This window comes from Robertmurraya korlensis (genome assembly GCF_023715225.1).
In the GTDB taxonomy this organism is placed as follows: Bacteria; Bacillota; Bacilli; order Bacillales; family Cytobacillaceae; genus Robertmurraya_A.
In genome coordinates, this window is the sequence record NZ_JAMBNS010000009.1 from 57263 (window position 1) to 172605 (window position 115343).

Sequence of the window (115343 nt, forward strand, 5' to 3'; positions counted from 1 at the left end):
AAAAATGAATCAAATTTCAATCGACCAAGGTGAAAACAATAAGATCTGGGCAGTACCCGGGGATGTTGTTTATAAACATATCAAAGACGCAGACGTGATCCTATTAGGTCCACAAGTTCGCCATTTACTTCCTGAACTAAAAAAGCTTGGAGAAGAAAAAGGTATTCCAGTAGATGTAATTAACACGGTTCATTATGGAACTTGTAATGGTGTTGAAGTTTTAGAATATGCAAAACTATTAAAAAATAAGTAAAGCAAAAAACAGGTAGATATACTCCCTGTTTTTTTTCTGTCAAAAAAGAATTCATATCCATTTCCTTTGAGAAACGGAAAAATGATAGATGTAAGTGAAAACGTTTTACATTTACAATAAAGACATCAAGAAGAGACAACAAAGCAAAACAATAAAGTAAGATTTCTTGTTATCTGTTAATCTTTCACTTAAAGCTCTGAACTGTTAAGAGAGTCAATTGAAAATATTAGGAGGAAATATGATGAACATTCTATTATGCTGTGCGGCAGGTATGTCAACAAGTTTACTAGTAACAAAAATGGAAGCGGCTGCAAAGGAACAAGGCCTTGAGTCAAAAATTTGGGCAGTAAGTGCAGACCAAGTAAAGGCAAATATCGATCAAGCAGATGTGTTGCTTCTTGGACCACAAGTGCGTTACTTATTACCTCAAATGCAACAACTAGGAAACGAAAAGAATGTCCCAGTTGATTCTATTAACCCTATCCACTATGGAATGTGTAATGGTGCCGAAGTGTTAAAAACAGCAGTATCACTGAAAAAATAATTATCTCTGTTTAGAGAAGGGAATGAAACGTGATGAATAAGTTTTTAGGTTTCCTTGAATCAAAGTTTATGCCTTTTGCTGGTAAATTAGCGGCACAAAGACATTTAGGTGCTTTAAAAGATGGAATTATTCTAGCGATGCCAATGATTATTATCGGTTCTGTATTCCTAATCTTAGGGTTCCTACCAATTCCGGGTTATGCCGATTTCATGGCAAGCGTGTTCGGAGATCAATGGTTAGCAAAACTAATGTACCCAACTGATGCAACGTTTAACATGATGGGTCTTATCGCTGCATTCGGTATTGCGTATCGTCTAGCAGAGAGGTATGGCATTGACGCCATTACAGCAGGGGTTATCTCACTGTGTGCGTTCTTACTAGCTACACCATTCAATGTACCATTTACTCCAGACGGAGCAACAGAAGCAATTGCAGTTGGAGGAGCTATTCCAGTCGCATTAATGGGAAGTAAAGGACTTTTCGTAGCCATCTTAATCGCTTTATTCTCAACAGAAGTGTATAACCTTATTCTTAAGAAAAATATCGTTATTAAAATGCCAGATAGCGTACCACCGGCAGTAAGTAAATCGTTTGTAGCACTTGTTCCTGGTTTTATCGTTATTACTACGATCTTCCTTATTCGCTTAGTGATTGAATACTTTGGAATTAACAGTATTCATGACGTGGTTCAATTAGTACTTGGTAAACCACTTGGATTATTAGGTGGAAGCTTAATCGGATCTATTTTTGCCTATATGCTTATTATGATGCTTTGGTCAGCAGGTCTTCACGGAACAAATATCGTTGGTGGTGTTCTAAACCCAGTTTGGTTAATGGCTACAGAAGAAAACCAAATTGCATTCCGTGCAGGTGAGGAATTACCTAATATTTTCACAGCACAATTCTTTGAAATATTCATCAATATCGGTGGTACAGGTGCCACATTTGGTCTAGCGTTACTCATGCTTTTCTGGGCACGAAGCCAACAAATGAAGGCGCTTGGTAAATTAGCGGCTGGTCCTGGAACATTCATGATCAATGAACCAATCATTTTCGGTACGCCAATTGTAATGAACCCATTACTAATCGTACCATTCTTCTTAACACCAATCGTACTTATCATTGTAACGTATTACTCAATGAAATTAGGTTTAGTTGCTAAGCCAGCAGGTATCGCGATTCCATGGACAACGCCGCCAATTATTGGTGGATACCTAGCAACTGGAGGGAAAATTTCAGGAGCAATCATGCAGGCTGTGAACATCGTCATCGCATTTACGATCTACTTCCCGTTCTTCAGAATGTGGGATAAGATGAAGCAACAAGAAGAAGGCGGAGTAAATACATCAAAAGTAAGCTAATTAACGTTTTAAAAAATAGCAAAAGTATTCTCACATGAGATTATGTGAGAATGCTTTTTATACGGGGGGACTTACAATGGCAACAATGGAAGAAACAGTATTTCAGATTATTTTACATGGTGGAAATGGAAAAAGCTCTTCGATGGAAGCGATCGCAGCAGCGAAGCGTGGAGATTTTACGGAAGCAAGAGCTAAGCTTCAAGAGGCAGCAGATGCATTAAACGAAGCACACCATGTTCAAACATCATTGATTCAGGGCGAAATTAGAGGAGAAAAGGTAGAAATTTCTCTATTAATGGTGCATGCGCAAGATCACTTAATGAATGCAATTACACTAAAGGATTTAGCAACTGAATTTGTCGATTTGTACGAAACAATTAAGTTAGAGAAAGTTTCCAGCTAATAATTTGTTTCAGTAATTTCTTGGGGAAGAAGCATAATAACAAAGAATTGGTTCTGGTGTGATAGCATCAGAACCATATTCATTACTTTGCAATTAAGGGAAAAAGTGAAGGAGAGATAATAATGATACATAAGCAATTAAAGCCGTTTCCAGAAAAATTCCTTTGGGGGGCAGCTTCTGCAGCTTATCAAGTAGAAGGTGCATGGAATGAGGATGGAAAAGGACCTTCTAACTGGGATTTATTCGTTCGCATACCAGGAAAAACATTTAAAGGGACAACTGGTGATGTAGCAGTCGATCATTACCATCGATATAAAGAAGATGTGCAGTTAATGGCAGAGATGGGAATGAAGGCATATCGCTTTTCTGTAGCCTGGACAAGAATTCTTCCACAAGGAAAAGGGGAAGTTAATGAGAAAGGTCTACAGTTTTACGATAATCTGATTAATGAGCTCGTAAAGCATAATATTGAACCTGTTCTTACACTATATCATTGGGATCTTCCACAAGCGTTACAAGATGAATATGGTGGTTGGGAATCGAGAAAGATTATAGAGGACTTCACTAATTACAGTACCATTTTATTCAAGCGGTTTGGAGACCGAGTTAAGTATTGGGTCAGTTTAAATGAGCAAAATATTTTTACGATGCTTGGATATCAGTGGGCAGCTCATCCACCAGGAGTAAAGGATGATAAGCTCTTTTATCAAGTAAATCACCATGCAAATTTAGCGAATGCAAGTGTCATTAAAGAATTCCGTAAATTTGTTCCGGATGGAAAAATCGGTCCTAGCTTTGCTTACTCACCTGCCTATGCTGCCACATCCAAGCCAACAGATATAATAGCCGCCGAAAATGCAGAGGAATTTACGAGCCATTGGTGGATGGACGTATACGCGTGGGGGAAATATCCGGAGGCAACTTGGAGCTATCTAGAAAAGAACGGATTGGCTCCACAGGTAGAAGAAGGCGATTTTGAATTATTAAAAGCTGGAAAACCTGATTTCATGGGTGTAAACTATTACCAAACAACCACATACGAAGAAAACCCGCTTGATGGAGTAACTGAAGGTCATTTTAATACATCAGGGAAAAAAGGAACAACGAAGGACAGAGGAATTCCTGGTGTATTTAAAACGGTCAAGAATGACAATTTAGAAAGAACAAACTGGGACTGGAATATAGATCCTGTTGGGCTTCGAATTGGACTTCGCCGCATACAAAGCAGATACGGCCTGCCAATCTTAATCAGTGAAAACGGGTTAGGCGAGTATGATAAGCTTGAAGAAAATGATGTGGTAAACGATGATTATCGTATTGATTATATTCGAACACATCTTGTAGCCATTCAGGAAGCGATTTCGGACGGTGTTGAGATGCTTGGATATTGCGTGTGGTCATTTACCGATCTTTTAAGCTGGTTGAATGGATTCCAAAAACGTTACGGATTCGTTTATGTGAATCAACATGAAGAAGGTGAAAATGACCTTCGTCGGATCAAGAAGAAAAGCTTTGAATGGTACAAATCCGTAATCGAGTCAAACGGTGAGAAACTATAAGCATATTTGGAGGTTTTAATTATGGCAAAGAAAACTTTTACAGTTATTGATGAAACAGGGATTCATGCAAGACCAGCGACACTTCTTGTAAGTACGGCAAGTAAATTCAACTCAGATGTGAAACTAGCTTACAAGGAAAAGGAAGTTAACCTCAAGTCTATTATGGGTGTAATGTCTTTAGGAATTCCTAAAGGTGCATCAATTACAATTACAACTGAGGGTGCAGATGAAGAGGAAGCGTTAAAAGGTCTTACTGATGTATTAGCTAAAGAAGGACTTGCTGAATAAAATCGAGAAACCCCATTCAACTTTTGGATGGGGTTTCTAATTGGGAGAGAAGATACATGTCCAAAAAAATGGTCTTTTTTGATATTGATGGAACATTATATAATGAAGAAAAAAAATTACCACAATCAGCAAAGGAAGCTATTCAGCAGTTAAAGAATCAAGGTCATGAAGTAGCTATTGCGACAGGGAGATCTCCATTTAATATCACTGAGATTCTTAAAGAGTTAGAAATAGATAATTATGTAAGCTTTAATGGTCAGTATGTTGTATTAAATGGAGAAGTGATATACAAAAATCCAATCAACCTCTCCGTTTTAGAAGAGCTTACAAATTATTCATCTAACAATCAACACCCAATCGTGTATCTAGATCACGAGGATATGAAAGGAAATGTAGAATCACATACCAAGTTAGAAGAAGCTGTGGGTTCTTTAAATGTGAGTGGGAAGGTTGGATATGATCCTCTTTACCATCGAGATCGTGAAATATTTCAATCCTTTTTAATCTATACAGATGAAGATCAAGTGGATTATAAATCAGCCTTTCCTCAATTAGATTTTATCCGCTGGCATGAATATGCGGTTGATGTATTACCTGCTGGAGGATCAAAAGCGGTAGGAATTCAAGCAGCTATGAATCATTTTGGCATTTCACCTGAGCATGTGTATGCTTTTGGAGATGGATTAAATGATATTGAGATGCTTACCTTTGTTAAGAATAGCGTAGCAATGGGAAATGCACACGAAAAGGCGAAAAGCGCTGCTAAATTCGTAACTAAGCATGTGGATGAAGATGGAATTGCCTACGGATTAGAATTGGTCGGGCTGTTGAAGTAAAAAAACATCGTCAGAAAGAATCTGACGATGTTTTTTCTATATTAAAAAGATGGCTACAATCGTGGTAACAACAAGGCCAATACAAACAGGAAGTAAGTTTCGTCGGGCTAATTCAAACGGATCGACATTACAAATGGCTGCAGCTGGAATCAGAGCCCAAGGAACTAATGTTCCACCCCCAACCCATATGGCTGAAATTTGGCCGAGGGCCGTTAATGTAGCAGCACCTGTACCAATTCCCTCTGCAAACAGGTTGGCAACAGAACCAGCTAGTGAAATGCCTGAAAAACCTGACCCATCTAGTCCAGTAATAGCTCCGACTGTTGTAAGAGTTACCGCAGCAATCTCATTGCTTAACGGAACAATCCCAGCTAAGGAGACACTAAGGTCATTGACAATTCCTTGTGATGTTTGTGGTAAATATTCACCAATGATGACCGAAAAGCCAGCATCGCCAAGATAGAAGAAGGCGGCAATCGGTATAACAGGTCCAAAAACCTTAAACCCAAATTGAAATCCTTCTATTAAATAGCTCGTTGTTTTTTCCAATCCTTTGTTTTTATGTCCAACGATTGTGATTAGTATGAGGATAACAATCGATGTTCCACCAACTAATGCCGTTGCGTCCCCACCCTGTAAATCGAGTAAAAACATAGCGACAACATCTAGTAAAAACAAAACGGGGATTAGCAGCGAGAAAAATCTCTTCTGTCTAAGAGATAATAAGTTTTTCTCTGTATGATCATCCGAAGATTTCGATTGAATATATGAAGTTGTGGTTAGCTTCCCAAGTTTCATATCTCTCTTTAAAAAGAAGAAAGCTGTTATGGTGGTAACAACACCCATGACGATGACAAGAGGTACACTAGCACTAATGACCTCACTAACTGGTAATCCTGCCGCATCGGCAGTTAATTTGGGTGCAGCCTGAATAATAAAATCACCTGATAGCGCAATTCCGTGACCAAATAAGTTCATAGCCATGGCCACCCCTAAGGCAGGAAGACCAACTCGGATTGCGACAGGAAGTAATACGGCACCTAAGAGTGCAACGGCAGGAGATGGCCAAAAAAACCAAGAAATAACCATCATCAAAATACCGATGGTCCAGTATGCGAGTGCTGGTGTACGTATAATTTTTGCAAAAGGAGAAATCATCACATCATTAATACCGGTTGTAGTTAAACTTCTACTCATAGCTACGATAATGGAAATGACTAGAATAGTTGGAAGGAGCTCAGTAATAGCATATATAAAACTAGAAAATATATCACTAATAGAAGCGCTAAGTGAACCGGTAGCGGTAATCGCTATTAAAAAAATTCCCGTTATACATACCAGTGAGGTATCTCTTCTCATGACCATAAAACCTATAATTAAAATGATAAAGGAAAGGTAAATCCAATGTAATGCTGTTAACTCAATACCCATCGAACAAACTCCTTTCTCCTATATTAGGGAACCTGCCTATTTAGGCTTTTGCCCTAATATGGTTGGTTGCTACAGAATATGTTAAATGGGCAAAGATGTGAGAGTGAAAAAGAAAATCTTTCCGTCTCTAGACGGAGAGAAAGAGCACCTAGAGTTTGGTTCAGGTTATCAAAAGAAGAGATAAAATGAAGGAGAATATAGAAAATTATCGAATTATTAAGCTATTGATTGAAAGTAGGCGAATGAGTTGAGATATCAAACGATAAACCAAGTACTGTTTGCGTTCGTGCTCTTACTTGTAGGGGGGGGACTCCTCCTTGTTAATATAGGTGTCATTTCCTTGGAAATAACAGAGTTATTTGTCGTTTCTTATCCATTTCTGCTATTTATCATTGCGACGATTCTCTGTGTGAAAGCCTTAGTTGAAAAGAGAAATTTGTTCCTTTCTTTATTTTTATTTCTTTTTTCTTCTATATTAATATTTGATCGATTTGGAAAATTAGAATTTGGATTTTGGGAATTTTGGAAGCTTTGGCCATATATGATTATTTATATTGCGATTAGCTTGCTGACTAGAAGAAATAAAATTAAGTTTCATTTTCATGAGGATATGCCTAAAGATGCGTTTAAAACGAATGATGAAAAAGGGAAGGAAAAGAGAAAAAGAGCTAGAGGTTTTTCGATTGGTGATGTTAGTTTTAAACAAGCCAATTGGTCAGTAGAACCAATGGAGCTCTATAACACAATTGGAGACTATTTCATTGATTTTAGCCAAGCATATATACCAGAAAAAGAAACGCCGATTATCGTTCAAGGATGGATTGGTGATGTCAAGATGATCATCCCAGAAGATGTCCCTGTTTTTGTCCAATCTTATATAAAGGTAGGAGATATTCGTATATTTGATAAGGAAACCGATGCAATCAATCGTGGGTTAACCTATCAAACTCCTGGTTACGAGGAAGCTGTTCGAAAGTTAAAGATATCGATTGAGTTGAAAATTGGATCCGTACGTATTGATAAGGTATAGGTGAAGCTTATGAAGAAGAGAGTCGGTATTCGTTTCTGGTTTTTACAAAGTTTTATTATGATGGCATTTATTAGTTCTCTTTGTTTCTTTCTAGGTTTACAAATCTATTTATTTAATGTGCAATCATCTAGCTTATCGATCGTGACAACCTTTTGGCTAACCCTCTATATTTTCGTAATTCTTTTGCTTATTGGGGGATATTTTGGCATTAAAGGTAGTTATTTAATAAAGGGGAGATTATCAGATATCTACTTATTTATTTCTACGCTAAGAAGTGGGAAGTTTTCTGAGAGAATACCAGAATTTGAGAAGGATGAAATTGGTCTTATTACAGAGGAATTAAATCATTTGGCTGAATACATACAGGAACAAGTCTATTCCACGAGAAGATTGGCTGATGAAAAGACTGCACTGGCACAGACCGCACATGCAGCTGCGGTCATGGAAGAGCGACAACGATTGGCAAGAGATCTTCATGATGTGGTTAGTCAGCAGCTGTTTGCGCTCAGTATGATTAGCTCAGCTACGATCCGGACTTTTGACAATAACCCGTTAAAAGCGAAGGAACAATTAGAACAGATATCGGAAATTGCGGTTAAAGCACAAGGGGAAATGAGGGCATTATTACTTCATCTTCGACCCGTTCAGTTAAAAGATAATAGTCTATGTGATGGCGTAATCAAGTTAATTCAAGAACTGAAAGGGAAAACTGGCATTGAATTTCAAGCAAGCATTGATGAGCTTGATTGTGTTTCAAAAGCAACGGAACAGCATTTGTTTCGAATTATTCAAGAAGCACTGTCCAATATTTTAAAACATGCAGAAGCTACAAAAATAACCATTACATTAACAGAAAAGGAATCGTATATTTATTTGTTTATAGGGGATAACGGAAAAGGCTTCGACCCAGAGGTGGTTCGAATGACATCCTATGGAATGAAAACAATGAGAGAACGATGTGAAGAGATCGGTGGTATTTTTACGATTCGCTCCAAAAAGAAGGAAGGCACATATATTGATATTAGAATACCTGTGACGGGGAGGGGTCTGTATGATTAGACTAGCTGTCGTAGATGACCATGAAGTTGTAAGAAAAGGAATTATCTCATATTTACAGACAGAACCAGATATCGAGATTGTAGGAGAAGCCAGCTGTGGAAAAGATGCAGTGAGACTAGTTGCAGACAAAAAACCGGATGTTGTTCTAATGGACTTACTTATGGAAGATGGCACAGGAATTGATGCAACCAAGGAAATTTTATCCTTTAATCCGAATTGTAAAATTATTATCATTACTAGCTTTTATGATGATGAACAAGTGTTTCCCGCAATTGAGGCTGGGGTATTTAGCTATATGCTAAAAACAGCAAGTGCTGATGAAATCGTTCAAGCGATTAGGAAAGCTGCCCGAGGCGAATCAGTGATCGAACCGAAAGTAGCCAATCGCATGATGAATCGTTTGAGAGTAAAAGAAAAGAAACTCCATGATGAGCTAACAGATAGAGAAATGGAAGTATTAATATGTATCGGTGATGGAAAAACGAATCAGGAAATTAGCAATGAGCTATACATCGGTGTGAAGACGGTGAAAACTCATGTGAGCAATATTTTGAGTAAATTACAAGTGTCTGATCGAACTCAGGCGGCAGTCTATGCCAATCGAAATGGATTAATAAAGTTAAAAGAGGGCCGGGATGGATAGGATTCCCGGCTTTTTTCTTATTCCTTTTCTAGGACAAGATGGTATTTCGTCACAAAGGAAGGTCTTGCGAAGATTGAAGGTTGTTGCTGATCAATTCCCTTCTCGGTTTTTCTTTTCTCATGAGCCTTTTCGTAAGCCTTAGACTCCTGCCAGTTTAAATAGTCTTTTTCTTCTTTCCATGCAGTCAAAATGATGTATGTATCGTTAGAAAGGGGACGTAGCACTCGGATGGCTGCAAATCCAGGCTCCTGTTCAATGAGCCTGGCCCGATTTTTAAAGCGATACTCGAACACCGGCCGACCTTCTTCGCTTACAGGAATATTGTTAAAAACAAAATAAGCTCCATTTGCCAATTCCCCTGATTGATCAATCGCTTCATACTTCCTTGGGGAGGCAAAGACGGTACTACCATCTGTTTCATGTATGAGAAGGGTTGTTTCATTATCTTGCATAAGCAGCATCTTTTCTTGAACATGCTTTTCCTTTAGTGAGTGCATATACTCGTACGTCCCATTCGTCATAAAGATCTTCATACTCTTTCACCCCTTACAATGTATAAACTAATTATAACGAGAAGAGCTAGCCAATCCTAATTTCAACTTGCTATAAAAGAAAAAACCATTAGATAAAAAAAGAAGATTTTTTGACAGATGAGGCGGTTATCTATACATCTATAGTAGAAAAAGCTATATTAGAAGATGTGTATGTAAGCGCAGTATTTTTAAAATATGAGTAAAGTATATTAAAATGGGAGATAGCTTGTTTTTTTGAAAGGGGTCAACATAATGGTAAGACAAATTAATGAAACATTTTTAAAGGCAGCAAGAGGAGAACAAACGGATTATACCCCTGTTTGGTATATGAGACAGGCAGGAAGATCTCAACCTGAATATCGTGAAATAAAAGAAAAATATTCTTTATTTGAAATCACTCATCAGCCTGAACTTTGTGCGTATGTAACAAGACTTCCAGTGGAGCAATACGATGTCGATGCCGCTATTCTTTATAAAGATATTATGTCACCGCTACCTGCAATCGGAGTCGATGTAGAAATAAAATCAGGAATTGGGCCAGTCATTTCAAATCCTATTCGTTCTTTTGCTGATGTAGAGAAATTAGGAGAGATTCATCCTGAAGAGGATGTTCCATATGTGCTCGATACGATAAAGCTTCTAACGGAGGAACAGCTTAATGTACCCCTTATCGGGTTTGCGGGAGCACCTTTTACACTAGCTAGCTATATGATTGAAGGTGGACCATCGAAAAACTATAACAAAACCAAATCATTTATGTACTCAGAACCAAAGGCATGGTTTGCGTTAATGGATAAATTGGCAGAGATGACTATTACATATGTGAAATCACAAATAAAAGCCGGAGCACGAGCCATCCAGATCTTTGATTCTTGGGTTGGTGCCTTGAATGTTCAGGACTATCGCTATTTTATTAAGCCGGTGATGAATCGAATTTTTAGTGCACTTAGAGAAGAAAACGTTCCATTAATTATGTTTGGTGTAGGTGCAAGCCATTTGGCTTTAGAATGGAATGATCTCCCTCTAGATGTGGTTGGATTAGATTGGCGTCTACAAATTGAAGAAGCTCGACAAATGGGAGTGCATAAAACGGTTCAAGGAAACTTAGATCCGGCTATTTTATTGGCTCCATGGGAAGTAATAGAGGAGCGTGCTAAAGCGATTCTTGATCAAGGACTAGCACATCCAGGGCATATTTTTAACTTAGGACATGGTGTGTTTCCTTCCGTTAATCCTGAAACATTAAAGCGACTAACAACTTTTGTTCATGAATATACTGCAGTAAACAAACGTTAATGATTCTTAAGTAATAATAATTATTATATTTTAAGTATTATTACTAGCACTTTCACGTATTTTTTGGCAAAATAAATGGATGAATGAAAAAATTGCTGGAAAATCGTGAATAAACAGGATGTGAGGGATATTATGACAAAGAAAGTAATGGGGCTTTTAGTAATGGCCTATGGAACTCCTTACAAGGAGGAAGATATTGAGCGTTATTATACGCATATTCGTCATGGACGTAAGCCGTCTCCTGAAATGCTAGAGGATTTAAAAAATCGCTATGAAGCAATTGGTGGCATTTCTCCACTTGCAAAAATAACGCAAGAACAAGGTGAGAAATTACAGGAGCATTTAAATAAAGTTCAGGATCAAGTGGAATTTAAGCTTTACTTAGGGTTAAAGCATATCGAACCGTTTATTGAAGATGCGGTGAAACAAATGTACGAGGATGGCATTCAAGAAGCAGTGAGCATCGTACTAGCTCCGCATTTTTCTACCTTTAGCGTAAAGTCATACAACGGACGAGCTCATGAGGAAGCAGCGAAGCTTGGGAATCTAAAAATTACTTCAGTTGAAAGCTGGTTTGATGAGCCGAAGTTTATTCAATATTGGGCTGAGAAAGTAAAGGCAACTTTTGATTCTATGACAGCAGAAGAACAGAATTCTTCGGTATTAATTGTTTCTGCACACAGTTTACCTGAGAAAATCCTTCAATTAGGTGATCCATATCCGGATCAGCTTCAAAAAACAGCTGATTACATTGCTGAGAGTGCCGGTGTAAAAAACTATGCGGTTGGCTGGCAAAGTGCAGGAAATACACCAGAGCCATGGCTTGGACCTGATGTTCAGGATTTAACGAGAGAATTACACGAAAAGAATGGTTATAAAGCATTCGTATACACACCAGTTGGCTTTGTTGCTGACCATTTAGAGGTTCTCTACGATAATGATTATGAGTGTAAGATTATAACGGAAGAATTAGGTGTGTCGTATTACCGACCTGAAATGCCAAATTCACAACCATTATTTATCGATGCGATGGCAACAGTTGTACTGAACAAGTTAAACATGAGATAAAGTAAACAACTTTTAGAAAAGAAGGCGATTAACCGTGTTGGAAGGAAAAAAGAAGGTTGTCATAATTGGGGGAGGCATAACAGGTCTTACAGCTGCTTACTACTTACAAAAGGAAGCTCGTGAAAAGGGCTTACCCATTGACGTATGTCTTATAGAAGCAACGCATCGTCTAGGTGGAAAAATACAGACGGTTGTTCGTGACGGATTTGTCATTGAAAGAGGGCCCGACTCCTACCTAGAGAGAAAGCAAAGTGCGACACGTCTTGTAAAGGAAGCAGGAATGGAGTCAAAGCTTGTGAACAATACAGCTGGAAAATCGTATGTATTGGTTCAAGAGAGGCTGCATCCGATGCCAGGTGGTTCTGTTATGGGTATCCCTACACAACTGGCCCCATTTGTTACGACTGGACTATTTTCTATTCAAGGAAAGTTAAGAGCCGCTGCTGATTTTGTTTTACCAAAGTCAAATCCAGCTGAGGATCAATCATTGGGTAGCTTCTTTAGAAGAAGACTAGGAGATGAAGTGGTTGAAAACTTAATTGAGCCACTTCTTTCGGGTATCTATGCAGGCGATATTGATCAAATGAGTCTGATGGCAACCTTTCCACAATTTTATCAGGTAGAACAAAAATATGGCAGTTTAGTTCTTGGGATGAAAAAAGCAACACCCCAAGCTCCGAAAAAATCGCCTGAAACAAAGAGTAAAGGTATTTTCCTAACACTGACATCCGGGTTACAGTCTTTAGTGGACGGAATTGAAGCAAAGCTAGAGACTGGATCCGTGTTGAAGGGAATCCGTGTTGATAGATTAAAAAAGGTGGACAAAGGATACAAACTTGAGTTAAACAATGGAGACCAACTTGCCGCTGATGCAATTATCTCAGCTGTACCACATCATGTGACACATGCGATGTTTCAGCAGTATGATTTCTTCGATCCTTTTGAACATATGCCATCTACTTCAGTGGCAACCGTTGCATTAGCTTTTCCAAAAGAAGCGGTAGAAAAGGATATCAATGGGACTGGATTTGTCGTGTCTCGAAATAGCGATTATTCGATAACCGCCTGTACGTGGACACATAAAAAATGGCCACATGCATGTCCTGAAGGTAGTGTTCTGCTTCGTTGTTATGTGGGGCGTCCTGGTGATGAGGCGATTGTAGATTTATCTGATGATGAGTTAACTAGAATTGTCCTTGAAGACTTGAATAAGACCATGAATATCACGATGGATCCTGATTTTGTTGTTGTTTCAAGGTGGAAGGACTCCATGCCTCAATACACAGTTGGACATAAACAAAGAATTCAAACGGTCAATGAGCAAGTTGCTCAAGAACTACCGGGTGTATTTTTAGCTGGAGCTTCTTTTGAAGGCTTAGGAATCCCTGATTGCATTGATCAAGGTGAGGCAGCAGTAGAAAAGGTATTGCAATTTCTTCAATAAATTTTTTAAGGGACTCTTTACTAGGAGTCTCTTTTTCACTATTGACACAAACACTATAAGGTGATAAATTATGATTTATACAAAATGACCATTTTGTTCATTTGGTCAGTTATTGAGGTGAAGATATGGGGATTGACCGAAAAAAGCTAATTGTTGAGGCTGCAACAAAGTCTTTTTCGCAGTTTGGCTATAAAGCTACGACCATAGACCAAGTTGCCAAAATTGCAAATGTTGGTAAAGGAACCATTTATACCTTTTTTAAAAACAAAGAAGAGCTGTTTGATGAAATTATCTCTAGCTTGATCAAAGAGCTAAAAGTAACAGCAGATGAAGCATTTTTAGGCGATTTGCCTTTCCATGAAAAGTTGCATCAGGCATTGTACCAAATTCTTGAATTTCGAATGAGCCATCAGCTTTCTATTAAGCTTTTTCAGGAAGCTAGAGAAATTGGTACCCCTGCTGTAGTAGATGTGATTAATCGGATGGAAAATAATATATTGAGAAATATTGAAGAACGAGTCTCCAAAGCCATTGAAACAGGAAGTATACAATCCTGTGACCCGAAGGTAACGGCGGTTGTGATGCTGAAACTGTATATTGCTTTAATATTCGATTGGGAAAAAAATAATCCACCACTTGAAAAAGACGAGATAGCCAAGCTATTTGAACAATATATATTTAAGGGTTTAGCCAAGTGAGCCCTTCTTTTTTTCTATAAAATGACCAAATGAACATTTCAGTCAATTTGAATAAAAAGGGGAGAATAACAATTGAAAAATAATCTTCTAAAAGAAGAGATCACAGCGGTGTTTCGAAACCGGAAATTATTAATCCCACTTATCGCCGTCCTTTTTATACCTATTTTATATAGTGGGATGTTTTTATGGGCATTTTGGGATCCATATGATCACTTAAAGGATCTTCCAGTAGCGATTGTAAATGAAGATGATGGTGCAACTTATGAAGGAAAAGAGCTCCATTTAGGTGATGACTTAGTCGATAAGTTAAAGGAAAGTAAAGATTTTCATTTTGAGTTTGTTGATCGTACAGTGGCAAACGATGACTTAGAAAACCAAAAATATTATATGATCGTCGAGATACCAGAAGATTTTTCTAAAAATGCGACAACACTTTTAGATGAAAACCCAGAGAAGCTTACACTTACGTATATACCTAATGAAGGCTATAACTTCTTAGCTGCACAAATTGGGGGTACAGCTATTGAAAAGATTAAAGCCTCCCTGTCAGCAAAGGTAACAGAAACATATGCGGAAAGTATGTTTGACAAAGTAGGAGAACTAGCGGATGGAATGACAAAAGCAAGTGAAGGTGCCAATGATTTGAGCACTGGAACAGCTAATCTTTTGGCTGGAACTTCAAACTTTCAAGAAAAGCTGACTCAATTTTCAAATGGAACAGAAAGGTTTTCGGAAGGAATGACAAGTGCCACAAACGGGACAATTGCCCTCAATAAAGGTGCTTCTGATTTATCATCAGGTTTAGGACAATTAACCGACGGCCAAACCGAGCTTCTTACGGCCTCAAAGAGAATTCAATCAGGACTAGGTAGCTTACATCAAGGAATTACGGATGTGAACACAGGGTTAGAAACGGTGAATGAAAAAGTTCCGACATTAATTGGTGGCACAAGTGAGTTAATGAAAGGGGCTGCAACACTTGAAACCTCACTTGCTGAATGGCAAAAGGGTGCCGAGGCCGTTAATGGTGGCGTAAAGGCGCTCACTCAATCCTTACAAGCGGTGATTTCACAAATGCCTGAAGGACAGGAAAGAGCGGTTCTTGAACAAACACTAGCCTCTTTAGATTCAAACACCAAAATGCTAGCAGAAAAATCGGCTCTTTTGTCCGCGGGTGCAAGCAATCTTGAAAATGGCATGGGTTCCTTACTAGCAGGACAAAAAGAACTTCAAGGTGGATTAAATCAATTAGAAGAAGGTACGGATGCTTTAGTAGCAGGATCTTCAGAACTTTCTGCGGGCCAAACAACGTTTGAGTCTGGCATGGAATACTTTCAACAAAAGCTTACTCTAGCATCAAATGGTGCCCAAAAAATTAGCGAGGGTACAAATGGGTTAGTGTCCGGGGTAACAGAGCTATCGGACGCATCTAAAACCATTGCGTCAAGTGCCAGTCAGTTACAAGAAGGTAGCGATAAAATTGTTGATGGAAACAATAAGTTATTAGACGGTAGCAATGAACTGTCAACGAAGCTAGCTGAAGGAGCAGACAAAGCGTCAAGCGTTGAGGCGACAGAGAAAACATTTAATATGATGGCACAGCCAGTCGAAGTGAAAGAAAAGAAAGTAAATGAAGTATCAAACTACGGTACAGGGTTCGCTCCTTACTTCCTGTCGCTAGGATTGTTCGTAGGTGCTTTACTTTTATCAATTGTGTTTCCTTTAAAGGAGCCAGCTTCTATTCCTAAGAGTGGTATGAACTGGTTCATAAGCAAATTTTCTATTATTGGTGTAATTGGTGTATTACAGGGGATTGTAGCAGCCACCGTGTTATTGCTAGGTCTTGGTCTACAGGTTGAAAGTACTGTTTACTTCTATCTCTTCACGATCATCACTAGTATCACGTTTGTGGCATTAATTCAATTATTGGTAACAACGCTTGGAGATCCAGGTCGTTTTGTCGCCATTATCGTTCTCATTTTGCAATTAACAACAAGTGCGGGAACATTTCCATTAGAGCTTATTCCAAGTGCATTACAGCCGTTTAATTCATTATTGCCAATGACCTATTCGGTTCAAGGATTTAAAGCGGTTATTTCAAGTGGTGATTACTCATTCATGTGGCATAACGCATATATCCTTTTATCGTTTGCTATTGTATGTGCAATTGGGACCATCCTATATTTTTCGAAGATGCATAAGCGCCAGTTTCATATAATGGCAGAATAAAAAATAGCCCCAGTCAGCTGACTGGGGCCTTTATTATAAACTACGAATCTATATGTTTGTTACATTCATGCAATGCTCGCACTTATTGCCATAGCATTCATGTTGTTCTTCAATTTTATTCCCACATTGTACACATTCCTTTGGTGGTAAGTTCCTGAAAAATTCAACGATGCTCTCAAACATATAAGTTCCCCCTATTTTGGTGTTTGAAACAGATTAGTTATTAACTATATTGTATTATAACAGACTAGGTGTGTCAATCGTTGTTTTACCTATTTTTCATAAATAAATAAAAAAGCTATAATAAACGATAGATATAATAATAAGCGGAGGGAATCGTTCGATGAAGCTCACAACAATAGGTTTTTGGGGTGGTTATCCCAAAGCAGATGAAGCTAGCACAGGCTATGTATTAGAACATAATGGTTTTAAATTATTGATTGATTGTGGAAGCGGGGTTTTGTCTAAATTACAAAATTATTACCAGCCTGAAGAACTAGATGCGGTTGTGTTATCTCATTATCATGCCGATCATATTGCAGACATTGGCGCTTTGCAGCATGCTCGATTGATTCAAGGGTTTTTAGGTGGTCAGATGAGTACATTACCGATTTATGCCCATGATGGGGATACCTATGAATTTTCAAAGTTAACGTACAAAACGATAACAAAAGGGATTGCTTATGACGCCAATGAAGAATTGAAAGTAGGTCCATTCACTATTCGATTTTTATTAACAAAGCATCCGGTTCCTTGCTATGCGATGAGATTTGAGGCTGATGGCAAAGCACTTGTATACACAGCAGATACTTCGTTTATTGAGGGATTTGTTTCATTTAGTGAGGGAGCCGACGTTCTTTTATGTGAATGTAATTTTTATGCAAATCAGGACGGTAGTGGAGCTGGGCATATGAACAGCATTGATGCCGGCAAGCTTGCAACAAGAGCAAATGTTAAGCAGCTTGTGTTAACGCATCTTCCACACTATGGAGAACTACAGCAGTTAGTTGACGAAGCAAAGCAACATTATAATGGCCCAACAGGCTTGGCCCACACCGGACAAGTGATTGAAATATAAGGAGAGAGAAGTATGTTATTTATTGATAATAAAGGAATCACAGATCCCAGAGTAAACTTAGCGATTGAAGAATATTGCCTGAAAAAATTAAACATAGACGAAACGTATCTACTGTTCTACATAAATGAACCATCCATTATCATTGGCAAAAATCAAAATACGATTGAAGAAATAAATACGGATTACGTAGAGGAAAACGGGATTCATGTCGTCCGAAGGCTTTCAGGTGGTGGAGCTGTTTACCATGATTTAGGGAATTTGAATTTCAGCTTTATTACCAAGGATGATGGAGAAAGCTTTCATAATTTTAAAAAGTTTACGGATCCGGTCGTTGAAGCTTTACGTGAGCTAGGAGTACAGGCAGAATTAAGTGGGAGAAACGACATTGTAGTGGGAGGTAGAAAAATTTCTGGGAATGCACAGTTTTCCACAAAGGGACGAATGTTTAGTCATGGAACGCTTATGCTTGATTCAGAGATTGACCATGTTGTATCAGCATTAAAGGTGCGAAAGGATAAAATTGAATCGAAAGGGATCAAGTCGATTCGAAGCCGTGTCGCCAATATTTCAGAATTTTTAACAGAAAAGGTTCAATGGAAGAGTTTCGTTCCTTGCTTCTTGAGAAGATCTTTGGTGGTACAGAGAATGTAAATGAGTATGTGTTAACAGAAGAAGACTGGAAGAATATTCATGAACTTTCTAAAGAACGCTACCAAAATTGGGATTGGAACTATGGAAAGTCTCCGAAGTTTAATCTTCAGCATTCACACCGTTTCCCTGTGGGACATATTGATGTTCGACTTGAAGTGAATAAAGGAGTTATTGAAAGCTGTAAAATTTATGGTGATTTCTTTGGTGTTGGAGATGTCACTGAAATAGAAGAAAAGTTAACGGGAATTCGTTACGATAAAGCTGTGATACAATTAGCGTTGGACGATGTAAATATTAAACATTATTTCGGTAACGTGACAAAAGAAGATTTTTTAGAATTAATTTATTAACTTGTTGGGGGATTAAAGGATGGCAATTTTAGTAACAGGTGGAGCCGGCTATATTGGTAGCCACACAGTGGTAGAGCTTTTGAATCAAGGAGAAGAAGTCGTGGTTGTAGACAATTTACAAACCGGCCATCTCCCAGCGGTAAAGGGTGCAACTTTCTATCAAGTGGATTTACGCGATTCGAAAGCATTAAGTGAAGTGTTTTCAAAGCACTCGATTGAAGCGGTGATTCATTTTGCTGCAAGTTCTCTTGTCGGAGAAAGTGTAGAGAAGCCGCTTATGTATTATGAAAATAATCTTATTGCATCACATTCATTGGTCTCTGTAATGGTGGAGCATCATGTGAAGAAAATAGTGTTTTCATCAACAGCAGCAACCTATGGGGAGCCGAAAGAAGTTCCGATTTCAGAGGAGTCAGAAACGTCTCCAACAAATCCATATGGAGAAACAAAGCTTGCAATGGAGAAAATGTTCCGTTGGTGTGATGGGGCTTATGGCTTAAAGTCGATTTCGCTACGTTATTTTAATGCCGCTGGTGCTCATCCGGACGGAATAATTGGTGAGGACCACACACCTGAAACTCATTTGATCCCAATTATTTTGCAGGTAGCCTTAGGACAGAGAGAGCATATTGGAATCTATGGTGATGATTATCCGACTGAGGACGGAACATGTATCCGCGATTATATTCATGTCATGGACCTTGCTAACGCTCACTGGTTAGCTTTAGAATATTTGCGTAAAAATGAAGTTAGTGACGTGTTCAACTTAGGAAATGGCCGAGGCTTTTCGGTAAAAGAGGTAATCGAAACAGCAAGAACAGTTACAAAGCATGAAATTCCAGCTGTTGTTAGTCCTCGTCGAGCGGGTGATCCGGCTGTATTAATTGCCTCATCTGAAAAAGCTCAGGAAACTCTGGGCTGGAAGCCAAAGTATAACCAGTTAGAAACCATTATTGAAACCGCATGGAATTGGCATCAGAACAATCCTGGTGGTTATAAGAAATAGTATGTAGGTGGGGCTCCTTGGATGGAGCCCCTTTTGGTGTTATTGAAGAATGCGGTTTTGCTGATTACTCTGCATATTTGGTATGCCTTGCATTCCTTGGATATTTTGCATTCCCTGTGTACCTTGGGAACCACCTGTAGCGAACGAATTCAGCAGCTGTTGCGTGTCTTCTTCTTTTAACTGTGGAACTTGATAATATTCCTTTTTGTTTTGATATAAGAAGATTTCGTACGCCATTTCCAAATAGTTAGGGATACTATCCTGAAGCACGCGTCGCACAATCGGATTCGTTGCTTCACCAGCAGCCATCGTCATCGTTTGTGCAGATGACTTCATACAGCCAAGCATGAGAGAAGATAAACATTTATCATCAATTTCAGCTGCAGATTGCTTCGGTTTAGTTGGTTGGGAGGATTTCATACCATAAACAACATCATTGGATTGCTTCATCATATAGCTAGAAGTTGGATGACTTGGATCTTGTCCAGTTTTAAAACATTCGACTAACACATTATATTGATCCGTAATAAATTGACGTTGTCGAACGACAATATCTTTTAACTCTGGATCCTTAATCTGTTGCTCGAACATTAAATATTGGTCAATGGTACCAAGAGTACCCGAAATCACTTCATGCACATCAAGAATCTCATGCGCCCCGTGATTCACAGTTCTTGCCATATTCGGTGAAGCCATCATATTATTTGTAGATGCCGTTTGCATAGTGTTTTGCTGTTGTTGTGTTATCATCCGTCTCAACCCCCACTTTCGGATTTGTACAGCTAAATACCGTACGTGTCTATTATGGTGAAAGATGAGGAGGAGCATACGGGGTGAAAATTTGGGAAAAATGGTAGTTAGGTTCCCCTAGAAGCTAAAAAAGCGCGTGGTGGTAACCAAAGTGTGGGTTAGGTTCCCGTGAGTAATGAAAAAAGCGCGTGGTGGTAACCAAAGTGTGAGTTAGGTTCCCGTGAGTAATGAAAAAAGCGCGTGGTGGTAACCAAAGTGTGGGCTAGGTTCCCGTGAGTAATGAAAAAAGCGCGTGGTGGTAACCAAAGTGTGAGTTAGGTTCCCGTGAGCAAAGAAAAAAGCACGCGGTGGTAACCAAAGTGTGAGTTAGGTTCCCGTGAGCAAAGGAAAAAGCACGCGGTGGTAACCAAAGTATGAGTTAGGTTCCCGTGAGCAAAGAAAAAAGCGCGTGGTGGTAACCAAAGTGTGAGTTAGGTTCCCATGAGCAAAGAAAAAAGCACGCGGTGGTAACCAAAGTATGGGTTAGGTTTCCGTGAGCACTATAAAAAGTTCTTAGCAGTAACCAAAGTTTCAGAAACAACACTCAATTACAAAATAACCACTATATATGCAACATCTTTCCTACAATTTAACTTTTTAAAACAAAATGTGCTTTCCTACTATGGCCCCTTAATGCAAAGTGTGATGACAACACCCGCCTCACAGTCTTCTTCGACCTCACCACACCCCCGCACCACTCATAAACAGCATTCGTTGTCACTAACCGATCCGGAAACAGCAGCATAAACTCATGAACGCCTCTAATGATGGCATCGTCAATACTTTCAATTGTTCCGCATGAACAGACCAATCTCGTTTCTGTAGCTTCTTTGAAAAATGTATAGCAGTGGGAACAATACATTCCCTTTTGCAGCTTCTCAAAAGAATAATCAGGTTTCCTTTTTATGGGAGATGTTGTCAAATGATGAGTGAGAAGTTTATTTGCAATTTTCTCATGTAGGTGAGTGGTTTTGGTTGGTTTGTTGGCAAGTGTTCGTAAACGATGGATTTGGGTAGGGTGGATAATGGGTGTTTTCATGGGAGCTTGATAGAGGGTGAACTCAGGATTAACAAACACTAAAAATGGTTCAATTGGAAGCATACAGCCATGTTCTTGTAAAAAGCGTCGCAGCAAGGATTCGCTTCTTTGCAACTGTTCAAGGGGGTTTTTAATTTCCTTTTCTGATAAAGTGTACCAACGATCTCCTCTAACAAAGAAATCCCCTTCAAAATTTTTTATCTCAAACAACAAAACCGATTCTTGAAAAATGGCTAGGGAATCCATTTGAAAAAGGTTATTACCAAAATCAAGCAGTACATCATTTAACAGCAGAAACTCATTCGTCAATGTACTGACATATTGATCAAACAATAATTCGCCAGCATAGCCCTTTTCAAGATGCTGGTAATGAGAAACATCCTTTTCACACAGGCTCGTTCTTAAAAATAAACTGCGATATAACAATAGGTTTTCTGACTCTTTTCTCGATTTAAGTAACATCTTCCACATCCTTTCCTTTTCAGTGTATAACTTCTCAAACGATTTGTCTAAAAATTCATAAATGTATGCGTTTACACTTGTAAGCCTAATTGCCAACCAATATAATGGAAGTAAGGGTTTATCACTCTTTATGAATGAATACTCATTCATAATAAATGTTTGAACAATTTATTCACGAACAAATCAGACAACACAACACAACACAACACAACACAACACAACACAACACAACACAACACAACACAACAAACACAACACCTAAGACCACCATACAAACAAACCAAAACAACCAAATAAAGGGGATGGAGCGATGAATTTATCTGCTCAGTTACACGAGACGGCCAAAGCAATGCCTCAGAAAACAGCGTATTATTTTAATGACGAGGCTACTACGTATGCTGAATTGGATGGGGCAATTACGAAGTTTGCGTCAGGGCTGGAGTCACTTGGGGTCAAAAAAGGGGATCATATTGCGTTACTTTTGGGGAATTCACCATATTTTGTTGTTAGTTTGTACGGAGCACTGCGATTAGGGGCAACAGTGATTCCGGTTAATCCGATTTATACTCCGGATGAAATTGGCTATATTATAAAAAATGGGGATGTAAAAACAGTCGTTGCACTGGATTTATTACTTCCACTTGCAGAAAAAATGCATCACTTACTTCCTGAGGTTGAAAATTATATCGTTTGTGAAACTCCTCAAGGTAAGGAACGGGGACTTAATATTAGCAACTTATCGGTGGGAGATAAGCTACATACATTTACAAGCATCCTTGCATCCGGGGACTTAAGCTATCAGGGACCTGAGCTTAATGAAGATGATGTTGCAGTGATTTTGTATACATCAGGTACAACTGGAAAGCCAAAGGGTGCCATGCTCACTCACAAAAACTTATACAGCAATGCAAGAGATACGGGCGATTATTTGAAAATGAATGAGGATGACTGTGTGATAACCACTCTTCCCATGTTTCATGTGTTTTGCTTAACGGTTGCGCTTAATGCACCTTTATTGAGTGGGGCAACCATATTAATCGATCCAAAATTTAGTCCGGCAGAAATTTTCCGTTTATCAAAAAAATATCAGCCAACCATTTTTGCGGGTGTACCTACTATGTATAACTTCCTTTACCAACACGAAGCAGGAGATCCAAAGGACTTACAATCCTTACGATTATGTATTTCCGGTGGTGCCTCGATGCCGGTCTCCTTACTCGAAAACTTTGAGAAGAAGTTCAACGTACTTATTTCTGAGGGATACGGACTTTCGGAAGCTTCACCCGTTACTTGCTTTAATCCGCTCGATCGTCCGCGAAAGGCCGGTTCGATTGGTCAGTCGATACTTCATGTCGAAAACAAGGTTGTGAATGAGTTAGGAGAAGAGGTTCCTGTTGGGCAGGTTGGAGAGCTGATCGTTTCCGGTCCGAATGTAATGAAGGGTTATTATAAAATGCCTGAGGAAACACAGGCGGCCATTCGGAATGGCTGGTTATACACCGGTGATCTAGCTAGAAAGGATGAGGAAGGTTATTTTTATATCGTTGACCGGAAAAAGGACCTTATTCTAGTTGGTGGCTACAATGTGTATCCGAGAGAAGTAGAGGAAGTGCTTTATAGTCATCCAGACATTATTGAGGTGGCGGTGCTTGGCGTTCCTGATCCCGAACAAGGCGAAGCAGTGAAAAGCTATGTAGTAACAAAGAATACTGAGCTAACTGAAGAGGATGTTCTTGCTTATTGTCGTGAGCGGTTAGCAAAATACAAGATTCCTATTTCTGTAGATTTTCTTGAAGAGCTTCCGAAAAATACAACAGGGAAAATTTTACGAAGAGCGTTAAAACAACAAATCATTCAAGCATAGGATTAAAAAAAGCAGGCTGAAATATGTCTGCTTTTTGATTGAAGGAGGAATGAGCTGTGAGCCTTATACTTTTTGAAAAAAAAGACTTCATTGGTTTTGTTACTTTAAATCGTCCGGATGTTATGAATGCTTTCAATTATGATTCCTTGCTGCAGCTTCAGGAAATTGTACAAAAAATTCGTCATGACCGTGAAGTGCGTGCTGTTATTATCACCAGTACAGGTGATAAAGCCTTTAGTGTAGGTGCTGATTTAAAGGAGCGGAAACACCTCTCACCAGATGATGTGATGAGAAATGTACACAAAATCGGAGAAGTATTTTCAGAAATAAGCGAGCTTCCTCAACCAACGATTGCAGCAATTAATGGATACGCCTTTGGTGGTGGAATGGAGCTGGCTCTAGCCTGCGATTTCCGTCTTGCGGTCAAAGGCACCAAGATGGGTTTGACTGAAACAAGTCTTGGAATCATACCAGGTGCAGGTGGTACACAGCGTTTGCCACGTTTGATTGGTGAAACAAAAGCATTGGAACTTATTTTAACTGCTAGAAAAATAACAGCTGAACAGGCAGAACAATTAGGGCTTGTGAACAAAGTGACTGAATCGCATGCCCTTATGAATGAATCCATAGAGCTAGCTAAGGAAATGCTCGCTAATGCACCAATTGCCCTTCAGCAAGCGAAATTTGCTGTTCGTCAAGGGATGAATGTAGATTTGAATACGGCATTAAGGATTGAAAGGAAAGCTTATGAGGTAACGATACCAACTGAGGATCGGAAGGAAGCGTTACAAGCTTTTAGTGATAAGAGAAAACCGAATTTTCAAGGAAAGTAGATCAAAGGACCAGTCGAAATCGATTGGTTCTTTTTTGTAGTATAATAAATATTTAGAAAATTTATAAAAAAGACTTGTAGAAAAGAACGGCTCCTTATATAATAATAGGTAGATAATTTAGTGCATAAAAGCATAAAAGTAAAAAAGTGATAGAGAGAGAGTAAGAGGGGGAAATATTATGCTAAGAAAAATGAAATCACTCGCAGCCATTTCGGTTGCAGGAGCATTATTCTTAAGTGGCTGTGGCAGCTCAGAAACGGATAATGCAAATGGAGATTCGGAAGAAGTAAAGACACTTAAAGTCGGTGTGACTCAGATTGTAGAGCATCCATCGTTAGATGCGGCTCTTGAAGGCTTCCAAAAAGCGCTTGAAGAACAAGGACTTGACGTGGAATATGATGTGCAAATTGCGCAAGGAGACCAAAATAATAACCAATCGATTGCTAACAACTTTGTTGGTGATAAAGTGGACTTGATTTTTGCTAACTCTACACCAAGTGCATTGAGCGCGTTAAATGCAACAAAGGAAATTCCAATTGTGTTTACGTCTGTTACTGATCCTGTAGGTGCTGGTCTAGTTACGGCTATGGATCAGCCAGGAGATAATATTACAGGTACAACAGATACACATCCAGACGCGATTCCGAATATGGTTAATTTTATGAACGAGAACTTTAGTGGTAGTACGGTTGGAGTTATTTACAATTCAGGTGAACAAAATTCAGTTGCCCAAATCGATCTTGTCAAGGAAGCGCTAAAAGGGACAGACTTAAAGCTTGCTGAAGCTACGGTTTCTACTTCTTCTGAAGTAAAGCAAGCAGCTGAATCATTAATCGGTAAGGCGGATATGTTCTATATCATTACTGATAACACAGTAGTTTCTGCTTTAGAGTCTGTTATTCAAGTAGCTAATGATGAAGATTTACCATTGTTTGTAGGCGAGCTAGATTCAGTAAAACGCGGTGGTTTTGCAGCATTCGGCTTTGACTATGGTGATATCGGCTATGAAGCTGGAGTTATGGCTGCGCAAATCTTAAAAGGTGAAAAGAAGGCATCAGAATTACCTGTTCAGTATCCACAAAACCTAAAGCTAGTAATCAATCAAACAGCTGCAAAGGAAATGGGTATTGAAATAAAGGACGAATGGAAAGAACTTGCGGAACTTGTAGACTAATGAATATTGGTTTGGGCTTCTGGATTGATTCCTTGAAGCCCTTCCGTATGTAAGAAAGGAGAAGCATCTATGTTTACAGCGATTTTTTCATCAGTGGAGGCAGGTGCCATTTATGCCCTTATGGCGCTTGGAGTGTACTTGTCTTTTAGAATACTAGACTTCCCTGATTTAACAGTGGATGGTAGCTTTGTAACCGGAGCATCAGTTGCTGCTATTTTAATTGTGTCAGGTACCAATCCTTTTATCGCAACCATAGCGGCACTTGTCGCAGGCTTTATTGCCGGTTGCATGACGGGGCTTCTTCACACTAAAGGAGGAATCAATCCCTTATTGTCTGGGATTCTAATGATGATTGCTCTTTATTCGATCAACTTGAGAATTATGGGGAAATCGAACGTTCCACTTTTAGCAGAGGAAACGGTTATTACAAAAATTTCGGATTTTTGGATGAATTTAAATATTGATCAGACAATCGGTACGTTGTTTGCTTCCATAGGGTTAGCTGACTATACTCCAAAAACATGGGGAATTTTGCTTTTTATGCTCATCCTAGCATTTATTATTAAAGGACTAATCGATGCCTTTTTAAAAACAGATATCGGTCTTGCGTTACGTGCGACAGGTGACAATGAAACGATGATTCGAAGCTTTTCTGCTAACACGGATACGTTAAAAGTAATCGGTTTAGGTCTATCGAATGCCCTTGTTGCCTTTGCTGGTGCCCTGGTTGCTCAGTACAATGGATTTAGTGATGTAGGAATGGGTATCGGTATGATTATCATCGGTTTGGCATCGGTCATTATCGGTGAAGCCATCTTTGGAGCGAAAAGTATTGTTCGTGCGACCTTCGCTGTAATCGGTGGTGCGATTGTATATCGAATTATTGTTACATTGGCGTTACGAGTAGAGTTTTTAGAAACGGGAGATATGAAGTTAATTACTGCGATTATTGTAGTTTCTGCCCTTGTTGTTCCTAAACTGGTTAATCAGCAAAAAGAAAGACAACGTAAGAAAAAACGCCTGCTTGAATCAGCATTAAGACAAAATAACTCCTTAGAGAAGAGTGGTGAACAGCTTGCTGCAGCTAAATCAGATTTATAAAGTGTTCAATGAAGGCACACCGGATGAAAAGATTGCCATTAATCATGTTAATTTGTCTTTGAATAAGGGAGACTTTGTCACTGTGATTGGAAGTAACGGAGCTGGGAAATCAACTCTTATGAACCTTATCTCTGGAAAAATGTTTCCTGATATTGGTCAGGTAAAGGTAGATAGTCAGGATGTTACTTCGATGAAAGAGCATAAACGTTCTCGTCTCATTGGTCGGGTGTTCCAGGATCCCATGGCAGGAACAGCTCCTTCTATGACAATCGAAGAAAATTTAGCTATCGCCTATTCAAGAGCATCATCACGGGGGTTGAGCAGAGGAGTAACCAAAAAACGCAGAGAGTTTTTTATTGAAAAATTAGAGTCGCTTCATCTTGGACTTGAAAATCGTCTTCATGCGAAGGTTGGACTTTTATCAGGAGGGGAGCGTCAAGCATTATCCTTATTAATGGCAACCTTTACGGATCCCAAAATCCTTCTCTTAGATGAGCACACAGCTGCTCTTGATCCATCACGAGCGGAGCTTATTACAAACCTAACTAGAGACATTGTGAATGAAACGAATTTAACAACGTTAATGGTCACCCATAATATGCAACAGGCACTTGATCTTGGTAACCGACTGATCATGATGGATAGTGGGCAAATCATTTTTGAAGCCAATGAAGAGGAAAAATCAAAGCTAACTGTCGAAAAGCTTCTAGAGGAATTCCAGCGTATTCGTGGTTCTAAAATGAGTAGTGACCGTTCGGTGCTTGTATAGAAAACACATCAGAGAGACTCTCTGTGTGTTTTCTTTTTTTGTGTCTCTTGATGGATATTATCTGTACAGGTATAATAATCGATATTGAGTTTCCAGTTTTATGTATTTTGTTAGATTCGTAGAAGATAGACAACATGGTGGTGAATTTTTTTGGATGAAGTAGTTTCTGTTAGAAGTAATAGTGAGTTCCGAAAAGGAATACAAGCAGGATTGTCGATTGGTATTGGTTATTTTCCAATTGCGTTAACATTTGGATTGCTCGCAAAAACAACAGGGCTTACGGTTACTGAAACCGTACTAATGAGTATCATAGTATTCGCTGGTGCTTCTCAATATATTTCACTTAGCTTGCTCACACTTGGTACAGGAGTATTTGAGATTGTATTAACAACCTTTATTGTAAACATCAGACATTTCCTCATGTCAGCTTCCTTGAATGAAAAAGTTGAAAAGGAAGGCACTTCGCTTAAAATGCTTTATTCATTTGGTATAACAGACGAGACATTTTCTGTTGCCGCATTAAGAGATGGTAAGGTTTCGACGGGATTTTTATTTGGAGTCATTACCGTTTCATATTCGAGCTGGGTCATTAATTCCGGTTTAGGCCATATTATTGGTGCTTCTCTACCAGTGACTCTTCAAGAAAGTATGTCTGTTGCTCTTTATGCGATGTTTATCGGACTTTTGGTTCCTTCAATGAAAAAGAGTGTGAAGGTGGTCTTTTTAGCGGTCATAGCTGCGAGTTTTAATACGATATTTACGATGATTGAAGTCCTTTCTACTGGCTGGTCCATTGTCGCTTCCACTTTGCTATCTGCTATTATAGTGGAAGTTGTCCAAACACTAAGGGGACGGGAAGGAGTGCGGGAACATGAAAAGTGAGATTCTATGGATGATTGTCGGAATGGGATTGGTCACTTATATTCCAAGAATGCTTCCGTTCGTCCTTTTTAAAGGAAAAGAATTACCCACATTTTTGCAGGGGATTTTGAAAAACGTACCATATGCGACGCTTGGGGCACTAATATTTCCTGGCATATTATTTATTCAAGATGACCTTTGGTACGGTATCCTTGGGGCTGCAGCCGCGTTTATCGCTGCTTTTCTCGGTGCAAATGTAATAATAGTCGTTCTTGGTTCCATCACGGTACTTACGGTGTACTCTTATTTTTTCTAAACTGTTTCTCCTGGAGGAACAGTTTTTTTATTATCTTTTGGGATATAGTAATTACTGGTTCTAAATCCTATTTTTATAACTAAAATAAGTACAAAAGGATTGGACAAGGTGGAAAGGGGAGATATGTTTTGGCTAAGAAAATTGGCTTGTACGGTGTGCTTGCCTTTTGTTTATATGTACTCTTTTTTTATTGGTATTTATTTTATTTTTCACAATCAAGCTTACCGTTTGAATACCAGGGAACGAAGGCAGATCCTGCTACTTTTTTAAATGAAAGAGAGTTAATGTTAACAGAAGAATACTCAAAAATTCGTAACTTCTTATTTTTTATCTCGACCCCTATTGAATGGTTATTTTATTTGCTTATTCTATTGTTTGGTCTATCAAAGGCGTTTAAGCGCTGGTCGGAACAATCGGCTAAATATCGGATTCTCCAGCAGGCCATTTATTTAATTTGGTTGTCGGTAGCTGCCTTTATAGCTACGACTCCATTAAGCTATGTTAGCTATTCACTCTCAAAGAAATACAATATTTCAACTCAATCCTTTTCGTCATGGATGAAGGACGAGTTGATTGATTTTTGGGTTAATTACGGTACGTTGTTTCTCATTGTGACTGTTCTGTATTGGCTGATGAGAAAGAGCGGTAAGAAGTGGTGGTTTTATGCATGGTTAATTTCCATACCATTCACATTATTTATGATGTTTTTACAGCCTGTAGTGATTGATCCTTTGTACAATGATTTCTATCCTCTTAAAAATAAGGAGCTTGAGGCTAAAATCCTTGATATAGCGGACACGGCTGGAATTCCTGCGGAGCATGTATTTGAAGTGAATATGGCAGAAAAGACGAATGCCCTCAATGCGTATGTAACAGGGATTGGATCTAATTCTAGAATTGTTTTATGGGATACGACCCTTAATCGACTAACCGAAGACCAAATTCTATTTATCATGGCTCATGAGATGGCACATTATGTGGAAAAGCACTTGTATATTGGGATAGCAGGGTATTTGGTGTTCTCCTTGCTAGGACTTTATATCATCTCGAAGTTAATGAGAGTGATTGTGAGCAGATGGGGAGAGGCATTAAAAATTTCTGCAGTTAACGATATTGGATCGCTTCCACTGTTTCTATTGTTGTTATCAATGTTGATGTATGTCTCAAGTCCTTTTTCAAATACGGTGTCACGATACCAAGAAATGCGGGCGGATCACTATGCAATAGAAATGACGCAGAATTCAGAGGCTGCGATTGGAACATTCCAAGAGCTTACGAAAGCGGGTCTTAGTCAGGTAAATCCACCTCTTCTTGTGAAAATCTTCCGATATGGTCATCCAACCATGCTTGAGCGAATTACAAGAATTGAAGAATACGAACTTGAACAAAGAAATCAGCAATAAGAAAAATGGGGCCCTTGATAAGGAGCCCCATTTCATATTATGTCCCGAACCTCTTCGTTAACAGCTTGTATTCATTTGATAGCTTAAAAAACTCTGGTTTGTTTCTTTCGTCAATGGCTTGATCAATTCGTTTTGTTAGTTTTTCTTTTTCCGCTTTTAACAATGATTCTGACAGCAGCATCTCAACGTACAAATCTAACACAAATGATTCCTTCGCTTTTTTACGATTCATGGCACTGGATTTCATTAGCTCTGTATAAGATTTTTCTTTCATTGAAATCACCTCTGATGTCTTTTTCATATTATATTTAACAATACAGAAAATATCAACAGAATTTTTAAAAAATTTAGAAATTTCACGTTTCAATTGTGAACTAATTCCGAATTTTTTACAAAATCTCATATTGTTTTTATTCAAGCTGATATGATAGGAGGTGAATCAAAATTGTGATAAGGAGATGAAAGAATGAGAATGCAGCATCAAAGAAATCTGGTAGAGGAGTATGAAATAAACCCATTTACGATGGTGATTATGCCTACTACATATGGGTGCAAAACATATTCAAAGGTATATGAAACAGAAGATACTTGCCTTTCCCCTTTTAAGCCTATTGAAATCATAAAAAAGAGCTGTCAGTTTTTTGGATCAAGTTATGAAGGTAGAAAGGACGGAGTTAGACAGCTAACTGGAATTACACATAAGGTCCCCATTCCTGTTTCCCCTACAAATTTCATCTATTTTTTTCCAACCACTTCCCCCGATAATTCGGAATGTATTTGGCTTGCTCATGAGCATATCGTCGATTATAAAAAGGGTGATAAGAGTGAGACGACGGTCATGTTCACGAACAAGGAAGTCATGAATATTCCAATTTCCTACAACTCTTTTCACAACCAAATCTCAAGAACCTTGCTAGTACGATCCAAGTTAGGAAAGCGTCTAGAGGATACAAGAACCATGTATGTGAATTTTGGGAAAAAGATGAGGGCGTCAGAAAACCAACTGGATTATGGAAATTACGGCCATTAAGTCAACATGAACAGGAGCAGCTCTATGCTTCTGTTTTGTTTTTTTCTCGCTTAAATAAATAGTACTCAAGCAGTTCTTGGACTTTGTTTCGAATTCTTGGATTAAAATAATTATGATGCTCTTCGTATCCTTTATAAAGAAAGGTGAACATTGTAAACGCTTCGTCGTGATTGGACTGATATACTTTCATTTTATTTTTACTCATATAGCGCTTAATCTCACTAAGCTCCTTTTGGACGACCTTCATGGTTTCTTCGATTAAATGAAGATATGGTTCCTTTAACTTAATCGTACTTGTGTTAACACTTTGAATGTCACGATTTAATACAGTAAGTACCATTGGTAAGTAGATGGCCTGCTCAATCATATTTCTTTCTTCCGGTGGAATTCTAGTCATATTTATCGAACCTTTCAGACTAAAATAAGAACGTTTGTTCTATTTTATTTTATACGATTTATGAGGGAAAGGCAAGATGCTACCTTTCGTGATTTATTTCAAATGTTGTTGTGCGTTAGTTTGCGAAAAGAAAAAAGAAAAAATTAGTTTTTTAGAAGGAATCATATTTCTGTTATCGAAATAAATAAGTAAATATGAAGGAGATGATATGGGTGAGTAAAAGAACGTTAGTGGCAGAAGATTTATATCTACTAAAATCAGTAGCAGACCCGCAGCTAGCTAGCAATGGGCAAGACCTTGTGTATATTCAAACGTCCATCGATGAAAAGAAAAATGAGTATGTATCCAATATTTATTACATGAATGTCGAGGAGAAATCGGAACCTGTTCAATGGACTTTTGGTACGGATCGAAATTTTTCTCCAAGATGGTCACCGTGTGGAGAGAAGGTAGCGTTTGTTTCAACGAGAAGCGGAAAGGGACAAATATACATACTGAATAAAAAGGGTGGAGAAGCGAGACAGCTTACAAATATAGTTCATGGGGTTAGCAACCCGGTTTGGTCACCGGATGGAAAACAAATCGCTTTTACTACCGGGTTAAAACCAGGGGAAGAACTTAGTGAGAAAGAAGACAAAAATGAGGAAAATCCAAAGCTCCTGAAGCCATTGGTAGTAGAGAAGATGAAGTATAAATCGGATGCAGCCGGATTCCTAGATGAAAAAATAAACCAGGTTGTCATCGTGAACGTTGAAAGTGGAGAAGTACAACTGATGACTTCGGGCGATACGGATATCCATTTACAAAGCTGGTCTCCAGATGGGAATACACTTGCCGTATCAGCTGATCTAAGCAATGATGCAGATTTTTCGTTCATCAATGATTTCTTTTTGTTAGATATAAAAACAAAAGAGCTAAGAAAAGTGACAGAAGGGTCAGGTTATTTTGGCAGTGCTAGCTTTTCTCCGGACGGAAAATATATCGGTCTCTTTGGTCACGAAAGAGAATTTGAGAATGCCACTTTGACTAAGCTTTGGATTTATGATGTTGAGGGAGAAACATTATCATGCTTAACAGAAGGAACTGACTTGCTTGTCGGAGATTTCGCAATTGGGGATTTTCATCAAGGGGTCGTTACTCCAGGCTTGCTTTGGGGAGATAACAGTACAAGTTTTTATTTCTTGGCAACCGATCATGGAAATACCGTTCTATATTACGGTTCGGTAGAAGGGGAGCTGTATCCAGCATTGCTTGATAAGCAGCATGTATATGGTGCAACTACGGGTGGGCAAGTGAATCGAGCAGTCGTAGCAATCAGTAAACCAACGGAGCCAGGAGATCTTTACCTATTGGATGTACCTACGGGAGAGCTTAAGCAACTGACAAGTGTAAATAAAGAATTTTTTGAAGAGGTGGTCCTCGCTGACGTCGAAGAAATTGAATTTACATCTACAGATGACTGGCAGTTACACGGTTGGATTATGAAGCCGGCTGCATTCAATGAGGGTGAAAAGTATCCGTGTATTTTAGAAATTCACGGTGGGCCTCACGCGATGTATGCCAATACGTATTTTCATGAATTTCAAATGTTAGCTGCAGCCGGATATGCTGTTTTATTTATTAATCCAAGAGGCAGTCACGGATACGGTCAGTCATTTGTTGATGCCGTTCGTGGAGATTATGGTGGAAGAGATTATGCAGATTTAATGGATGCAGTCGATTTTGCATTGGGGAATTTTGACTTTATAGATGAAAATAAACTAGGGGTTACTGGCGGAAGCTATGGTGGCTTTATGACAAACTGGATTGTTGGACATACGAATCGCTTTAAGGCGGCAGTTACCCAGCGCTCGATATCGAACTGGATTAGCTTTTACGGAGTAAGTGATATTGGGTATTATTTTAATGCCTGGCAAATAAAAGCAGAGCTTGAGGACTTTGATACATTGTGGAAGCATTCCCCACTCGCCTATGTAAAAAAGATAGAAACACCTCTTCTTATTTTGCATAGTGAAAAGGATTATCGTTGTCCAATCGAGCAGGCTGAGCAGTTATATATTGCGTTAAAGCATCGTAAAAAAGAAACGAAATTCGTACGTTTCCCTGAATCGAATCATGAGTTATCAAGAAGTGGAAAGCCCAATTTAAGAATCGAGAGACTAAACCATATTCTTGGATGGTTTAAAGAATACATTCAATAATCTAGTTAATACCCATGGGAAACTAGTCCTGTGGGTATTTTTGTCATAAAATGGGCGAATTCGTTCTCTTTTTCAATTAGGAGGTGTACAATATGAAAAAAAGGACCATGTTAGAATAAGATGCAGCTTATTTACGTGAGGAGATTAAGTAATGGATGTAGAATTAATCAAAGCTTGGTTTACTCTTGAAAATATTATGGAATTAATAGAAAAATATCGTTCCTTTGGCCCGCTGCCGGGAATATTACTTCCATTACTAGAAGCGTTCCTTCCGTTTTTACCACTCTTCCTTTTTGTGATGGCAAATGCAAGTGCATTTGGATTATGGTTTGGATTTTTATTTTCTTGGATAGGTGCATCGGGTGGAGCATTAATTGTTTTTCTCTTGGTTAGGAAGTTTGGTCAAAAGAGAATATTAAACTTTTTAAAAAAGCATCCTCAAGTACAAAAACTAATGGTTTGGGTGGAGAACCATGGATTTGGCCCACTATTTTTACTTCTATGCTTTCCTTTTACACCATCAGCTGTTGTGAACATTGTAGCTGGACTATCTAAAATTAGTATTGCTCAATATATGCTCGCTGTTTTGACCGGGAAAATGGTGATGATTTTTACGATTAGCTTTGTTGGCTACGATATCTATTCTTTGATTACTCAACCCATTCGTACAGCGATCGTTGGTTTTGTTATTATCTTGCTTTGGTTTATAGGAAAAAGGATTGAGGCCCGTCTCAACCGTGTTGAAACGAGAGTAAGTGAACCGGAAAGGATCAAAATAAAGGATCGATAGACAACAAAAAGGAGGGGGCTCATTTGGCGGGCAAAGCTCACGAATAAAATGAAAGCGATACCGAAAGATAGAGTCTTTTAAACTGAGGAGGAGAATTATGAGATTACAGGGGAAAGTAGCAATCATTACAGGGGCGGCAAACGGAATTGGCTTTGCAGCAGCGAGCTTGTTTGCGAAAGAAGGAGCAAAGGTGGCTTTAGCAGATTACGATGCGAGCTTAGGAGAAATAAAGACAGAGGAATTAAAGGCAAAAGGGTATCAAGTGGCTTTTTTTCAAGTAAATGTAGCTGATCGTGATAGTGTAAATACAATGGTGGAGGAAGTAGTTGGTCGTTTTGGTGGAATTGATATTTTAGTGAATAATGCTGGAATTACTCGTGATGCGATGCTGTCAAAGTTAGCGGTGGAAGATTTTCAACAAGTACTTGATGTAAATTTAACAGGGGTGTTTCATTGTACTCAAGCCGTGCTTCCTATTCTAGTTTCTAAAGGAAAAGGGAGAATCATTAACACATCGTCTGTCTCTGGAGTATACGGCAATGTGGGTCAAACCAATTATGCTGCCACCAAAGCGGGCGTGGTTGGTATGACAAAAACATGGGCCAAGGAGCTTGGGCGTAAAGGAATCAATGTAAACGCAGTGGCCCCTGGTTTTATCGCTACAGGAATGACAGCCAAAGTACCAGAAAAAGTAATAGAACAAATGAAGATGATGGTCCCACTTGGTCGACTAGGAAATCCTGAAGACATTGCGAATGCATACTTATTCTTAGCATCGGATGAATCCAACTATGTGAATGGTACTGTACTGCATGTTGATGGGGGAATCATGATGTAACTCGAAGCTAGTCCAAATATATTTGGGCTAGTTTTTTTGCGGTTTTCTTGTGAAACTTTCGTAAAAGCGAATCGATGAGAAGAGAGCGGAGCCTTAATGGCCCTCTCCATTCTCACCTACTGCCTATTCAACAAATACCCCGTAATGATTTGATTAACATAACTAGGCTGTCTAGTGGGCAACTGATGTGATTCTCCTTTGATAACAAAGATCTCGACATCAGTCAGTTCTTTTTTATACGTTTTAATGTACGTATTAAACGAATCGGCTTTGCTTCCGTATATTAGCAAAGCGGGTGCAGTAATTTTTGCTAAATCATCTTTGCAGTTAAAATGCATAACGTCATAATAGTATTTTGCCCAAACATGGTGGTTTGCTTTGTACATATGCTCTTTTAACTCACGGCGAAATGGTCGGTCCTTTGTATGAGAAATTGCCAGAACATTAGCTAAAAATTTGTTGCCTTTTGTTGCAATCAAAACTCCTAAACGATGCTCACTTTTTATCATCCAATGATCAACAATCGGATAACCACCCGATAAGATGAGAGTGTGGACTCTGTTTGGATGATGGATAGCCAAATATTGAGCAATAGCTCCACCAGAGGAATAACCAAAAAAAACAGCCGCTGTAATATTCAACGAATTCATAAACTCAATGATATCCTCGCCGAATCGTTCGACCGACACTTCTCTTTTCACATTGTAGGAGCTGTCCCCATGTCCAGCTAAATCAGGCAAAATAATGCGGAAATGCTTCGATAAAGCTTTTTGCTCATAAAAAACTTTTCTTCCCATACCTGGAGGGTGAAGGAAAATAATAGGAATACCTTCACCAATATCCTCATAACAGATACGTTCATCATTAACTACGATGCTCTTCATGCAGTATCACCTATCCAAGTTTCTTTCTAGATAGTATGTGGAAAGTGAATGATGTTCAAAGTAGGTATAAAATACCAATCGTAAAAATGATGAAAACTGCCTGATTACTTAATTTGAATTAAAATTACTTAAAAATATTGAAAAATAGTGCAAAATTACTTATAATTACTTATAAATAATTAATGTGAGATGAAAAATGATGTATCAAGAAGAACGCTTAGTAGCTATACTTCGTTATTTAAAAGAATATAAACGAATTACTGTTGAAGATATTTGTTCAGAATTAGAGGTTTCCAGAGATACTGCTAGAAGAGACTTGGTTCGCCTTGAAGAGGAAGGACGAATTATCCGGACGAGGGGAGGAGCATTGCTTCCAACCGAACATCAGATGGTTATGGACTATAATCATCGTTTAAAGGCAGTTTCTAGTGAAAAGCAGATAATTGGGGGAAAAGCCGCAACATTCCTAAAAACCGGAGATGCTATTATTTTAGATGCTTCGACTACCGTTCAAGCATGTGCCGAGCATGTAGAAAATATGGAATGTACATTTATTACTAATTCCATTAACTCAGCAGAAATTTTATCTAAACATCCACTTGCCTCCATTCATCTAGTTGGAGGAGAGCTACACAAAAAACATCGGTATTTGTTTGGATCGCAAGCAATTGAGAAAATGGCACAGTATTCGGTTGATAAAGCTTTTATTGGAGCAGTGGGTATATCCGAAATGGGTTTGACAAGTGCTCATGAAGAGGATGGAATGTTAAAGAAAAAAATGATGCAGCAGGCAAGACAAGTGATTGTATTAGCTGATCATACCAAATTTGGGGTCAAAGGTTTCTTCCAATTTGGAAGTTTTACAGATATAGATGTACTAATCACGGATCGTTTGCCTAGTGAGGACATTATGCAACTCTTACAAGAGAATGGCGTAGAGTTAGTCATCGCTGGCAAGGGGGAGGAAGAAGAAAATGACTAATTTAATCGCAATTGACTTAGATGGGACGTTGTTGAGCCATGAAAATACCATCAGTGCTGAAAACATGGAGGCGTTGACCGTTGCCCATAATCAAGGAGTCATGGTCGTTATTGCAACAGGTCGTTCTTATCACGATGTTAAAAACATACTTAATGCATGTAACTTTCCGATTACTCCATGGATCATTTCCGCGAATGGTTCAACGATTCATCATCCGAACGGTGAGAAAGTTCACTCGGTTCCCATTGATAAAGATGCAGTAGAACCGATCTTGAAATGGTTAGAGGATGAAGGCTTTTATTATGAAGTGTTTGCCGACAATACATTGCTCACACCACAGCACGGGAGAGAACTACTAGCAATGGAAGCAGAAAAACTGAGATCGGAAAATCCTTCTGTCAATGAAGAAGATATACAGCGGGCACTAGCTACTCAGTATAGTCAAACGGGGTTTGAATTTGTCCCCTCTTATCAAGACATCATTAGTCATGATGCAGATATTTATAATATTCTTGCCTTTTCCTTTCACGATGAAAAATTAAATAAAGCAAAAGAAAACTTTAGAGGATTAAAAGGATTGAATATAGTTTCATCGGGTAAACATAATTTTGAATTTGTACATGAAAACTCCTCAAAAGGAAAGGCTTTAGAAAAATTAGGAGAAATCATACAAATTCCACTTCTAAAAATGGCAGCAGTGGGAGATAATTACAATGATATATCCATGTTAACGATGGTAGGGAGAAGTGCTGCCATGGGAAATGCTGATGATGCAGTAAAAGAAAAAGCACATGAGGTAACTCTTGAAAATCATGAACATGGAGTGGCTCATTTTATCTATCGTCTACTTAAAAAATAGATATCCGTGGTTGGCGTAACTTGATGTAAGGCGTGACAACCAAGATATAAAGGTCAACCCTATCGGTTGGCCTATTTTATTTCTGAATTTTGATTTTAAAACTGGAAAGAAAAATTCATTCACGGTTAGAAGGTTATTGCCCTATTTTATCGAGTACCTATGGTAAGATAATAGGATAGAGAAGGAACGTACGTACGAGGGAGGTTTTCTTATGGCAGTTCACTTAGTAATTGGGAGATCTGGAACTGGAAAAACGCAATTTTGTTTAGATGAGATTAAAGAAGAAATGCTACAACAACCAGTGGGAGACCCAATTGTTTATTTAGTACCTGACCAAATGACATTTTCTTCTGAATATAAATTGATAACAACACCTGGGCTTGGAGGAATGATTCGAACTCAGGTTTTTAGTTTTTCAAGGCTAGCTTGGCGAGTGTTGCAGGAAACGGGTGGGAATACTAGGTACCACTTAAATAGTGTTGGGATTAATATGTTGATTCGTAAAATTGTTGAAGAGAGAAAAGCAGAATTAAAGCTCTTTAATCTTTCTGCTGATAAAAATGGGTTCATCCAGCAGCTCGAACAAATGTTGGTTGAATTTAAAAGATATTTAGTCAGGCCAGAGGAGTTGCTCATTCAGCAGCAATCTGAGCAAATGAATAATGTCCTTCGGGATAAACTACATGATCTTGAGTTGATTTATAAACATTTTGAAGATGCCCTTTTTGGTTCATACGTGGACTCTGAGGATTATTTCAAATTATTAGCTGAAAAAATTCCACTATCGCATTATTTAAAGGATGCAGAAATATATATTGACGGATTTTACAGTTTTACACCTCAAGAGTATTTCATCATAAGTCAGCTCATGAAGCATTGTAAAAAAGTAACGATCACTCTTACTTTAGATGAACCGTACAATGAAAAATATCCAGATGAATTGCATTTATTCCGTATGAATGCGGAGACTTGTCAAAGTCTGTATGAAATTGCTAGAGTAGAAAAATTAGAAATAAGAGAAACTTTTTTTTGTGAGCAAAAAAGGTGGCAGCATCCATCACTCAAGCATTTGGAAACATTTTTTGATACGCGTCCAACAAATATATTTAAAGGGGAAACTGCTGTAACGATTGGACAAGCGGTAAATCGTCGAGCGGAAATTGAAGGAATTGCACGCGAAATTCTATCACTTGTTCGAACAAAGAATTATAGATACAAAGACATTGCCATCATGATGAGAAATGGTCATGAATACAAAGATTTAATAGAAACGGTCTTTGATGATTACGAAATTCCATTCTTTGTGGACCAAAAACGTACGATGCTTCATCATCCTGTTATCGAACTTATTCGCTCCACACTTGAAATCATCAACGGGTACTGGCGTTATGAACCTGTGTTTCAAGCAGTGAAAACAGAGCTTCTTTATCCACTTCATGTTGATTCAAATAAACTGCGAGAGCAAATGGATCAGCTTGAAAACTTTGTCCTTGCGTTTGGGATTCAAGGAGATAAGTGGACAAGACGTGATCGTTGGGTATATCGCCGAATGAGGGGACTTGAATTAGAATCTGTAGCCCAAACAGATAAGGAAAAAGAACGCGAACAGAAGTTAAACGAGCTTAGATTAATGATCTCAGCACCGATCCTTCGCTTATCAAGAAGACTGAAAAAGGCAGAGAATGGAAGCAAATTAGCTGAGGCACTTTTTCTGTATCTGGAGGAATTAGAAATACCTGCAAAGCTTGAGAGATGGAAAATAACAGAAGAGGAAAAGGGAGAATTAACAAAAGCAAGAGAGCATGATCAAGCATGGAACGGTGTGATTGAGCTTTTGGATCAGTTTGTTGAAATGTTAGGGGATGAAAAGGTTTCTCCTAAGCAGTTCTCAAAGATATTGGATGCAGGATTAGAAGCACTGCAGTTCTCTTTAGTGCCCCCGGCAATGGACCAAGTGCTAGGTGCAGATTTGGAAAAATCTCGTCTAACCGATGTGAAAGTAGCTTTTATTATTGGAATAACTGAAGGAGTTTTACCTGCTAAATTTTCAGAGGATGGAATATTTGCCGATGAAGACAGGGAGCAGTTATCGCTAAATGGTTTAAAGATTGCCGCGAGCAGCAAAACCCGCTTATTGGATGAGGAGTTTATCGCCTACAAGGCTTTTACCACTCCGTCTGAGCGTTTATATGTTTCTTATCCTTTAGCTAATTCTGAAGGAAAGGCATTAATTGCCTCACCTTATATTAAGAGAATGGTTGATATGTTTCCAGATAGTGAAGCACTATCGTTTATGTCTGAGCCTTCGGAACTTGGTGAATTGGATCAATTAAAATTTGTTGCACATGAAAATACGGCTCTTGCATATTTAACGTCACAGCTTCAGCTAAAGAAAAGAAATTACCCTATCTACGACTTATGGTGGGATGTGTATAACTATTACCAGTCAAAGCCGCATTTTCAAAGGGATGTGCGGAAAGTACTTTCCAGCTTAACCTATGAAAATCGTACAACTAAGCTGTCTGAGGAGACGAGCAAGGATTTGTATGGAGAAGAAATACAATCAAGTGTCAGCCGAATGGAAATGTTCCATAGCTGTCCTTTTTCACATTTCTCTCAGCATGGATTAAAGCTTAGAGAACGTCAAGTATTTAAGCTAGAAGCACCGGATATTGGAGAGCTCTTTCACGCAGCATTAAAGTATATTACCGAAACAATTGTGGCGAGCAAGTTGTCGTGGTCAGATGTATCAAAGGATGAAATGGAAAATTTGGCAAAGCAAGCAGTGGATTTACTTGCTCCAAAACTACAAAATGAAATTCTATTAAGCTCGAATCGCCACCATTATATTAAACGAAAGCTCGAACAAATTATTCAGCGGGCTTCGCTGATTTTACGTGACCATGCGAAGGCAAGCGGATTTGCACCGGTAGGGCTTGAATTACCATTTGGACCAACGGAACAAATAAAGCCTGCACCATTTACCTTGAAAAATGGGACAAAGATGGAGCTAGTGGGCCGTATTGACCGAGTGGACAAAGCCGCTCATGACGGTGAAGTGTTCCTGAGAATACTCGACTATAAATCCAGTGCAAAAGATGTAAATGTAAACGAAATTTATTATGGTTTGGCCCTGCAAATGCTTACGTATTTAGATATCATTATTTCAAACTCAGAATCTTTGATTGGTACAAAAGCTAGCCCAGCAGGTGTTGTGTACTTCCATGTGCATAATCCGATGATCAGTACGAGCAAAATGCTTACGTTGGATGAGATTGAAGCAGAGCTTTTCAAAAAATTTAAGATGAATGGTTTATTGCTAGGCGAGGAAAATGTGATCAAACTCATGGATCAGACTTTGGAGTCTGGTGAATCGACGATTATCTCTGCAGGAATTAAAAAAGACGGGTCGCTAACGAAAAGATCAAAAGTGGCAAGTAAGGAAGAATTTAATCAGTTGCAGTCGTATGTTAGAAGTATGTATGTAAAGACTGGAAATAGTATTGTCGACGGTGCGGTTCAAATTTCTCCTTATAAAATGAAGGAGAAAACACCTTGTACTTTTTGTTCTTTCAAGTCTGTTTGTCAATTCGATGAGTCATTACAGGCTAATAAATATAGGACGCTGAAGGTTGAAGATAAGGAGACGATTATAGAAAAGATGCGGAAGGAGAGTGTTGAAAATGGTGAGCATGAAACTTCCACCGAAGCCGAGTGACGTGACTTGGACAGACGATCAGTGGAAAGCAATTGTTGCGAATGGACAGGATATATTAGTTGCAGCTGCAGCAGGGTCAGGAAAAACGGCCGTTCTTGTTGAGAGAATGATCAAGAAGATTGTTTCGGAAGATCATCCGATGGACGTTGATGAAATGCTAGTCGTTACCTTTACAAATGCCTCTGCGGCAGAAATGAAGCACCGTATGGGAGAAGCACTGGAGAAGGCAATTGATGACAATCCCACATCGAGACATTTAAGAAAGCAACTAAGTTTATTAAATAAGGCAAGCATATCCACTCTTCATTCCTTTTGCTTAGAGGTGATTCGGAAGTTTTATTATAAAATTGAAGTGGATCCCGGTTTTAGAATCGCGGATGAAACGGAAGCACAGCTTTTGAGAGATGAGGTTTTAGATACTTTATTTGAAGAAGAGTACGGGAAGGAAGCTAATACTGAATTTTTTGATTTGGTTGATATGTTTTCAAATGACCGCAGCGATGCGGCACTTCAAGTGATTATTCGGGAGCTTTATGACTTTGCGCGTTCCAATCCATCGCCCAAGAGCTATCTACAATCAATTATTGATATGTATGATGTAGATGAACAAACGACGATCGAATCATTGCCCTTTTATCAGACACTACTTTTCGATATTCAACTCCAGCTTCAAGGAGCAAGGGGGTTATTTGAAGCCGCTCTTGAAATAACGAAGCTTCCAGAAGGGCCAAGTCCTCGAGCGGAAACATTTACGGATGATATAAGAATCATTGACCGATTACTTGAAGCAAGTAACCATTCGTGGAATGAATTATATAACACATTGCTTAGTGAATCATTTTCAAAGCTAAAACCATGTAAAAAAACGGAGTATGATGAGATTTTATTAGAAAAATCTCAAAAACTTCGAGACAAAGGAAAGAAAATGGTTCAAGCCTTACAAGCTGAGCTTTTTTCGCGAAAATCGCAAAGCTTCATTCATGACATGAAGCAAATGAAGTCGTATATACAAACATTGGTTAGGCTTGTAGAGGAATTTTCTAAACAATTCGACTTAATAAAGAGGGAAAAAGGACTCGTCGACTTTGCTGATTTAGAGCATTATTGTCTCCAGATTTTATCAAATTCAGAAGAAAGTACGGATCATGAGTTCAAACCTTCTGAGGAAGCTTGTGTCTATCGCCGTCAATTTAAAGAAGTTCTTGTAGATGAATATCAAGACACAAATATGGTTCAGGAAGCGATTTTAAATTTAGTAACTAAAGACGAAGAGAAGACAGGGAATTTATTTATGGTGGGAGATGTAAAGCAATCGATTTATCGCTTCCGCTTAGCAGAGCCGAATTTATTTTTGGGTAAATATAACCGATTTACCTCAGAGGGTGATGAATCTGGGCTTCGGATTGATTTAGCTCGGAATTTCCGGAGCCGAAAGGAAGTTCTTCATGCTACAAACTATTTATTCAAACAGATCATGGGTGTATTAGTTGGAGAAATTAACTATGATGAAGCGGCTGAGTTAATTACTGGTGCCTCCTATCCAGAGGAAGCTGTTCCCGTCGAATTATTAATCATTAATAGTGACGGTAAAGAGGAAATGGTGAGTGAAGAAGGGGATAATGAAATCCAAGGTGACTCCTTTGATGAAGAAGAGCTGGCACAAGCTCAGCTTGAAGCTAAGCTTATTGCGAGTAAGATAAACGATCTGATCCAAGCACGAAAGCCTGTTTACAATCCTAAAACAAAAAGCTCAAAGCCAGCTTCATATAAAGATATTGTTATCTTGCTTCGATCAATGACGTGGGCGCCGCAGATTATGGAGGAATTAAAAGATCAGGGAATACCGGTTTATGCGAACCTATCAACGGGTTATTTTGAAGCAACAGAAATCGTTATTATGATGTCTCTGCTACAAGTCATTGATAATCCATATCAGGATATCCCACTTGCTTCTGTTCTTCGCTCTCCGATTGTGGGCTTAACAGAAGAAGACCTGGCGCGAATTCGTATGGAGGATCGAAGGGGATCTTTTTACGAGGCTCTAGCATCCTTTTACCGAAAAGCGCCAACGGAAATGAATGAAGAGGCGCATGAGAAGATTGTTCCGTTTATGGAGAATTTATCAAAATGGCGTACGGCTGCTAGACAAGGTGCGTTATCAGAGTTACTTTGGCAGCTATTTCGCGAAACGGGATTCTTTGACTTTGTGGGTGGTCTACCAGGCGGAAAACAGAGACAAGCGAATTTACGGGCTCTATATGACCGGGCTCGACAATATGAGCAAACATCGTTCCGTGGACTGTTCCGATTTCTTCGATTTATCGAAAGAATGAGAGAACGTGGGGACGACCTAGGTGCTGCTCGCGCACTCGGCGAAAGTGAAGATGTTGTTCGAATCATGACCATTCATAGCAGTAAAGGATTAGAATTTCCAGTCGTGTTTGTGGCTGGAATGGGTCGCCAGTTCAACATGATGGATATTAGGAGATCCTATATGCTGGACAAGGAGCTCGGCTTTTCTGCAAAGTATGTGGACCCTAAGAAGAGAATATCTTATCCATCGTTGCCCCAGCTAGCTTTTAAACGTAAAAAGAAACTTGAAATGCTAGCGGAAGAAATGCGTGTTTTGTATGTTGCGTTAACCCGCGCAAAAGAGTACTTATATTTACTAGGAACTGTTAAGAATGTAGAAAAGAAGCTTGAGGACTGGGAGCAATTCTCAACCCATTCGGAATGGCTGTTAAAAGAGTATGACCGTCAATCAGCCAAGGGCTACCTAGACTGGATTGGTCCATCCTTAATCAGGCATCAAGATTGTCAGAAGTTGCGAAAGGGAAAGGAAATCGGACATCTTGTCCCAGAAGAGATTTCGAACCATTCTTCATGCTGGAAGATAGAAGTAATTGATGGAGTAGAGTTGGCTTCTATGAAGGAAACGGTCTTAGAAGTAAAGGATCATTTATTGGAACTTGTAAAAGACGGGAAAGAACTGCCGGTTAAATCAGAGAGAAACGAACAGGTGATTTCACAATTAGAGTTCAAGTATCAATACTTCGCACCCTCTACTCATCGCTCCAAGCAGTCTGTGTCTGAAGTGAAAAGGCAAAGAGAATTGCAGGATGAAGAAAGTGGAATAGAATTGCAAAAGAAATTCAGGAAACCACTAATGAATCGTCCACGATTTATGCAGGAAAAATCCTTAACCCCAGCCGAGCGAGGAACGGCCATGCATGCGGTGATGCAGCAGATTGACTTCAATAAACCGATCACCTTTGATAGCATAACCAGTCAATTAAATGAAATGGTTCAGCGTGAACTGTTAACGGTTGAGCAGCTGGAGGTTATAGATGTTGACCAGGTGATCCAATTTTTTGAATCAGAGCTCGGTGTTAGATTATTAAATGCAAACACAGTGTTGCGTGAGATCCCTTTTAGTTTATCTTTACCTGCTAGTGAAGTGTATGCAGATTGGAAAGGAGAGGAGGAGGCCGTACTCCTTCAAGGTATCATTGATTGTGTTTTTGAAGATGAGAAAGGACTTGTCCTCCTTGATTTTAAAACCGATGGAATTCATGATCGTTACAAGGGTGGATATGAAGAAGCGAAGTTGATTCTTGAAGATCGTTACAAAGTCCAGATTGAGTTATATAGAAGAGCATTAGAAGAAATATGGAAGAAGAAAGTAAATGAATCGTATTTATTCTTCTTCGATGGTGCACATATCATGAAAATGGACTAAATGATTTGTCAGCAGGAGACATTACTCTTGCTGGCTATTTTTTTAGGAGGGAAGGAAATGGGAAAGAAACCAGTCGTTCTTGGTGATTGTGAGCTTTGTTTGCGCAACGATGTCGAGATTACTATCCATCATTTAACACCGAAGGAGCTTGGAGGATCTTTTTTACCAACGGCCAAGCTATGTCTGCCGTGTCATAAGCAAATTCATGCCCTCTATACTAATGAGGAATTGGCTGCTCGTATGAACACGATTGAAAGACTACGTGATGATGAGACAATAAAAAAGTTTGTAAAGTGGATTCAGAAACAACCCTCTTCCAAGCTTATTACTGTATCAAAATCAAAGGATAGAAGGCAAAAAAAGAGGTGAAACAGAGTTCCACCTAATTATTTCCTAATGTTGGCTGGTCAATTAAGTTAGTATCTAACACATTGCTTGCTGACAATCCGTTATTAGTAACAACAATGCCGCCTGTATTTACAGCACCGGCACCACTGACAGATTTAGAGTTGCTCTTAGGTGAGATGTAGAGTGCATCGCCAAATTGCACAATTCCACCGCTCACCGTTGTAATTTGTACGGGACCGATAATTGCAGGCATATAAAACATCCTTTACGTATAAGTCTAATCAATCTGTATTAAGTTCTCCTTGGTAACAGCTGACGAATATGCTTGATGCGTGCTTCCATATTAACTGCTTGCGTATTTCCAATATGAAGAATAGAAGAGGACGAAAAGGCAATAACATTAATGGTATTCACATGAATCATTGGATTTTGATGAAAGGAAGAGATCATCACTTCTTCCATGTCTTGAGGAAAATTAATGGGGCGTTGAAAAATGGGATATTTTGAGAAATCCTCCTCATCACCAATAAACAACTGCATTTCCCGTTGCACAGCAATTGCCCTATTTAAACCATTAATAATTTTTGAATCCCCAAGTTGAATGACGGATGATATTGCTGCATTCGTAATGTGAATATGTTTAACAGAACTTGATCGTTGAAGCATACTATCTACCTTCCACAGTTAAAGGTACAAAGGGGCCAATAATAAGAGATTCAGCTGGAGTATCAAATACGGATGCTAGTTGGATGGTTTCCGCATCTCCTACCATTAATATAGAAGAACTCGATACACCGACCACTCGAATATCCCCCACATGTATATCACGATTGTATACTTGAAAATTCATCATTCCTGTTTCATCCCTTTCACATTCTCCGGTAAATTCTTAATAAAAACCTCGACGCCATGCTCCATTTCCTTGTGAAACTGGTCAGTTATCATTTTCTCTAACCTTGAGCGGTCCTCGTTTTCTATAACTCCTGAGGAAAACTCTCGTAAATAATGTTCAATTCTTTTTGGAATTTGTTTTTTGATATCTTCTTCAATAAAGTGATAGTACGAGTCATCAAGATTTGTTTGCAGTTTTGCTTGGGTTTTCTCAAAGATAGCAGGTAAATGATTACCCATATATTCATATACAATATCCTCGAGTTCCATTGTTCTTTGGAACATTTGCTTTGGAGGGGAAGGAGTCTTGATGGATTGATTTGGAACAGAGAAATCCTCGATTCCTTGTAAATCAGATGGATTGAGTCCAATATTTAAAGTACCATCCAGAGACTCTACCTTAAGTTGATCAAACTTGTATTCTATTCGATCCACATGTACAGGTGGTCTTTCTTTGAGTTGAGATATCTCTTTTTGCATTTGTAATACATTCCGTTCAAGAGCTCGAATCCGGTGTTCTTGACTTTCAACAAGTTGGTGAAGCTGTCTTAAGTATTCGTAGAATTCATTATTCATACTGACACCTCCCCTCCTTTATGAAATGGATAACGGAACAGCTGGAGAATCTATATACGATCCAGTATCACTTCCTGTAGGTTCAGCCGAATCCGGAGTAGTTACGATTGTACCACCGGGATGAATAGGTTCAGGCGCAGGTCCTGTAAAACCTCCAGTATTATACAGATGGGCGGTTGGGCGAATCACTCCAGCACTGCCAATCTGTAAAACGGATGAGTTCGTAATCGCATCAATACGTAAAAGATTTATAGAGATGTTTTGTTGAATATAGAAATTCATATCTTCACCTGCTTATTAAGCATTTAGAATATTTCCTTGGTCAATACCATCATGGTCATAGGCATTAGTAGAACTAAACTTGTTATAAACACGTAACCCATCCCCTGTATTAAAGGAACCTGCCCCTGAGTATGTCTTGGCATTAGAAATAGGCATGATTTTATATACATCTCCAATATGAAAAATGGAACTACTTCCAATTGATATTACTTGAGCTACACCGACTATTGCTGGCATACACTACACCCTTTGTTTAAGATTCCTTACATTGTATGTGCCTAGAAACTAGATGTGATTTTTTTATGAAAAAAGTTGAATTATGTGTTTTGTACTATAACAGAATTCTTCAATGTTGTTGTGTGTTATGTTAAAATATTTATATAATTAGTAATATTTTGGCAAAGGGAGCTGATGAAGTGAATGTACCTTTGGTGTTAACTCAGTTTTTGGACCGTGCGGTATCTCTTTATAGCGAAAAAGAAGCAGTATATTGTGGAGATCGGAGCTTTACATATGGTCAATTGGGAGAGAGAGTAAATCAACTAGCACATGGATTAATGGAACTAGGAGTGAACAAAGGTGATCGGATAGCCTACTTAGCTCCTAACAGTGTTGAAATGCTAGAAGGTTTTTATGGAGTGTTCTTGTTGGGTGGAGTGATGGTGCCACTAAATATTCGGTTAAAGCCAGAAGATTATTTGTTTATCTTAAATCATAGTGAAACAAAGGTATTATTTGTAGATCAGGAGCTTTATCATCTTATTCTCCCTATTAAAGAAAAATTAGAAACAGTTGAGACGATCATTGTTCATTATAAAAATGAGGTGACGAAAGAGATAGGGTACAACGAATGGTTAGCGACCAAAGAAAAGAAAGCGTTTTCTGGAGTCGAGTTACATGAGGATGATGTTTGTAGTTTGTTATATACAAGTGGGACAACGGGAAATCCAAAAGGAGTGATGCTTACACATCGTAATAATTATTTACATGCTCTTACGACGATGCACCATTTACGGGTAAGTGATCAAGATGTTTTGCTTCATATTCTCCCGATGTTTCATGTGAATGGTTGGGGGTCCCCTTTTTATTATACAGCCAACGGATCTACCCAAATTTGTTTACGAAAAGCTACTCCAGAGGCTATATTTGAAGCGATTGAAAAATATAAAGTGAGCGTCATGCATATGGCACCAACTGTATTAAATAGTCTGCTTCAATTCTATGAGCAAAACATTCCGCAAATTGAACATAAGGTAAGAGTGGTCATCGCTGGCTCTGCTCCACCCCCAGCATTTGTAACAAGAGTTGAAAGAGAGCTTGGCTGGGAGTTTATTCAAGTGTACGGAATGACCGAATCCTCTCCTTTAAGTACCATCTCAACCATTCGTTCTCATCTAACCGATCTTCCCATAAGGGACCAATTCCGTATGAAGGCGAAGGCTGGTGTGAGCATGATCGGATGTGAAGTGCGTGTGATGAATGAAAAGGGGAAGGAAGTGGAAAAGAACGGGAAGGAAATTGGTGAAGTGGTCACGCGAAGCAATGGTGTCATGAAGGGGTATTGGAAAAATCCTGAGGCAACAATGGAGTCTATTAGGGATGGATGGCTTCATACAGGAGATATGGCAACAGTTGACACGTACGGGAATATTGATATTGTTGATCGGAAAAAGGATATCATTATAAGTGGTGGGGAGAATATCTCTTCTATTGAAGTTGAAGGAGTGCTTTATGAGCACCCGAGTGTATTAGAAGCAGCAGTTATTGCGGTTCCACATGAGAAGTGGGGAGAAACACCTCATGCTTTCGTCGTGGTTAGATCAGGACATTTGCTGGAAGAAAAGGAACTTATCTCTTTCTCTCGTGAAAAGCTTGCTCATTTTAAAGCAGTTACCAGTGTTACATTTGTTAATGAATTACCAAAAACCGCGTCAGGAAAGATACAAAAAGTGCATCTGAGAAATGATTATTGGGAGTCTCATGGAAAAGCAGGTAAATTTGTCAATTAAGTAGTAGCCGTTCTCTATTTAGGGAACGGTTTTGGTGTTTATTGGGAATATTTCAAGTATAATAGGTTTCAGGAATGTAGAAATAGGGAGGGATATCTATAATAAATAAGGAAAGAATTGTTTCCATTGATATAATGAGAGGTTTATCGATATTGGGGATTTTCTTAGTAAATATGCTTTCTTTTCATACTCCAATTCTTTATATTGACCCATTTGATACCTGGACGACAACTAATGACCGTTTGTTATACTCGTGGATTGATTTGTTCATTCAAGGAAGTATATATCCTATATTCTCATTTCTCTTTGGATATAGTTTTATTATTTTAAGAGAGAGAGCCATAAGTAAGGGGGAAAGCTTTCCCGCCATTGCAATAAGGAGATTACTTTTTTTGTTCATTATCGGTTGGGTGCATGCGAAATATATTTGGCATGGAGATATTCTTTTTACCTACTCCTTGTTTGGCATCCTTCTGTTGCTCTTTATCAGACTTAGAGGAAAAATACTTATGTTACTGGGGATGATTTTGTACTTTGTCCCTAATGTGATCATTACAGTCATGATGATCTTAGCCTCAATGGTTGCAGGTAATGGGGAATTCTCATTGGCAAATGAAACAAGTGCACGTGCGTCGTATCAAGCTTATCAAAATGGAACTTATGAGGAAATACGAGAGCAAAGATTGATGGATTGGTATTTGGTCAATAATCCAGGTAATCTGTTCTTTATGCTTTTTTCCATCTTTCCGATGTTTTTAATCGGGGGAGGAGCGGCGAAAGAGAACTGGTTAAGAAGAGTAAAAGAATTAAAGAGACCGTTTCTAGTTGCCATAGCGATAACCTTACTCATTGGAATGTTTATTAAGAGCACTCCTTATTGGTTAACAAGAAACTGGGCAACAGAATATTCTCAAGATATGCTTGGTGGTCCTCTTTTATCTATAACATACATCCTACTGATCGCACTTGGTACGAATCATCAACGAGGCATACAGGTGTTACGATATTTTGGACCTGTTGGGAAGCTTAGTTTCACCAATTACTTGGTTCAATCCATTGTATCGACGATGATATTTTATTCTTACGGTCTTGGTCTGTATGGACAAGTGTCCGTTATTGAAGGAACATTCCTAGCTTTGACGATATTTCTATTTCAATTAATTTTTAGTCATATATGGATAAAGTATTTTTATATAGGCCCTTTTGAGTGGGTATGGAGAACAGTTTCGTACTGGAAATGGCAGAAACTAATGAAAAGAGGAGAAAATCTATGAAGCTTCTTACCGGAAAAAGAGAAAACAAAGTTTTTATTGGTGTTTTAGATTCAACAGAAACAAAGGTTCTTTCTGTTAACGAAACGGATTCAATGGTCGAATGTATAGCAAAGGGAGAAGAATTCCTACAGGATGTAAAAGAAAAAATTGAAGCCGCAAGCTTGGAGGCGTATTTCCTTTTAGATGAGGTTACCTTGCTTTCACCCATCACAAAGCCTCCGAAAAACATATTGTGTGTAGGGAAAAATTACGTGGACCATGCGATTGAGATGGGAAGTAAGGATGACATTCCTGAACATATGATGGTCTTTACAAAGGCCCCAACTACAATTATTGGACCGAATGAACAAATTGAGAATCATCTTTCCATTACGAATCAGTTAGACTATGAAGGGGAGTTGGCGATCGTAATAGGAAAGAAGGGAAGAAATATTCGAAAAGAAGATGCCCTTGATTATGTGTTTGGTTATACGATTGTTAACGATATAACTGCACGTGATCTTCAGGCGAAGCATAAGCAATTCTTTCTAGGAAAAAGTCTAGATAATAGTTGTCCGATGGGACCTTTTCTTGTTCATAAAGAGAGTCTATCAAATCCCAATCAATTACATATTGAAACGAAAGTAAATGGAGAGGTTCGCCAAAGTTCTAATACAAAGCACTTTATCTTTTCAGTGGAAGAAATGATTGTGACACTTTCATTAGGGATGACACTTGAACCAGGAGATGTAATTGCTACGGGCACTCCAGCGGGTGTAGGAAAAGGATTTCACCCCCCGCGATTTCTAAAGCCGGGCGATCAAATTGAAATTACAATTGAGGGCATTGGAACCCTAACGAATCATGTCAGTAAGGAAATTTGAAAACTTTGTGAACAAATAATGAATGAAGAAATGTAGTAGAGATGTTCTTTTTAGTTTTTTTAACACTATTATGGTATGATAAAGTCGATATTTAATAGGGAGGCTAATTTATGTCGATTAACACACATGCCCATATTACTGCATGGGTTCTTGCACTAGTCCTATTTTTTGTAGCAAACTCATTACATAAGAGTGGAAAAGCAAAGGCAGCGAAAATCGTCCATATGATTTTGAGAGTTTTGTATATCATTGTGTTTGCAACAGGTGGAATGCTCGTTCATACGTTATTCTCCATGCAGCCAGTTGAGTATATAGCAAAAGTTTTAATTGGACTTTGGGTTATTGCAGCGATGGAGATGGTTCTCGTTCGTACGGTAAAAGGAAAGGCAACAAAGTCACTTTGGATCCAATTTTATGTAGCGGTTGTTCTAGTCATCTTATTAGGACTGCGCTTACCACTTGGATTTCAATTATTTTAAATAAAACCTGCTCCTAAATACTTGGAGCAGGTTTTATTATACAAATTTTTCTATCACTGTTCGCTTACCAGCGTTCAGTGTAAATTCAAAGCGATCGGTTTGCTTTTTATAATAACAGAAATGATGTTGAACATTACAAATATCTTCTTGATTATCAAAGATAATAAAGTTCACACCACTTTTTCTTTCCGCATCCTTTAGGAACGTTAGATGATTGTAGCAATAAATACAATCAAAGATTGAAAAACCAAGCGAATTTAAATGAGAAATAAACTGATAAAACGAATCATCGTTGATCTCTTCTAGCAATCGTTCAAGGGAATACATTAAGTGTTTGCGGATTCTAACTACATCTTGATTCTTTAAATGAAGAGTTTCGCTTCCAAATGTTACTTTCCCATCCTCAAATAATATTCCTTTTTTCCATCGATTGAATCGAAATACCTCAATTTCTTGGTGTAAAAAATCATCCAAAATGGAGGCTTCATCTGTTTCCTTATCAAAAAAAATCCACTGGTTGTTTATATGCTCTACCGTACCTTCAATAAATGCTCTCGTTTGATACTCAAAAAGTTTTAGTCGTTGCTGTCTATTCATGATAAGACCTCCGTTAAAGGCTAAAGGGTATAAAAGTTTTTTAGATCTATCTTCATTCTTTGTAGACATCTTGATTGTATTTTAAACGCTCGCTCTTAAAAATTGGACAATTAACCATTTTTCGCGCCCAGCATAGTATGGGTATATGTTCGGACTGACCAAACAAACGCACTACGTTGAAAGGATGAAAAAAATATGTGTGGCATAACAGGCTGGATTGACTTCCAACGAGATATAAGAAAAGAACGTGACTCTATTACGAAAATGGCTGAAACCTTGGCAAAGCGCGGTCCAGATGATACGAATGTATGGACGGATATTCATGCAGGATTCGGACATAAACGCTTGATTGTTGTTGACCCTGAGGGTGGAAAACAACCCATGTCTAAATCAAAAAATAATCACAAATATACGATTTGTTATAATGGTGAACTCTATAATACCGAAGATATTCGAAAAGAACTGTTAGTAAAAGGATATTCCTTTAGCGGTCATTCTGATACAGAAGTTCTATTAACTGCATATATAGAATGGGAAGAAAATTGTGTTGAACATTTAAATGGCATTTTTGCTTTCGCCATTTGGGATGAGAAGAAGGAACAGCTCTTTATAGGACGGGATCGACTTGGCGTTAAGCCGCTTTTTTATTTATCAACAGAAAAAGGAATAATGTTTGGATCCGAATTAAAAGCGATTCTTGCTCATCCAGAAGTGAAAACAGAAATCGACCGAGAAGGGTTAGCAGAAGTGTTTGCTTTAGGTCCATCAAGATCTCCAGGAAATGGGGTATTTAAAGGGATATCTGAGCTAAGGCCAGCTCATGCACTTACTTTATCCAAAAGTAAAGGACTAAATATTTGGCGATACTGGAATGTGAAAAGTGAGAAGCATACGGACAGCTTGAATGATACTGTAGATAAGGTTCGCTTCCTCTTCACGGATGCGGTTAAACGCCAGCTTGTTTCAGATGTACCTCTATGTACATTTTTATCAGGTGGAGTAGATTCTAGTGCCATTACAGCCATTGCTGCGATGGAGTATCAAAAAGAAGGAAAAGGAAGCCTTCATACGTATTCCATTGATTATGAAGACAATGACCAATTCTTTAAGGCGAATGAGTTTCAGCCAAATTCGGATGGAATTTATATACAAAAGATGTCTGATGAATTTCAGACTACTCATCACAATAGCATTATTTCTCAGGAGCTCCTTGCTGAACATTTAATTGAAGCCGTTCATGTGAGAGATTTACCAGGAATGGCTGATGTAGATTCATCTCTCTTGTGGTTCTGTCGTGAAATTAAAAAGGATTTTGTTGTTAGTTTATCTGGGGAATGTGCAGATGAGATTTTTGGCGGGTACCCTTGGTTTCGACGTGAAGCGGACTTAACTCGTGAAGGTTTTCCGTGGATGAGATCGATTGAAGAAAGACAGGGGTTGCTTCGAACAGAATGGCGGGAGAAGTTACAGCTAAAGGACTACATGCTTCAACAGTTTAATAAAACGGTTCAAGAGACTCCTGTATTAGAAGGGGAGACGAGGGAAGAAGCAAAAAGAAGAGAGTTGTTTTATCTGAATATGATTTGGTTTATGACGACCTTACTAGATCGCAAGGATCGAATGAGTATGGGAGCCAGTCTTGAAGTAAGGGTTCCTTTTGCAGACCATCGACTAGTTGAATATGTTTGGAATATTCCTTGGGAGATGAAGAACTATCAAAATCGTGAAAAAGGGTTGCTACGAAAAGCTTTAGAAGGAATTCTCCCTGATGAAGTATTGTATCGAAAGAAAAGTCCGTATCCGAAAACACATAATCCGAAGTATACAAAAGCAGTACAGCAGATGCTTGCGGAAATTATGACGGAAAAAGGCTCGGTTCTTTATGAATTCTTTGATGAAGCAAAACTAAAGGAAATCATCACTACGGAAGGTGCAGCCTTTAAAGAACCTTGGTTCGGCCAACTAATGACTGGACCACAGCTTCTTGCTCATCTAGCCCAAATTCATATCTGGTTTAAAGATTACAATATTAATATTGTTGAGTCTTAAATAAGAGAGCAAAAAAGTCTATACGTATAACGTATAGACTTTTTGCATTTCAGAGAGTTTAAAGTGTTTCTTGATACACACAAGTGGTATATTGTTTGTATATATAATATATAAGTTTTGTATAACCATAAGAGGAGAAAATTTATGCGTAAAAAAGTAGTAGTTGTTGGTGCGGGTCCAGGAGGCTTAGCCATTTCTATGCTGTTGTCTAGCCTTGGCTACCATGTAGAAGTTTTTGAAAAACATGGGAAGGTGGGGGGAAGAAATGGAGCCATACATGAAAATGGATTTACCTTTGATATTGGTCCAACTTTTTTTAGTATGCCCCATATTGCTGAAGAGCTGTTTCAAGCGGCAGGGAGAAATCTCCATGACTATGTATCTCTCATTGAACTTACGAACATGTACGAACTTTTATTTGAAAATAGACGATTAAGTATGTTCCGTGACAGAGATTTAATGATTAAAGAAATCGAACAATATTATCCCGGTGATGGAGATGGATACATTCGATTTATGCGTGATACCAAAAGGAAGTTTGAAAGGTTAACACCTCTTTTACAAAACAAAATGGATCAATATCTTGATTATGTTTCGTTGAGGGTTTTACAGGCATTACCACATCTCTCTCTAGGGAGGAGCTTATACGATGTCTTAAGTGATTATTTCTCTAATACGGAGCTTTTGCTTGCATTCACCTTTCAATCCAAGTATTTAGGTATGTCACCGTGGGAATGTCCAGGAGCATTTTCTATCCTTTCCTATATGGAACACGAATATGGAGTATATCATCCGATTGGAGGGCTCAATCAACTGTCACAAGCAATGGCGAAGGTTACAGTGGAATTAGGAGGAGTCATTCACTTGGGAACTGAGGTCGACAAGCTTTGGTTAGATGGAAAAAAGACAAAAGGAATTATCTTAAAAACGGGAGAACGGATACAGGCGGATGAAGTCATTATTAATGGGGATTTTGCTCATGTAATGACTCAGTTAGTGCCTGAGGGAATATTGAAGAAGTATAGCAAAGAAAAACTGAGCAAAAAGAAATATTCATGTTCTACATTTATGATTTATCTAGGTTTAAATAAGCGGTACGATACCTCGCATCATACGATTTGTTTCGCAAAAGACTATAAGAAAAATGTAGAAGAAATTACGAAAGAGATGGTTTTATCAGAAGATCCTTCCATTTATATTCAGAATGCCTGTGTAACTGACCCAACCTTAGCGCCAGAAGGAAAATCTACTCTATATATACTAGCACCTGTACCAAATAATATGAGCCAGATTGACTGGGAATTAAACGAACAAACATTTAAGGAGCTTGTTTATTCGATTCTGGAAGATCGGACAGATTTTAAAGACTTAAAAAGGTATATAGAATTTGAAAAGGTCATATCACCTGTACAGTGGGAAAGTGACATGAATGTGTTTAAAGGGGCGACCTTTAATTTAGGGCATCAGCTTTCACAAATGATGGTATTTAGACCACATAATAAGTTTGAAGAATTACAGAATACCTGGTTAGTTGGCGGTGGTACCCACCCAGGCAGTGGGCTGCCGACCATATTGGAATCTGCAAGAATTACAGCAAAATTGATGACACAAGCCGACGGGATTAAGTTTCCAACTCATTCTGAAATTGCCTGGGGGAATGCATAATGAGAGTAGCGATTATTGGTGGAGGGATTGGAGGTCTTACAACCGCTCTACTGTTATCACATAAAGGAATCAATGTGACTATCTATGAAAGGTCCGACAAATTAGGGGGAAGATTAGCATTTGAAGGGAACGATGAGTTTCGGATTGATCAAGGTCCTACCATTGTCCTTTTACCTGATTTGATAACAACCATTTTATCAGAAGGTGGTATTTCCCCTTCTGCTTACAAGCTATTAAAATGTGATCCATTGTATAAGATACATTTTTCAGATGAATCCTCTTATACAAAGTATAGCGACCGATTGAAACAGGAAAAGGAAATTGCGCGAATGTTCCCTGAGGATATAGAGGGATTTAACCAATTTATTACAGATATGAAAACTAGATTTCAACTAGGTAAAATTCATTTTTTAGAGAAGCCTTTTCTAAGTTTTCAAGAGTTTTGGAACTATCGCACGGTGATGCTTCTAGCAAAATTAAAAGCTTATAGAAGTGTTTATAAGGAACTCTCAACATACTTTACAAATGAGAAATTGCGAATTTCTTATGCTTTACAAACGCTTTATATCGGTGGTAATCCATTTACGACACCGGCCATTTATAGTTTAGTATCGTTTAGTGAACATGATCATGGGATTTATTATTTACAAGGTGGATACGCTGGTTTGGTAGCGGTACTTGAGGAGGAGCTTAGAAAGCGTAAAGTAAACATCTGTACCTCCTGTCATGTAGAGCAAATTATATCAAACGGGAACAAAGCAGAGTATTTAATGGTAAATGGAAAAAGGGAAATCTATGATTCGTATATTATAAACGGTGATTTCCCGGTTGAACAAAAGAATTTATTAAATAGAGACCGATCATTTACACCGTCTTCTGCATGTCTATTAATCTATCTGGGTCTTAGCAAAACATTTGAGCCATCATCCCTTCACCAATTCTTTATCGGTGATGACTTTGCTCAATCGATGAAGGAGATTTTTGAGGAAGAAACTATTCCACAATCACCATCCTTTTACACCTTCTATCCTTCAGCAATTGACTCAACTCTTGCCCCTTTAGGGAAGAGTGTTCTGTATACGCTTGTTCCGGTACCGGCTGGGGATCATATTGATTGGGATATAGAAGCGCCGAAATTAGTTGATAGAATTATAGAGAAAATAGATCAGAGAGGCTTTCCAGGTATAAAGGCATATATTGAATGGTCGAAGGTTAGAACTCCTGCAGATGCAATGCGGGAAGGATTGTATAAAGGAGGAAGTTTTGGAATTGCTCCAACACTTTTTCAATCAGGAATGTATCGACCACAGTTAAAGCCTTTTCATGAGAAGAATATTTTTGCGGTTGGAGCATCCATACACCCAGGGGGTGGAATTCCCATCGTCATGCAAGGAGCAAAGTTACTTGTTGATTATATATGTAATGGAACGAATAAAAAAATAGGAAAGGAAGTGAAGAGGGTTGATAACTATTGAAGACGCGTATTTACAATGCGAGAGAGTAATTCAAGCACATTCCGAAACCTTTTATAAAGCATTTTCATATTTACCTCAAGAACAAAAAAAAGCGGTTTGGGCCATCTATTCTTATTGTCGGATAATCGATGATATCATTGACGGAGAAAGGGATTCCGAGGAAGGTATAAAACAATTCGAAGAGGAATTTGAATTGTTTAAGAGGAAACAAATAGGCAGTCAGTTTGAATTTATGTGGATTGCTTTATTAGATGTTTTCGTGAAATTCGAGATGGAAGTAACACCTTTTGAAGATATGATAAAAGGACAAAGGATGGATTTGCAACAGACAAAATACGAGACATTGGATGAAGTGTTACAATACTCCTATCACGTGGCTAGTACGGTGGGGATAATGCTGCTCCCCGTTTTGGCTCCAAAACATATTCATGTTTTAAGAGAGGGTGCCATTCAACTAGGCTTAGCGATGCAGTTAACAAATATTTTGAGAGATATTGGTGAGGACCTTTCCATGGGAAGAATATATATACCAAAAGAAATGCTCTTAAAGCATCATTACTCGTATAAAGAGCTTCTTCATTACGAAGTGAATGATCGATTTATTAGGATGTGGGAAGATATTGCAGAAATTGCTGAGTATTACTATGAACAGGCGTTATTAACGATTCATTATTATCCAGAATACTCAAGAATCCCTGTAAAGGGTGCTGCTTTAATGTATAAAGCCATTCTCGATCAAGTTAGAAAAAATGAATATAATATTTTTAAATACCGGAGTTTTATCGGGACAGACACAAAGGAGCAAATTCTTGCAGCATTGTAAAGAAGAAGCAAGGCGAAATGCCTTGCTTCTTTAGGTCTAAAATTAAACTGCTTTTTCTTCTACAAAAGAATGCCGAACCCAAACCTTTGAACGCCATCTCCAAAGCATGAGTAAGCCTCTAAGCCATTCATCAGCAATGAAAGCAATCCAAATGCCAACAAGTCCAAGCCCAAAGGTAATTCCTAGTAAATAAGACAAGGTGACCGCCACCCCCCACATAGAAAGAATCCCCATATATACTGGGAATTTCACATCACCAGTCGCTCTTAAAGAATTGATAATTACTAAATTAAACGAGCGGCCAGGTTCTAAAATAATCGTTAATAGAATCAACGTACTACCTAGTGCAATGATGTCCTCATTGCTTGTAAATAACTTCATTAAATCTTTTGCGAAAAACGAGAAGAGTATCGCTGCGCTTAAGGAAATAATAATAGCAAGACGTAGACTTTTTAAACAACGATGATAGGCATCCTCATACTTCTTTGCACCAATCAAATAACCAATTAATATTTGTGTACCTTGACTTATAGCGATGCTAAAAAGGAAAATAAACATCATCAGATTTTGAGCATATACTTTGGAAGTTAGTGCTTCCGTCCCTAATGTAGCAATAAAGAACGTAATGACCATTTGGGAAGCATTATATGAAAGCTGTTCGCCTGCCGAAGGGATACCAATTTTAAGCAAGTTTCTAACATGCACCTTTGGAAAGCGGAAAAGCAGGTGAAATGGCAGTTGAACAGGAATTCTTCTAATCATGACGATAATGGCTATAACCAAACCTATGAATCTACTAACAGTCGTTGAAATTGCTACGCCTTCCACACCGAGAATCGGAAAACCAAAAGGACCAAAAATGAAAAAGTAGTTACCAATCACATTAATAATATTCATGCCAATTGTGATATACATAACATCTTTCGTAAACCCATAACTACGAATCACTGCACCAATCGTCATAATAAACGCTTGAACAAAAGAAAATCCTCCGACAATTAACAGATAAGAGTTGGCCTCATCCAATAGTTCGGGAGGTAAATCCATCATTAATAAAATAGGTTTACTAAAGAGGAAAATTCCTATACTTAATAGGATTCCAAAAACAAGATTTGCTCCTAGGGAAACGATTGAAATTTCTGCAGCTGCATGTTCCTGTTTCGCTCCTAAATTTTGTGTAACGAGAATAGCTGTTCCAGTTGCAACAAAACCAAACATAACGATGATTAGCGAAAGGACTTGGTTCGATACGCCAACAGCGGCAACGGACTCATCAGAGTATTGAGAGAGCATTAAAGTATCCGCATTCCCCATAAGCATATACAATAAGATTTCAATAAAGATGGGCCATGTTAATGCAACAAGGGTCATCTTTTGTTTTTTGCTTTTCGTGTTCATGTCTCATTGACCCCCTAACATAATAAAACGAAATAGTCTTAAGCGAAATGCTTAAGACTACTTAGTAAACAATTCATTTTAACAGATGAAATGCTAATTTAAAAGGAGATGATTTCAAAGCCGAAAGGAGCTACCGAAACAGAAAGTTGATCAGACTCAGCAGCAAACTCACTATTTTTTAAAAGGTCTGTAATTTTTCTCCCTTTTAAATGAAATGGCAATGAATGCGTAGCTTCTTTGGACGTAGGGTTTAATATTACGATAATGGTTTTATTTCCATCCTTCTTGGAGTAGGCAATACACACATCCTCATCGGAATTAGGAAGGAAGGCAAAGGTTCCTGAGTTTGCGAGAAGCTTTTCTTCTTTTCTAAGCTTAATTAATGCTTGGATATGTTGTCGCATCTCTTTATTCCACTTTTCTTCCTCCCACGGCATGCATTCTCTACAACCAGGGTCCATGACTCCACTTAAGCCAACTTCATCTCCATAATATATACAAGGTGTTCCGATAAAGGTCATCATAAAGGAATAGATGAGCTTCATTCTTTCTGTGCTGTCCTTACATTCTGTTAAAATTCGTGGTGTATCATGACTTCCCACGAGGTTAAAAGCAGCTTCATTTACATTGCTAGGATACATTTGAATAACCGATGTCATGTTTTCGATAAACTGCTGCTTTGAAATCTGGTCTTTTGCAAAGAAATTTAATACATTTGTTAGGAAAGGATAGTTCATCACGGCATCGAATTGATCACCTCGTAGCCAAGGCATCGAATCATGCCAAATTTCACCTAGAATATAAAGGTCAGGCTTGAGTTCCTTAACGGCATGACGGAACTCTCTCCAAAACTGATGGTCAATTTCATTGGCTACGTCTAATCGCCAACCATCTATATCAAACTCTCGAACCCAGTATCTTCCCACCTCGAGCAGATATTGCTTTACTTCTTCATTTTGTGTATTTAGCTTAGGCATTGTTTGTTCAAAGGCAAATGTAGCGTAGTTTGGAAGCTCTCCTCCTTCTAATGGAAACTCCTTTGCATGAAACCAGTTTGCATACTTTGATCTCTCTCCATTCTTAAGAACATCTTGAAAGGGAGGGAAGTGGTATCCACTATGATTAAACACAGCATCAAGCATGACCCTTATTCCATTTTTGTGACATGTTTTTACAAGTTCCTTAAAGGTTTCCTTATCTCCAAATTGAGGATCAATTTCCATATAGTCAATCGTATCGTATTTATGATTCGAATATGCCTTGAAAATAGGAGTAAAGTAAATACCAGTAATCCCTAAATCAACTAAATAATCAATATGATCGATGATCCCTTTAAAGTCTCCACCAAAAAAGTTCTTCGGTGTTGGAGATTCACTTGCCCAAGGCAGTGCACCTTCAGGATCGTTCGTAAGATCACCATTGGCGAATCTCTCAGGAAATATTTGGTACCAGACTGTATCCTTTACCCAGCTTGGAGCACGAAATACTTCGCTCGCATGAAGGAAGGGAAAAGAGAAGTAATAGCCTGGATCTTCAGGAGCCTTTTCATAAAACCCTTTTTCTGTATATAAAATCGTGTCTTCACCATCACTAATATAGAATCCGTAACGAATTCGCTTATAAGCAGGTTGTATACTTAGAAGCCAGTAATCAAAGAGAGCATCTGTTGCGACTTTTTCCATTTCTGTTTGTTGAGAAATCCAAGCCCCATCTTTCCATTCATATTGATCCCCGAATAAAAGCTGAACCGTTTGTATTTCTCCTTTACGAGTACGCAGTTTTAAATGTAATGTATGTTCGTCAATGGGATATGCGTATTCATCTGTAGGACGATGATAAATAGAAGAATGAGTAATCATAATATTTCCTCCTTGTGCAATCGATTGCATTTAATTCTACTTTCTTAACGTTAGCAGATATGTGAAAACCCTTCAACAAATACATGGCAAAACACTTATAAATTTTTTTCTTTGTCTTTTATGTGAAAATAGTTGTCAAAACGAAAAAACTAGGTATAATAAAAAATATAGTTTGTGCAATCGTTTTCACAACTCTATCACTTCAGTTAGACGTATAACACCAATAAGTAAATTAATTTTAACTAATTGTGGCAACGTTTTCATAGAGTGCTGTTTTTGTAGATTTGTGCAATCGTTTGTACAGCTAGCAGAAATTAAAAACATACATTTTTGGAGGGGTCAATAATGAAAAAAGCATTATCGCTTTTCATGATGATCATGTTAGTACTAGGAGTCCTTGCTGCATGTGGACCAAATCGTGAGGAAGGTACTTCTACAGAAAACGAAGGTGGCAATACTGCTGGAGAAGAACCAGCAAAGCCAGAGAAATTAGTAGTATGGGAAGATACAGATAAAGAGGTTGCATTAGAGCCTGCTATCGAAGCTTTTGAAAAAGAATATGGTATAAAAGTTGAGTATAAAACTTTAGGAATGGCAGACAAAATTCGTGACCAACTTCGTCTAGATGGTCCAGCTGGAAATGCTCCAGACGTTGTAACACTGCCACATGACCAAATCGGTCAAGTAGTTGTTGAGGGATTAATCTCAGAAATTGAAGTAGATCAAGAAGTACTTGATACGTTCACTGAATCTTCTATCTCAGCTCAAATGTATGATGGAAAGCTTTATGGACTACCAAAAGCGACAGAAACACCAGTATTTATTTACAACAAAGCGTTAATGGAAAAAGCTCCTGAAACTTTTGATGAATTATATGCTTTTTCAAAGGATTTCACTAAAGGCGATAATTACGGTTTCTTAGCTCTTTGGGATAACTATTACTTCGCTCATGGTATTATGGGTGGAAACGGTGCTTACGTATTTAAAGATGAAAATGGTGCGTTAAACCGCGATGACATCGGTCTAAATAATGAAGGTGCTGAAACAGGTGCTGCGTACATTCAACAATGGTATAAAGAAGGACTTTTCCCTAAAGGAATCATCGGTGAATCTGGTGGATCAGCAATGGACGGGCTATTTAACGAAGGAAAAGTTGCTTCTGTTATGAATGGTCCTTGGGCATTCCAAGCAATGAAGGATGCTGGAATTGACTACGGTGTTGCGCCACTACCAACTCTACCAAATGGTGAAAATGTAAAAACATTCATGGGTGTTAAAGGATGGCATGTAACAGCATTCACTGAAAATCAATATTGGGCTACAAAGCTTGTTGAATTCTTAACAAATGAAGAAAGTGCAAAAACTCGTTTTGAAACAACTGGAGAAATTCCACCAGTTAAAACTTTAATCGAGGATCCAATTATTGCTGATAACGAAGCTGCAAAAGCAGTAGCTGTTCAGTCTTCATATGCGATTCCAATGCCTAATATTCCAGAAATGGCTGAGGTTTGGTCTCCAATGGCGTCAGCATTACAACAAATTGCTACTCAAAAATCAGAGCCAAAAGCAGCTCTTGATTCTGCAGTAGATACAATTAAGAAGCAGATTGAGACAAACCACGCAAAATAATTTGTGGTACAATCGATAGGCAGTACCTCCGGTATTGCCTATCATTACATTCTTTTAGGCAAACGGTTGCGCAATAAAAAAATACATTCCTCCTCAAGTTAGAAAGGGGATAGAAGTCAAATGGAAGCGGAAAAAGTAGGAACAACCAAGCATGCAAAGACAGCTGCATTGCTTTCAATTGTCCCAGGATTAGGGCAATTTTATAATCGTCAGTTTTTAAAAGGAATCATTTTTCTTGTATTAGCAGCTTCATTCGGTATTGTGTTTGGCGACATATTGAACATGGGATTTTGGGGATTGTTTACACTAGGTGAAATACCTAAAGTTGATCATTCAATCTTTCTATTGATTGATGGAATTATCGCATTGATTGTTACAGTGCTAGGTTTAGGGGTGTATGCATTTAACCTTTACGATGCACACTCTAATGGAAAAAAACGTGATCTAGGTTTAAAACTAAATTCAGTTAGAGAACAATACCACAACTTAATTGACGGTGGTTTTCCATATTTAATGATTTCACCAGGGTTCTTGTTATTAATTTTTGTTGTAATCTTTCCGATTATTTTCGTCATCTTATTGGCGTTTACAAACTACGATTTATATCACTCACCACCAGCTAAGCTAGTTGACTGGATTGGGATTCAGAACTTTATCGATATCTTTAAAATTGATATCTGGCGTAATACTTTCTTTAAAGTATTAGGTTGGACAATCGTTTGGACATTTGGTGCGACAACGTTCCAAATAGCTTTAGGGATGTTCCTTGCAATTGTTGTTAACCAGAAAGATCTTAAAGGTAAGGCGATTATTCGTACGATATTAATTTTACCTTGGGCGGTACCAGCTTTTGTATCGATTATGATTTTCTCTGGAATGTTCAATGAAACTTTTGGTGCCATTAATAAAATGATATTACCAGCTCTAGGGTTAGATCCACAGCCATGGATGACAGAAGCCAATTGGACACGTCTAGCATTAATTTTAATTCAAGGTTGGTTAGGTTTCCCTTTCATCTTTGCAATGGTTACTGGTGTTCTTCAGTCTATTCCAGAGGACTTATATGAAGCAGCAACTGTAGATGGTGCAAGTATTTGGCAAAAGTTCTCAAAAATTACTTTACCACTTGTATTGTTTGCAACTGCACCAATCATGATTACGCAATATACCTTTAACTTTAATAACTTTAACGTTATCTTCCTCTTTAATAACGGGGGACCAGCAGTGCCTGGGCAAACCGCATGGGGAACAGATATCTTGATATCATGGATTTATCGATTGACGATGACTTCAGCACAATATGGAAAAGCGGCAGCCATCACAATGATTCTATCCTTCATTATTATTGCAGTGGCTCTATGGCAATTTAGAAGAACAAAATCATTCCAAGAAGAGGATATGATGTAATATGAGTATGAAAAAGAATAAAATCATAAGACTTACACTGTCATACTTGGTCATCGCGGTCATGGCAGTTATTGTATTCTACCCATTGCTTTGGATTATTGGATCTTCGTTTAATCCTGGGAATAGTCTCTCGGGCTCGACGATGTTTCCAGAAAATCCAACACTAGCACATTATAAGCATCTGTTTGATGCTGACAAGAGTGACTATATTATCTGGTACAAAAATTCCTTAAAAATCAGTATTATCACCATGGTGTTAACTGTTGCGAGTGTAGCTTTAACCGCATACTCATTCTCAAGATACCGTTTTGTTGGTCGTAAGAATGGACTAATCACATTCTTAATTCTGCAAATGATTCCAAACTTTGCTGCATTAATTGCAATCTTTGTTTTAGCGAACCGTACAGGATTAATTGATACTCACTTAGGCTTAATTCTTGTGTATGTCGGTGGCCAAATTCCAATGAATACGTATTTAATGAAAGGATATTTAGATACGATTCCAAAAGAGCTGGATGAATCTGCAAAAATGGACGGAGCGGGACATTTAAGGATTTTCTTCCAAATTGTTATGCCTCTTGCAAAACCAATATTAGCCGTAGTTGCTTTATTCTCATTTATTGCTCCTTTTGGAGACTTTATCTTAGCACGTATTTTATTACGTTCAGAAGATAAATTTACATTATTAGTTGGCTTATACGAACTAGTTGCGAAACAGTTCGGTAACGAATTTACAAAGTTTGCTGCAGGTTCAGTATTAATTGCTATACCAATCGCTGCATTATTCTTAGTTTTCCAAAGATATTTCGTTTCTGGTTTGACGGCTGGAGGAACAAAAGGATAATCTTGTAGGGAAGGATTTTTTACAGGAAAAGGAGGAGCGGAGATGAAAAAGAAAATGCTTTCTTTCATCTTAATCCCGTTTCTTCTTTTTTACTCCCTACCGGTAGGTGCAGTGGAAAAAGAAGAGCGAAAATGGCAGGATGAGACTTTTTATTTTATTATGATCGATCGCTTTAATAATAGCGATTTCAGCAATGATTTTAAAGTAAATATGGATGATCCCAAATCATATCATGGCGGTGACTTTCAAGGTATAATCGATCAATTGGATTATATTAAAGACATGGGGTTCACCGCTATTTGGCTTACCCCGGTTTTTGATAATGCAGAAAAGGGCTATCATGGATACTGGATTACTGACTTTTACAACACAGAAGAACATTTTGGAACCTTAGAAAAGTTTAAAGAATTAGTAAAAGAGGCACATAAAAGAGACATAAAGATTGTCCTTGACTTTGTTGTCAATCATGTTTCACCGGAGCACGAGTGGCTGACAGACAGTGAAAAAGAGGATTGGTTTCATGAAAATAAAGAAATTTTAAATTGGGAAGATCAAGATGAACTCAATAATGGTTGGATTTATGGATTACCTGATTTAAATACAGAAAATCCGGATGTGTCCAATTATCTATTAGAGGCCGCTAAGTGGTGGATCGCGGAGACAGATATCGATGGCTATCGACTGGATACAGTACGACATGTACCAGTTGATTTTTGGGAAACATTTTCTAAAGAAGTGAAGAGTGTGAAAGATGATTTCTACTTACTCGGTGAGGTTTGGGACAATGACCCAAATTATATAGCTCAGTATGACAAAGTGGGTATTGATGGCTTTGTTGATTATCCCTTGAACGAACATTTACGAACGGCTTTTGCTAAGCCCGATCAATCTCTTTATTGGTTATATACGACTGCGGACCGAAACAAGACCATTTACGAAGATCCTTATTTAATGGGTACTTTTATGGATAATCATGATACTCCGCGCTTTACAAGAGATGCGGTGCAAAACAATGAGCATCCCGGACCTCGCTGGAAGCTGGCGCTTACCTACTTGTACACGACGCCTGGTATACCGATTGTTTACTATGGTAGTGAGATTGCTCTTGATGGTGGGGAAGATCCTGATAACCGGAGACAAATGGATTTCCGGACAGATAAAGAATTGGTGGATTATATTTCTCAAATTGGAGCAGCTAGACAAACACTTCCTTCCTTAACTCGTGGTACGTTCGAGTTTCTATATGAAGAGAAGGGAATGGCTGTATATAAAAGGGAGTATGACGGTGAAACCACTGTTGTAGCAATTAATAATACATCAAAAACACAAACCGTAACCATTACAGAAGGTATTGAAAAGGATAAAGAACTTCGTGGAGTTCTCAGTGATGAAATTGTCCGTGGAAAAGGCGAGGAATATACGCTCGTTCTCGACCGTGACCAAGCCCAAATTTATATCTTAGGACAGAAAACTGGGTTGAATATTCCATATATACTTATAATGGGAGCTGTGTACGTAGCGTTTATCATATTTATCTATTTGCTCTGGAAAAGATCGAAAAGGAAAAAACTCCCGAATCAATGATAAAAAATATACTACAAAAGTATCGGATAGTTAGGGTAGAATAAGGAATAAAGATAACCTGAATAAATATTAATATTATTCAGAAATGTAGTTATTAGGAAATGAGGTGGGTAAGATGGCTGTTACAATAAAAGATGTTGCTAAATTAGCAAAGGTCGCACCATCTACCGTATCACGTGTAATTGCAAATAATCCTCGAATAAGTGAAAAAACGAAGAAAAAGGTCAGAGAAGCCATGGATGAGTTAGGATACCATCCTAACTTTATTGCAAGAAGTTTAGCAAGTCAAAGCACACAGGCAATCGGTCTTGTCATGCCGAGCTCTACTGATGTCGTTTTTCAAAATCCCTTTTTTCCAACGGTACTTAGAGGACTTAGTGAAGGGGCACATGAAAAACACTACGCGTTATATATGACAACAGGAAAGACTGACAACGAAATTCTAGACGGAGTTATACAAATGGTCCAAGGTGGACGCGTTGACGGAGTGGTCCTGCTTTATTCAAAAATTGAAGATAAAGTATTAATGTATTTGCAGGAAAGAGGAATTCCCTTTGTCGTTATTGGTAAACCTTTTAAGCATGTGGAGGAGATTACTCATGTTGATAATGATAACTTCCGTGCAACAAAGGAAGTAACGGAATACCTCATACAGCTTGGGCATGATCATATCGCTTTTGTCGGTGGAAACTTAAACCTAGTTGTTACGGTTGAGCGTTTACTTGGATACGAGAAGGCACTTCGTGAATCAGGAATTCCATTAAATGATGATTATATTGTACATGAAGAATTTTTAAGAGAAGGTGGACAAGAAGCTGTAAGGGAATTGCTTTCTTTAAAGGTTCCACCCACTGCATTAGTTGTAGCGGATGATCTAATGGCCTTAGGAGTTCTGAATACATTAGATGAACTGGGAATTAAAGTACCTGAAGATATCTCGATCATCAGTTTCAATAATGTACTAGTCTCAGAGATGTCAAGACCCCCTCTTACAAGCGTGGATATTAATATTTTTGATCTTGGGTTTGAAGCTGCTCGTAGCTTGATTCAAAAAATCGAAAACCCAAAAGAACCAATCAAAAGAATTATTATTCCACATCAAATTGTTAAACGTTTCTCTTGTTCTTTCCCAAATGAAGAACGAGTGTTTTTGCCTAAAAAAGGGACTTTCAGTTGAAAAGTCCCTTTTTTTAACCTTATCCATTGACGATTGTTCCACCATTAACATGAATCATTTGTCCACTGACATAAGAAGAGTCATCCGATGCGAGAAAAACATAACTCGAAGCTAGTTCATACGGCTGTCCCGCTCTTCCCATTGGTGTCGTAGAGCCGAATTCTGCGACTTGCTCGGCTGGGAAGGTAGAGGGAATGAGAGGAGTCCAAATAGGACCCGGTGCCACTCCATTGACTCGTATTCCATCCTTAGCAAGAGACTTTGAAAGAGATCTTGTAAAGGTAACAATTGCACCTTTAGTAGCGGAATAGTCAAGTAATTGCTCGTTACCTTGATAGGCTGTTATGGAAGCTGTGTTAATGATGGAGCTCCCTTTCTTCAGATGGGGTAGAGCAGCCTTAGTTAAATAGAAATAAGAGAAGATATTTGTTCGGAACGTTCGTTCCAGCTGCTCTGATGTGATATCCAGCAAACTTTGTTGTGGATGCTGTTCAGCAGCATTATTGACGATAATATCAATTTTGCCAAATGCTTTCATCGTATCATCTACAATTTGGTTACAAATCTCCTCATCACCAATATCTCCTGAGGCAAGGATACACCGTCTGCCTTCTGCTTCAACTTGCTTTTTTGTGTCCTCAGCGTCCTTTGTTTCGTTTAAATAGGAAACGACAACGTCAGCTCCTTCTTTAGCAAAATAGATGGCCACTGACTTCCCAATTCCACTATCACCACCTGTAATAATCGCTACTTTGTCTTTCAATTTACCGGAGCCTTTATATTGTTCACTAACATGAATCGGAATGGGGTTCATTTCATCCTCGACACCGGGTTGGTGATTTTGATGTTGAGGTGGAAAAGTTTGTTTGTTATTCTTAGACAAGCATATCCATCCTTTCAAATGATCTTCTTCATTTTAGTAGTATAGGGTAAATGAGGGGAATTATATGCAAATGGAACAATTCAGAATAGGAGAAAAATTTGACGGATTTACATGAATTATGATATAAGCAATAATATTAAAAATATTTTCTAATGAACGTAAACAATTGGAGGAAGTGACTACTATGGAACATCGAAGTAAGATTATTGACTGTACAATTCGAGATGGTGGCTTAGTGAACAATTGGGATTTTAGTGTAGAGTTTGTTCAGGACTTGTATAATGGTTTAAGTGAGGCTGGAGTCGAATATATGGAAATTGGATACAAAAATTCAGCCAGGCTACTGAACGTATCCGAGCCCAATCCTTGGAGATTTCTCGATGATCACTTCCTAAAAGAAATTATTCCAGAGAAGAAATTCACGAAGCTATCGGCTTTAGTGGATATTGGACGAGTAGACCCGAATGACATCCTTCCTCGTGAGCAAAGTATCTTGGATATGATTCGAGTAGCATGCTATGTTCGTGAAGTGGATAAAGGATTGGAACTTGTACAAATGTTCCATGATTTAGGCTATGAGACCTCTCTCAACATTATGGCGTTATCTAGTGTTCCAGAGCAACAGCTTATAAAAGCGTTTGAGTTGGTTAAAGAGAGCCCTGTAGATGTAGTATATATCGTTGACTCATTCGGAAGCTTAGATCCTGGAGATATTGAACACCAAGTAAAAAAATTCCAAGCACTAATTCCTAACAAACAACTAGGAATTCATACTCATAACAATATGCAACTGGCATTTGCCAATACGTTAACAGCGTTTCAACATGGGGTTACGTTCCTTGATTCATCTGTCTATGGAATGGGGCGTGCAGCGGGGAACTGCAACACAGAGCTTCTTGTTAGCTATATTCAAAAACCAAGCTACGAGCTTAAACCAGTTCTAGGCGTGATCGAAAAGCATATGTTAGACATGCGTAAAAAGTGGGAATGGGGCTATATCATCCCTTATATGATCTCTGGTGTACTCAATGAACATCCACGTATCGCTATGGCATACCGTGATAGTTCAGATAGAGATAAATTTGTAGAATTCTATGACAAAGTAACGACACCAGAAGCTACTATGGTCTTAGAGTCAAGTAATAAATAGATATTGAGATTTTTGAAAAAAGGCCTATACTGGCCTTTTTTTATTTTCATTCAGTTTTTTCTATGTTTTATCACCATTATCAAAACAAAAAAGTGAAAAACTATTGTCATGGATGCGCTTTCGTGATAAGTTTAAAAGGTCATATGTGACATATTTGTGAACAATAATAATTAAGTTTTTGATACGAAAACAGCGACCCTGTTGATCGGTTAAAACTCTTTATTTATTTCGTTTTATGACAGTTGGTACTTAGCAGCGCTCCTGTATAAGGCAAACCGTTGTAATGATTCAGGTGAAGGTTCCTTATATAGGGGTCTGAATTTGGATTTATTACAACGGTTTTTTTGTTTTCTATGGGAGCATCTATGCATTGATGTAGGGGGAAAACAAATGAAAGCAACAAAAAATCGTTGGCTTATTGCATTATCAGCAGTTGGAATACATATTTCCATTGGTTCGGTCTATGCATGGAGTAATTTTACCGCTCCCTTAAAGAACATGTTTGGGTGGTCGGATTCAGAGGTAGCACTTACTTTTAGTATCGCTATCCTATTTTTAGGTCTCTCAGCTGCATTTTTAGGGCACTTTGTAGAAAAGTATGGTCCAAGAAAAGCAGGATTACTAGCAGCCATTTTCTTTGGTATTGGTATTACTGGTTCTGGTTTAGCAGTGGATTTTGGTTCAAAATACATGCTTTATTTGTGTTATGGAGCACTAGGTGGAATTGGACTTGGAGTTGGTTACATCGCACCTGTTTCAACTCTAGTAAAATGGTTTCCAGACCGACGAGGGTTAGCCACTGGTCTTGCTATCATGGGATTTGGATTTGCAGCAGCCATTTCAAGCCCAATTATGAACTCGTTGATTGAAACTGTAGGTGTAGCGAATACATTTTATGTTTTAGGTGTATCATACTTTGCAATTATGACTCTTTCTTCATTATATTTAGAAAAGCCAGCTGAAGGTTGGTTACCAGAAGGTTTTCAAGCGAAAATTGAAAGTGGTAAGGCAAAGCCAACCATGGAATTGTCACAGTTAATGGCTAATGAAGCAGTAAAAACAAAACGCTTCTGGTATTTATGGCTCATGTTGTTCATTAATGTCACTTGTGGAATTGCCATCTTAGCGGTAGCGAAACCATTAGCAATGGAAAGCATCGGCATTGACATGACAGCGGCAGCAGCATTGGTTGGTGCAATTGGTATCTTTAATGGTTTAGGTCGAATTGGCTGGGCTTCCTTATCTGATTATATCGGACGTCCAAATACCTATACGGCATTTTTTGTTCTACAAATTGTCATGTTCTTCTTTTTACCACAAGTGTCTATTCAGTGGTTATTCATGGCTATGCTTATTGTCGTGTATACATGTTATGGGGGAGGATTTGCTTCTATCCCAGCATATATTGGAGATTTGTTTGGTACAAAGCAACTCGGGGCCATCCATGGTTATATTTTAACGGCATGGGCAGCTGCTGGACTAGTTGGACCTTTATTCGCGGCATGGATTAAGGATACTACTGGAAGCTATGCAGGAAGTTTAACCTTCTTCTCCGGATTATTTGTGGTAGCATTAGTCATTTCTATTTTAATAAGATTTGATATTAATAGATTAAAAGCAAAGAATGTCGGAAAGTTAGGGCGTTCTAAAGAAGCAGTATAATATCTAACAAAAATAGTGTAAGATAGGGAAAAAACGGTAAGTGAGTTGAAACGAGTGAATAAGTACGAAGCTGAGTTTAGCAATATTGTTCGAGCCTTTCGTAAAAAGCATATGGGAAAAGGTCCAAGCCAAGTTCGAACCACTTTCTCAAAAAACTGGGCCATCTGTGAACTGGAGGGAAATCTATCTCCTATTGAAAAATTCATTGCCACTGCGGAAGATGGGCGTCAAATGCTTCGTTCTGCCCGTACAGAAATGGTAAAGGAGATTTATAAAAAAAATCATCCTACAGAGATGGAAGAATTGCTTGGAACAAAATTCGTTCGTGTGTTTGTCGATATCGATATTGAATTAGATATTGGTATGTCGATCTTTGTATTTGAAGATAACCTTGAAGAGAAATTTAATACGTAATAACTGTTGCAAGCAGATTAGTAATGTTGGAACTTGGCAGCGCACCTGTTAAAGACTAACCACCTGAAGTTTTCGTCCTAATAAAAAGGAAGGATTTCTTCTGGTGGTTTTTTACATGAAAAATGTGTAAATGGAGGAATAAAATATGGGGAAAACAAAACATCCAGGCCCACAAAAGAAAGCCTTATTACCCGCACCAAAGCACTGGGTTAGTCCCATTCCATTTGGGTTAGGAAAGATTAAACCAAAACATATTCGCGATACGATGAAGGTCGCTTACGATAATAAAGACAATCTAGGTTATGCCACTCGCATCATTACAGAGGGTGTTTGTGACGGCTGTGCGCTTGGAGTATCTGGCTTGTACGACCAAACCTTATCCGGTCCACATCTGTGTACGACCCGATTAAATGTCTTGAGACTAAACACGATGCCAGCAATTAAACCAGAGATACTTCATGCCGATATTGACGAACTTAAAAAATATGATAGTACGGAACTTCGGAAACTTGGTCGTATCCCATATCCAATGATTCGTCGCAAAGGTGAGCGTAAGTTTTCTCGAATTACATGGGATGATGCGATGAATATGATTGCCGGAAAGATGAAAAAGCTAAATCCTAAGCAATATGCTTTCTACTTAACATCACGTGGAATTACCAATGAAAACTATTATGTAGCTGCTAAAGTTTCACGCTTTTTAGGAGCAAATAATATTGATAATGCTTCAAGAATTTGTCACTCTCCAAGTAAAACAGCATTAAAACGGTCGATTGGTGTCGGGGCATCCACTTCGAACTATTTAGATTGGATTGGTACAGATGTACTTCTATTTTGGGGTAGCGTGGCTTCAAATGCTTCACCAGTATCTTCTAAATACATGTTAGAAGCGAAGAAAAAGGGTACAAAAATCATTGTTATTAATCCATACCGTGAGCCAGCAATGGAAAATTATTGGATTCCTTCCAATCCAGAGTCAGCCCTTTTTGGAACCAAGCTAGCAGATGATTTCTATCAAGTTAATATCGGAGGAGATATTGCGTTTATGTATGGAATCATGAAACACTGGTTTGATATGGAAGCGAAGCAACAGGGTTCGGCCATTAATCTTCCGTTTGTACAAGAACATGTGAATGGTTACGAAGAACTAAAAGCAAAGGTACAAGAGCAAACATGGCAAAATATAATAGAATCATCAGGTGTTACAAAAGAGCGAATCATCGAGCTTGCTGAAATCCTAGCAAAAGCAAAAAATGCTGTCTTTGCCTGGGCACTTGGTCTAACCATGCATTCATTCGCCACAGACAACATCTCTCAAGTTGCTAATCTAGCTTTATTACGAGGTTTCCTTGGACGTAAGCACTCTGGTTTAATGCCGTTTCGTGGTCACTCCTCTGTACAAGGTTCTGGGGAAATGGGGGCAGATCCCTTTGTCTTACCAGGTGGGGATTTTTACGGTGAGAATATTGAGCGAATTGAAAAGCTGTGGGGCTTTAAACTTCCGCGTTGGCAAGGGGATATAGTTGGTGTCACTCTTGAAAATATTATGCTTCCAGAAGACCATGAGAGAAAGATGAAGTTATATTATTTAAGTGGTGGAAACTTCTTAGAAACCATGCCTGATCCAATATTTGTAGAGAAAGCATTATCTCAATTAGATATTCGTGTGCATCAGGATATTATTCTAAACACTTCTACTCTAGTAGATGCACAAGAAGCTGTTATCGTGCTACCGGCGAAAACTAGATATGAGCAGGAAGGTGGCGGAACGTCAACTTCCACTGAAAGAATGGTCTACTTTTCTCCTGAAATCGAAGGAAATAAGAACCGGATTGAAGAAGCTCGTGAAGAATGGAAAATCTATATTGATCTATCAAAGCGTGTAAATCCTAAAATGGCACATCTGGTGGATTTTAAGGATGCACAGGCGATCAGAGATGAGATCGCATTAGCGAATCCAAATTACGACGGTATCCAGCATTTAAAGAAAAAAGGTGATGTGTTCCAATGGGGAGGCGCTTGGCTATGTGAAGATGGAATTTGTCCAACTCCAGACGGTAAAGGGACATTAATTACAGTTGATATTCCAAATATGGGTAAAAAAGAAGGACAGTTTTTACTAACAACTCGCCGTGGAAAGCAATTCAATTCCATGGTGTTTAGCGAAAAAGATCCATTAAATGGATCTGACCGTTATGATGTCTTAATTAATGCAGCAGAAGCTCGAGACAATCGAATTGCAGATGGCGAAGGGATTGTTGTCTATAATCAGCATGGAGTGTTCCAAGGGCGTGCAAAGTATGCTGATATCACACCTGGTAATCTTGGTGTTCACTTCCCTGAAGGAAACTTCTTATTGCCAAAAGGAAAATATGAAAAATTTGCTGGTATTCCAGATTATAATATTGCTGTCAAAGTAGAGAAGGCAGAACGTTTTAATGCTCGTAAAGATACACAATATCTGGAGAAACCAATTCCAGATCTAGAAACGGAAATAAGCTAAATTTTAGGAGGGTACAGAAATGGACAATGAAATTGATGAAGTGACCATTACTAGAAGCATCATGAGATTTGACGGCCAAGGCTTCTATGAACAAGAGGATGATATTGCTGTTGAATTCCCGCTAACGGTGATGTTGGATGGTCAGGAATTTGCTACCATGGTCTGTACCCCTGCCGATATGGAAGAACTTGTTGTCGGTTTTTTAGCGTCAGAAGGTGTCATTCGAAGATATGATGAGATTAAATCGTTAACGATAGACGACTCTAAAGGCTTTGCATATGTGGAGCTAGTTATTAAGAAGGAAATGCAAAACCACCATCACTCCAAACGCTTTATTGGTTCATGTTGTGGGAAAGGTCGGCAGTTTTACTTTTACAATGATATGAAAACGGCAAAAACGGTAATGAGTAAGACAACAATTACCGGTCAAGACTGTCAGAGGCTGATGACGCTAATGCAAGAAAGTTCATCACACTTTCAGCAAACCGGTGGCGTTCACAACTCGGCTTTGTGTTCAAAAGAAGGAATCATCGTTTCACGGACGGATATTGGCCGCCACAATGCTTTAGACAAACTCTTTGGATATTGCTTAATGAATCACATTCCGTTGAAGGACAAGATTATTGTGTTTAGCGGACGAATTTCTTCAGAGGTATTGTTGAAGGCGGCAAAAATTGGTGTTGGGATTGTATTATCAAAGTCAGCTCCTACAAATCTAGCGCTTGATTTGGCAGAAGAACTGGGTATTACAGCTGTTGGTTTTATTCGTGGTCAAGGGTTTAATGTATACACACATCAAGAACGAATCTTAGGCGGATAAGATGAGGAAAGCACGATAAGCATAGGCTTATCGTGCTTTTTTTAAGTCTTAAGAAATATTAATTATGACCCACTATACGATGCGGTACATAGGGCTCTTCAAGGAATGCAATTTCTTCAGGTGAAAGCTTTACCGATAAAGCACCTACAGCATCCTCTAGATGAGATATTTTCGTTGCCCCGATAATTGGAGCTGCTACGTTCTCTTTTTGTAATAGCCATGCAAGGGCAATGTGTGTACGAGGAACACCGTGTTTTTCGGCAATAGATGCTACTCGCTCAACCACTAACCTGTCCGAATCCGAAGTCGCATCGTATTTAGACTTTTGGATCTGATCTGTCTCAGAACGAAGAGTGGTTACTGACCAGTCACGTGTTAATCTACCTGATGCAAGAGGGCTATATGGAGTGACACCAATTTTCTCCTCCTTGCAAAGTGGTAACATTTCTCGTTCTTCTTCACGGTAGATTAGGTTTAAGTGGTTTTGCATAGACACAAACTTCGTCCAGCCATTTTTTTCAGCAACATGTAATGCCTTTTGGAATTGCCAAGCGTACATGGCAGAAGCACCTATGTATCTTGCTTTTCCTGACTTTACTACGTCATGCAAGGCTTCCATTGTTTCTTCAATAGGAGTATCGTAGTCCCATCGGTGAATGATATAAAGATCTACATAATCTGTTTCCAATCTCTTGAGGCTTTTATCAAGTTCACTCATGATGGCTTTTCGAGAAAGCCCCGAACCATTCGGTCCTTTGTGCATTTGACCATGTACTTTCGTTGCTATAACTACTTCATCACGATTTGCAAAATCCTTCAGTGCCCTGCCAAGATATTCTTCACTTGTGCCAAGTGAGTATACATTGGCAGTATCAAAAAAATTAATCCCCATTTCTAGGGCTTTTTTTATTACGGGGCGAGAGTCATTTTCGTTAAGAACCCATTGGTGGAGCCATTTCGTTGCATCTCCAAAACCCATACATCCAAGACAAAATCGAGATACATCTAAGCCTGTATTACCAAGTTTCACATACTCCATTTAATTGTTCCCTCTCTTTTATTTATTTGCCACGTTTATCGTGACCACTTTAGGAATAATTATGTCACAACTTTAAGGAATCGCTTAACCCATTCCTACAAAGTTTTTGCCTAATCCTCCAACGAAACAATAAAAACCATTGGGAACATTCCAATGGTTTTTAAGCTTGTTTATCAAAAGCTAACTTTAATCCAAATCCAATTAATACAAGACCCGTTACTTTATCCATTATTCTTTTTACTTTTGGAGACATAAGCCATTCACGTAAGTAGTTAATGAAAAAGACATATACAAAAAACCAGGTGATGGATAAGACAGTGTATATAATGCCCATCATAATAAATTGTTGTGTTGCGTCGGCTCCTGTTTTCACAAATTGGGGTAAAAAGGTTAGAAAGAACATGGCTACCTTTGGATTAAGCACATTGGATAAAAGTCCTTGTTTAAACGCTGACTTTTTTATTTCATAATTATTTTGTTTTTCTATTTTAATGACGTTCTTGTTTTTCATAGTGATAAAAGAGGATAATCCAAGGTATATCAAGTAGATGGCACCTGCGTATTTAACGATTTCAAATGCAACGGCGGACTGCATTAAAATAGCTGATAGACCAAAAGCAGCAGCAAATGTATGCACCAAAGAACCAGTTGTAATACCTAAAGCCATTTTATAGCCGTCATTTCTTCCATCTGAAATAGTCCTTTTTGTTATAAGTGCTGTATCAATCCCTGGACTCATCACTACGAACAATGAAAGGACTAAAAACGTAAAGAAATCATTCATTTTCTCCACTCCTTACTAACTTGTAAAAGGCTATTTTATAAAATATAATTTTATAGTATTAAATATAGTTTAACATATATGTGGTATGTTTTTAAGTTGAATTTAATTAAGTTAAATAATATTTAAATGTTTCCTTAAGGAGCGAATAGAATGGAGAATATAGATATTGGGAAAAAGGTGGAGAAATTTAGAAAAGCTAAAGGTTTAAGTAGTAGAGAATTAGCAAAAATAGCTGAAATTACTCCTTCCATGTTAAGTCAAATAGAAAGGGGGATCGCAAATCCCTCAATCCAAACGCTAAAGGTTTTAGCTAAAGCCCTTGACGTTCCTACCTTTAGTTTTTTGCTTGAAGAAACAAATACCAAAGATTTAGTTGTTAGGTCAAATGAACGGAGGAAAATGGTAATTGACAATTTATCATATGAGTTATTGTCACCAGATTTTACAGGAGCCATTTCGACTGCGATTATGAGTGTTCCTCCCAATACCTCATCATCAGAGAGTCTATTGGAACACAAAGGAGAAGAGGTTGCTTTTGTATTAGAGGGGAAAATTAAAGTGTTTTTAAATGAAGAAGAATACATATTAGATACAGGTGATAGTGTCAAAATTCCAGCACATATGAAGCATAAATGGGAGAATCATTTTTCTACGAAGGCTACGATCTTATTTTCAGTCACTCCATCTATCTTTTAATATCCACTCAGAAAGAAAAACCCTGATTTTCCTCAAGGTCTTTATCTGTATTACTATAGATTTTCTGAAGTATGATTTAAGTTGTTTTCTTTTATATTTATAAGTACCTTTGTTAATTCGGAAAGTTCATTATTGAGATTTTTTGAGAAATTAGCTAGACCTGTGAATTGTTCTTTTAATTCGGAGATATCGTTAGAGATAGTTACTAATTTTTCATATAAAGTAGACAATTGCACATTTTCTTGTTTCTCAGAAACTTTGGATGGTTGAACAGAAGCGATTGTCTTATTTTTACTAAGTTGTTCGGTAACAGAATTCATAATAACATCATTACTAAGAAGAGTGGACGCTAGTTGCATCATAGATCCCAAATCGATTGTATTTTGATTTTTAAGAAATTGGTTGGCAATATTCTTAGGATTCTTGTCCATATTGTTAGTAGAATTCTGTTCTAGATTTCCATTTACGTTGTCACTCATTTTTTCTCCACCTTATGAATTTATTTTGCAACAAATTTAAACTCTTTCCATCCTATGCTGCTTTATAAAAAATGTAGTGTGTTAACATCTCTGTTCAAGAGATTTTAATGCATAAATAAAAACCCTGGAATTTCAAAAAAATATTCCAGGGTTCCTAGAAACCTAGGTTTAACTAACTAATTACTTGAGAAGGTAAGATTAGAAGCAGTTAACATCATTAAGTGCTTCTTGAGCTTGCGCAAGATTAGCGGCAACCTCAGTAAAACCAAATAAGTTTGCAACTGCGATAGCAACCGCAATTACAATCTGTAATACAAGTCTTCCAATTTCACAAAGAAGTCCTTGGACAATTCCTCCAATTGTGTTATCAGGAATTAATGCCATTTGTCTTCTCCTTTCTACTAAGAAATTTTATAAGAGGCCTCTTACAAAATACATCTTATGTAAAAAAGTTGGACAAGTATAAGCAGCTATCATAATAATAGAAAAAAGAGGCTGTCCAATTTACACATGTAATATCTGAAATGTTTTGAAGCGTGTTTGTATGTAATTTAGCTAACGAGATCTTCTGTGAAAGAAATGAAGGGAACTTCTCTAAAAAGTTCCCTTCATTTCTTTCCTATCCTATTCTATTGAAGATGCGATTTTGTTTAAATTTTCATGGATCGTTGGGTGATCTCCACCACAATAGAAAGCTGTTACCAATTCATAACATGCATCCTTATCTATTAAATAACAACGATGAGTTCCCATATCGTAAACAAAGTGACTTAGCTCTTCACCTTTTGACCCATCAAACACTCGATAATTTCCAAGTCCAAATAATTCGCGAGCACCATTTTGAGCCATGTCTAGAAACTCTTCTCTCGTTATTTCTTTTAGCGCCACTAGTCTCACTTTAAAACCTCCAGTATATTTTTATTCTAGAAACCAACTTAAAATTGAGAATATCCCTTTAGTACTACCTTAATATTTTTGGATGTAAGGATTAGATGTTATGGCCATGCGTGTAAATTTTATCATATTTTTATTTAGAAAGAATTTTTAAACTTCGCCTGAACTTCTTTTAAAAACATTTACATCCGAGAAATGCCTATGGAGCATATCAAGATATGTGATATAAGTATTAGCTGTATGCCATGTGTCGCGCTAGAATAAGGAACAGGAGAGGGAACAGGAAGGAGTTGGTTTTTTGGCTAAACCCAATAGTTTGTTGATTTTCATATTAACGATAGGAGTATTCGGTATCTTAAATACCGAAATGGGTATTATTGGAATATTACCACCACTTGCGGAACATTTTAATGTTAGTGTTTCAAAAGCAGGTCTGCTGGTGAGTCTCTTTGCCCTAGTGATTGCAGTATCTGGTCCAACGATGCCTTTATTGTTTTCAGGTATTAATCGGAAGAAGGTAATGTTACTTGTACTTGGAGTTTTCGTTCTCGGTAATATTGTTTCTATATTTACAACAAACTTCACCATTGCAATCATTGCACGCGTAATACCGGCCCTTTTTCATCCTATTTATTGTTCATTGGCTTTTTCAGTGGCTGCTGCCTCAGTTAGTAAAGAAGAAGCTCCTAAAGCTGTATCTAAGGTGTTTATAGGTGTATCCGCTGGTATGGTAGTTGGCGTACCAATCGCAAGTTTTATTGCCAGTACATTCTCTTTACAAATGGCAATGGTATTCTTTGCAGTTGTAAATGCTATTGCATTTCTTGCTACATTACTATTTGTACCATCAATGCCTGTATCTGAAAAACTTTCGTATGGAGCACAATTATCCGTATTAAAAAAATTCGTTACTTGGCAATCCATTGTAGCCGTCATATTTCTAAACTCAGCTATATTCGGGGTTTATAGTTATTTGGCTGAGTATTTAAAAACTGTTACGAATATGTCTTCAAACACAATTACGATTATGTTATTCGTATTCGGTGGTGCCAATATTATTGGAAATGTTTTGGCAGGGAAGTTGCTTACTAAAAATGCCTTAAGTTCAGTAGTGTTTTTTCCTTTCGTATTAGGTGCAGTTTATATCCTATTATTCCTTTTTGGACATTTATCTGTACCTATGGCGATCATTACTTTAATCTGGGGCATCTTAGCAGGAGTAGGAGGAAATATCAATCAATATTGGATTATGTCCTCAGCTCCCGAGGCTCCTGATTTTGCTAATGGCTTATTTTTAACATCGGCTAACTTAGGAACAACAATTGGAGCAGCTATAGGTGGGTTATTTATATCAGGAATGGGTACAGAATATGTTATATTAGTGGGAATTTTTTCAGTGATACTAGGTTCCTTATCTATTTTTCTAAGAAATTATATGTATAGTCCTACAAAGCAACTCTCCATATAATGGATTAAGGAGATGTTTAGTTGGGAAAAACGCATATATTGTTTCCTTTGATTAAAAGTAAATAAGGTCTAACGCACCGAATCATTTGACTCGGTGCGTTAGTTTTTATGTGAATATTTTATAAATCATCAATAAGGATATAGCTAGCTTTAACGGGACCATGGACTCCTACTACTAAATTTAATTCAATATCTGCCGAATTACTTGGGCCAGTAATAAAATTAACACATGATGCAACTAGCTTACCTTCTACATGTATGGAACGAAGCTTTTGGGCCGCTTGTGTCATTCTCGGCACGAGAGTGCTTTTAGGAACTAAAACGATGAGTGTAGCAGGAAGAAAGCTTACGGTCCGTCCTTTATCCTTGTCACTTAGTAAAACAACCGTACCTGATTCTGCAAGTGTTATTTCACTAATTGTGATTCCAACGTTTGCTTTTTCAGCAAGAGAGATGTTTTCCTCTTCTTTAGTGTAATCCCATTCATGAATAGAAACACCTTCGCTCGGCCAAGTTTCTTTCATTAGGGGAGAAAGACCCCAATTGGAAAAACGTTCATCTTTCCAAGATACAATGGGTCCACCACCATGCACGGCAACTGTTTCTTTAAGTGTCTTCTCTAGTTCTTCGAGATTTGTTTCAACAAGAGTAGTATGAATTTTTCCGCATTGTAACCTCAAAACTTCTACTAAGTCATCAATTGATGCATCCTGTAATACAAGATGTTGGGGCTGATGCTTCCAATTACGAACAGGTGCGTTTGGAATTTGTCTTTCACGACCAAGTGAGGTAGTGATTTGATTTAAAAAGACTTCTTTATTTTGAATTGATCCAGTCATGATTGTTCCCCACCTTTTTCCCTATTTTTAAACCAATCTCTAAATCTTTCTTTGTTTGGTGCAGGGAACTCACGAATTTCTGTCCATGCCTTTAAAGGACCAACACCTTTAGAGATTTTGTCACCTGAAGTAAAAGGTAGCATGGCCGTCGGTGCGAACTTAGATCCAAGGTTGTAAAGGGAAGGGGATGCAGCACCCAAACCAAATGCCTTCATGGCTAACTTTTCGGAAATTGGTGCTTTGCCTTCTTTTTCAACAATCGTTTGTCTGTGCTTATGCAACAATTCGTGTAAAGGGATTTTTACAGGACAAACCTCTGTACATGCTCCACAAAGCGTTGATGCATATGGTAATTCTTTATAATCATCGTACCCACCTAATAAAGGAGATAATACAGCACCAATTGGTCCCGAATAGATGGACCCGTATGAATGGCCACCAACATGTCGATAGACAGGACAGACATTTATGCATGCGGCACAGCGAATGCATTGAAGGATCGATTGAAACTCACCACCGAGTATACTAGAGCGGCCATTATCTACGATAACGAGATGGAAGTCTTCAGGACCATCAACATCATGTACTTCACGAGGTCCCGTTAACACAGTAATGTAGCTTGTCAGTTTCTGACCAACCGCACTTCTGGTAAGAAGACTAACCAAAACTTCCATTTCTTCAAAGGTCGGAACAAGTCTTTCCATCCCCATAACGGTAATTTGCGTTTTCGGAAGGGAAGTGACAAGATCTGCATTGCCTTCATTCGTGACTAGACTGATTGATCCTGTTTCTGCAACCGCAAAATTACAGCCAGTAATTCCTACATCCGCTGTTAAATATTCTTGACGTAGCATTTCTCTAGCGTGCCAGGCGAGTTCTTCTGGTTTTTCCGTCTTTTTATAGCCCAGCTTTTCCGAAAACACGTCCCGGATTTGCTCTTTGTTTTTATGAAGAGCGGGAACAACGATATGAGAAGGAGGATCATGGTCATCAACCTGCAAAATATACTCTCCAAGGTCGGTTTCAATAACCTCACAACCCGCATCTTCAAGACATTGGTTAAGGTGAATCTCCTCCGTAACCATCGATTTTGCTTTCACCACTTTTTTGGCGTTCTTATCTTTAATAACTCCTCTGATATATTCATTGGCTTGTTCAGCTGTTTGGGCGAAAAATACATGGCCCCCTCGTTTAGCAACATTTTCACTAAGCTGTTCTAAGTAATAGTCAAGATGGTCAAGTACATGTTTTCTAATTTCCTCACCGTGCTTACGCCATTCTTCCCAGTTTCCTAGTTCAATTGTTGCGTCTAATCTGCGGGTACCCATTCTTTCCTGTGCTCCAACTACAGCTCCTCGCATGAATGAGTCTTGAATTCCTTTATCCACTCGCTCTTTAAAGTCAGTTGTACTAATTTTCATTGACATTTCTTGATCCCTCCCCAAGGTTCCTCGTTTCCTATTACCGACTATTTAATATTTCGGCTATATGTAATACCTTAATGGGCTTTAAATTCCGTTCAATACGCCCGCCAATGTTCATTAAACAGCCAGCGTCAGCACCAATTAAATAATCTGCTCCGGTTTCTTCCACATGTGCTACTTTTTCATCGACCATTTGTTCAGAGATTTGTGCCATCTTTACAGAAAATGTTCCGCCAAATCCACAGCATTGCTCTTTTCCTGGCAACTCTGTAAACTCTAAATCTCTCACATTTGATAGAAGAACCATCGGAGCTTTTTTGACTCCTAGTAATCTCGTCATATGGCAAGAAGTATGGTACGTCACTTTTCCTTTAAATCGAGCACCAACATCTTCTATTTTCAAAACATCAACAATAAATTGAGTTAATTCATAAGATTTGGAAGCGAGTTCCTTTGCTTTCGGGCCCCAAACCGGATCATCTTTGAAAATATGCTCATACTCATGAAACATGGCAACGCAGGAGCCAGATGGTGAAACGATATATTCGGCATGTGAAAAGGTTTTAATCATTGTCTTCATTGCTTCCTTCGATTCTTTTACATAGCCGCTATTGTAGGAGGGCTGACCGCAGCAAACTTGAGCCGTTGGGAAGTCAATTTCACAGCCTAAATGCTCTAGCAATTCAACAGTTGCTTTTCCTACATTGCTTTGAAACATATCAACAAGGCATGTGGCAAAAAGGGTAACTTTCATGATTGGTTGTCTCCTGTTCTTTTGAAAATCAGGTCATCTGATGACCTGTTAAAAATAAATTAATTAATAACAATAATACTATATTTATAGTATTTCTTGAAAGGGATTACATGAAATTTTCTAAAAAATGCACTTCTTTCATTTTTTATTAGAAGTGCATGAAGATTATTTTAAGTATTTATAAAGAACACTTTCTACATTTTCAAGATGATCTAGCATAAGTGCACGTGCCTTTTCACCGTCTTGTTCTTTTATTGCTAAATAGATCTTGCGATGCTCTTCATACAGACGGTCAACAGTGATTTGTTCAGAAAAGAGCCAAAGCCGACGTGTTTCCTTAATGGTTTCACCAATAAGTCCTGATACATGATTCATTAAATTTACAAGTAAAGGATTTTGAGTTGCTTCAGCAATGGACATATGAAAGGCAAGGTCTGCTTTTTCATTAAGTTCTTCATTTCCACTAGCGAGCTGCATTTCTTTAAGAGCGCTTTCGATGGTTTGCAGATGTTCCTCAGTCCTTTTTTGAGATGCTGTGTAACATGTGCCAGCTTCTAGAATTTTTCGGACCTCGAGTAAATTTTGAGTATCCTGTAAGTTCATTAATATAGCTGTAGAGAGGGGAAGACTCACTTGTCCCGATTCAAACTCCTTTACGTATGTTCCTTCACCTTGTCGAATTTCTATTAATCCCATAGCACGTAAAGCGGTTAATGCTTCTCTAATTGTTGAGCGTCCAACCTGAAAGTTTTCGGCTAGTTGTTGGACGGAATCAAGCTTATCGCCAGGCTTAAATTGTCCTGCCTTAATCATATCGTGTATGGCATCAGCAACTTCTTCATATATTTTTTTCGGTTTTATCTTTTTGTAATTCAATGGATAAGCCTCCAAAACATGTTCTTATATTTAGTATACAACTTTTTGATATGAAAAAAGGATAGATAAAAAAATCTGCCGAAGTTTTCGGCAGATTTTTTATGCTAGCGATAGTTTGTAAATTGTACTTCTACGGTTAAGTCTGCTTCTTTTACAAGAGCAATAATCTTTTGAAGATCATCTCGATTTTTACCAGTGACGCGAACTTGATCATCTTGAACTTGGCTTTTTACCTTAACACCACTATTTTTTATAATTGTATTAATCTTTTTTGCATTTTCTTTGTCTATTCCTTGAACAAGCTTTGCACGTTGTCTTACTGTGCCGCCAGAAGCCCCTTCAAGCTTTCCATAATCGAGATTACCGATTGGAACTCCACGTTTGATTAATTTACTTAGCAGCACATCTTTAAGTTGATCTAGTTTATACTCGTCATCAGAAATAAGGACTAATTCTTCCTTATCGAGTGATACTTCACTCTTACTACCTTTAAAATCATAGCGGGTAGATATTTCTTTCATCGTTTGTGTAATGGCATTTGTTACTTCTGAAAAATCAACCTTTGATACAATATCGAATGAACTTTCTTTAGACATATAAGCCTCCTACAATTAAAAAAATTTTATGTATCTTTTATTCAGATTCCCTTTATGGGTACATTATAGTAAAATATAGCAGTTCAAACAACTTTCTCGCCGTTTTATAAACGATAGATAAGGTTAATGTATAGATATAGATAAATTTTAGGAGGTAGTGTATGTCACTAACTGATTACATTGGACAAGTCACAACCCTTACGGTAGCAAGGCAGGCTGCGTTTGGATACTTTTTAACTGATGGGGAGGAAGACGTTCTTTTACATGAAAATGAAATGGTTGAAAATGTAGAATTAACGGAGGACCAAGAAATTGAGGTTTTCCTTTATATCGACTCTCGTGATCGTATTACAGCAACCACATACATACCAGAAGTTCAAGTCGGCAAGTACGGCTGGGCAAAGGTGGTCGAAGTTAAGCCTGGAATTGGTGTGTTCCTTGATATTGGTATAAAAAAGGATGTGTTACTAGGAGAAGAGGACCTTCCTGTACATACATCTGTTTGGCCAAATGTGGATGATCTTTTATATATCTCACTTCGTGTAAATAAAAATAACCGAATTTATGTGAAAGCTGCTACAGATCCTATTATTACTGATATTAGTATTAACGCGTCATCAAAGGACTTTAATAAAAATATCCAAGGTCATGTATACAGAACGGCTAAGGTTGGTACTTGGGTCTATACGGTAGAAGGTTTTAAAGGTTTTGTTCACGAGTCCCAGAGGAAAGTCGAGCCTAGACTTGGCGAGAAAGTAGAAGGTAGAATCATTGATGTAAAAGAAGATGGAACCGTTAATATCTCTTTAATTCCTCGTAAACAGGAAGCACTCGATGAGGATGCAAATAAGATTTATGAGTATCTTCTGCTTAGAAATGGCGCAATGCCTTATAGTGATAAGAGTATGCCAGAAGACATTCAAGAACGATTTGGATTAAGCAAAGCTGCTTTTAAGCGTGCATTAGGAAAATTGATGAAGAATGGGTTAGTTTATCAAGAGGATTTCTGGACATATAAAAAAGAAGAAAAAAATGACGTGGAGTAACCACGTCATTTTTCTATTACAAGTGATCTGTCTTTTTCGAAAATGATTTTTTTCCTGCTGTTCTGTTCTTTTCTTCTAACATGTTTTTCTCATGTCTGCGTGCATTTTTGTCTTGTGCTTTTTTATCATTATCTGAAGTATGTGGCATAACAATCCCCTTTCCTTGATAAAACATTCTACCTCATAATACAAGGCTTCTCATAGTTTCTGTTGGAAAAAGAGAAGTATGCAAGTTACGAATGAAGCTTGTTTTGAAAGAATATGGCAATCGTTCCTGGTCCTGTATGTGAGCCAATGGCAGCCCCAATATCTGAGATATAAACATCTTGAGGTGAAAACTCTTCGATGATCATGGTTCTCATTTCTTCCGCGGTTGCTTTGTCATCGGCATGACTAATTCCGATCACTTGCTTATCTAAAGAAATTCCACGTTCTTTCATGACTTCAATGATACGGCGCATTAATTTTTTCTTGCCACGTATTTTCTCGATAGGGACGAGTTTCCCATCTTCCACATTTAAGAGCGGCTTAATATTTAATAAACCACCAACGAAAGCAGAAGCCTTAGAAACCCTTCCGCCTTTAGCTAAATGGTCAAGATCATCAACAGAAAAAAGATGCTCCATATGCTTACAGAGAAATTCTGAAGACTCTATAACTTGTTCCTTAGTAGCACCATTTTTTATGAGTTTGGCTGCCTTCATAACAACCAACCCGCACCCAAGTGAGGCACATTTTGAGTCAATAATGGTCAAGTCGAGATCAGGATATTGTTCTTTCACTTGGTCACGTATCATCACCGCTGTTGAATACGTTCCTGATAATTCGGAAGAAAAAGCGATGTATAGACCAGGTTCTTTGTTGATGGCGAGCTCGGTAAAGTGTTTTTCAAATACAGAAGGAGACACCTGTGATGTTTTGGGAAGGTCTCCGTTTCGAATGGACTCATAAACCGTTTCGGGGTTGATTGTTAGTAAATCTTCGAACTCCTGCTCCTTTACATGTACCTTTAGCGGTAACATGGTTACATGATGTTCAGCAAAAAAGTTAAGCGGCAAATCGCTAGCAGAATCAGCCATTAATTTAATCGACATGCCTATCACACTCCAATAACTATGTAATCTTATCTTTAGTTTAAAGAAATAATAAGCGAATTACAATTAAATGCAGGGGAGTTTGCTCATAATAGGAAAAATAGAGTTTTCGAGGAGGGGAAAGTCATTGATTTATCTGCATGCAAAAAAAATAATCATTGTAACCATCGGAGCGATATTAAATGCAGTGGCAATGAATTATTTCTTAATCCCGGCTAATGTGTACTCCAGTGGTTTTGTGGGAGTAGCGCAGCTATTGTCTAGTGTATTTGGAAATTTCATGACAACTGGGGTTTGGTTATTTATTCTTAATCTTCCTGTGACCATTTTAGCCTGGAAAAAGGTAGGTCGATCGTTCACTATTTACAGTTTTATTAGTGTATTTCTGATGTCTTTTTTCTTAGAAATCGTCCCAATCATTAATGTTTCTAAGGATATTTTACTGAATGCGGTTTTTGGAGGAGTAATTGCGGCTGTTGGAACCGGGATTACCTTAAAATGGGGAGCGTCTACAGGAGGAATGGATATTGTCGCGATGGTTTTATCGAGAATGAAGGATAAACCCGTTGGAACCTATTTCTTTATTTTGAATGGTGCAATCATTGTGACCGCAGGTTTTTTATACGGATGGGAAAAGGCCTTATACACGCTAGTCACTTTATATGTATCCACAAGGGTAATAGACACCATTCACACTCGTCATGAAAAGCTGACCGCCATGATTATTACTAAAAAATCGGATGAAATGAAACAAGCCATTCATTCAAAGCTTGTTCGAGGTATTACAACTGTACCTGCAAAGGGTGCATTTACAAATGAAAATAAAGAAATGCTAATAACAGTCATTACTCGATACGAATTATTTGATCTCGAACGAATCATTAAGTCAGTTGACCCGAATGCCTTTACTAATATCGTTCAAACAGCAGGAATCTTTGGTTTCTTTCGAAAAGAATAACATTAGGAGGGAAAATCATGAAAAAAATTTTTATTATAATTACCATCATGTTTATGTTCATTCCATCAATGGGCTATGCAAAAGAAGAATCTGCTTTTAAAAATATTGTCGTAGATGGGGGGAGTGGAAATTACAAAGTACGAGGGGATGCTCATATTGGTAAAGATTATTTTTATTATTCCGTAGAAGACGGACATACACAATTTATCGAGGAATCCAAAATTCAAACGGGTAAAGCCTTTGGTGACGCTTATCCTTTTGTTATTACTGTCACCATCCCAAAGGGGAAGCTTCCGAAAAATGGAACCTTGATTATGAATTTATATACAAAGTCCGAAAAAGGTGACATCCAACAATCACACCCAGTCGTTTTAGAGGTGTTTGAATAAAAGAGAAGGCTGACGATTACGTCAGCCTTCCTTTTTATATATCTAGCTCGTTTTGCATTTCTCGCAGCTGTGCCTGTTCAGCTACAGTGGAGTTAGCATATGCAGAAGATAAAGCATTTTTGGCTCGTGATATCGCTTCATACTGGCCGCTTCCCGTTGCGTTTTTGGCAAGGTCAACTGCTTTTCTGGCTTCAATAAATAGCCTGTTTCCCATTATATTCCACCAAGTGATGATTCTTTCACATTTGCCATTTTTTGTGCTTCTGCTTCTGCATACGTTGTGTGATATGGGATACGATCGTCATGCTTGGATACTGCATCTACACCTTGTTGTACAAAGCGTTTTGATTTATTGCGTTTACCCATTGCAAATCCCTCCATATCCGAGCTATTTTGAAGTAACAGACTTGCTACCTCAAGAGTTAGTATGCTCACTAAATGGCTCGCTTACTAGAATAAAAAATGGGAGGGTTTGTATATATTGTTACAATGCTTTTAGGTTTAAATAATCATTTAAGTAGATAGCAATTCCATCTTCCTCGTTAGTAAGTGTAACCTCATTAGCTAGGGTTTTTAGTTGTTCAATGCCATTGCCCATTGCTACTCCACGACCAGCATACTCAATCATTTCAAAATCATTATCCTCGTCACCAAATGCAATAATTCTTTCCTTTGGTATATGTAGAAACTCTGATACCTTTTTTAAGCCAACCGCTTTGTTCAAACCTGATTTCACAATTTCAATCACATGCCATGGATCAGCCCAACGACGATGATCAATAACTTCTGCATGCACATCTGATAAATGCTTGCGGATTTCCTGTACCTTCTCTTCTTCGGTGTGTATGAGCATACTAGTAGGTGACTCTTTTAAGAACCTTCGTAAATCACCGGTTGTAATATTCGGTTTTCCTAAACCAAATATGTCTAAAAGTTTTTCATCATGATAATGGAAATACACATCATCAATGACTTCAGCAATAATATTGTGAAAGGAAAAAGAATCGAGTGCCTCAACAATATCCTTTGCCACTTCAATATCTAATGGGGTATGATACGCTCCCCATTGGCTAGAACGGGGATGGTGAATAAATGCTCCGTTAAAATTTACAATTGGAGTGGTAAGGTCTAATTCATGGTAATACATTTCACTTGAGCGGAATGGTCTTCCCGTTGCAATCATAATCTCATGTCCTTGTTCTCGGGCGCTATTAAGGACTTTTTTCGTTTTTTCAGAAATGGTCTTATCGTCTTTTAATAAAGTACCATCAAGGTCTAAAGCAATTAAATGTTTTTCTCTCATGTCTATCCCTCGATTCATGACGTAGTAGGTTAAGTGTAAACCTTTAGGAAAATACTTGTCCACATGATAAACTAAAATATAGAAATTCTTAATAAATGAATGTTGTACATATTCTTATGTTAACAATATTGCTTCCCTTCTGTAAAAAAATTCAACTTATTAATGGAGGTTTTCTTTTTGATTTCTGTTGAAAATAAACAAATAGGGGAGATTCCATTATTACATTTGGCTCGTGCGAACCTTTTTGATAAGAAGCTCCCTCTCGTGATTTTTATACATGGATTTATGAGTGCAAAGGAACATAATTTACATTATGCCTATTTACTGGCTGAAAAAGGGTTTCGTGTGTTACTACCAGACTGTCTGTATCATGGGGAGAGACGATCGGAAGAAACCAGTTCCCATTTGCAGTTTCATTTTTGGGAAATTGTTTTACAAACCATTTCAGACCTGAATGATCTGAAAAAGTACTATGAAGATAAACAGTTAATTGATTCTGAAAAGATTGGTGTTGTTGGAACATCAATGGGAGGAATTGTTACTCTAGGTGCGTTAACACAATATTCATGGATTCATTCAGCTGTTAGCCTCATGGGTATGCCTTATTATGAAATGCTTGCTAAAGCGCAAATTGCAGAGCTCAAGAATCAAGGAAAAGAACTGCCAATGGAGCAGTCAGCTATTAATGAATTATTTGATCGTCTTCGAGAAAGAGATTTAAGCCTGCAACCGGAAAAATTAATGGGAAGACCACTTTTATTTTGGCATGGAAAAAGGGACAATATTGTTCCGTATTCATATGCGTTTGATTATTATGAAAGCATTAAGAAACATTATCAACAAACGCCTCAGTTACTACAGTTTATAAGTGATGAAAAGGCCGATCATAAGGTTAGTAGAGAAGGGCTATTAAAAACCGTTGAGTGGTTTGAAAAGCATTTACTTTCATCAAGTATGATGTACGTCACTTCAGCAGAAAAATAATCATTATATTATAACTTATGTAAACCATTTTGTTATCATGTAAATAGAGTTGAACTTTAAGGAGTGATTATAATGGATCAAGATTTAAAAGATAGTATTATGGGGGCTTTGGAATTAGTTGTTGACCCAGAGCTTGGAATAGATATTGTGAACCTTGGCCTTGTTTATGATATTGAGATGGACGAAGAAGGGACAACGACCATTACAATGACATTAACTTCAATGGGTTGTCCGTTAGCTGGTGCTATAGTGGAAAATGTAAAAGAAGCTCTAAGTGATATCCCTGAAGTAAAGAAGACAGAAGTAAATATCGTCTGGAGCCCACCGTGGTCTAAAGAAAGAATGTCAAGATACGCAAAGATTGCGCTTGGAATTCGATAGGACTTAAAGCTAATCGCTGATGCGGTTAGCTTTTTTATATAACAAAAAAGTTTCTTAATTATATGATTGTGTGAGCTAGTTCACTTATTTCAGGAGAAGATCCCTATACAATGAATGTAATGATTTTAAAGTTGTGCTTTGTCAGGAGGTCCTCATTGTGATTGTCAGTCGAGACTTTAACAAAGATCCGTTTATTGTTATCTGGGAGTTAACGAGAGCTTGTCAGCTTAAATGCCTTCACTGCCGTGCAGAAGCACAGTATAAAACAGATCCAAGGGAATTAACCTTGGAAGAAGGTAAAAGGTTAATAGATGAAATTTATGAAATGAATAATCCCATGCTCGTATTTACAGGCGGAGATCCGCTTTTGAGAAAAGACGTATTTGATATTGCCGAATATGCTGTAAAAAAAGGTGTACGCGTTTCGATGACACCAAGTGCCACACCAAATGTTACGAAAGAGTCAATCGAAAAAGCCAAGGAGGTAGGTCTTTCACGTTGGGCCTTTAGTTTAGACGGTCCGACAGCTGAAATTCATGACCATTTTCGTGGCACTGCAGGCTCTTTTGATTTAACCGTAGAAAGAATTCAGTACCTCCATGAACTTGAAATACCGATTCAAATCAACACGGTGATCTCTCGCTATAATCATGAATACCTTGACGAGATGGCAGCACTTGTTGAGAAACTACAATGTGTTTTGTGGAGTGTCTTTTTCTTAGTACCAACCGGTAGAGGGCAAGAAAAAGATATGATTTCTCCTGTAGAGCATGAAAAAGTATTTATCTGGCTGCAGGAGCTGAGCAAACGCGTACCTTTTGATATAAAAACGACAGCTGCTCAACATTATCGACGTGTGTTTATTCAGCAAAAAATGAAAGAAGAGAAGAAAAAGGAAAATATATCTTATTTGGATGCCTTAACTAGGCAGGGCTTAACAGGAAGTATTGATGGATTAGGTAGAGCTCCCAAGGGGGTTAATGACGGGAATGGCTTTGTATTTATTTCTCATATCGGTGATGTGTACCCGAGTGGTCTGTTACCAATAAAAGCGGGGAATGTGCGTGAGCAGCCGTTAGCCGAGATTTACAGAGAGTCACCGATTTTTAAGGACTTAAGGAATCCTGATAAATATAAAGGCAAGTGTGGCGTATGTGAGTTCAGATATGTATGCGGTGGCTCACGCTCAAGAGCTTATGCCATGACAGGCGATTACCTAGAAAGTGAACCATTCTGTGTTTACGTGCCAAAGGCTTTAAGATCAAAGAAAGCATAATAATAAGAGTGCAGAAATCCCTGCACTCCGATTTATTCAATACTACAATAAACCTTTGGACAATTTTCACAACCAATTTCATCTCTTAAATATTGTAGATTATGAACGATGATTTTACTTTTTTTGATAGAAATAATTTTCTCTTTTTTTAGTTCATTTAAGATGCGATTGGTACTTTCACGGGAAGTTCCACAAAAATTGGCAAGTTCTTGATTGGTTAGTGGAAGATCAATAAGGATCCCGTTTTGTACCTCTACACCATAACTGTTCGTCATTCGGATCAGAGTCGAGTATAATGCGCCTTTCTTTCCGTTTAAAACGAGATCACGGAATTTTGTTTGCGTTTTTCTAAAATGATCGCTCATCCATTTTAGAAATTCTAGGGCAAGAGTACTGTTTCGAAAGATTTCTCTTTCAAGGACATCTTTATTAATTGCAGCAATTTCTGCATCTTCAAGTACCCTAGCACTAAGCAAATATTTAGGGGAATGAGTGAAAAGTGTGAGTTCTCCACAAATATCATTTTTACCGCAAATCCTTAATGACAGCTCCCTGCCATCGGATGTAATTTTACTAATCTGTACCTTCCCTGACAGAATGACGTACATTTCCTCTGCTTCCATTCCTTCTTGAAAGATAAAAGTATTCTTTTCTCCAATAAAACGGCGGTCAGCCAGATGAAGAAGTTCTTTTATCTCTATTGAATGAGTTTCTTTTACAACTGCTGACATCCAGATTCACCCTTTTTTAGACAGTAATAATTCTATCATCTACAATGAGGGCAATAAGAATCGTTGTCAATAACTTCACGAATGATGTAACAATATGTTCACGTTTAATAAAATAGTTATGTTGTAAAGTAGTTTAACGTTATAATAAAATAAACTACAATGCATGCAAGATACTCTTGCGATGGAGTTGATTATCATGAATAAAATTACTGATCAATTAAACCGTCCGTTACGAGATTTAAGAATATCGGTTATCGATCGATGCAATTTCCGGTGTCAGTACTGCATGCCAGCAGAGGTGTTCGGTCCCGACTTTGCATTTTTACCTAGAAATGAATTACTTAGCTATGAAGAAATTGAGCGTTTGGCTCATATATTTGTGGGTCTTGGAGTGGAAAAAATACGGCTCACAGGTGGCGAGCCTCTACTTCGAAAACAGCTTCCCTTGCTAGTTGAGAAGCTCTCCAAAATAAAGGGCTTAAAGGATATTGGCTTAACAACGAACGGTGTTCTTTTGCCAAAGTATGCCAAGGAATTAAAGGATGCTGGTCTAAAGAGGGTAAATGTAAGCCTTGATAGCTTGAATGACGAGCTATTTGGTGAGATTAATGGTCGTGGTGTGAAAACGGGACCTGTAATTGAAGGAATTCATGCGGCCCAAAAAGCAGGGCTTGGTGTGAAACTGAATATGGTTGTTAAAAAGGGATTAAATGATCAAGAGATTGTTCCTATGGCACAATTTTGTAAAGATAATGGACTTCAACTCCGTTTTATTGAATACATGGATGTTGGTAGTACAAACGGATGGAAAATGGATGACGTTGTGACCAAAAAGGAAATTTATGAACGATTGAAAGAGCATTATTTGTTAGAGCCTGTTGATCCCGATTATTTTGGGGAGGTTGCTAAGCGATATCGCTACAAGGGTTCAAACATAGATGTCGGATTTATTACTTCTGTTTCTGAGTCGTTTTGCTCTAGCTGTACTCGTTCGAGGCTTTCGGCTAATGGACAGCTTTTTACTTGTTTGTTTAATGGGAACGGACACGATATTCGTGACTTTATGAGAAGCGGTGTGTCTGATTCGGAAATTGAACAAAGAATCACTGATATTTGGAATCGAAGAAATGATCGTTATTCGGATGAAAGAACGGAAGAAACGATAGCAAATAGAAAGAAAATAGAAATGTCCTATATTGGAGGATAAATAAAAACTACTTCTGGTGAAGAAGTAGTTTTTGTTTTTCTTATGCGATGTATCTAGGGAACAATATATTGTTTTCTAGGTGAACGTGCATAAATGTTTGTTCTTCTAATAATTCAAGTCTTTTGTATACAAGACGATACGTGCCACATGCATCCATTGGTGGTTGGAAGTCGGAGGTAATGTCTCTTAATTCCTTTAAGATAGCTCCAGCATGATCATGTTCTTTTTCTAATTCTCTTATTTCTTTAATCATTTCGTTACGAGTATCGCCAGTAATAGTTTCAAGCTTTTGCAGCATCGGAAATACGAGTTCTTCTTCTTTTGCTGTGTGCTCTAGTAATTCCTTTTTTAGTTCGTAAAATAGTTCGTATACCTTTAACAACTCTGGGCGATGTCCCCCATGAACCTTTGCTACCTTTGTAACGTAAGGGCTTAAGTTAGCGAGTTCTTCTTCTAAAGGACGGTGATAATGTTCAATCACATGGTTAATAATTACATCAGATGCTGAATCTGTCCATACTGATACATCTTCTTTAGAACCTTTATACGTATCAAAAAGCTGTTGAAGCTCTTGAATTATTTCACTAGCATCTACTGATTTTTCAGAAGCGGCTTGGTCTAATGGAATGTTCCCACCACAGCAAAAATCAATTCGGTTTCTCTTAAATACGTCGGCTGCTTTTGGAAATTCATTTACTATATCTTTTACTAATGAGTCCGTTTGAAATGGATATGTCATTTTCATTGCCCTCCAAAAAATACGTTTTATTTACAAATTAAGAATATATGATTTTGTCTTACTTTAAGGTGATGTGAATCACACTTTCAAAGAAATGTTTTCTATTTTCTTCAAAATGTTATGAGAATTGCGCTAAAATAAGTTATTAAGTGATGTTTGTCCTGTTTTATTTGTTATTTGGATGTTTATAATTACACAGGTGAACAGAGGACCTTACCATTTAGGAGTTGATTTCATTGGTCGAAAAAAGAACGCCAATACAAATTGGTGAAGCAGTAAAGAAAGTGATGTCGTATTTCTTACCCGGCAAACAAGAATTCGTTTCTATAAACGAGAGTTATGGCCGATTCCTTTCAGAGGATTTAGTCGCAACGTCAGATGTTCCCCACTTCAATCGTTCTCCTTATGATGGTTTTGCAATTCGTTCGGTTGATTCAGCTGATGCTTCGCTTTCCAATCCTGTTGAATTCGAAGTGGTTGATCATATTGGTGCAGGATACGTTTCGAATAAGGAAGTCGGTGAATTCCAGGCAGTTCGCATTATGACAGGTGCACAAATGCCTATGAATTGTGACGCAGTTGTCATGTTAGAACTCGCCAAAACGAGTGAAAAGAACGGAAATTCATATATGTCCATAAAGCGATCTTATAAACCGGGAGATAATGTTTCTTTCGCTGGAGAGGATGCGAAAAAGGGAGAAGTTCTTGTAAAAAGAGGAACAAAAATCAATCCCGGAATTCAAGCGATGCTTGCAACATTTGGTTATAAGGACGTGCCTGTTGCTAAAAAACCTGTCATTGGATTATTTGCTACAGGTACAGAATTACTTGAGGTAGAGGATGAATTACAGCCGGGGAAAATTCGAAACTCAAATACCCATATGATTATTGCTCAAATCGAGCGTTCTGGGGCAGAAGCAAGGTATTTCGGAAAACTTCCTGACGATTTTGAATTATGTTATGAATCGATTAAAAGTGCCATAGAAGAGGTTGATTTATTGATCACTACTGGTGGTGTTTCGGTTGGGGATTTCGATTATTTGCCTCAAATATATAAAAAGTTGGGGGCGGATGTCCTTTTTAATAAAGTAGCTATGAGACCTGGAAGTGTTACCACAGTTGCACATTTAAATGGGAAAATTTTATTTGGGTTATCTGGGAATCCTTCTGCTTGTTATGTCGGATTTGAGTTATTTGCGAGACCAATCATTCGTACCATGCTCTATTGTCCGAAGCCACATTTAAGAAGAGAAAAAGCCGTTTTAGAAGTTGATTTTCCAAAAGCAAATCCGTTTACTCGTTTTGTGAGGAGCAAAGTTACCATCTCGGATGGAAAGCTAGTAGCTGCACCTAGTGGAGTAGACAAATCAAATATCGTAATGAGTTTGGCAGGTGCCAATTCATTTATAATCCTACCAGGTGGAACAAGAGGATTTGAAGCTCAAACGGTTGTGGATGTCTTGTTGTTAGAAGATCATGAAGGTAGCGAATGGCCGTGGTGAAACCAGTCATTGTGCAAGTAGTGGGTTTTCAAAATAGTGGGAAAACAACATTTGTTAAAAAACTACTACAAGAATTATCCAAGCACAAAATAAATGTAGCTACAATAAAGCATCATGGGCATGGTGGTAAACCTGACGTAGTTGAAAAAAAGGACTCTTCGGAGCATATACATTCTGGTGCCTTTGCCTCATTAGTTGAGGGAGAGGGAAGGCTCCTTCTTCAAGTAGAGAAAGATAAATGGAATGTACAAGAACAGATTCATATTTTATGTACCATGAATCCAGAGGTTATCCTAATAGAAGGGCATAAAAATGAAACATATGATAAAATTGTACTTTTAAGAAATAAAGAAGATTTTGATGCACTTAAAAGTTTAGAGAATGTGATGGCTTTTGTGAGCTGCGAACCGATACATATAAATACGAGTGTTCCTATTTGGAACAAAAACGAAACAATATCCTTGCTTGTGCAATATATAAATGAAAAAAGAAATTAAGGAAACTGCAAAGTGTGAAAATGCTTTGCAGTTTTTTGTTCTGTGATTCAATTCACTTACTAACACTCTTCATTCTTTTATAGTATAAGTAGCTACAACATTAGGAGTGAGGACAATGAAATTATTTTTACCAAAACAGCATGGCGCATGGGCGATGTTAATCATCCCTTTTTGGTTAGGTGTGATTGCTTCTAACTTCCTTTGGCAGCATATCCCTTTCTTTTTAGGCTGGATACTACTATATTTAGCGACATATCCGATGTTACTTTTATTTAAAAGAAAGAAACTCTCATTGTATAAAAAATGGACAGTTATCTACCTGTTACCGGCATTGTTTTTTTTGCTAGTCCCTTTATTTACTAGGCCTTCTATTATTCTTTTTGGACTGATCATGATCCCATTTTTTTGCATAAATGCGTATTTTTCAAGCAAGAACAATGATCGTGCACTAACGAATGATTTAAGTGCCATTATCGTATTTGCAATTGCTGGCTTAGCGAGTAGCTTTTTAGGAGAGGGAGAAATTAGTTTCAACGCGTGGCTTGCCTTTTTCTCTTCTATTCTCTTTTTTACAGGAAGTACATTCTATGTCAAAACGATGATTCGCGAGAAAAAGAGTGAATTATACAAACAAATTTCTTGGGGATATCATTTGTTGGTGGTCATACTTTGGGTGATTGTTGGTTATTGGATCTTTGCATTAGCGAGCTTGCCAAGCTTGCTTAGAGCCATTTTCTTTTATGGGAAGCCTTATTCAGCAAAAAAAGTAGGGATTTTGGAGATTGTAAATGCAGTTTTATTTTTTGGAATGATGGCAGTTGCTTTACTAGTACCATAAATAAAAGCACTCGGTTTGTCATCTGCCGAGTGCTTTTAATCAATTTTACAAATATCAATTGGACAATCTTCACAATCAATTTCATCTCTTAAGAACGTTAAATTATGGATAGTAATAATTCCCTTATCAATGGAGATGATGTTATTCTTCCGTAATTCACTTAACAAGCGATTGGCAACTTCTCTGGATGTTCCACAAAAATTAGCAATCTCTTGGTTGGTCAAGGGTTGATCTATGACAATGCCATGTTCACGAACAATTCCATAACTATTACATAAACGAATGAGGGTGGAGTACAATGCCCCTTTTTTACCGTGAAGAATAAGGTCTCTAAATTTAGTTTGGTTTCTCCTATGCTGTCCGTTTAACCATTTCATAAATTGCAAAGATAATGCATGGTCGTTGCTAAGCCTTTCCTCTAAATCACCCTTATGAATGACCGCAACTTCACCATCTTCTACAATCTTTGCGTCCAACATGTACTTAGGTGAAGCACAAAACAATGGAATCTCCCCAATAAGCTCTCCAGTAGAGCACATTCGAATCGTCAGTTCTCTTCCATCTGGGACCATTTTGCTGATTTGAATCTTTCCTTTAAGAACGACAAATAACTCCTCAGCCTTTTGGCCTTCTTGAAATAAATAATTTCCTTTTTCAATCTTACGTGTATACCTTGCCACTTGTATAAAATCTTGTAGATTTATGGAAGTATTCATGGAGATGTCACCGCCTGACGGCTTTGCTAGCCACTTTAATTAACTAGTCTAACTGTAAAAAGAAAAATCAATTTCGTCAACCTTAAAACCTCCCAATACGAGTAATTGTTTATACAGATTTTTTGTTAGAAGTACTAACATTAAAAATAATCTAAAAAAAATGAAAATAGTTTAAAAAATTGGTTGATTTTATTGTTAGCTATTTTTATAATAAGGTACATTAAAACTTATAAAAATTAAATCGAATGATTAAATATGCAAAGATATTCAGGAAGGGGCAAGGAATGAAAGTATCAATTATCGGAACAACTGGATATGGTGGAGTTGAGTTGCTCCGTATATTGCACTCACACCCTGAATTCGACATACATTCCATTCATTCAACAAAAGAAGAAGTGGCCATTTCAGATGAATATCCACATCTTTATGGAATTATTGATAAGAAAATGAGCAGCATTGATGCTGATAAAATTGCCGAAGAAAGTGATTTAGTCTTTTTTGCTACTCCATCAGGGGTCTCCTCAAGTCTCGTTGATCAATTTATTGGAAAAGATATTAAGGTCATTGACCTATCAGGGGATTTAAGGTTAAAGGTTTCTTCTGATTATATAAAGTGGTATAAAAAAACACCCGCAAATGCGACCATCGTAGATGAAGCTGTATATGGATTAAGCGAATGGAATAAAGAGCAGGTAAAAGCGGCTAATTGGGTTGCCAATCCCGGATGCTATCCAACAGCTACTTTACTTGGGTTAGCACCTGTTGTAAAGGAAGGATTAATTGACCCAAGGAGTATCATTGTTGATGCGAAATCAGGAACCTCTGGGGCAGGGAGAGCAGCGAGTCGATCAACATTATATGCAGAGGTAAATGAGAATTTTAAAATTTACAAGGTGAATGAACATCAGCATATTCCTGAAATTGAGCAACAATTAATGCTTTGGAATAGTGAGATTCAGCCAATTACCTTTAGCACTCATCTTCTTCCGTTAACAAGAGGGATTATGGCCACAATGTATGTCCAGCTTTTAGCAGATTGGGAGACTGAAAGAGTCATAGAGTTATATCAATCGTATTATGAAAATGAGCCGTTTGTCCGAGTAAGACCACAAGGCTATTTTCCATCAGTCAAGGATGTATCAAGCTCGAATTTTTGTGATATAGGTTTACACGTTGATAAGAGAACAAACCGATTAACAATCGTATCGGTAATCGATAATTTAATGAAGGGTGCTGCAGGGCAGGCCGTACAAAATGCAAACATCATGTTTGGTTTGGAGAGTCATTCAGGTTTGAAGTTTATGCCACTGTATCCGTAATAGGAGGTTAAGAGATGGAAGCTTTATCGGAAGTGTCACAAGTAAAAAAAGTAAATGGTGGTAGCGTAGTCTCACCAAAGGGATTTTATGCAGGTGGAGTACACGCGGGACTTCGTTATTCTAGAAAAGATGTTGGATTAATATACAGTGAAGTACCTGCTAGTAGCGCAGCTGTATATACATTAAATCAGTTTCAAGCAGCCCCACTGAAGGTCACTCAGCAAAGTATTCAGGAAAATGGAAAGCTGCAAGCGGTGATTGTAAATAGTGCATGTGCAAATGCTTGTACAGGAGAAAAAGGTCTACAAGACGCCTACTCCATGCGAAAGCTGACAGCTGATAAGCTTAACCTTGAAGAAACTTTTGTAGCGGTTGCTTCTACAGGAGTAATCGGTGAGTACCTTCAAATGGATCGAATTGCTGCAGGAATTTCAGAAATACAATTTGGTCAAACACAAGAAGATGCAGAAGGATTTCAAACGGCGATTTTAACGACTGATACATGTATGAAAAGCAGTTGTTACACTACTGAGATTGACGGGAAACTGGTTACGATGGGTGGAGCTGCAAAAGGATCCGGAATGATTCATCCAAATATGGCTACTATGCTTGGCTTTATTACTTGTGATGCCGCAATTTCTCCTGAGTCTCTTAAGAAAGCCTTAAAAAGTGTTACCAACGAGTCCTTCAATCAGATAACAGTTGATGGTGACACATCTACGAATGATATGGTCCTTGTAATGGCAAATGGAAAAGCTGGAAATGAGGAGCTTCATGAAGATCATAAGGATTGGGAAGCTTTCATTGAATTACTTAAAAATACGAGCCAAGACTTAGCAAAGCAAATTGCTCGTGACGGAGAGGGAGCAACAAAGCTAATAGAAGTGAGTGTCAAAGGTGCGGCTTCCAATGACGATGCACGTAAAGTTGCAAAGCAAATTGTAGGTTCGAATCTTGTAAAAACAGCTATTTTCGGTGCAGATGCAAACTGGGGACGTATTATTGGTGCGATAGGTCAAGCAGGTGTCGAAGTGAATGTTGATACGGTTGATATTAAGCTCGGTGAAACAACCATGTTATTAAATAGTGTGCCTCAAGTATTTTCAGAGGATGAGGCAAAGAAATATTTAGAGAATGATACGATTCATATTTTTGTCGATTTACAATTTGGAGACGGGGAAGGAAAGGCATGGGGATGTGACCTTTCTTACGATTACGTAAAAATTAATGCGAGCTATCGAACGTAAGGGGGCACTTAGGTTGTCAACGATCGTAATTAAATGTGGTGGAAGTGTACTAAACGAACTATCTTCAAGTTTTTTTGAAAGTATAAAAGAAATGAAGAAGAAAGGTTTTTCGGTGGTAATTGTTCATGGTGGAGGACCGGACATAAATGACATGCTTAAAAAGCTAAAAATTATGCCTGAATTTGTAAATGGACTAAGGAAAACAACGAAAGAAACATTACAAGTTGCTGAAATGGTGCTTACAGGTAAAACAAATCGTAAGTTGGTCGAACAACTGAATGATTTTGGTCTCAAAGCGCTAGGGTTAAATGGTAGTGACTCTAACCTAATTCAAGCAGAATACCTTGACAAAGAGCGACTTGGATATGTTGGTAAGGTCCAAGCGATTAATAAAGACCTCATACAATTAATGGTTGATTCGGGACATATACCTGTAATTACACCGATTGCGATAAATAAACAAAATGCCAAGCTTAACGTAAATGCAGATTATGCAGCTGCTGCGGTTGCGAGTGGTTTAGAAGCAGAGCAGTGCTTATTCGTAACAGATGTCGATGGAATTCTCGTAAACAACCAAGTGAAGAAAGAACTTAATAAGCGAGAAGTGAATGAATTGATTGAAAACGGTACGATATATGGTGGCATGATTCCTAAAGTCGAATCAGCTTTGTCAGCGATAGACATGGGGCTTAAGAGCGTAATGATTGTGAATGGGAAAAAAGGATTTTTTGAGAATGATCAATGGCTTGGTACTCAGATTTGTAGAAAGGAAGGGATTCTTCAATGAGTGGTCTTTTTCCAACATATGCAAGATGGGAAGTGGAGCCAGCTAAGGCTGTAGGTTCCTATTTATACGATATAAATAATAAGAAATATTTAGATTTTACTTCTGGAATCGGAGTGTGTAACCTTGGACATCAGCCAGAAGCTGTAAAAAAGGCTGTGATTCATCAGTTGGATCAATTCTGGCATGTATCGAATTTGTTTCCTCAAGAAAAGCAAGTGCTTGCGGCAAAAATGCTTGCTGATGCCGCTGGATTAGAGGCCGTATTTTTTGCAAATAGTGGTGCTGAAGCCAATGAGGGAGCAATCAAGCTCGCAAGAAAAGCAACGGGGAGAACAAAAATTATTACGTTTCAACAATCCTTTCATGGAAGAACGTTTGCGACGATGTCTGCGACCGGTCAAGACAAGATTAAAGAAGGCTACGGTAACATGCTCGAAACATTCGTTTATGTTCCATTTAACGATATCAATTCACTAAAAGCTGAAATGTCTCATGAAGTGGCTGCTGTAATGCTTGAAGTCATTCAAGGTGAGGGAGGTATACATGTAGGCGAAGAGGCATTTCTGAAAGATGTAGAGAAGCTTTGTAAGGAATATGGGGCGTTATTCGTTATTGATGAAATCCAAACAGGGATAGGTAGAACGGGAAAGCCTTTTGCTTTTCAACAGTACGATTTATCTCCTGATATCGTGACTTCAGCCAAGGGGTTAGGTAGTGGTTTTCCAATTGGTGCAGTAATCGGTACAGAACAGTTGGTGAGGTTTTTTGGACCGGGAAGCCATGGTTCAACGTTTGGAGGAAATCCAGTTTCCATTAGTGCTGCGATAGCTACGATGGAAGAGATCTTTGCTCCCGAATTCTTAGAATCCGTTGTTAAAAAGGGAGAATACACGAAATCGTTACTTGAACAGGAATTAAAGGATATTTCTGTAGTGAAGGAGATTCGTGGCTCCGGATTAATGATAGGTATTGAATTACAAAATTCGGTAGGTTCACTTCTAAAGGATTTAAGAGAAAGCGGATTGTTAGCATTACCAGCTGGTGAAAATGTTCTCCGTCTTCTGCCGCCATTAACTGTTACTGAGGAACAAATAAATGAAGCGGTAAATATAATTAAAATGGTCTTACAAAAATCGTATATAACAGCCTAAATGGCTGCTCTTTTTTACAGGTTGTTGCATAAAAATTAAGTTTCAGATATAAATATTCACAATTTACGAGGTGGAACAATGAAAGCATATGTGCATTTAAAAAGTGGTGACACGTTCGAAGGAAAATGGGTTGTCAAAACAGACAATGAACCAGTGTCCGGGGAGATTGTATTTTTTACAGGAATGACTGGGTATCAAGAAGTATTGACTGACCCTTCATATAAGGATCAAATCATCGTATTTACGTATCCTCTAATTGGTAACTACGGGATAAATCTTGAAGATTTTGAAAGTAAACAACCACATGTTGCTGGGGTCATTGTATATGAAGCTTGTATGAATAACTCTCATTACCAAGCTAAATACTCGTTAAGTGAATATTTACAAAAATGGGGAATTCCACTAATTGAACACGTGGATACGAGAGAAGTTGTAAAACAAATCCGAAACGAGGGTTCCATGCCTGTCGTGATTAACACGGATACCACTAAACCACAATCCTTCGAGCTTGGAGATATGGAAAAGGTATCGAAAGTATCTTCAACACAGATCTCAACGGAAGGGCACGAAGGAGATTTTCACGTCGTATTAATGGATTTTGGAAATAAGAAGTCGATTCAACACTCGCTGTTAAATAGAGGCTGCAAGGTAACAACTGTTCCTTATAATAGCTCATATGAAGAAATAAAAAAGCTTAATCCGGATGGCATTTTATTGTCCAATGGACCTGGAGACCCGAAGCATCTCAAGCATTTATTACCTAACATTTCAAAGGTCATTAAAGCGTATCCGACCCTTGGAATTTGTTTAGGTCACCAGCTAGCCGGTTTAGCTTTAGGAGCAGATACAAAGAAATTATTGTTTGGACATCGTGGTGCTAATCATCCAGTCATGGATAAAGAAACGAAGACGGTATTTATGACCTCTCAGAATCATAGCTATTACGTTGATGAAAAAAGCTTAGCTGGCACGGGTCTTAAAACTCGATTTTATAATTTACATGATTCAACGATTGAAGGATTTTTCCATGAAAGCTATCAGTTAATAACGACACAATTTCATCCTGAAGCAAACCCAGGTCCTTCAGAGGGTGAATATATATTTGATGAATTTTTGCAATTAATTAAAGAAAATAATGGGAGTCAAGTTGCATATGCCTAAAGATCAATCTATCACATCCATATTAGTCATCGGTTCGGGACCGATCATCATCGGGCAAGCGGCAGAATTCGATTATGCAGGCACACAAGCCTGCATGGCCTTAAAAGAGGAAGGGTACCGAGTTATATTAGTAAATAATAATCCGGCTACCATTATGACAGATAGTCATTTTGCTGATGCTATATATTTCGAGCCGCTTACAGTAGATGTTATCGAGAAAATTATAAAAAAAGAACAGCCTGATGGGTTACTTGCAACATTAGGTGGTCAAACGGGACTAAACCTTGCATTTCAATTAGCCGAGCATGGAATTCTTGAGAAATACGGAGTAAAGGTTCTAGGTACCTCCATTGAGTCAATTAAAAAAGGTGAGGATCGTTCCGCATTTCGTCAATTAATGAACGAGCTTGGAGAACCTGTACCGGAAAGTAAGATTGTTCATACCGTTGATGAAGCAGTCAGCTTTTCAAAAGAAATTGGTTTTCCAATTATCATAAGACCTGCATACACTCTTGGTGGAACAGGTGGAGGAATTGCATCAAATGAGGAGGAATTCCTCCAATTGGTCCAAGGAGGACTTAAGGAAAGTCCCATCCATCAATGCTTAATTGAAAAAAGTATTGCTGGTTTTAAAGAAGTTGAGTATGAAGTAATGCGTGATGCTTCCAATACATGCATTATCATTTGTAATATGGAAAATCTAGACCCAGTTGGAATCCACACAGGTGATTCAATCGTTGTTGCTCCTTCTCAAACATTAACAGATGAAGAATATCAAATGCTCAGGTCTGCTTCAATTAAGATCATTTCTGCGCTTGGAATCGTAGGTGGATGTAATATCCAATTTGCTCTAGATCCGGTAAGTAAGAATTATTACTTAATTGAAGTAAATCCTCGGGTAAGTCGTTCTTCTGCACTTGCTTCAAAAGCAACGGGTTATCCAATTGCGAGAATGGCTGCCAAACTTTCAGTAGGTTATGAGTTGTCAGAGTTAATTAATCCTGTAACAGGTGATACGTTTGCAAGCTTCGAGCCTGCATTGGATTATGTTGTTGTTAAGTTTCCAAAGTGGCCATTTGATAAGTTCCCAACCATTGAACGAAAGTTGGGTACACAAATGAAAGCAACGGGAGAGGTAATGGGAATCGACCGTAACTTTGAACGAGCACTTTTAAAAGCCATTCGCTCTCTCGAAATTAAGGTACAGGACTTAGAGATGTCCTCCTTAAAAACATTAAGTAAAGAACAATTATATGTTGAACTTGCAAAACAAAACGATGAGCGCTTTTTCATTTTAATGGAGCTAATGAGGCGTGGGGAAGAAGTAAATACCCTACATGAATTGACGAAGATTGACTTCTTTTTCTTGTACTACATGAAGAAGCTTGCTCAGTTAGAAAAGGAAATTTATGAAGTTACTATCCAATCTGTTACAAAGGAACAGTTACAGCTTTTTAAGGAAAAAGGATTTAGTGATCGTTTTCTAGCAAAAGCATGGAATGTGACGGAAGCAGAACTGAGAGAAACACGTAAAAAACACCGTGTTTTGCCAGCGTACAAAATGGTAGATACATGTGCAGCTGAGTTTTCTGCCGTTACGAATTATTTTTACTCCACTTACTTTGGAAAAAATGAACAAATTCCTTCAGATAAAAGAAAGGTAGTCATCGTTGGCAGTGGTCCGATTCGAATTGGCCAAGGCATTGAGTTTGATTACTGCTCCGTTCATGGAGTGTTTGCTTTAAAAGAAGAAGGTATTGAAACGATTATGATCAATAATAATCCGGAAACGGTTAGTACGGATTTTGCTACAGCTGATCGTTTGTATTTTGAGCCGTTAACCGTGGAAGATATTTTGAATGTGTTAGAAGCCGAGAAAACAAATGAGGTTATCATTCAACTAGGCGGTCAAACTGCGATAAACTTAGCGGAAGGTCTTGAACAAGCGGGAGTAACTATTTTAGGTACTGGTTCAGAGGTGATCGATGTACTAGAAGAAAGAGATAAATTTTATCAACTTCTTGATGAACTAGCGATCCCAAGACTAGAAGGCCAATTTGTAAATAGTGTTGAGGAGCTTAACCTGGCTGCTAACTCTATTGGTTATCCAATCCTCATTCGCCCTTCTTATGTTATCGGTGGAAGAGGTATGGTCACTATTAAGGAGTCCAGTGAGCTTCAAGTATTTATTGAAGAGACGGATTTACAGTTCCCATACCTTGTTGATCAATTTTTACCAGCAATAGAAGCAGAGCTTGACCTTGTCAGTGATGGAGAAAATGTCCTCGCCCCTGTGGTGATGGAACATATTGAACGAACAGGAGTCCATTCCGGCGATAGCTTGTCTGTGTTACCTCCACACACGTTATCAAAAAAAGTTCAAGAGAAAATGCTTTCTTATGCAACAAAAATTACTACTCATCTTAAATATAAAGGTCTTCTAAATATACAGTTTATAATCGATCAAGAAGATGTATATGTACTAGAAGTGAATCCACGTGCTAGTCGAACGGTTCCGATAATAAGTAAAGTTACAGGTGTACCATTAGTTCAAATTGCGACAAAAATATTGCTTGGGAAATACCGGTTGTCGAAAAATGATGAATCATTGAATTTAAATGATCTTCCATTTGTTTGTGTGAAGTACCCTGTGTTTTCAAATTATGCGTTAAAAGGGTTAGATTCAAAGGTGAGTCCAGAGATGCGATCAACTGGAGAAGGTATCAGTTTAGCAATGACTTATGAGGAAGCCATGAAGAAGTCCTTCCACACCTTATTGAAAGACCGACCAACTGGAAAAGTAGCGGTAAAACCAAGTTATATTTCAAAAATCAAAGAAGCTGGGATAGATGAAGAAACAATTATTGAGACAAATGAATTATCAGCAAACAAAGTAAAAGATGAGGCAATTATTGCTTATTACAACCCTGATCAAGGACTAGAAGACAAAAGTGTGAGGGAAACAGCTACGAAAAATCGTGTTCTTACATTCACAGAAGAAGAAACATTATTAGCATTTCTAGCTGGGCAAACAACAAAGGAATTTACTGTTCATTCACTTAATGAATGGTTATCAAAGAAAAGAGAGGTGAAGCTTACATGATCTCGGTTAAAACCAATGAGAAAAAAGCTGACTTAAAGGATATGTTAACATTAAGAGATTACTCTTCAGAACAAATTAATGATCTGTTAACAAACGCGATAAAAATTAAAAATGCCTTTAAACTAGGAGAGTCATATACGCCACTAAAAGGGAAAATTCTAGGAATGATATTTGATAAGTCTTCCACAAGAACACGTGTATCATTCGAAGCAGGAATGATTCAGCTTGGTGGGTCCGCTATGTACTTAAACGGAAAAGACCTGCAAATTGGTAGAGGGGAACCGATTTCTGATACGGCAAAAGTGTTATCAGAGTATATTGATGGAATTATGATCCGTACTCATTATCACCATACGGTTGAAGAACTTGCCAAGCATGCGTCAATTCCTGTCATAAATGGCCTAACAGATATGTATCATCCATGCCAGGCACTTGCTGACCTTCAAACGATTTTGGAATGTAAAGGCTCTTTAACAGGTCTGAAAATAGCCTATATTGGTGATGGCAATAATGTGGCACACTCCCTCATTATTGGTGCAGTGAAAATGGGAATGCATATCGCTGTCGCAAGTCCAGATGGATACGAACCAAATCCTGAGATTGTAGCGTATTCGAAAGAAATTGCTGAACAAACAGGTGGTTCTGTGATTATTACAAACGACGCTGTTGAAGCAGCCAATCAAGCTGATGTTGTGTATACAGATGTTTGGACGAGTATGGGTCAAGAAGAAGAAAATGAAATTCGCCTTAAAGCATTTGCCGATTATCAAGTTAATACAGAACTTGTAAAGCATGCTAAGCCTGATTATTTATTCATGCATTGCTTACCTGCTCACCGTGGGGAAGAAGTTTCCCATGAGGTGATTGATGGAGAGAACTCAGTTGTTTTCCATCAAGCTGGAAATCGACTTCATGCACAAAAGGCGTTACTAGTTGAATTACTTGGATAAAAAAGGATTCCTGCGATTTCGCAGGGATTTTTTTATTTGGGTAATACTATAATCGACCATTAGAAAGGAGTGGGATTATGGGACAAAACCATCGTTTTCGTTCAGGTGATAAGGCACCAAACAATGGTGTCTATATAGAGATTGGTGATACAGGTTCTATGGTTTCGAACCCGAAAAAAATTAAGTTAAAAGCAGGCGAACGCTTCCCAGAATCAACAAATGACGAGCGCCAATGGACATACGCTCCAAAGTACACTCATAACTAAGAAAGCCATCCTTTATGGATGGCTTTACTTATGCTAAAAATGGATTATAATAGAAATGAATAAAGGTCAAAAATGGTCAAAGGAGGAGCCTAATGGATTTTCAATCAATGACTGAGCGGGTACAGGTGGCGTTTTCGGAGGCTCAAGCGCTAGCCAGAAAATCAAACCATCAAGAGATTGATGAAGCTCACCTTTTTATTTCTCTTTTCAAAGAGCAGGACGGTTTAGCAACTATGATCATAGAACGTCTTCAGCTTTCAGTGGACCCGTACTTAGACCAGCTAGAGCAAATTAGAAAGAGAAAGCCCGAGGTATTAAGCGGTAATACACAAACCAATATATATATAACGTCTCTGCTTCAAAAACTTCTCCTTGAAGCAGAAAAAGAGAAGAATGCACTAGACGATCAATACATGTCTGTCGAACACTTATTGTTAGCAGCAGCCAGCGTACCTGAAACGACATTTAGTCAATATTTAAAGAAACATAAAATTAATAAGGAAAGATTATTTGAAGTTATTGATGAGATTAGGGGGAATCAAAAGGTGACTTCACAGAATCCAGAATCAACCTATGATGTATTAAATAAATATGGACGTGACTTAGTAGAAGAGGTAAAAAAGGGGAAGATTGATCCTGTTATTGGACGGGATGCGGAAATACGGAATGTGATTCGAATTTTGTCACGGAAAACCAAAAACAATCCTGTATTAATTGGAGAACCAGGAGTTGGGAAAACCGCTATTGTCGAGGGACTTGCTCAACGAATTGTAAGAAAGGATGTACCGGAAGGATTAAAGGATAAAACCGTCTTTTCACTTGATATGAGTGCTTTAATCGCAGGTGCAAAATTTCGAGGTGAGTTTGAGGAAAGATTAAAGGCAGTATTAAATGAAGTTAAGAAGAGTGATGGTCGGATCCTTCTATTTATCGATGAGCTTCATACCATTGTAGGAGCTGGTAAGACAGAAGGAGCAATGGATGCTGGGAATATGTTAAAGCCGATGCTTGCTCGAGGAGAGCTGCATTGTATAGGTGCAACAACTCTTGATGAACATCGAAAATACATTGAAAAAGATCCTGCATTAGAGCGGCGTTTCCAACAGGTGGTCGTTAGGGAACCGAATGTGGAGGATACTATTTCAATTTTGAGAGGGTTAAAGGAACGATTTGAAATTCATCACGGAGTAAATATTCATGATCGAGCAATCGTTACAGCAACTCTATTGTCTGATCGCTACATCACAGATCGCTTTTTGCCGGATAAAGCTATTGATTTAATCGATGAAGCTTGTGCCTTGATTCGGACTGAAATTGACTCGATGCCAACCGAATTAGACGAAGTATCTCGGAGAGTCATGCAATTAGAGATAGAAGAAGCTGCATTAGTGAAAGAAGAAGATAGTCAGAGTAAAGAACGCCTTCATCTTCTACAAAAGGAACTGGCAGAGGTAAGGGAAAAAGTTGCTACAATGAAGGCTAAGTGGCTTATGGAAAAAGAAGGGATTCAAAAGGTCCAAGAAAAAAGAGAGCAATTAGAGAAATTAAGAAGAGAGCTTGAAGATGCAGAAAACCAATATGATTTAAATCGTGCCGCAGAACTTCGGCATGGGAAAATTCCGACAGCTGAAAAAGAGCTTGAACTGTTGGAGGAAGAAATGAATTCCAAGCAAGGGGAACGATTGCTTCGTGAAGAGGTTACAGAGGAGGAAATCGCAAATATCGTCTCTCGTTGGACAGGTATCCCTGTTGTGAAGTTAGTAGAGGGAGAAAGAGAGAAGCTTCTTCGGTTAGAAAGCATTTTACAAGAAAGGGTAGTTGGACAATCTGAAGCAGTTGAACTCGTTTCTGATGCCGTTTTACGAGCGCGAGCTGGAATTAAAGATCCCAACCGACCAATTGGGTCGTTTATTTTCCTCGGGCCAACAGGTGTTGGTAAAACAGAATTAGCAAAAGCACTTGCGCAAGTATTATTTGATAGCGAGGAACAAATCATTCGTATCGATATGTCTGAATACATGGAAAAGCATGCCGTTTCTAGATTAATTGGTGCACCTCCAGGGTATGTCGGTTATGAAGAAGGTGGACAGCTTACTGAAGTGGTGAGAAGAAAGCCTTATTCAGTCATTCTATTAGATGAAATAGAGAAGGCTCATCCAGAAGTGTTTAATATATTATTACAAATGTTAGATGATGGGAGAATTACCGATTCTCAAGGAAGAACGGTAGATTTTAAAAATACAATTATTATTATGACCTCCAACATTGGTTCTCATATATTGTTAGAAAACCAATCCAATAAGGATGAGGGAAAGGAAAGAGTCCTTCAGTTATTAAGAACTCATTTCCGCCCGGAATTTTTAAATCGAATTGACGAAATAATTACCTTTAATCCTTTAGATATATCAGCGATTAAAGAAATTGTTAGCAAATTAATAAAGGAATTAAGTCATCGGGTCAAGGAACAAAATATACACGTGGAAATATCGGATACGGCAAGAGAGTATATTGCTACACATGGATTTGATCCTGTATACGGTGCTAGACCTTTAAAAAGATTTATTCAGCGGAATATAGAGACCCTATTAGCCAGGGAAATTATTTCAGGTAAAGTTAAGGAGAAAAACACTGTACAGATTGAATTGGTAGACGGTAAAATAAAATTAAATATCGTTTGATCAAATTAAAAAAGTCATCCCTCAAATATGGATGACTTTTTTCAAACATTTTTTAGTAAGATTAATGTGATTCATGACCGCTTGGCTCATTCGGTAATACAGCACCAATAACAAAAATTAGTACCGCAACAATCACTCCAACGATGGCACCGGTTTCAAAATGAAACGCAACTCCAATCATGGACGAAACGACGTATGAAAGCATTTGTACTAATAAGAACGTCCAGAAAAATGTCCAAAAGTAACTCATTTTTTTCACCTCTTACATATTGAAATCTTCATTCATCTTACCATATCGCTATAAAATAATAAATGAATATTGACAAAACAAAGTAGAATTTTATCAGTTAATCCACCGAATTTAGGCTAATCTCCCTTTCATTTTAAATAATGATTCATACATTATTATGAGCAAAATGACGTTGAAGGAGTTTTTAGTATGGAGAACCGAAACTTTAAACTGGATACCGAATGGAATATGATTCATTATCCCGAAAAACCACGCGGTTTCGGTATCTTAATTATTGGTGACGAAAGACATTTTGTTGATGAGAAAAATAGTTTTTGGACGCAGAATGAAGGGAAATGGACACTCATTCAGAAACTTAGAGAATCAGGATACACGGTCTTTTATTCCAACCTTTACGGAAAAAATTGGGGAAGTGACAAGGCAGTTAAGCTAGCGAAAAGACTCTATGAGTATATTATTCGTACTGAAATAATTAATGAAAATATTCATATTTTAGCTGAAGGCATGGGAGCACTTGTTGCCTTAAAGCTTATTGATATGATGGAGGAGAATATCCGTTCAACCGTGCTTATCAACCCTATTCTTTCTTTAAAAGACCATTTAGAGCAGGAAAAGGAGCATAAATTCTTTTATAAGAAGCTTATGAGAGAACTGTCTCAATCCTACGAACAAGAGCATCATCAGATTGTTGAGTTACTAATCAGTGAGCAGGGTGACCAACATGTGAAGCCTAAAACCCCAACGAAGATTATTCATGTCCTGTCTGGAAATCGTGCCTATAAGCAATCCAATTTACTCAAAGAATTATCTGTGAAGTGGGAGGATTCAAATGCTCCTGTTACTGTGTGTTATATGCTGCCAGAGAAAAAACAACAAATCGCTCAACAAGTTACAAAATTTTTAAAACAACATGAAAAAGTATTGTAATAAGGAACTAAGAATAGTGGTGACTCCCTGCGCATATACTGGTATATCGAGTAACAGGGAGGCTTTTTTTATGGACAAGGTACTTGTACTTGGGGCTTTAGGTGAGATCGGATTTAAAATGACCGCTTTATTATTAGAAGAAGGCTATGAAGTAAGAGGGATTCATCTTCAATCAGGAGACGAGACGGTTTATAACAATAGAAGAATGGAGATAGGAAGAAATGCGAATTTTGAAGAAATCGGTTTAAATGAGTGGGTTCAACAAGATGATCTCATTACAACATCAACGGTGGTATTTTTGAATAGCTTTGATGAAAACGTAAAGCGTGTTTGGATGGATGAAAATAGTCATGTAAAAAGAAAGCTACAGGCAATATCTTCAAATACTAAATCCTCAATTGTATTTATTCACCCTTTCACAGAGTGGGAGAAACGAAATCTTAATGAGTATGAGGAAAATGTAATGTGCTTTTTTGTGTCGTTGCCCCATGAAGTGAAGAGTAGTCATGTAGGTGAAGAATCTGAACGAAAAGAGTTTTCTTCCATTTTTAAAGCCATAATGGACGTAGTTGGTATGTGGTAAAACAAAAAAAACTTTTCATTCTTTATATGTTAAAGGTAGAATGTAATAGATATATAGTAAGTGATTGGACTTTCATTTTAGTTGACTGTCCTTTTGAAAGGCGGAAAAGAAAATGCGTAAAATGTTTGTTCGGGTTGGAGTATTACTTCTTTTATGCCTGTCCTTCCTGACAAGCTGTGGACAACCTATGTCTTCTGGCGAGCTTAAAAAGGTCGGATTATTGGTGCCAGAAACCATTAACGATCAGGTTTGGGGGACTAAAGGGTATAAAGGAATGTTAAAAATTCAATCCCGTTTTAAAGTTGACGTTTATTATAAAGAAGACATGAACTCAGAGGCAATCGTGGAAAGAGCGGTAAAAGAGTTTCAACAAAAAGGAGTTAATCTCATTTTTGGACATGGCAACGAGTATGGTCCTTATTTTAATAATCTAGCAGAAAAATACCCTGAAATACATTTTGTCAGTTTTAACAGTGATGCTCATGAGGAAAATACTACTAGCTTAAACTTTGAAGCATATGCTATGGGTTTTTTTGGTGGAATGGTAGCAGGGAAAATGACAAAAACAAATGAAATAGGGATTATTGCTGCATATGAATGGCAGCCAGAAGTAAAAGGATTTCTTGAGGGAGCACAATACCAAAATAAGGATGTAGCTGTACAAATCGATTATGTCGGCCATTGGGATGATGATGATAAGGCCTTAAGCTTTTTGGATCATATGATAAAGAACAAGGTGGATGTAATCTATCCAGCTGGTGACGGATACAATGTGCCAGTTATTGAGAAAATAAAAGAAAACGGATTGTATGCAATAGGGTTTATTTCCGATCAGTCTGATTTAGGGGAATCAACGGTTCTAACTAGTACCGTTCAGCATGTAGATAAACTATATGAATTAGTTGCTGAAAAATTCAGTAAAAACGAGTTGAAATCAGGAAA

The 115343-nt window shown here is 38.1% G+C and carries 113 protein-coding genes and 1 pseudogene (2 of these 114 running past the window's edge); 77 read left to right on the forward strand and 37 right to left on the reverse strand.

The features are described 5' to 3' along the window. The 7 genes from M3175_RS16290 to M3175_RS16320 form a co-directional block, all read left to right on the forward strand. A protein-coding gene (locus M3175_RS16290; RefSeq protein WP_251521121.1) for a PTS sugar transporter subunit IIB crosses the window boundary here: on the forward strand, positions 1–253 show its 3' portion. The gene continues 53 nt to the left of window position 1, outside the view; the window shows 253 of its 306 coding nt (coding positions 54–306); the start codon falls outside the window, past its left edge; it ends in the stop codon at positions 251–253. A gap of 241 nt (positions 254–494) precedes the next feature. Continuing rightward, entirely contained in the window at positions 495–797 is a 303-nt protein-coding gene (locus M3175_RS16295; protein WP_251521123.1) for a PTS sugar transporter subunit IIB, read from the forward strand. Positions 798–829: 32 nt separating this feature from the next. Next, on the forward strand, positions 830–2158 hold the full coding sequence (celB, locus tag M3175_RS16300) for a PTS cellobiose transporter subunit IIC (protein WP_251521127.1): 1329 nt from the start codon (positions 830–832) through the stop codon (positions 2156–2158). A 76-nt stretch (positions 2159–2234) separates the two neighbouring features. Further along, on the forward strand, positions 2235–2561 hold the full coding sequence (locus M3175_RS16305; protein WP_066054491.1) for a PTS lactose/cellobiose transporter subunit IIA: 327 nt from the start codon (positions 2235–2237) through the stop codon (positions 2559–2561). 122 nt (positions 2562–2683) lie between these two features. Then, the gene (locus tag M3175_RS16310; RefSeq protein WP_251521130.1) at positions 2684–4120 is read left to right on the forward strand and encodes a glycoside hydrolase family 1 protein; all 1437 of its coding nucleotides are present in this window, start codon (positions 2684–2686) and stop codon (positions 4118–4120) included. A gap of 21 nt (positions 4121–4141) precedes the next feature. Next, positions 4142–4408: a phosphocarrier protein HPr gene (locus M3175_RS16315; protein WP_119707141.1), complete on the forward strand. Its 267-nt coding sequence runs from the start codon at positions 4142–4144 to the stop codon at positions 4406–4408. Between the two features lie 56 nt (positions 4409–4464). Beyond that, positions 4465–5244, forward strand: coding sequence for a Cof-type HAD-IIB family hydrolase (locus M3175_RS16320; RefSeq protein ID WP_251521136.1), 780 nt, complete (start codon positions 4465–4467; stop codon positions 5242–5244). Between the two features lie 36 nt (positions 5245–5280). Here the strand turns inward: M3175_RS16320 and M3175_RS16325 are convergent, their stop codons facing one another. After that, complete coding sequence (locus M3175_RS16325) at positions 5281–6675, reverse strand: hypothetical protein (protein WP_251521139.1); 1395 nt, start codon at positions 6673–6675, stop codon at positions 5281–5283. Positions 6676–6961: 286 nt separating this feature from the next. Here M3175_RS16325 and liaF point away from each other — a divergent pair, with 286 nt between their 5' ends. Genes liaF through M3175_RS16340 form a run of 3 tightly spaced genes read left to right on the forward strand, consistent with a single transcriptional unit; the run spans position 6962 to position 9407 of the window. Then, complete coding sequence (liaF, locus tag M3175_RS16330; RefSeq protein WP_371321705.1) at positions 6962–7705, forward strand: cell wall-active antibiotics response protein LiaF; 744 nt, start codon at positions 6962–6964, stop codon at positions 7703–7705. 9 nt (positions 7706–7714) lie between these two features. After that, positions 7715–8764, forward strand: a complete 1050-nt coding sequence (locus tag M3175_RS16335) for a sensor histidine kinase (protein WP_251521145.1) — start codon at positions 7715–7717, stop codon at positions 8762–8764. Then, on the forward strand, positions 8757–9407 hold the full coding sequence (locus tag M3175_RS16340; protein WP_251521148.1) for a response regulator transcription factor: 651 nt from the start codon (positions 8757–8759) through the stop codon (positions 9405–9407). Before M3175_RS16335 ends, M3175_RS16340 begins: the two co-directional genes overlap by 8 nt. Before the next feature lie 17 nt (positions 9408–9424). Here the strand turns inward: M3175_RS16340 and M3175_RS16345 are convergent, their stop codons facing one another. Continuing rightward, complete coding sequence (locus M3175_RS16345; RefSeq protein WP_251521151.1) at positions 9425–9940, reverse strand: antibiotic biosynthesis monooxygenase family protein; 516 nt, start codon at positions 9938–9940, stop codon at positions 9425–9427. A 252-nt stretch (positions 9941–10192) separates the two neighbouring features. Between M3175_RS16345 and hemE the strand changes: the two genes are divergently transcribed. The 5 genes from hemE to M3175_RS16370 all read left to right on the forward strand — a co-directional run bounded on the left by hemE (position 10193) and on the right by M3175_RS16370 (position 16675). Further along, positions 10193–11236, forward strand: a complete 1044-nt coding sequence (hemE, locus tag M3175_RS16350) for a uroporphyrinogen decarboxylase (RefSeq protein WP_251521153.1) — start codon at positions 10193–10195, stop codon at positions 11234–11236. Between the two features lie 132 nt (positions 11237–11368). Next, positions 11369–12304, forward strand: coding sequence for a ferrochelatase (hemH, locus tag M3175_RS16355; RefSeq protein ID WP_251521155.1), 936 nt, complete (start codon positions 11369–11371; stop codon positions 12302–12304). Between the two features lie 37 nt (positions 12305–12341). After that, positions 12342–13748 carry a protoporphyrinogen oxidase gene (gene hemY, locus M3175_RS16360; protein ID WP_285852327.1) on the forward strand — a complete coding sequence of 469 codons (1407 nt, stop codon included), beginning with the start codon at positions 12342–12344 and terminating at the stop codon, positions 13746–13748. Between the two features lie 125 nt (positions 13749–13873). Continuing rightward, positions 13874–14446: a TetR/AcrR family transcriptional regulator gene (locus tag M3175_RS16365; RefSeq protein WP_251521159.1), complete on the forward strand. Its 573-nt coding sequence runs from the start codon at positions 13874–13876 to the stop codon at positions 14444–14446. Between the two features lie 72 nt (positions 14447–14518). Further along, on the forward strand, positions 14519–16675 hold the full coding sequence (locus tag M3175_RS16370; RefSeq protein ID WP_251521161.1) for a YhgE/Pip family protein: 2157 nt from the start codon (positions 14519–14521) through the stop codon (positions 16673–16675). A gap of 48 nt (positions 16676–16723) precedes the next feature. Here the strand turns inward: M3175_RS16370 and yhfH are convergent, their stop codons facing one another. Next, entirely contained in the window at positions 16724–16858 is a 135-nt protein-coding gene (yhfH, locus tag M3175_RS16375) for a protein YhfH (RefSeq protein WP_251521163.1), read from the reverse strand. A 160-nt stretch (positions 16859–17018) separates the two neighbouring features. On the opposite strand from yhfH, the gene M3175_RS16380 reads away from it, so the two are divergent. From M3175_RS16380 to galE, 3 genes and pseudogenes are all read left to right on the forward strand, one after another. Continuing rightward, a complete protein-coding gene (locus M3175_RS16380) occupies positions 17019–17753 on the forward strand; it encodes an MBL fold metallo-hydrolase (RefSeq protein WP_251521166.1) in 735 nt (244 codons plus the stop codon). Positions 17754–17765: 12 nt separating this feature from the next. Then, a pseudogene (gene lplA / locus M3175_RS16385) lies at positions 17766–18754 on the forward strand (lipoate--protein ligase). A gap of 19 nt (positions 18755–18773) precedes the next feature. Next, positions 18774–19760: a UDP-glucose 4-epimerase GalE gene (galE, locus tag M3175_RS16390; RefSeq protein ID WP_251521169.1), complete on the forward strand. Its 987-nt coding sequence runs from the start codon at positions 18774–18776 to the stop codon at positions 19758–19760. Between the two features lie 39 nt (positions 19761–19799). Here the strand turns inward: galE and M3175_RS16395 are convergent, their stop codons facing one another. Continuing rightward, a complete protein-coding gene (locus M3175_RS16395; RefSeq protein WP_251521564.1) occupies positions 19800–20483 on the reverse strand; it encodes a spore coat protein in 684 nt (227 codons plus the stop codon). Positions 20484–21138: 655 nt separating this feature from the next. Beyond that, positions 21139–22050, reverse strand: a complete 912-nt coding sequence (locus M3175_RS16400; protein ID WP_251521172.1) for a nuclease-related domain-containing protein — start codon at positions 22048–22050, stop codon at positions 21139–21141. Between the two features lie 310 nt (positions 22051–22360). Between M3175_RS16400 and M3175_RS16405 the strand changes: the two genes are divergently transcribed. From M3175_RS16405 to M3175_RS16440, 8 genes are all read left to right on the forward strand, one after another. Beyond that, positions 22361–23914, forward strand: a complete 1554-nt coding sequence (locus M3175_RS16405; protein WP_251521175.1) for a fatty acid--CoA ligase family protein — start codon at positions 22361–22363, stop codon at positions 23912–23914. Between the two features lie 56 nt (positions 23915–23970). Then, on the forward strand, positions 23971–24747 hold the full coding sequence (locus tag M3175_RS16410; protein ID WP_251521178.1) for an enoyl-CoA hydratase-related protein: 777 nt from the start codon (positions 23971–23973) through the stop codon (positions 24745–24747). 178 nt (positions 24748–24925) lie between these two features. Beyond that, a complete protein-coding gene (locus M3175_RS16415; RefSeq protein WP_251521181.1) occupies positions 24926–25921 on the forward strand; it encodes an ABC transporter substrate-binding protein in 996 nt (331 codons plus the stop codon). Positions 25922–25990: 69 nt separating this feature from the next. Continuing rightward, positions 25991–27022: an ABC transporter permease gene (locus M3175_RS16420; RefSeq protein ID WP_251521184.1), complete on the forward strand. Its 1032-nt coding sequence runs from the start codon at positions 25991–25993 to the stop codon at positions 27020–27022. Next, positions 26997–27791, forward strand: a complete 795-nt coding sequence (locus tag M3175_RS16425; protein ID WP_251521566.1) for an ABC transporter ATP-binding protein — start codon at positions 26997–26999, stop codon at positions 27789–27791. The genes M3175_RS16420 and M3175_RS16425 overlap by 26 nt, the downstream gene beginning before the upstream one ends. A 150-nt stretch (positions 27792–27941) precedes the next feature. Continuing rightward, the gene (locus M3175_RS16430) at positions 27942–28673 is read left to right on the forward strand and encodes an AzlC family ABC transporter permease (RefSeq protein WP_251521188.1); all 732 of its coding nucleotides are present in this window, start codon (positions 27942–27944) and stop codon (positions 28671–28673) included. Further along, complete coding sequence (locus M3175_RS16435; RefSeq protein WP_251521191.1) at positions 28663–28968, forward strand: AzlD domain-containing protein; 306 nt, start codon at positions 28663–28665, stop codon at positions 28966–28968. Before M3175_RS16430 ends, M3175_RS16435 begins: the two co-directional genes overlap by 11 nt. A 128-nt stretch (positions 28969–29096) precedes the next feature. Then, a complete protein-coding gene (locus tag M3175_RS16440; RefSeq protein ID WP_251521194.1) occupies positions 29097–30371 on the forward strand; it encodes a M48 family metallopeptidase in 1275 nt (424 codons plus the stop codon). 37 nt (positions 30372–30408) lie between these two features. On the opposite strand, the gene M3175_RS16445 is transcribed toward M3175_RS16440, so the two are convergent. Next, a complete protein-coding gene (locus M3175_RS16445; RefSeq protein WP_251521197.1) occupies positions 30409–30645 on the reverse strand; it encodes an IDEAL domain-containing protein in 237 nt (78 codons plus the stop codon). Positions 30646–30837: 192 nt separating this feature from the next. Here M3175_RS16445 and M3175_RS16450 point away from each other — a divergent pair, with 192 nt between their 5' ends. Continuing rightward, positions 30838–31401, forward strand: a complete 564-nt coding sequence (locus tag M3175_RS16450; RefSeq protein WP_251521200.1) for a competence protein ComK — start codon at positions 30838–30840, stop codon at positions 31399–31401. Between the two features lie 22 nt (positions 31402–31423). On the opposite strand, the gene M3175_RS16455 is transcribed toward M3175_RS16450, so the two are convergent. Then, positions 31424–31798, reverse strand: coding sequence for a YhjD family protein (locus M3175_RS16455; protein WP_251521202.1), 375 nt, complete (start codon positions 31796–31798; stop codon positions 31424–31426). Between the two features lie 203 nt (positions 31799–32001). On the opposite strand from M3175_RS16455, the gene M3175_RS16460 reads away from it, so the two are divergent. From M3175_RS16460 to fabG, 3 genes are all read left to right on the forward strand, one after another. Further along, positions 32002–33999, forward strand: coding sequence for an alpha/beta hydrolase family protein (locus M3175_RS16460; protein ID WP_251521569.1), 1998 nt, complete (start codon positions 32002–32004; stop codon positions 33997–33999). A 151-nt stretch (positions 34000–34150) separates the two neighbouring features. Further along, entirely contained in the window at positions 34151–34789 is a 639-nt protein-coding gene (locus M3175_RS16465; RefSeq protein ID WP_251521203.1) for a TVP38/TMEM64 family protein, read from the forward strand. Positions 34790–34886: 97 nt separating this feature from the next. After that, positions 34887–35627 carry a 3-oxoacyl-ACP reductase FabG gene (gene fabG, locus M3175_RS16470; RefSeq protein WP_251521205.1) on the forward strand — a complete coding sequence of 247 codons (741 nt, stop codon included), beginning with the start codon at positions 34887–34889 and terminating at the stop codon, positions 35625–35627. 116 nt (positions 35628–35743) lie between these two features. Here the strand turns inward: fabG and M3175_RS16475 are convergent, their stop codons facing one another. Further along, positions 35744–36511, reverse strand: a complete 768-nt coding sequence (locus M3175_RS16475; protein ID WP_251521207.1) for an alpha/beta fold hydrolase — start codon at positions 36509–36511, stop codon at positions 35744–35746. A gap of 199 nt (positions 36512–36710) precedes the next feature. Between M3175_RS16475 and M3175_RS16480 the strand changes: the two genes are divergently transcribed. From M3175_RS16480 to hlpB, 5 genes are all read left to right on the forward strand, one after another. Then, positions 36711–37493 carry a DeoR/GlpR family DNA-binding transcription regulator gene (locus M3175_RS16480; protein WP_251521571.1) on the forward strand — a complete coding sequence of 261 codons (783 nt, stop codon included), beginning with the start codon at positions 36711–36713 and terminating at the stop codon, positions 37491–37493. After that, positions 37486–38352 carry a Cof-type HAD-IIB family hydrolase gene (locus M3175_RS16485; protein WP_251521209.1) on the forward strand — a complete coding sequence of 289 codons (867 nt, stop codon included), beginning with the start codon at positions 37486–37488 and terminating at the stop codon, positions 38350–38352. The genes M3175_RS16480 and M3175_RS16485 overlap by 8 nt, the downstream gene beginning before the upstream one ends. Positions 38353–38563: 211 nt before the next feature. Further along, positions 38564–42070, forward strand: coding sequence for a helicase-exonuclease AddAB subunit AddB (addB, locus tag M3175_RS16490; protein ID WP_251521211.1), 3507 nt, complete (start codon positions 38564–38566; stop codon positions 42068–42070). Next, positions 42036–45809, forward strand: a complete 3774-nt coding sequence (gene addA / locus M3175_RS16495; protein ID WP_251521213.1) for a helicase-exonuclease AddAB subunit AddA — start codon at positions 42036–42038, stop codon at positions 45807–45809. Before addB ends, addA begins: the two co-directional genes overlap by 35 nt. Before the next feature lie 57 nt (positions 45810–45866). After that, positions 45867–46178, forward strand: coding sequence for an HNH nuclease-like protein HlpB (hlpB, locus tag M3175_RS16500; RefSeq protein ID WP_251521215.1), 312 nt, complete (start codon positions 45867–45869; stop codon positions 46176–46178). A 13-nt stretch (positions 46179–46191) separates the two neighbouring features. Here the strand turns inward: hlpB and M3175_RS16505 are convergent, their stop codons facing one another. Genes M3175_RS16505 through M3175_RS16530 form a run of 6 tightly spaced genes read right to left on the reverse strand, consistent with a single transcriptional unit; the run spans position 46192 to position 48143 of the window. Next, entirely contained in the window at positions 46192–46410 is a 219-nt protein-coding gene (locus tag M3175_RS16505) for a spore germination protein (RefSeq protein ID WP_251521217.1), read from the reverse strand. Between the two features lie 38 nt (positions 46411–46448). Continuing rightward, positions 46449–46823, reverse strand: coding sequence for a spore germination protein GerPE (locus M3175_RS16510; protein ID WP_251521219.1), 375 nt, complete (start codon positions 46821–46823; stop codon positions 46449–46451). A 1-nt stretch (position 46824) separates the two neighbouring features. Further along, positions 46825–47007: a spore germination protein GerPD gene (locus M3175_RS16515; protein WP_251521573.1), complete on the reverse strand. Its 183-nt coding sequence runs from the start codon at positions 47005–47007 to the stop codon at positions 46825–46827. Further along, the gene (gene gerPC / locus M3175_RS16520) at positions 47007–47624 is read right to left on the reverse strand and encodes a spore germination protein GerPC (RefSeq protein ID WP_251521221.1); all 618 of its coding nucleotides are present in this window, start codon (positions 47622–47624) and stop codon (positions 47007–47009) included. Before gerPC ends, M3175_RS16515 begins: the two co-directional genes overlap by 1 nt. An 18-nt stretch (positions 47625–47642) precedes the next feature. After that, the gene (locus M3175_RS16525) at positions 47643–47906 is read right to left on the reverse strand and encodes a spore germination protein GerPB (protein WP_251521223.1); all 264 of its coding nucleotides are present in this window, start codon (positions 47904–47906) and stop codon (positions 47643–47645) included. 15 nt (positions 47907–47921) lie between these two features. Then, complete coding sequence (locus M3175_RS16530) at positions 47922–48143, reverse strand: spore germination protein (protein WP_119707179.1); 222 nt, start codon at positions 48141–48143, stop codon at positions 47922–47924. A gap of 179 nt (positions 48144–48322) precedes the next feature. On the opposite strand from M3175_RS16530, the gene M3175_RS16535 reads away from it, so the two are divergent. From M3175_RS16535 to M3175_RS16550, 4 genes are all read left to right on the forward strand, one after another. Beyond that, positions 48323–49915: a long-chain-fatty-acid--CoA ligase gene (locus tag M3175_RS16535; protein WP_251521225.1), complete on the forward strand. Its 1593-nt coding sequence runs from the start codon at positions 48323–48325 to the stop codon at positions 49913–49915. Between the two features lie 392 nt (positions 49916–50307). Beyond that, on the forward strand, positions 50308–51189 hold the full coding sequence (locus M3175_RS16540) for a DUF418 domain-containing protein (RefSeq protein WP_251521227.1): 882 nt from the start codon (positions 50308–50310) through the stop codon (positions 51187–51189). Then, entirely contained in the window at positions 51186–52052 is an 867-nt protein-coding gene (locus M3175_RS16545) for a fumarylacetoacetate hydrolase family protein (RefSeq protein ID WP_251521229.1), read from the forward strand. The genes M3175_RS16540 and M3175_RS16545 overlap by 4 nt, the downstream gene beginning before the upstream one ends. A gap of 110 nt (positions 52053–52162) precedes the next feature. Continuing rightward, positions 52163–52531 (forward strand): YisL family protein, encoded by a 369-nt coding sequence (locus M3175_RS16550; protein ID WP_251521231.1) that lies wholly within the window; start codon positions 52163–52165, stop codon positions 52529–52531. 36 nt (positions 52532–52567) lie between these two features. On the opposite strand, the gene M3175_RS16555 is transcribed toward M3175_RS16550, so the two are convergent. Next, a complete protein-coding gene (locus tag M3175_RS16555) occupies positions 52568–53128 on the reverse strand; it encodes a DUF2777 domain-containing protein (RefSeq protein WP_251521233.1) in 561 nt (186 codons plus the stop codon). A 195-nt stretch (positions 53129–53323) separates the two neighbouring features. Here M3175_RS16555 and asnB point away from each other — a divergent pair, with 195 nt between their 5' ends. From asnB to M3175_RS16575, 4 genes are all read left to right on the forward strand, one after another. Beyond that, positions 53324–55177, forward strand: coding sequence for an asparagine synthase (glutamine-hydrolyzing) (gene asnB, locus M3175_RS16560; RefSeq protein WP_251521236.1), 1854 nt, complete (start codon positions 53324–53326; stop codon positions 55175–55177). Positions 55178–55321: 144 nt separating this feature from the next. After that, complete coding sequence (locus M3175_RS16565) at positions 55322–56842, forward strand: phytoene desaturase family protein (protein WP_251521242.1); 1521 nt, start codon at positions 55322–55324, stop codon at positions 56840–56842. Continuing rightward, positions 56842–58317 (forward strand): phytoene desaturase family protein, encoded by a 1476-nt coding sequence (locus M3175_RS16570; protein WP_251521244.1) that lies wholly within the window; start codon positions 56842–56844, stop codon positions 58315–58317. Before M3175_RS16565 ends, M3175_RS16570 begins: the two co-directional genes overlap by 1 nt. Next, the gene (locus M3175_RS16575; RefSeq protein ID WP_251521246.1) at positions 58304–59140 is read left to right on the forward strand and encodes a phytoene/squalene synthase family protein; all 837 of its coding nucleotides are present in this window, start codon (positions 58304–58306) and stop codon (positions 59138–59140) included. Before M3175_RS16570 ends, M3175_RS16575 begins: the two co-directional genes overlap by 14 nt. 42 nt (positions 59141–59182) lie before the next feature. Here the strand turns inward: M3175_RS16575 and M3175_RS16580 are convergent, their stop codons facing one another. Both M3175_RS16580 and M3175_RS16585 read right to left on the reverse strand, forming a co-directional pair. Further along, positions 59183–60538 (reverse strand): MATE family efflux transporter, encoded by a 1356-nt coding sequence (locus M3175_RS16580; RefSeq protein ID WP_251521248.1) that lies wholly within the window; start codon positions 60536–60538, stop codon positions 59183–59185. A 98-nt stretch (positions 60539–60636) separates the two neighbouring features. Continuing rightward, positions 60637–62394: an alpha-glycosidase gene (locus M3175_RS16585; protein ID WP_251521575.1), complete on the reverse strand. Its 1758-nt coding sequence runs from the start codon at positions 62392–62394 to the stop codon at positions 60637–60639. Between the two features lie 348 nt (positions 62395–62742). On the opposite strand from M3175_RS16585, the gene M3175_RS16590 reads away from it, so the two are divergent. The 5 genes from M3175_RS16590 to M3175_RS16610 all read left to right on the forward strand — a co-directional run bounded on the left by M3175_RS16590 (position 62743) and on the right by M3175_RS16610 (position 69038). Continuing rightward, entirely contained in the window at positions 62743–64026 is a 1284-nt protein-coding gene (locus tag M3175_RS16590) for an extracellular solute-binding protein (protein ID WP_251521250.1), read from the forward strand. Between the two features lie 120 nt (positions 64027–64146). Next, the gene (locus M3175_RS16595; RefSeq protein ID WP_251521253.1) at positions 64147–65433 is read left to right on the forward strand and encodes a carbohydrate ABC transporter permease; all 1287 of its coding nucleotides are present in this window, start codon (positions 64147–64149) and stop codon (positions 65431–65433) included. A gap of 1 nt (position 65434) precedes the next feature. Then, positions 65435–66277: a sugar ABC transporter permease gene (locus M3175_RS16600; RefSeq protein ID WP_119707192.1), complete on the forward strand. Its 843-nt coding sequence runs from the start codon at positions 65435–65437 to the stop codon at positions 66275–66277. Positions 66278–66319: 42 nt separating this feature from the next. Beyond that, positions 66320–67861 (forward strand): alpha-amylase family glycosyl hydrolase, encoded by a 1542-nt coding sequence (locus M3175_RS16605; protein ID WP_251521256.1) that lies wholly within the window; start codon positions 66320–66322, stop codon positions 67859–67861. A gap of 115 nt (positions 67862–67976) precedes the next feature. Next, complete coding sequence (locus M3175_RS16610; protein WP_251521259.1) at positions 67977–69038, forward strand: LacI family DNA-binding transcriptional regulator; 1062 nt, start codon at positions 67977–67979, stop codon at positions 69036–69038. Between the two features lie 19 nt (positions 69039–69057). Here M3175_RS16610 and M3175_RS16615 read toward each other — a convergent pair whose 3' ends face one another. Continuing rightward, positions 69058–69921, reverse strand: a complete 864-nt coding sequence (locus M3175_RS16615) for an SDR family oxidoreductase (protein ID WP_251521262.1) — start codon at positions 69919–69921, stop codon at positions 69058–69060. Between the two features lie 184 nt (positions 69922–70105). Here M3175_RS16615 and M3175_RS16620 point away from each other — a divergent pair, with 184 nt between their 5' ends. The 5 genes from M3175_RS16620 (at position 70106) to fdhD (ending at position 76470) form a co-directional block, all read left to right on the forward strand. Further along, positions 70106–71071: an aldolase catalytic domain-containing protein gene (locus M3175_RS16620; protein ID WP_251521265.1), complete on the forward strand. Its 966-nt coding sequence runs from the start codon at positions 70106–70108 to the stop codon at positions 71069–71071. Positions 71072–71461: 390 nt separating this feature from the next. Further along, positions 71462–72733 carry an L-lactate MFS transporter gene (locus tag M3175_RS16625; protein WP_251521268.1) on the forward strand — a complete coding sequence of 424 codons (1272 nt, stop codon included), beginning with the start codon at positions 71462–71464 and terminating at the stop codon, positions 72731–72733. A gap of 54 nt (positions 72734–72787) precedes the next feature. After that, positions 72788–73147: a Na-translocating system protein MpsC family protein gene (locus M3175_RS16630; protein WP_251521270.1), complete on the forward strand. Its 360-nt coding sequence runs from the start codon at positions 72788–72790 to the stop codon at positions 73145–73147. A gap of 145 nt (positions 73148–73292) precedes the next feature. Further along, positions 73293–75650 carry an FdhF/YdeP family oxidoreductase gene (locus tag M3175_RS16635; protein WP_251521273.1) on the forward strand — a complete coding sequence of 786 codons (2358 nt, stop codon included), beginning with the start codon at positions 73293–73295 and terminating at the stop codon, positions 75648–75650. Positions 75651–75669: 19 nt separating this feature from the next. Then, positions 75670–76470, forward strand: coding sequence for a formate dehydrogenase accessory sulfurtransferase FdhD (gene fdhD / locus M3175_RS16640; protein ID WP_251521275.1), 801 nt, complete (start codon positions 75670–75672; stop codon positions 76468–76470). A 58-nt stretch (positions 76471–76528) separates the two neighbouring features. Here the strand turns inward: fdhD and M3175_RS16645 are convergent, their stop codons facing one another. Both M3175_RS16645 and M3175_RS16650 read right to left on the reverse strand, forming a co-directional pair. Continuing rightward, complete coding sequence (locus M3175_RS16645) at positions 76529–77509, reverse strand: aldo/keto reductase (RefSeq protein WP_251521277.1); 981 nt, start codon at positions 77507–77509, stop codon at positions 76529–76531. 160 nt (positions 77510–77669) lie between these two features. After that, complete coding sequence (locus M3175_RS16650; protein ID WP_251521279.1) at positions 77670–78293, reverse strand: LysE family translocator; 624 nt, start codon at positions 78291–78293, stop codon at positions 77670–77672. Positions 78294–78443: 150 nt separating this feature from the next. Here M3175_RS16650 and M3175_RS16655 point away from each other — a divergent pair, with 150 nt between their 5' ends. Further along, positions 78444–78989, forward strand: coding sequence for a helix-turn-helix domain-containing protein (locus M3175_RS16655; protein ID WP_251521281.1), 546 nt, complete (start codon positions 78444–78446; stop codon positions 78987–78989). A 53-nt stretch (positions 78990–79042) separates the two neighbouring features. Here M3175_RS16655 and M3175_RS16660 read toward each other — a convergent pair whose 3' ends face one another. The 3 genes from M3175_RS16660 to M3175_RS16670 form a co-directional block, all read right to left on the reverse strand. Then, on the reverse strand, positions 79043–79468 hold the full coding sequence (locus M3175_RS16660) for a hypothetical protein (protein WP_251521283.1): 426 nt from the start codon (positions 79466–79468) through the stop codon (positions 79043–79045). 198 nt (positions 79469–79666) lie between these two features. Beyond that, positions 79667–79852 (reverse strand): hypothetical protein, encoded by a 186-nt coding sequence (locus M3175_RS16665; RefSeq protein ID WP_251521285.1) that lies wholly within the window; start codon positions 79850–79852, stop codon positions 79667–79669. 240 nt (positions 79853–80092) lie between these two features. After that, positions 80093–80365, reverse strand: coding sequence for a hypothetical protein (locus tag M3175_RS16670; protein ID WP_251521288.1), 273 nt, complete (start codon positions 80363–80365; stop codon positions 80093–80095). A gap of 295 nt (positions 80366–80660) precedes the next feature. Between M3175_RS16670 and M3175_RS16675 the strand changes: the two genes are divergently transcribed. Continuing rightward, on the forward strand, positions 80661–81830 hold the full coding sequence (locus tag M3175_RS16675) for an MFS transporter (protein WP_251521291.1): 1170 nt from the start codon (positions 80661–80663) through the stop codon (positions 81828–81830). Positions 81831–81948: 118 nt separating this feature from the next. Here M3175_RS16675 and M3175_RS16680 read toward each other — a convergent pair whose 3' ends face one another. From M3175_RS16680 to M3175_RS16700, 5 genes are all read right to left on the reverse strand, one after another. Next, positions 81949–82668, reverse strand: a complete 720-nt coding sequence (locus tag M3175_RS16680; protein WP_285852320.1) for a LutC/YkgG family protein — start codon at positions 82666–82668, stop codon at positions 81949–81951. Further along, the gene (locus M3175_RS16685) at positions 82665–84095 is read right to left on the reverse strand and encodes a LutB/LldF family L-lactate oxidation iron-sulfur protein (protein WP_251521295.1); all 1431 of its coding nucleotides are present in this window, start codon (positions 84093–84095) and stop codon (positions 82665–82667) included. The genes M3175_RS16680 and M3175_RS16685 overlap by 4 nt, the downstream gene beginning before the upstream one ends. A 34-nt stretch (positions 84096–84129) precedes the next feature. Next, on the reverse strand, positions 84130–84846 hold the full coding sequence (gene lutA / locus M3175_RS16690; protein ID WP_251521299.1) for a lactate utilization iron-sulfur protein LutA: 717 nt from the start codon (positions 84844–84846) through the stop codon (positions 84130–84132). Positions 84847–85011: 165 nt separating this feature from the next. Next, positions 85012–85722: a FadR/GntR family transcriptional regulator gene (locus M3175_RS16695; RefSeq protein WP_285852321.1), complete on the reverse strand. Its 711-nt coding sequence runs from the start codon at positions 85720–85722 to the stop codon at positions 85012–85014. A gap of 104 nt (positions 85723–85826) precedes the next feature. Next, positions 85827–86318, reverse strand: coding sequence for a YajQ family cyclic di-GMP-binding protein (locus M3175_RS16700; protein ID WP_119707212.1), 492 nt, complete (start codon positions 86316–86318; stop codon positions 85827–85829). Positions 86319–86479: 161 nt separating this feature from the next. Between M3175_RS16700 and M3175_RS16705 the strand changes: the two genes are divergently transcribed. Then, positions 86480–87364 carry a CvfB family protein gene (locus M3175_RS16705; RefSeq protein ID WP_251521302.1) on the forward strand — a complete coding sequence of 295 codons (885 nt, stop codon included), beginning with the start codon at positions 86480–86482 and terminating at the stop codon, positions 87362–87364. 16 nt (positions 87365–87380) lie between these two features. Here M3175_RS16705 and M3175_RS16710 read toward each other — a convergent pair whose 3' ends face one another. Beyond that, positions 87381–87512 carry a DUF3941 domain-containing protein gene (locus tag M3175_RS16710; RefSeq protein WP_251521599.1) on the reverse strand — a complete coding sequence of 44 codons (132 nt, stop codon included), beginning with the start codon at positions 87510–87512 and terminating at the stop codon, positions 87381–87383. A gap of 85 nt (positions 87513–87597) precedes the next feature. Next, complete coding sequence (locus M3175_RS16715; RefSeq protein WP_251521305.1) at positions 87598–88458, reverse strand: DegV family protein; 861 nt, start codon at positions 88456–88458, stop codon at positions 87598–87600. A 127-nt stretch (positions 88459–88585) separates the two neighbouring features. Here M3175_RS16715 and M3175_RS16720 point away from each other — a divergent pair, with 127 nt between their 5' ends. Further along, on the forward strand, positions 88586–89416 hold the full coding sequence (locus tag M3175_RS16720) for a YitT family protein (protein ID WP_251521307.1): 831 nt from the start codon (positions 88586–88588) through the stop codon (positions 89414–89416). Positions 89417–89433: 17 nt separating this feature from the next. Beyond that, complete coding sequence (locus tag M3175_RS16725) at positions 89434–89805, forward strand: intracellular proteinase inhibitor (RefSeq protein ID WP_251521310.1); 372 nt, start codon at positions 89434–89436, stop codon at positions 89803–89805. A gap of 34 nt (positions 89806–89839) precedes the next feature. Here the strand turns inward: M3175_RS16725 and M3175_RS16730 are convergent, their stop codons facing one another. From M3175_RS16730 to M3175_RS16740, 3 genes are all read right to left on the reverse strand, one after another. After that, positions 89840–90019, reverse strand: coding sequence for a DUF3813 domain-containing protein (locus M3175_RS16730; RefSeq protein WP_119707218.1), 180 nt, complete (start codon positions 90017–90019; stop codon positions 89840–89842). Beyond that, positions 90019–90171, reverse strand: a complete 153-nt coding sequence (locus M3175_RS16735) for a hypothetical protein (protein ID WP_162927704.1) — start codon at positions 90169–90171, stop codon at positions 90019–90021. The genes M3175_RS16730 and M3175_RS16735 overlap by 1 nt, the downstream gene beginning before the upstream one ends. Before the next feature lie 118 nt (positions 90172–90289). Beyond that, on the reverse strand, positions 90290–91108 hold the full coding sequence (locus M3175_RS16740; protein ID WP_251521312.1) for a Cof-type HAD-IIB family hydrolase: 819 nt from the start codon (positions 91106–91108) through the stop codon (positions 90290–90292). Positions 91109–91285: 177 nt separating this feature from the next. On the opposite strand from M3175_RS16740, the gene M3175_RS16745 reads away from it, so the two are divergent. The 3 genes from M3175_RS16745 to M3175_RS16755 all read left to right on the forward strand — a co-directional run bounded on the left by M3175_RS16745 (position 91286) and on the right by M3175_RS16755 (position 93749). Continuing rightward, positions 91286–92092, forward strand: a complete 807-nt coding sequence (locus M3175_RS16745; protein WP_251521314.1) for an alpha/beta fold hydrolase — start codon at positions 91286–91288, stop codon at positions 92090–92092. Positions 92093–92164: 72 nt separating this feature from the next. Then, a complete protein-coding gene (locus M3175_RS16750) occupies positions 92165–92473 on the forward strand; it encodes a metal-sulfur cluster assembly factor (protein ID WP_251521316.1) in 309 nt (102 codons plus the stop codon). 157 nt (positions 92474–92630) lie between these two features. Further along, positions 92631–93749, forward strand: coding sequence for a TIGR04053 family radical SAM/SPASM domain-containing protein (locus M3175_RS16755; protein WP_251521318.1), 1119 nt, complete (start codon positions 92631–92633; stop codon positions 93747–93749). Positions 93750–93781: 32 nt separating this feature from the next. On the opposite strand, the gene M3175_RS16760 is transcribed toward M3175_RS16755, so the two are convergent. Then, positions 93782–94480 carry a Crp/Fnr family transcriptional regulator gene (locus M3175_RS16760; RefSeq protein ID WP_251521321.1) on the reverse strand — a complete coding sequence of 233 codons (699 nt, stop codon included), beginning with the start codon at positions 94478–94480 and terminating at the stop codon, positions 93782–93784. Positions 94481–94676: 196 nt separating this feature from the next. Here M3175_RS16760 and moaA point away from each other — a divergent pair, with 196 nt between their 5' ends. Beyond that, positions 94677–95687, forward strand: coding sequence for a GTP 3',8-cyclase MoaA (moaA, locus tag M3175_RS16765; protein ID WP_251521324.1), 1011 nt, complete (start codon positions 94677–94679; stop codon positions 95685–95687). Between the two features lie 40 nt (positions 95688–95727). Here the strand turns inward: moaA and ric are convergent, their stop codons facing one another. Beyond that, complete coding sequence (gene ric, locus M3175_RS16770) at positions 95728–96426, reverse strand: iron-sulfur cluster repair di-iron protein (RefSeq protein ID WP_251521328.1); 699 nt, start codon at positions 96424–96426, stop codon at positions 95728–95730. A gap of 236 nt (positions 96427–96662) precedes the next feature. Between ric and M3175_RS16775 the strand changes: the two genes are divergently transcribed. The 3 genes from M3175_RS16775 (at position 96663) to M3175_RS16785 (ending at position 99263) form a co-directional block, all read left to right on the forward strand. After that, a complete protein-coding gene (locus M3175_RS16775; protein WP_251521331.1) occupies positions 96663–97928 on the forward strand; it encodes a molybdopterin molybdotransferase MoeA in 1266 nt (421 codons plus the stop codon). Continuing rightward, positions 97925–98425: a molybdopterin-guanine dinucleotide biosynthesis protein B gene (mobB, locus tag M3175_RS16780; RefSeq protein ID WP_251521334.1), complete on the forward strand. Its 501-nt coding sequence runs from the start codon at positions 97925–97927 to the stop codon at positions 98423–98425. Before M3175_RS16775 ends, mobB begins: the two co-directional genes overlap by 4 nt. Before the next feature lie 115 nt (positions 98426–98540). After that, positions 98541–99263: a YwiC-like family protein gene (locus M3175_RS16785; RefSeq protein WP_251521337.1), complete on the forward strand. Its 723-nt coding sequence runs from the start codon at positions 98541–98543 to the stop codon at positions 99261–99263. 35 nt (positions 99264–99298) lie between these two features. Here the strand turns inward: M3175_RS16785 and M3175_RS16790 are convergent, their stop codons facing one another. Then, positions 99299–99979 carry a Crp/Fnr family transcriptional regulator gene (locus tag M3175_RS16790; RefSeq protein WP_251521339.1) on the reverse strand — a complete coding sequence of 227 codons (681 nt, stop codon included), beginning with the start codon at positions 99977–99979 and terminating at the stop codon, positions 99299–99301. Positions 99980–100263: 284 nt separating this feature from the next. On the opposite strand from M3175_RS16790, the gene argC reads away from it, so the two are divergent. The 9 genes from argC to clpB all read left to right on the forward strand — a co-directional run bounded on the left by argC (position 100264) and on the right by clpB (position 112641). Further along, positions 100264–101298 (forward strand): N-acetyl-gamma-glutamyl-phosphate reductase, encoded by a 1035-nt coding sequence (gene argC, locus M3175_RS16795; protein WP_251521341.1) that lies wholly within the window; start codon positions 100264–100266, stop codon positions 101296–101298. Positions 101299–101312: 14 nt separating this feature from the next. Further along, positions 101313–102545: a bifunctional ornithine acetyltransferase/N-acetylglutamate synthase gene (argJ, locus tag M3175_RS16800; protein ID WP_251521342.1), complete on the forward strand. Its 1233-nt coding sequence runs from the start codon at positions 101313–101315 to the stop codon at positions 102543–102545. Between the two features lie 13 nt (positions 102546–102558). Then, on the forward strand, positions 102559–103332 hold the full coding sequence (argB, locus tag M3175_RS16805; protein WP_251521343.1) for an acetylglutamate kinase: 774 nt from the start codon (positions 102559–102561) through the stop codon (positions 103330–103332). Beyond that, a complete protein-coding gene (gene argD, locus M3175_RS16810) occupies positions 103329–104483 on the forward strand; it encodes an acetylornithine transaminase (protein WP_251521344.1) in 1155 nt (384 codons plus the stop codon). The genes argB and argD overlap by 4 nt, the downstream gene beginning before the upstream one ends. Before the next feature lie 78 nt (positions 104484–104561). Further along, positions 104562–105644 (forward strand): carbamoyl phosphate synthase small subunit, encoded by a 1083-nt coding sequence (locus M3175_RS16815; protein ID WP_251521345.1) that lies wholly within the window; start codon positions 104562–104564, stop codon positions 105642–105644. Further along, positions 105637–108747, forward strand: a complete 3111-nt coding sequence (gene carB, locus M3175_RS16820) for a carbamoyl-phosphate synthase (glutamine-hydrolyzing) large subunit (RefSeq protein ID WP_251521346.1) — start codon at positions 105637–105639, stop codon at positions 108745–108747. The genes M3175_RS16815 and carB overlap by 8 nt, the downstream gene beginning before the upstream one ends. Then, a complete protein-coding gene (argF, locus tag M3175_RS16825; RefSeq protein WP_251521347.1) occupies positions 108744–109697 on the forward strand; it encodes an ornithine carbamoyltransferase in 954 nt (317 codons plus the stop codon). The genes carB and argF overlap by 4 nt, the downstream gene beginning before the upstream one ends. A 77-nt stretch (positions 109698–109774) precedes the next feature. Beyond that, entirely contained in the window at positions 109775–109963 is a 189-nt protein-coding gene (locus M3175_RS16830) for a YjzC family protein (protein ID WP_160546405.1), read from the forward strand. A gap of 92 nt (positions 109964–110055) precedes the next feature. Next, entirely contained in the window at positions 110056–112641 is a 2586-nt protein-coding gene (clpB, locus tag M3175_RS16835) for an ATP-dependent chaperone ClpB (protein WP_251521349.1), read from the forward strand. A 61-nt stretch (positions 112642–112702) separates the two neighbouring features. Here clpB and M3175_RS16840 read toward each other — a convergent pair whose 3' ends face one another. Beyond that, a complete protein-coding gene (locus M3175_RS16840; protein WP_251521351.1) occupies positions 112703–112891 on the reverse strand; it encodes a YjzD family protein in 189 nt (62 codons plus the stop codon). A 189-nt stretch (positions 112892–113080) separates the two neighbouring features. On the opposite strand from M3175_RS16840, the gene M3175_RS16845 reads away from it, so the two are divergent. The 3 genes from M3175_RS16845 to M3175_RS16855 form a co-directional block, all read left to right on the forward strand. Continuing rightward, a complete protein-coding gene (locus M3175_RS16845; RefSeq protein WP_251521353.1) occupies positions 113081–113818 on the forward strand; it encodes an alpha/beta fold hydrolase in 738 nt (245 codons plus the stop codon). Positions 113819–113888: 70 nt separating this feature from the next. After that, positions 113889–114401, forward strand: coding sequence for a hypothetical protein (locus M3175_RS16850; protein WP_251521355.1), 513 nt, complete (start codon positions 113889–113891; stop codon positions 114399–114401). A 121-nt stretch (positions 114402–114522) separates the two neighbouring features. Continuing rightward, a protein-coding gene (locus tag M3175_RS16855; RefSeq protein ID WP_251521603.1) for a BMP family ABC transporter substrate-binding protein crosses the window boundary here: on the forward strand, positions 114523–115343 show its 5' portion. It continues 133 nt past the right edge of the window; 821 of the gene's 954 nt are visible here — the first part of the coding sequence; its start codon is at positions 114523–114525; its stop codon lies beyond the right edge, outside the window.

Coding starts and splice junctions, on each gene's coding strand:
- M3175_RS16685 (WP_251521295.1), bottom strand. CDS start 84,095: ATGTCAATGAAAATTAGTACAACTGACTTTAAAGAGCGAGTGGATAAA.
- hlpB (WP_251521215.1), top strand. CDS start 45,867: ATGGGAAAGAAACCAGTCGTTCTTGGTGATTGTGAGCTTTGTTTGCGC.
- clpB (WP_251521349.1), top strand. CDS start 110,056: ATGGATTTTCAATCAATGACTGAGCGGGTACAGGTGGCGTTTTCGGAG.
- hemH (WP_251521155.1), top strand. CDS start 11,369: ATGACAAAGAAAGTAATGGGGCTTTTAGTAATGGCCTATGGAACTCCT.
- M3175_RS16315 (WP_119707141.1), top strand. CDS start 4,142: ATGGCAAAGAAAACTTTTACAGTTATTGATGAAACAGGGATTCATGCA.
- M3175_RS16750 (WP_251521316.1), top strand. CDS start 92,165: ATGGATCAAGATTTAAAAGATAGTATTATGGGGGCTTTGGAATTAGTT.
- M3175_RS16530 (WP_119707179.1), bottom strand. CDS start 48,143: ATGCCAGCAATAGTCGGTGTAGCTCAAGTAATATCAATTGGAAGTAGT.
- M3175_RS16460 (WP_251521569.1), top strand. CDS start 32,002: ATGATATGGGTGAGTAAAAGAACGTTAGTGGCAGAAGATTTATATCTA.
- M3175_RS16590 (WP_251521250.1), top strand. CDS start 62,743: ATGAAAAAAGCATTATCGCTTTTCATGATGATCATGTTAGTACTAGGA.
- M3175_RS16365 (WP_251521159.1), top strand. CDS start 13,874: ATGGGGATTGACCGAAAAAAGCTAATTGTTGAGGCTGCAACAAAGTCT.
- M3175_RS16635 (WP_251521273.1), top strand. CDS start 73,293: ATGGGGAAAACAAAACATCCAGGCCCACAAAAGAAAGCCTTATTACCC.
- M3175_RS16705 (WP_251521302.1), top strand. CDS start 86,480: ATGTCACTAACTGATTACATTGGACAAGTCACAACCCTTACGGTAGCA.
- gerPC (WP_251521221.1), bottom strand. CDS start 47,624: ATGAATAATGAATTCTACGAATACTTAAGACAGCTTCACCAACTTGTT.
- M3175_RS16620 (WP_251521265.1), top strand. CDS start 70,106: ATGGAACATCGAAGTAAGATTATTGACTGTACAATTCGAGATGGTGGC.
- M3175_RS16715 (WP_251521305.1), bottom strand. CDS start 88,458: ATGTCGATTAAATTAATGGCTGATTCTGCTAGCGATTTGCCGCTTAAC.
- M3175_RS16730 (WP_119707218.1), bottom strand. CDS start 90,019: ATGGGAAACAGGCTATTTATTGAAGCCAGAAAAGCAGTTGACCTTGCC.
- M3175_RS16405 (WP_251521175.1), top strand. CDS start 22,361: ATGAATTTATCTGCTCAGTTACACGAGACGGCCAAAGCAATGCCTCAG.
- M3175_RS16790 (WP_251521339.1), bottom strand. CDS start 99,979: ATGAATACTTCCATAAATCTACAAGATTTTATACAAGTGGCAAGGTAT.
- M3175_RS16510 (WP_251521219.1), bottom strand. CDS start 46,823: ATGCTTCAACGATCAAGTTCTGTTAAACATATTCACATTACGAATGCA.
- argJ (WP_251521342.1), top strand. CDS start 101,313: ATGGAAGCTTTATCGGAAGTGTCACAAGTAAAAAAAGTAAATGGTGGT.
- M3175_RS16580 (WP_251521248.1), bottom strand. CDS start 60,538: ATGAACACGAAAAGCAAAAAACAAAAGATGACCCTTGTTGCATTAACA.
- M3175_RS16850 (WP_251521355.1), top strand. CDS start 113,889: ATGGACAAGGTACTTGTACTTGGGGCTTTAGGTGAGATCGGATTTAAA.
- M3175_RS16550 (WP_251521231.1), top strand. CDS start 52,163: ATGTCGATTAACACACATGCCCATATTACTGCATGGGTTCTTGCACTA.
- M3175_RS16830 (WP_160546405.1), top strand. CDS start 109,775: ATGGGACAAAACCATCGTTTTCGTTCAGGTGATAAGGCACCAAACAAT.
- M3175_RS16340 (WP_251521148.1), top strand. CDS start 8,757: ATGATTAGACTAGCTGTCGTAGATGACCATGAAGTTGTAAGAAAAGGA.
- carB (WP_251521346.1), top strand. CDS start 105,637: ATGCCTAAAGATCAATCTATCACATCCATATTAGTCATCGGTTCGGGA.
- M3175_RS16660 (WP_251521283.1), bottom strand. CDS start 79,468: ATGAGTGACAACGTAAATGGAAATCTAGAACAGAATTCTACTAACAAT.
- argC (WP_251521341.1), top strand. CDS start 100,264: ATGAAAGTATCAATTATCGGAACAACTGGATATGGTGGAGTTGAGTTG.
- M3175_RS16505 (WP_251521217.1), bottom strand. CDS start 46,410: ATGCCTGCAATTATCGGTCCCGTACAAATTACAACGGTGAGCGGTGGA.
- M3175_RS16395 (WP_251521564.1), bottom strand. CDS start 20,483: ATGCAAACGGCATCTACAAATAATATGATGGCTTCACCGAATATGGCA.
- M3175_RS16325 (WP_251521139.1), bottom strand. CDS start 6,675: ATGGGTATTGAGTTAACAGCATTACATTGGATTTACCTTTCCTTTATC.
- M3175_RS16475 (WP_251521207.1), bottom strand. CDS start 36,511: ATGAAGAGCATCGTAGTTAATGATGAACGTATCTGTTATGAGGATATT.
- M3175_RS16760 (WP_251521321.1), bottom strand. CDS start 94,480: ATGTCAGCAGTTGTAAAAGAAACTCATTCAATAGAGATAAAAGAACTT.
- moaA (WP_251521324.1), top strand. CDS start 94,677: ATGAATAAAATTACTGATCAATTAAACCGTCCGTTACGAGATTTAAGA.
- M3175_RS16345 (WP_251521151.1), bottom strand. CDS start 9,940: ATGAAGATCTTTATGACGAATGGGACGTACGAGTATATGCACTCACTA.
- M3175_RS16380 (WP_251521166.1), top strand. CDS start 17,019: ATGAAGCTCACAACAATAGGTTTTTGGGGTGGTTATCCCAAAGCAGAT.
- M3175_RS16680 (WP_285852320.1), bottom strand. CDS start 82,668: ATGACTGGATCAATTCAAAATAAAGAAGTCTTTTTAAATCAAATCACT.
- M3175_RS16840 (WP_251521351.1), bottom strand. CDS start 112,891: ATGAGTTACTTTTGGACATTTTTCTGGACGTTCTTATTAGTACAAATG.
- M3175_RS16610 (WP_251521259.1), top strand. CDS start 67,977: ATGGCTGTTACAATAAAAGATGTTGCTAAATTAGCAAAGGTCGCACCA.
- M3175_RS16435 (WP_251521191.1), top strand. CDS start 28,663: ATGAAAAGTGAGATTCTATGGATGATTGTCGGAATGGGATTGGTCACT.
- M3175_RS16565 (WP_251521242.1), top strand. CDS start 55,322: ATGCGTAAAAAAGTAGTAGTTGTTGGTGCGGGTCCAGGAGGCTTAGCC.
- M3175_RS16545 (WP_251521229.1), top strand. CDS start 51,186: ATGAAGCTTCTTACCGGAAAAAGAGAAAACAAAGTTTTTATTGGTGTT.
- ric (WP_251521328.1), bottom strand. CDS start 96,426: ATGACATATCCATTTCAAACGGACTCATTAGTAAAAGATATAGTAAAT.
- argD (WP_251521344.1), top strand. CDS start 103,329: ATGAGTGGTCTTTTTCCAACATATGCAAGATGGGAAGTGGAGCCAGCT.
- M3175_RS16485 (WP_251521209.1), top strand. CDS start 37,486: ATGACTAATTTAATCGCAATTGACTTAGATGGGACGTTGTTGAGCCAT.
- M3175_RS16480 (WP_251521571.1), top strand. CDS start 36,711: ATGTATCAAGAAGAACGCTTAGTAGCTATACTTCGTTATTTAAAAGAA.
- M3175_RS16595 (WP_251521253.1), top strand. CDS start 64,147: ATGGAAGCGGAAAAAGTAGGAACAACCAAGCATGCAAAGACAGCTGCA.
- M3175_RS16605 (WP_251521256.1), top strand. CDS start 66,320: ATGAAAAAGAAAATGCTTTCTTTCATCTTAATCCCGTTTCTTCTTTTT.
- M3175_RS16415 (WP_251521181.1), top strand. CDS start 24,926: ATGCTAAGAAAAATGAAATCACTCGCAGCCATTTCGGTTGCAGGAGCA.
- M3175_RS16735 (WP_162927704.1), bottom strand. CDS start 90,171: ATGGGTAAACGCAATAAATCAAAACGCTTTGTACAACAAGGTGTAGAT.
- fabG (WP_251521205.1), top strand. CDS start 34,887: ATGAGATTACAGGGGAAAGTAGCAATCATTACAGGGGCGGCAAACGGA.
- M3175_RS16700 (WP_119707212.1), bottom strand. CDS start 86,318: ATGTCTAAAGAAAGTTCATTCGATATTGTATCAAAGGTTGATTTTTCA.
- yhfH (WP_251521163.1), bottom strand. CDS start 16,858: ATGTTTGAGAGCATCGTTGAATTTTTCAGGAACTTACCACCAAAGGAA.
- M3175_RS16785 (WP_251521337.1), top strand. CDS start 98,541: ATGAAATTATTTTTACCAAAACAGCATGGCGCATGGGCGATGTTAATC.
- M3175_RS16305 (WP_066054491.1), top strand. CDS start 2,235: ATGGCAACAATGGAAGAAACAGTATTTCAGATTATTTTACATGGTGGA.
- M3175_RS16400 (WP_251521172.1), bottom strand. CDS start 22,050: ATGTTACTTAAATCGAGAAAAGAGTCAGAAAACCTATTGTTATATCGC.
- M3175_RS16335 (WP_251521145.1), top strand. CDS start 7,715: ATGAAGAAGAGAGTCGGTATTCGTTTCTGGTTTTTACAAAGTTTTATT.
- M3175_RS16815 (WP_251521345.1), top strand. CDS start 104,562: ATGAAAGCATATGTGCATTTAAAAAGTGGTGACACGTTCGAAGGAAAA.
- M3175_RS16665 (WP_251521285.1), bottom strand. CDS start 79,852: ATGGCATTAATTCCTGATAACACAATTGGAGGAATTGTCCAAGGACTT.
- M3175_RS16465 (WP_251521203.1), top strand. CDS start 34,151: ATGGATGTAGAATTAATCAAAGCTTGGTTTACTCTTGAAAATATTATG.
- lutA (WP_251521299.1), bottom strand. CDS start 84,846: ATGAAAGTTACCCTTTTTGCCACATGCCTTGTTGATATGTTTCAAAGC.
- asnB (WP_251521236.1), top strand. CDS start 53,324: ATGTGTGGCATAACAGGCTGGATTGACTTCCAACGAGATATAAGAAAA.
- M3175_RS16845 (WP_251521353.1), top strand. CDS start 113,081: ATGGAGAACCGAAACTTTAAACTGGATACCGAATGGAATATGATTCAT.
- hemE (WP_251521153.1), top strand. CDS start 10,193: ATGGTAAGACAAATTAATGAAACATTTTTAAAGGCAGCAAGAGGAGAA.
- M3175_RS16445 (WP_251521197.1), bottom strand. CDS start 30,645: ATGAAAGAAAAATCTTATACAGAGCTAATGAAATCCAGTGCCATGAAT.
- M3175_RS16420 (WP_251521184.1), top strand. CDS start 25,991: ATGTTTACAGCGATTTTTTCATCAGTGGAGGCAGGTGCCATTTATGCC.
- M3175_RS16320 (WP_251521136.1), top strand. CDS start 4,465: ATGTCCAAAAAAATGGTCTTTTTTGATATTGATGGAACATTATATAAT.
- argF (WP_251521347.1), top strand. CDS start 108,744: ATGATCTCGGTTAAAACCAATGAGAAAAAAGCTGACTTAAAGGATATG.
- addA (WP_251521213.1), top strand. CDS start 42,036: ATGGTGAGCATGAAACTTCCACCGAAGCCGAGTGACGTGACTTGGACA.
- addB (WP_251521211.1), top strand. CDS start 38,564: ATGGCAGTTCACTTAGTAATTGGGAGATCTGGAACTGGAAAAACGCAA.
- M3175_RS16295 (WP_251521123.1), top strand. CDS start 495: ATGAACATTCTATTATGCTGTGCGGCAGGTATGTCAACAAGTTTACTA.
- M3175_RS16650 (WP_251521279.1), bottom strand. CDS start 78,293: ATGAATGATTTCTTTACGTTTTTAGTCCTTTCATTGTTCGTAGTGATG.
- M3175_RS16455 (WP_251521202.1), bottom strand. CDS start 31,798: ATGACTAGAATTCCACCGGAAGAAAGAAATATGATTGAGCAGGCCATC.
- M3175_RS16710 (WP_251521599.1), bottom strand. CDS start 87,512: ATGCCACATACTTCAGATAATGATAAAAAAGCACAAGACAAAAATGCA.
- celB (WP_251521127.1), top strand. CDS start 830: ATGAATAAGTTTTTAGGTTTCCTTGAATCAAAGTTTATGCCTTTTGCT.
- M3175_RS16625 (WP_251521268.1), top strand. CDS start 71,462: ATGAAAGCAACAAAAAATCGTTGGCTTATTGCATTATCAGCAGTTGGA.
- fdhD (WP_251521275.1), top strand. CDS start 75,670: ATGGACAATGAAATTGATGAAGTGACCATTACTAGAAGCATCATGAGA.
- M3175_RS16515 (WP_251521573.1), bottom strand. CDS start 47,007: ATGAATTTTCAAGTATACAATCGTGATATACATGTGGGGGATATTCGA.
- M3175_RS16725 (WP_251521310.1), top strand. CDS start 89,434: ATGAAAAAAATTTTTATTATAATTACCATCATGTTTATGTTCATTCCA.
- M3175_RS16645 (WP_251521277.1), bottom strand. CDS start 77,509: ATGGAGTATGTGAAACTTGGTAATACAGGCTTAGATGTATCTCGATTT.
- M3175_RS16570 (WP_251521244.1), top strand. CDS start 56,842: ATGAGAGTAGCGATTATTGGTGGAGGGATTGGAGGTCTTACAACCGCT.
- M3175_RS16740 (WP_251521312.1), bottom strand. CDS start 91,108: ATGAGAGAAAAACATTTAATTGCTTTAGACCTTGATGGTACTTTATTA.
- M3175_RS16310 (WP_251521130.1), top strand. CDS start 2,684: ATGATACATAAGCAATTAAAGCCGTTTCCAGAAAAATTCCTTTGGGGG.
- M3175_RS16525 (WP_251521223.1), bottom strand. CDS start 47,906: ATGAATTTCTATATTCAACAAAACATCTCTATAAATCTTTTACGTATT.
- M3175_RS16655 (WP_251521281.1), top strand. CDS start 78,444: ATGGAGAATATAGATATTGGGAAAAAGGTGGAGAAATTTAGAAAAGCT.
- galE (WP_251521169.1), top strand. CDS start 18,774: ATGGCAATTTTAGTAACAGGTGGAGCCGGCTATATTGGTAGCCACACA.
- M3175_RS16600 (WP_119707192.1), top strand. CDS start 65,435: ATGAGTATGAAAAAGAATAAAATCATAAGACTTACACTGTCATACTTG.
- M3175_RS16555 (WP_251521233.1), bottom strand. CDS start 53,128: ATGAATAGACAGCAACGACTAAAACTTTTTGAGTATCAAACGAGAGCA.
- M3175_RS16450 (WP_251521200.1), top strand. CDS start 30,838: ATGAGAATGCAGCATCAAAGAAATCTGGTAGAGGAGTATGAAATAAAC.